This is a genomic window from Pseudomonas asplenii, from assembly GCF_900105475.1.
Taxonomy (GTDB): domain Bacteria; phylum Pseudomonadota; class Gammaproteobacteria; order Pseudomonadales; family Pseudomonadaceae; genus Aquipseudomonas; species Aquipseudomonas asplenii.
The window spans coordinates 4,934,344-5,049,686 of record NZ_LT629777.1 but is presented as its reverse complement, the minus strand read 5'-3'; the positions used below and the strand labels follow the sequence as shown (position 1 = coordinate 5,049,686).

At 61.7% G+C, this 115,343-nt stretch carries 94 protein-coding genes, 1 tRNA gene, 1 pseudogene and 1 riboswitch (2 of these 97 only partly in view); of the genes and pseudogenes, 55 read left to right on the top strand and 41 right to left on the bottom strand.

The window, feature by feature from the left end; all coding sequences use genetic code 11:
• Positions 1-693, bottom strand: partial view of a pyridoxal-phosphate dependent enzyme gene (locus BLU37_RS22280; protein WP_019363497.1) — the 5' portion only. It extends 684 nt beyond the left edge of the window; the window shows 693 of its 1,377 coding nt (coding positions 1-693); the start codon lies at positions 691-693; the stop codon falls past the left edge of the window.
• Between the two features lie 313 nt (positions 694-1,006).
• Between BLU37_RS22280 and BLU37_RS22275 the strand changes: the two genes are divergently transcribed.
• Both BLU37_RS22275 and BLU37_RS22270 read left to right on the top strand, forming a co-directional pair.
• Positions 1,007-1,081: transfer RNA gene (locus BLU37_RS22275), tRNA-Gln, on the top strand.
• 127 nt (positions 1,082-1,208) lie between these two features.
• Entirely contained in the window at positions 1,209-1,946 is a 738-nt protein-coding gene (locus BLU37_RS22270; protein ID WP_090208966.1) for a CPBP family intramembrane glutamic endopeptidase, read from the top strand.
• 134 nt (positions 1,947-2,080) lie between these two features.
• Here BLU37_RS22270 and BLU37_RS22265 read toward each other — a convergent pair whose 3' ends face one another.
• Positions 2,081-2,692, bottom strand: a complete 612-nt coding sequence (locus BLU37_RS22265) for a LysE family translocator (protein WP_090208962.1) — start codon at positions 2,690-2,692, stop codon at positions 2,081-2,083.
• A gap of 51 nt (positions 2,693-2,743) precedes the next feature.
• Positions 2,744-3,592 carry an AraC family transcriptional regulator gene (locus BLU37_RS22260; RefSeq protein WP_090208959.1) on the bottom strand — a complete coding sequence of 283 codons (849 nt, stop codon included), beginning with the start codon at positions 3,590-3,592 and terminating at the stop codon, positions 2,744-2,746.
• Positions 3,593-4,089: 497 nt separating this feature from the next.
• Between BLU37_RS22260 and BLU37_RS22255 the strand changes: the two genes are divergently transcribed.
• The 8 genes from BLU37_RS22255 (at position 4,090) to BLU37_RS22220 (ending at position 16,038) form a co-directional block, all read left to right on the top strand.
• Positions 4,090-5,538 (top strand): serralysin family metalloprotease, encoded by a 1,449-nt coding sequence (locus tag BLU37_RS22255; RefSeq protein ID WP_090208956.1) that lies wholly within the window; start codon positions 4,090-4,092, stop codon positions 5,536-5,538.
• A gap of 282 nt (positions 5,539-5,820) precedes the next feature.
• On the top strand, positions 5,821-7,335 hold the full coding sequence (locus tag BLU37_RS22250) for a M10 family metallopeptidase C-terminal domain-containing protein (RefSeq protein ID WP_090208954.1): 1,515 nt from the start codon (positions 5,821-5,823) through the stop codon (positions 7,333-7,335).
• A 259-nt stretch (positions 7,336-7,594) separates the two neighbouring features.
• A complete protein-coding gene (locus tag BLU37_RS22245; RefSeq protein ID WP_090208951.1) occupies positions 7,595-9,106 on the top strand; it encodes a M10 family metallopeptidase C-terminal domain-containing protein in 1,512 nt (503 codons plus the stop codon).
• A gap of 137 nt (positions 9,107-9,243) precedes the next feature.
• On the top strand, positions 9,244-9,555 hold the full coding sequence (locus BLU37_RS22240; protein WP_090208948.1) for a protease inhibitor Inh/omp19 family protein: 312 nt from the start codon (positions 9,244-9,246) through the stop codon (positions 9,553-9,555).
• 79 nt (positions 9,556-9,634) lie between these two features.
• Complete coding sequence (locus BLU37_RS22235; RefSeq protein ID WP_010448380.1) at positions 9,635-11,419, top strand: type I secretion system permease/ATPase; 1,785 nt, start codon at positions 9,635-9,637, stop codon at positions 11,417-11,419.
• On the top strand, positions 11,416-12,744 hold the full coding sequence (locus tag BLU37_RS22230; protein WP_090208946.1) for an HlyD family type I secretion periplasmic adaptor subunit: 1,329 nt from the start codon (positions 11,416-11,418) through the stop codon (positions 12,742-12,744). Before BLU37_RS22235 ends, BLU37_RS22230 begins: the two co-directional genes overlap by 4 nt.
• Before the next feature lies 1 nt (position 12,745).
• The gene (locus BLU37_RS22225; RefSeq protein WP_010448385.1) at positions 12,746-14,104 is read left to right on the top strand and encodes a TolC family outer membrane protein; all 1,359 of its coding nucleotides are present in this window, start codon (positions 12,746-12,748) and stop codon (positions 14,102-14,104) included.
• 95 nt (positions 14,105-14,199) lie between these two features.
• Positions 14,200-16,038, top strand: a complete 1,839-nt coding sequence (locus BLU37_RS22220) for a polyurethane esterase (RefSeq protein ID WP_090208943.1) — start codon at positions 14,200-14,202, stop codon at positions 16,036-16,038.
• 119 nt (positions 16,039-16,157) lie between these two features.
• Here BLU37_RS22220 and BLU37_RS22215 read toward each other — a convergent pair whose 3' ends face one another.
• The 8 genes from BLU37_RS22215 to arnC form a co-directional block, all read right to left on the bottom strand.
• Positions 16,158-17,753: an ArnT family glycosyltransferase gene (locus tag BLU37_RS22215; protein ID WP_090208941.1), complete on the bottom strand. Its 1,596-nt coding sequence runs from the start codon at positions 17,751-17,753 to the stop codon at positions 16,158-16,160.
• A gap of 168 nt (positions 17,754-17,921) precedes the next feature.
• On the bottom strand, positions 17,922-19,289 hold the full coding sequence (locus tag BLU37_RS22210) for a UDP-glucose dehydrogenase family protein (RefSeq protein WP_090208938.1): 1,368 nt from the start codon (positions 19,287-19,289) through the stop codon (positions 17,922-17,924).
• A complete protein-coding gene (gene arnF, locus BLU37_RS22205) occupies positions 19,286-19,693 on the bottom strand; it encodes a 4-amino-4-deoxy-L-arabinose-phosphoundecaprenol flippase subunit ArnF (protein ID WP_010448391.1) in 408 nt (135 codons plus the stop codon). The genes BLU37_RS22210 and arnF overlap by 4 nt, the downstream gene beginning before the upstream one ends.
• Positions 19,690-20,034 carry a 4-amino-4-deoxy-L-arabinose-phosphoundecaprenol flippase subunit ArnE gene (gene arnE, locus BLU37_RS22200; RefSeq protein ID WP_090208935.1) on the bottom strand — a complete coding sequence of 115 codons (345 nt, stop codon included), beginning with the start codon at positions 20,032-20,034 and terminating at the stop codon, positions 19,690-19,692. The genes arnF and arnE overlap by 4 nt, the downstream gene beginning before the upstream one ends.
• Positions 20,031-21,680 (bottom strand): lipid IV(A) 4-amino-4-deoxy-L-arabinosyltransferase, encoded by a 1,650-nt coding sequence (gene arnT, locus BLU37_RS22195; RefSeq protein ID WP_090208932.1) that lies wholly within the window; start codon positions 21,678-21,680, stop codon positions 20,031-20,033. Before arnT ends, arnE begins: the two co-directional genes overlap by 4 nt.
• Positions 21,677-22,561, bottom strand: a complete 885-nt coding sequence (gene arnD, locus BLU37_RS22190; RefSeq protein WP_010448397.1) for a 4-deoxy-4-formamido-L-arabinose-phosphoundecaprenol deformylase — start codon at positions 22,559-22,561, stop codon at positions 21,677-21,679. The genes arnT and arnD overlap by 4 nt, the downstream gene beginning before the upstream one ends.
• Complete coding sequence (gene arnA / locus BLU37_RS22185) at positions 22,561-24,552, bottom strand: bifunctional UDP-4-amino-4-deoxy-L-arabinose formyltransferase/UDP-glucuronic acid oxidase ArnA (protein ID WP_090208929.1); 1,992 nt, start codon at positions 24,550-24,552, stop codon at positions 22,561-22,563. The genes arnD and arnA overlap by 1 nt, the downstream gene beginning before the upstream one ends.
• Entirely contained in the window at positions 24,549-25,562 is a 1,014-nt protein-coding gene (arnC, locus tag BLU37_RS22180) for an undecaprenyl-phosphate 4-deoxy-4-formamido-L-arabinose transferase (protein ID WP_010448400.1), read from the bottom strand. Before arnC ends, arnA begins: the two co-directional genes overlap by 4 nt.
• 499 nt (positions 25,563-26,061) lie before the next feature.
• Between arnC and BLU37_RS22175 the strand changes: the two genes are divergently transcribed.
• Both BLU37_RS22175 and BLU37_RS22170 read left to right on the top strand, forming a co-directional pair.
• Positions 26,062-27,723 carry an MFS transporter gene (locus BLU37_RS22175; protein ID WP_090208926.1) on the top strand — a complete coding sequence of 554 codons (1,662 nt, stop codon included), beginning with the start codon at positions 26,062-26,064 and terminating at the stop codon, positions 27,721-27,723.
• Entirely contained in the window at positions 27,720-28,865 is a 1,146-nt protein-coding gene (locus tag BLU37_RS22170) for an HlyD family secretion protein (protein WP_090208923.1), read from the top strand. The genes BLU37_RS22175 and BLU37_RS22170 overlap by 4 nt, the downstream gene beginning before the upstream one ends.
• A gap of 19 nt (positions 28,866-28,884) precedes the next feature.
• Here the strand turns inward: BLU37_RS22170 and BLU37_RS22165 are convergent, their stop codons facing one another.
• The 3 genes from BLU37_RS22165 to BLU37_RS22155 are packed head-to-tail and all read right to left on the bottom strand — an operon-like array spanning position 28,885 to position 32,204.
• The gene (locus BLU37_RS22165) at positions 28,885-29,715 is read right to left on the bottom strand and encodes a metal-dependent hydrolase (RefSeq protein ID WP_090208920.1); all 831 of its coding nucleotides are present in this window, start codon (positions 29,713-29,715) and stop codon (positions 28,885-28,887) included.
• 33 nt (positions 29,716-29,748) lie between these two features.
• On the bottom strand, positions 29,749-30,651 hold the full coding sequence (locus BLU37_RS22160; RefSeq protein WP_010448407.1) for an SDR family NAD(P)-dependent oxidoreductase: 903 nt from the start codon (positions 30,649-30,651) through the stop codon (positions 29,749-29,751).
• Positions 30,648-32,204 (bottom strand): flavin-containing monooxygenase, encoded by a 1,557-nt coding sequence (locus BLU37_RS22155; protein ID WP_090208918.1) that lies wholly within the window; start codon positions 32,202-32,204, stop codon positions 30,648-30,650. Before BLU37_RS22155 ends, BLU37_RS22160 begins: the two co-directional genes overlap by 4 nt.
• Before the next feature lie 259 nt (positions 32,205-32,463).
• On the opposite strand from BLU37_RS22155, the gene BLU37_RS22150 reads away from it, so the two are divergent.
• From BLU37_RS22150 to BLU37_RS22080, 15 genes are all read left to right on the top strand, one after another.
• The gene (locus tag BLU37_RS22150; protein ID WP_090208915.1) at positions 32,464-33,456 is read left to right on the top strand and encodes an alpha/beta fold hydrolase; all 993 of its coding nucleotides are present in this window, start codon (positions 32,464-32,466) and stop codon (positions 33,454-33,456) included.
• Positions 33,457-33,721: 265 nt separating this feature from the next.
• Positions 33,722-34,999, top strand: a complete 1,278-nt coding sequence (locus tag BLU37_RS22145; RefSeq protein ID WP_090208912.1) for an alkane 1-monooxygenase — start codon at positions 33,722-33,724, stop codon at positions 34,997-34,999.
• Between the two features lie 133 nt (positions 35,000-35,132).
• Entirely contained in the window at positions 35,133-35,624 is a 492-nt protein-coding gene (gene praA, locus BLU37_RS22140) for an alkane oxidation protein activator PraA (protein ID WP_010448414.1), read from the top strand.
• Between the two features lie 143 nt (positions 35,625-35,767).
• Entirely contained in the window at positions 35,768-36,271 is a 504-nt protein-coding gene (gene praB, locus BLU37_RS22135) for an alkane oxidation protein activator PraB (RefSeq protein ID WP_029530467.1), read from the top strand.
• A 113-nt stretch (positions 36,272-36,384) separates the two neighbouring features.
• Complete coding sequence (locus tag BLU37_RS22130; protein WP_090208909.1) at positions 36,385-37,827, top strand: outer membrane protein transport protein; 1,443 nt, start codon at positions 36,385-36,387, stop codon at positions 37,825-37,827.
• Between the two features lie 209 nt (positions 37,828-38,036).
• A complete protein-coding gene (locus BLU37_RS22125; RefSeq protein ID WP_090208907.1) occupies positions 38,037-40,586 on the top strand; it encodes an acyl-CoA dehydrogenase in 2,550 nt (849 codons plus the stop codon).
• Positions 40,587-40,616: 30 nt separating this feature from the next.
• A complete protein-coding gene (locus tag BLU37_RS22120) occupies positions 40,617-41,969 on the top strand; it encodes a 3-oxoacyl-ACP reductase (RefSeq protein ID WP_090208905.1) in 1,353 nt (450 codons plus the stop codon).
• A 3-nt stretch (positions 41,970-41,972) separates the two neighbouring features.
• Entirely contained in the window at positions 41,973-42,857 is an 885-nt protein-coding gene (locus tag BLU37_RS22115; RefSeq protein WP_090208902.1) for a MaoC/PaaZ C-terminal domain-containing protein, read from the top strand.
• A 141-nt stretch (positions 42,858-42,998) separates the two neighbouring features.
• Positions 42,999-44,297, top strand: coding sequence for an acetyl-CoA C-acetyltransferase (locus BLU37_RS22110; RefSeq protein ID WP_090208899.1), 1,299 nt, complete (start codon positions 42,999-43,001; stop codon positions 44,295-44,297).
• 21 nt (positions 44,298-44,318) lie between these two features.
• Positions 44,319-46,025: an AMP-binding protein gene (locus BLU37_RS22105; RefSeq protein WP_090208896.1), complete on the top strand. Its 1,707-nt coding sequence runs from the start codon at positions 44,319-44,321 to the stop codon at positions 46,023-46,025.
• Between the two features lie 420 nt (positions 46,026-46,445).
• Positions 46,446-46,850: a TraR/DksA family transcriptional regulator gene (locus BLU37_RS22100; protein WP_010445713.1), complete on the top strand. Its 405-nt coding sequence runs from the start codon at positions 46,446-46,448 to the stop codon at positions 46,848-46,850.
• 248 nt (positions 46,851-47,098) lie between these two features.
• Positions 47,099-48,712, top strand: coding sequence for a methyl-accepting chemotaxis protein (locus BLU37_RS22095; RefSeq protein WP_090208893.1), 1,614 nt, complete (start codon positions 47,099-47,101; stop codon positions 48,710-48,712).
• A gap of 519 nt (positions 48,713-49,231) precedes the next feature.
• Positions 49,232-49,681 (top strand): hypothetical protein, encoded by a 450-nt coding sequence (locus BLU37_RS22090; protein ID WP_010445715.1) that lies wholly within the window; start codon positions 49,232-49,234, stop codon positions 49,679-49,681.
• Positions 49,678-49,881 carry a hypothetical protein gene (locus BLU37_RS29560; RefSeq protein WP_090208890.1) on the top strand — a complete coding sequence of 68 codons (204 nt, stop codon included), beginning with the start codon at positions 49,678-49,680 and terminating at the stop codon, positions 49,879-49,881. The genes BLU37_RS22090 and BLU37_RS29560 overlap by 4 nt, the downstream gene beginning before the upstream one ends.
• A 103-nt stretch (positions 49,882-49,984) precedes the next feature.
• Complete coding sequence (locus tag BLU37_RS22080; protein WP_010445717.1) at positions 49,985-50,995, top strand: ABC transporter substrate-binding protein; 1,011 nt, start codon at positions 49,985-49,987, stop codon at positions 50,993-50,995.
• Between the two features lie 2 nt (positions 50,996-50,997).
• Here the strand turns inward: BLU37_RS22080 and BLU37_RS22075 are convergent, their stop codons facing one another.
• From BLU37_RS22075 to BLU37_RS22060, 4 genes are all read right to left on the bottom strand, one after another.
• Complete coding sequence (locus tag BLU37_RS22075; RefSeq protein WP_010445718.1) at positions 50,998-51,765, bottom strand: SDR family oxidoreductase; 768 nt, start codon at positions 51,763-51,765, stop codon at positions 50,998-51,000.
• A gap of 24 nt (positions 51,766-51,789) precedes the next feature.
• A complete protein-coding gene (locus BLU37_RS22070) occupies positions 51,790-52,857 on the bottom strand; it encodes a phosphotransferase family protein (protein WP_090208887.1) in 1,068 nt (355 codons plus the stop codon).
• A 212-nt stretch (positions 52,858-53,069) separates the two neighbouring features.
• On the bottom strand, positions 53,070-53,969 hold the full coding sequence (locus tag BLU37_RS22065) for a proline iminopeptidase-family hydrolase (protein ID WP_090208884.1): 900 nt from the start codon (positions 53,967-53,969) through the stop codon (positions 53,070-53,072).
• Between the two features lie 89 nt (positions 53,970-54,058).
• The gene (locus BLU37_RS22060) at positions 54,059-54,823 is read right to left on the bottom strand and encodes a LuxR family transcriptional regulator (RefSeq protein ID WP_090208881.1); all 765 of its coding nucleotides are present in this window, start codon (positions 54,821-54,823) and stop codon (positions 54,059-54,061) included.
• A 170-nt stretch (positions 54,824-54,993) separates the two neighbouring features.
• Between BLU37_RS22060 and BLU37_RS22055 the strand changes: the two genes are divergently transcribed.
• From BLU37_RS22055 to BLU37_RS22030, 6 genes are read left to right on the top strand one after another with little or no spacing between them, the layout of a single operon-like run.
• The gene (locus BLU37_RS22055; RefSeq protein ID WP_090208879.1) at positions 54,994-55,887 is read left to right on the top strand and encodes a proline iminopeptidase-family hydrolase; all 894 of its coding nucleotides are present in this window, start codon (positions 54,994-54,996) and stop codon (positions 55,885-55,887) included.
• Positions 55,884-56,831, top strand: coding sequence for an ABC transporter permease (locus BLU37_RS22050; RefSeq protein ID WP_010445723.1), 948 nt, complete (start codon positions 55,884-55,886; stop codon positions 56,829-56,831). The genes BLU37_RS22055 and BLU37_RS22050 overlap by 4 nt, the downstream gene beginning before the upstream one ends.
• Positions 56,828-57,685, top strand: coding sequence for an ABC transporter permease (locus BLU37_RS22045; protein WP_010445724.1), 858 nt, complete (start codon positions 56,828-56,830; stop codon positions 57,683-57,685). The genes BLU37_RS22050 and BLU37_RS22045 overlap by 4 nt, the downstream gene beginning before the upstream one ends.
• Positions 57,682-58,662 carry an ABC transporter ATP-binding protein gene (locus BLU37_RS22040; protein WP_010445725.1) on the top strand — a complete coding sequence of 327 codons (981 nt, stop codon included), beginning with the start codon at positions 57,682-57,684 and terminating at the stop codon, positions 58,660-58,662. The genes BLU37_RS22045 and BLU37_RS22040 overlap by 4 nt, the downstream gene beginning before the upstream one ends.
• Complete coding sequence (locus BLU37_RS22035) at positions 58,659-59,672, top strand: ABC transporter ATP-binding protein (protein WP_090208876.1); 1,014 nt, start codon at positions 58,659-58,661, stop codon at positions 59,670-59,672. The genes BLU37_RS22040 and BLU37_RS22035 overlap by 4 nt, the downstream gene beginning before the upstream one ends.
• On the top strand, positions 59,669-61,204 hold the full coding sequence (locus tag BLU37_RS22030) for an ABC transporter substrate-binding protein (protein WP_010445727.1): 1,536 nt from the start codon (positions 59,669-59,671) through the stop codon (positions 61,202-61,204). The genes BLU37_RS22035 and BLU37_RS22030 overlap by 4 nt, the downstream gene beginning before the upstream one ends.
• A 73-nt stretch (positions 61,205-61,277) precedes the next feature.
• On the opposite strand, the gene BLU37_RS22025 is transcribed toward BLU37_RS22030, so the two are convergent.
• Both BLU37_RS22025 and BLU37_RS22020 read right to left on the bottom strand, forming a co-directional pair.
• A complete protein-coding gene (locus tag BLU37_RS22025) occupies positions 61,278-61,595 on the bottom strand; it encodes an SCP2 sterol-binding domain-containing protein (RefSeq protein ID WP_010445728.1) in 318 nt (105 codons plus the stop codon).
• A 57-nt stretch (positions 61,596-61,652) separates the two neighbouring features.
• Positions 61,653-62,363: a histidine phosphatase family protein gene (locus tag BLU37_RS22020; protein WP_010445729.1), complete on the bottom strand. Its 711-nt coding sequence runs from the start codon at positions 62,361-62,363 to the stop codon at positions 61,653-61,655.
• Positions 62,364-62,569: 206 nt separating this feature from the next.
• Between BLU37_RS22020 and sohB the strand changes: the two genes are divergently transcribed.
• Together sohB and BLU37_RS22010 are read left to right on the top strand one after the other, a co-directional pair.
• On the top strand, positions 62,570-63,598 hold the full coding sequence (sohB, locus tag BLU37_RS22015) for a protease SohB (protein WP_010445730.1): 1,029 nt from the start codon (positions 62,570-62,572) through the stop codon (positions 63,596-63,598).
• Between the two features lie 128 nt (positions 63,599-63,726).
• The gene (locus tag BLU37_RS22010; RefSeq protein WP_090208873.1) at positions 63,727-68,571 is read left to right on the top strand and encodes an NEL-type E3 ubiquitin ligase domain-containing protein; all 4,845 of its coding nucleotides are present in this window, start codon (positions 63,727-63,729) and stop codon (positions 68,569-68,571) included.
• 36 nt (positions 68,572-68,607) lie between these two features.
• On the opposite strand, the gene BLU37_RS22005 is transcribed toward BLU37_RS22010, so the two are convergent.
• Together BLU37_RS22005 and BLU37_RS22000 are read right to left on the bottom strand one after the other, a co-directional pair.
• A complete protein-coding gene (locus BLU37_RS22005) occupies positions 68,608-69,102 on the bottom strand; it encodes a DUF934 domain-containing protein (protein WP_010445732.1) in 495 nt (164 codons plus the stop codon).
• Positions 69,086-70,744, bottom strand: a complete 1,659-nt coding sequence (locus BLU37_RS22000; RefSeq protein ID WP_010445733.1) for a nitrite/sulfite reductase — start codon at positions 70,742-70,744, stop codon at positions 69,086-69,088. The genes BLU37_RS22005 and BLU37_RS22000 overlap by 17 nt, the downstream gene beginning before the upstream one ends.
• Before the next feature lie 587 nt (positions 70,745-71,331).
• Here BLU37_RS22000 and BLU37_RS21995 point away from each other — a divergent pair.
• On the top strand, positions 71,332-72,405 hold the full coding sequence (locus BLU37_RS21995; RefSeq protein WP_090208870.1) for an ABC transporter substrate-binding protein: 1,074 nt from the start codon (positions 71,332-71,334) through the stop codon (positions 72,403-72,405).
• Between the two features lie 7 nt (positions 72,406-72,412).
• On the opposite strand, the gene BLU37_RS21990 is transcribed toward BLU37_RS21995, so the two are convergent.
• Positions 72,413-72,631 (bottom strand): DUF2970 domain-containing protein, encoded by a 219-nt coding sequence (locus tag BLU37_RS21990; RefSeq protein WP_010445736.1) that lies wholly within the window; start codon positions 72,629-72,631, stop codon positions 72,413-72,415.
• 43 nt (positions 72,632-72,674) lie between these two features.
• Complete coding sequence (metH, locus tag BLU37_RS21985; RefSeq protein ID WP_090208866.1) at positions 72,675-76,385, bottom strand: methionine synthase; 3,711 nt, start codon at positions 76,383-76,385, stop codon at positions 72,675-72,677.
• Positions 76,386-76,538: 153 nt separating this feature from the next.
• On the opposite strand from metH, the gene BLU37_RS21980 reads away from it, so the two are divergent.
• Together BLU37_RS21980 and nfuA are read left to right on the top strand one after the other, a co-directional pair.
• Positions 76,539-78,830, top strand: coding sequence for a fatty acid cis/trans isomerase (locus tag BLU37_RS21980; protein WP_010445738.1), 2,292 nt, complete (start codon positions 76,539-76,541; stop codon positions 78,828-78,830).
• Between the two features lie 105 nt (positions 78,831-78,935).
• On the top strand, positions 78,936-79,520 hold the full coding sequence (gene nfuA, locus BLU37_RS21975; RefSeq protein ID WP_010445739.1) for a Fe-S biogenesis protein NfuA: 585 nt from the start codon (positions 78,936-78,938) through the stop codon (positions 79,518-79,520).
• 151 nt (positions 79,521-79,671) lie between these two features.
• On the opposite strand, the gene BLU37_RS21970 is transcribed toward nfuA, so the two are convergent.
• The 6 genes from BLU37_RS21970 to BLU37_RS21945 all read right to left on the bottom strand — a co-directional run bounded on the left by BLU37_RS21970 (position 79,672) and on the right by BLU37_RS21945 (position 83,122).
• Positions 79,672-80,091: an NUDIX hydrolase gene (locus BLU37_RS21970; RefSeq protein ID WP_090208863.1), complete on the bottom strand. Its 420-nt coding sequence runs from the start codon at positions 80,089-80,091 to the stop codon at positions 79,672-79,674.
• Positions 80,092-80,110: 19 nt separating this feature from the next.
• Positions 80,111-80,857, bottom strand: a complete 747-nt coding sequence (cobM, locus tag BLU37_RS21965; RefSeq protein ID WP_090208860.1) for a precorrin-4 C(11)-methyltransferase — start codon at positions 80,855-80,857, stop codon at positions 80,111-80,113.
• A gap of 118 nt (positions 80,858-80,975) precedes the next feature.
• Positions 80,976-81,401, bottom strand: coding sequence for a cobalamin biosynthesis protein (locus BLU37_RS21960; protein ID WP_090208858.1), 426 nt, complete (start codon positions 81,399-81,401; stop codon positions 80,976-80,978).
• On the bottom strand, positions 81,398-82,108 hold the full coding sequence (locus tag BLU37_RS21955; protein ID WP_090208855.1) for a CbtA family protein: 711 nt from the start codon (positions 82,106-82,108) through the stop codon (positions 81,398-81,400). The genes BLU37_RS21960 and BLU37_RS21955 overlap by 4 nt, the downstream gene beginning before the upstream one ends.
• 22 nt (positions 82,109-82,130) lie before the next feature.
• Positions 82,131-82,316: a CbtB domain-containing protein gene (locus BLU37_RS21950; RefSeq protein ID WP_019362370.1), complete on the bottom strand. Its 186-nt coding sequence runs from the start codon at positions 82,314-82,316 to the stop codon at positions 82,131-82,133.
• 94 nt (positions 82,317-82,410) lie between these two features.
• Positions 82,411-82,634: riboswitch (cobalamin riboswitch) on the bottom strand.
• A gap of 131 nt (positions 82,635-82,765) precedes the next feature.
• Positions 82,766-83,122 (bottom strand): response regulator, encoded by a 357-nt coding sequence (locus BLU37_RS21945; protein WP_090208852.1) that lies wholly within the window; start codon positions 83,120-83,122, stop codon positions 82,766-82,768.
• 248 nt (positions 83,123-83,370) lie between these two features.
• Here BLU37_RS21945 and BLU37_RS21940 point away from each other — a divergent pair, with 248 nt between their 5' ends.
• The 5 genes from BLU37_RS21940 to BLU37_RS21920 are packed head-to-tail and all read left to right on the top strand — an operon-like array spanning position 83,371 to position 89,887.
• Positions 83,371-86,841 carry a response regulator gene (locus BLU37_RS21940; protein ID WP_090208850.1) on the top strand — a complete coding sequence of 1,157 codons (3,471 nt, stop codon included), beginning with the start codon at positions 83,371-83,373 and terminating at the stop codon, positions 86,839-86,841.
• Positions 86,841-87,656 carry a CheR family methyltransferase gene (locus tag BLU37_RS21935; protein ID WP_010445747.1) on the top strand — a complete coding sequence of 272 codons (816 nt, stop codon included), beginning with the start codon at positions 86,841-86,843 and terminating at the stop codon, positions 87,654-87,656. The genes BLU37_RS21940 and BLU37_RS21935 overlap by 1 nt, the downstream gene beginning before the upstream one ends.
• On the top strand, positions 87,653-88,258 hold the full coding sequence (locus tag BLU37_RS21930; RefSeq protein WP_090208847.1) for a chemotaxis protein CheB: 606 nt from the start codon (positions 87,653-87,655) through the stop codon (positions 88,256-88,258). The genes BLU37_RS21935 and BLU37_RS21930 overlap by 4 nt, the downstream gene beginning before the upstream one ends.
• Positions 88,252-89,466, top strand: a complete 1,215-nt coding sequence (locus BLU37_RS21925) for a hybrid sensor histidine kinase/response regulator (RefSeq protein WP_090208844.1) — start codon at positions 88,252-88,254, stop codon at positions 89,464-89,466. The genes BLU37_RS21930 and BLU37_RS21925 overlap by 7 nt, the downstream gene beginning before the upstream one ends.
• Positions 89,467-89,509: 43 nt before the next feature.
• On the top strand, positions 89,510-89,887 hold the full coding sequence (locus BLU37_RS21920; RefSeq protein ID WP_010445750.1) for a response regulator: 378 nt from the start codon (positions 89,510-89,512) through the stop codon (positions 89,885-89,887).
• 1 nt (position 89,888) lies between these two features.
• Here the strand turns inward: BLU37_RS21920 and BLU37_RS21915 are convergent, their stop codons facing one another.
• The 9 genes from BLU37_RS21915 to mexE form a co-directional block, all read right to left on the bottom strand.
• A complete protein-coding gene (locus tag BLU37_RS21915; RefSeq protein WP_090208841.1) occupies positions 89,889-91,562 on the bottom strand; it encodes a response regulator in 1,674 nt (557 codons plus the stop codon).
• Positions 91,559-93,061 carry an ATPase domain-containing protein gene (locus BLU37_RS21910; protein ID WP_090208839.1) on the bottom strand — a complete coding sequence of 501 codons (1,503 nt, stop codon included), beginning with the start codon at positions 93,059-93,061 and terminating at the stop codon, positions 91,559-91,561. Before BLU37_RS21910 ends, BLU37_RS21915 begins: the two co-directional genes overlap by 4 nt.
• A gap of 128 nt (positions 93,062-93,189) precedes the next feature.
• Positions 93,190-94,242, bottom strand: a complete 1,053-nt coding sequence (locus tag BLU37_RS21905; RefSeq protein WP_090208836.1) for a tetratricopeptide repeat protein — start codon at positions 94,240-94,242, stop codon at positions 93,190-93,192.
• 76 nt (positions 94,243-94,318) lie between these two features.
• Complete coding sequence (locus BLU37_RS21900; protein WP_090208831.1) at positions 94,319-95,218, bottom strand: bestrophin family protein; 900 nt, start codon at positions 95,216-95,218, stop codon at positions 94,319-94,321.
• A gap of 254 nt (positions 95,219-95,472) precedes the next feature.
• Positions 95,473-95,841, bottom strand: a complete 369-nt coding sequence (locus tag BLU37_RS29110) for a hypothetical protein (RefSeq protein WP_157696400.1) — start codon at positions 95,839-95,841, stop codon at positions 95,473-95,475.
• A gap of 66 nt (positions 95,842-95,907) precedes the next feature.
• Positions 95,908-97,197 carry an HAF family protein gene (locus BLU37_RS21895; protein WP_090208828.1) on the bottom strand — a complete coding sequence of 430 codons (1,290 nt, stop codon included), beginning with the start codon at positions 97,195-97,197 and terminating at the stop codon, positions 95,908-95,910.
• Between the two features lie 231 nt (positions 97,198-97,428).
• Positions 97,429-98,853 carry an efflux transporter outer membrane subunit gene (locus tag BLU37_RS21890; protein ID WP_090208825.1) on the bottom strand — a complete coding sequence of 475 codons (1,425 nt, stop codon included), beginning with the start codon at positions 98,851-98,853 and terminating at the stop codon, positions 97,429-97,431.
• Entirely contained in the window at positions 98,850-102,029 is a 3,180-nt protein-coding gene (locus BLU37_RS21885; protein ID WP_019363026.1) for an efflux RND transporter permease subunit, read from the bottom strand. Before BLU37_RS21885 ends, BLU37_RS21890 begins: the two co-directional genes overlap by 4 nt.
• Positions 102,030-102,041: 12 nt before the next feature.
• Positions 102,042-103,298, bottom strand: a complete 1,257-nt coding sequence (mexE, locus tag BLU37_RS21880) for a multidrug efflux RND transporter periplasmic adaptor subunit MexE (RefSeq protein WP_090208823.1) — start codon at positions 103,296-103,298, stop codon at positions 102,042-102,044.
• 487 nt (positions 103,299-103,785) lie between these two features.
• On the opposite strand from mexE, the pseudogene BLU37_RS30020 reads away from it, so the two are divergent.
• The 12 genes and pseudogenes from BLU37_RS30020 to BLU37_RS21825 form a co-directional block, all read left to right on the top strand.
• Positions 103,786-104,550, top strand: a pseudogene (locus BLU37_RS30020) (PAS domain-containing protein); the annotation flags it as partial.
• On the top strand, positions 104,524-105,141 hold the full coding sequence (locus tag BLU37_RS30015) for a methyl-accepting chemotaxis protein (protein ID WP_397428764.1): 618 nt from the start codon (positions 104,524-104,526) through the stop codon (positions 105,139-105,141). The pseudogene BLU37_RS30020 and the gene BLU37_RS30015, both read left to right, overlap by 27 nt.
• Positions 105,142-105,442: 301 nt before the next feature.
• A complete protein-coding gene (locus BLU37_RS21870; RefSeq protein ID WP_090208817.1) occupies positions 105,443-106,663 on the top strand; it encodes a methyl-accepting chemotaxis protein in 1,221 nt (406 codons plus the stop codon).
• Between the two features lie 9 nt (positions 106,664-106,672).
• Complete coding sequence (locus BLU37_RS21865) at positions 106,673-107,041, top strand: response regulator (RefSeq protein ID WP_010446480.1); 369 nt, start codon at positions 106,673-106,675, stop codon at positions 107,039-107,041.
• A 22-nt stretch (positions 107,042-107,063) separates the two neighbouring features.
• On the top strand, positions 107,064-107,351 hold the full coding sequence (locus BLU37_RS21860; RefSeq protein ID WP_010446478.1) for an STAS domain-containing protein: 288 nt from the start codon (positions 107,064-107,066) through the stop codon (positions 107,349-107,351).
• Positions 107,352-107,402: 51 nt separating this feature from the next.
• Positions 107,403-109,448, top strand: coding sequence for a chemotaxis protein CheA (locus BLU37_RS21855; protein WP_090208815.1), 2,046 nt, complete (start codon positions 107,403-107,405; stop codon positions 109,446-109,448).
• Between the two features lie 29 nt (positions 109,449-109,477).
• Positions 109,478-111,133 carry a methyl-accepting chemotaxis protein gene (locus BLU37_RS21850; protein ID WP_090208812.1) on the top strand — a complete coding sequence of 552 codons (1,656 nt, stop codon included), beginning with the start codon at positions 109,478-109,480 and terminating at the stop codon, positions 111,131-111,133.
• Positions 111,134-111,168: 35 nt separating this feature from the next.
• On the top strand, positions 111,169-111,708 hold the full coding sequence (locus BLU37_RS21845; protein WP_090208810.1) for a chemotaxis protein CheW: 540 nt from the start codon (positions 111,169-111,171) through the stop codon (positions 111,706-111,708).
• 9 nt (positions 111,709-111,717) lie between these two features.
• Positions 111,718-112,527 (top strand): CheR family methyltransferase, encoded by an 810-nt coding sequence (locus tag BLU37_RS21840; protein ID WP_010446473.1) that lies wholly within the window; start codon positions 111,718-111,720, stop codon positions 112,525-112,527.
• Positions 112,524-113,015 (top strand): chemoreceptor glutamine deamidase CheD, encoded by a 492-nt coding sequence (cheD, locus tag BLU37_RS21835; protein WP_010446472.1) that lies wholly within the window; start codon positions 112,524-112,526, stop codon positions 113,013-113,015. Before BLU37_RS21840 ends, cheD begins: the two co-directional genes overlap by 4 nt.
• A gap of 2 nt (positions 113,016-113,017) precedes the next feature.
• Positions 113,018-114,100, top strand: coding sequence for a protein-glutamate methylesterase/protein-glutamine glutaminase (locus BLU37_RS21830; RefSeq protein WP_010446471.1), 1,083 nt, complete (start codon positions 113,018-113,020; stop codon positions 114,098-114,100).
• Positions 114,101-114,245: 145 nt separating this feature from the next.
• A complete protein-coding gene (locus tag BLU37_RS21825; RefSeq protein ID WP_090208807.1) occupies positions 114,246-114,878 on the top strand; it encodes a glutathione S-transferase family protein in 633 nt (210 codons plus the stop codon).
• On the opposite strand, the gene BLU37_RS21820 is transcribed toward BLU37_RS21825, so the two are convergent.
• On the bottom strand, positions 114,842-115,297 hold the full coding sequence (locus BLU37_RS21820) for a response regulator (protein ID WP_010446467.1): 456 nt from the start codon (positions 115,295-115,297) through the stop codon (positions 114,842-114,844). The genes BLU37_RS21825 and BLU37_RS21820 overlap by 37 nt on opposite strands.
• Positions 115,294-115,343, bottom strand: the final stretch of a protein-coding gene (locus BLU37_RS21815) for an ATP-binding protein (protein WP_090208804.1). 2,278 nt of this gene lie beyond the right edge of the window; only the last 50 of its 2,328 coding nucleotides appear in the window; the start codon falls outside the window, past its right edge — the gene reads right to left on this strand; the stop codon is at positions 115,294-115,296. The genes BLU37_RS21820 and BLU37_RS21815 overlap by 4 nt, the downstream gene beginning before the upstream one ends.

Here is a 115,343-nt window from a genome sequence, read left to right as displayed (position 1 = left end):
TTCGACGGCCCAGGAGCCGGCCGTGCCGAGGATGGCGCTGCGGCTGTACTCGGCGACCACCGAGCCGAGCGGGTCGGCCAGCACCATCGCCAGGTTCGGCTGTACGCGCTGGAAGAACCGGGTCAGCCCGGTCAGGGTACCGGCCGAGCCGACGCCGACGACGATGGCATCGACGTCATGCTGGGTCTGTGCCCAGATCTCCGGTGCGGTACTGGTTTCATGGGCCAGGGGATTGGCCGGGTTGTTGAACTGGTCGGTGAAAAAGGAATCGGGAATTTCCCTGGCCAACCGGGCGGCGACGTCCTGGTAATACTCGGGGTGGCCCTTGCCGACGTCGGAGCGGGTGATATGCACCTCGGCGCCCATGGCCTTGAGGTGCAGGACTTTTTCGGTGGACATCTTGTCCGGTACCACCAACACCACCCGATAACCCTTGGCCCGGCCCACCAGCGCCAGACCCAGGCCAGTATTGCCAGCGGTGGCCTCGATAATGGTCGCGCCAGGGTGCAGGCGCCCGTCGCGTTCGGCGGCATCGATCATTGCCAGGCCGACACGGTCCTTGATCGAGCCGCCGGGGTTCTGCGATTCGAGCTTGAGAAACAGCGTGCACGGGCCGGTATCGAAGCGGCTGACCCGCACCAGTGGAGTGTTGCCGATCAGTTCGAGTACGGCGGGGCGGGAGTTGTTCTGCATGTCATCACCTCGTTACGGGTGGGTTCGTACTGGATGGACAGCGGCTCAGGGAGCGGGTTGTGAAAGGGCGTTGTTTGGACCATAGGTCGCTATTGCGCCGATCGCAAACGCAGAGGGGCAGGATGTGTTGATCGAACGCGTGCAGCCAGTGGATAGTGGCGTTTTGATCGTGACTAAATAAGTCGCTGTATTCAAAGAAATTTTTATTGCCGGGGGCTTCCCATTACGATCAAAGGTTGATACATTTGTCCGCGTTGTCGCAGTGGCCCGCCAGGGTTGCCAAGTAAAGCGGCAATGTTCAGCTGTAAGCTACAGGGGCGTCGCCAAGCGGTAAGGCAGCAGGTTTTGATCCTGCCATGCGTTGGTTCGAATCCAGCCGCCCCTGCCATTTTCTTTTTGCTTTCCAGTTTCCATGACCAGCCAGGCCTCAATAGCCTGAAATCCCCGATTGTCCGCAGAGCAGGAAACTTGCTAAAACGGACGTTTCGCTGTGTGCCGAAACCAGGGATGGCCGAATGATCCATGACGGATTTGTTGTTCTGATCCACTACGGGCTCTACCTGATCCCGGGCCTGCTGCTGTGCGGCCTGTGGTTCTATCTGGTGCCCAAGAACCAACCCGCCTTGCGCATCGCGATCCTGCTGCTGACCTTTGTGCTGCTGCGCGACGCGATGACCCCGCTGGGCTTGTGGTCGCTCAGTGGCGATTTGCAAATCGGTTTCATCGCCAATCCGTTCGTATTGGCCATGCTCGGTGGCTTGTCCCTGGGGCTGGTCGCGCTGCTGGCCTGGCTGACGCCGCCGTTGTGGCAATTGCTGGTGGTGTTCAAGGGCAACCGGATTGTCGGGCTGGCGGTGGGCGTCGCTGCCGGTTGCCTGATCGGCTTGCCATTGCGGCTCTATCAAGACATCGAACCCGCTGCGATTGCCGGTTACTGGAGCTGGCTGCCTGGGATGCTGGTGTTGGCTTATGGGGCCAATGCGCTGGAGGAGGTGCTGTTTCGCGGGTTCCTCCAGGGATATCTGGAGGGGCAGGTGACGCCCCTGCGGGCAGCGTTGATCAGTGCGGTGGCATTTTCCGCCTGCCATTCGTTCCTGGCGCTGACGGTGACCCAGTTGGGCTGGCCGGTGCTGGCTTTTACCCTGTTGGAAGGGGTGGCTTGTGGGCTGGTGCGGATGCGCTATGGCGTGGTGGCCTCGACGGCGACCCATGGCACGGCCATCCTGCTGATTGCCGTGCCGATGGCGGGGTGAATGGCCGCCTATGGCGGATCGCCAGCAAGCCGGCTCCCACGGGGCGTTGGCCAGAGTGGCGCAGCATGCCGATGCTGCCGGCTCAGCACTGGGCGGTGCACTTAGGTGTATTCTTCAGGCCAGAACACTCTTCTTCAGGCCAGAACACTCAGCCACGCCGACACCAACAGCAGCAGCGCCATGCAGCGATTGAAGCGCTGCAGCGCCAGTGGCGAGCGCAGCAGCCGAGCCGATCCGGCGCCGAGGATGGCCCAGAGGCCCATGCACGGCAGTGAGACCAGGAAGAAAGCCAGAGACAGCGAAATGATGTGAGCCTGGCGTTCGGCACCGTTGCCGGCGAACACGCCGACCACTGCCAGGGCCATCATCCACACCTTGGGGTTGATCAGTTGCAGGCTGGCTGCGCTCAGCAAGCCGAGCCGCCTTGGCTCATGGGCACCGGTTTCCAGGCCGCTCACCGGGGCATTGAAGATCTGCCAGGCCAGCAGGCTCAGCCAGGCGATCCCCAGCCATTGCATGACCCTGTGTACCCGTGGCAGATCGCTCAGCGACTGGCCGACCCCACTGCCCACCAGCAGCACGATCAACGCGGCACCAGCACCAGCGCCGAGAATGATCGGCAGCGCCGCCATCAGGCCATGGCGCGCGCTGTTGCTCAGTACGAGGATATTGTTCGGCCCCGGCGTGACCGAGGCGACGAAGGCGAACAGCAGAAACGGCAACAGGTTGGGGAAGTTGGACAGCATGGTTCAAGACTCCGCGAATGGATCGATGTGACGATCTTCGCGGCTGTCGCCTCAGGCGTCTGGAAGGTTTGAGCAACGCTTGCGGTAGGCCGCTGGTGTCAGGCCATAGGCGCGGACGAACCAGCGTCCCAGATGGCTCTGGTCGGAGAAGCCGAGACTCATGGCCACGCTCGCCGGTTGTTCGCCCATCGCCAGCAAGCGCCGTGCCCGGGCCAGGCGCAATTGCACCAGGTAGGCGTGGGGCGGCAGGCCATAGGCTGACTTGAAGGCGCGGGTCAGGCGAAAGCGGTCGACGCCGGTCGCCCGCGCCAGGTCATCCAGGCTGACATCCAGGTGCAGGTTGGCGTGCAGGTACTCGCGCGCACGTTGTGCCACCTGCGGCAGGCGCGGGTCTTCGCGGTAGCGGGTACGCCAGTGCAGGTGGCGGGTGAGGGCGTCGAACATCTGGTCCAGGGCGCTTTGCTGGACAATCCGCAATTCCGGGCTGTGCATCGCCTGGAACGCCGCGCTGGTGGCCAGGGCCAGACGACTGTCGCCGGTTGCCAGTGGCGTACAGAACGCCAATTGGCTATTGGCCGGGGCTTCCTCGAACAACGCACCCAGCTCGCGCTCCAGCCAGTGTGGCTCAAGGTACAGTGTCCGGTAGGTGAAGCCGCCTTCGGTGGGCGCATCGCCGTCGTGGATTTCCCCGGGCTCGAGCATGAACACGTGGCCGGGCATGCTGTGATAGCGGGTGCGCTGGCAATTGAACTGCTGCACCCCCTGTTCGGTGACGCCTATCAGGTAGGTGTCATGCCAGTGGGCGTCATAGGCGTGCCCCTTGAAATGGGCACGGAGGGTTTCGATACCGGTATCGCGATCCTGAGTCAGGTCGATCCAGTTGTCGGCGTTGCTGGACATGCTGTACCTGGAACATTGCTCAATCGTGCAGGGTGCCAGTAGGCATCGTTTTGCCAGGGTAAGTCTAGAACATCCGTGCAATCGTGGGGGCCTGGACCCGCGTGCTTCGACCGGGGATGGCGGGGGCTATATGTACGGGTCACATCTTGCGCCACTAAGAACATGCGATAAATGATAAAACCTGCAAGTTGATAAATGACTGGCTGGTCACTTATTGGTGTGCAGGGCTTATGCACTTTTTCGACTTGAATATTTCCAATGTCCTGCTGATGAAGCTCGGAAAAATCCTTCAGAAAATATTTTCAGGGGAATAAGCAATGTTTGCGGGATCTTTCCGGTTTAAAGCATTTTGATATCAAAAAAAGCGCTAGACGGTTGATTTCAAAATGTGTCAATTTCTCGCTGCCTTCAAAAAAGGCGAGTGATAGGATGATCTCGCCAAGGGATTGTCGCTATCTGACAAAAACTGTTTCACTTGCAAACAAGGAAGTGTGTTTATGTCGAAAGTCAAAGCGAAAGCTATTGGTTCGGTAGAGTCGGCACTGGCGGCCAGTGGTACAAGTTCCGCCTTCAACCAGATCGATAGCTTCAGCCATCAATACGACCGTGGTGGCAATCTCACGGTCAATGGCAAACCCTCCTATTCCGTCGATCAGGCCGCCACGTACCTGTTGCGTGACGGTGCCGCCTGGCACGATCTGAACGGTAGCGGCAAGATCGAACTGACCTATACCTTCCTGACGTCCCCGACCTCGAACTTCAGCGGTCTGGGCGTTACCGGGTTCAGTCAGTTCAGTACACTGCAGAAGTCGCAGGCGGTGTTGGCCATGCAGTCCTGGGCCGACGTTGCCAACGTGACCTTCACCGAGGCCGCGAAGGGTGGCGATGGTCACATGACCTTTGGTAACTACAGCGGCGGCCAGGAAGGGGCGGCGGCATTCGCCTTCCTGCCGGGCACCGAACCTGGCTATGACGGCCAGTCCTGGTACCTGACCGGTAGCGGCTACAACGTCAACAAGACGCCTGGCCTGAACAACTACGGTCGCCAGACCCTCACCCACGAGATCGGCCACACCCTGGGCCTGTCCCACCCCGGCGACTATAACGCCGGCGAGGGCAACCCGACCTACAAGGATGCGACCTACGGGCAGGACACCCGCGGCTATAGCGTCATGAGCTACTGGAGTGAAAGCAACACCAGCCAGAACTTCAGCAAGGGTGGTGTCGAGGCCTATTCGTCCGGCCCGCTGATGGACGACATCGCCGCGATCCAGAAACTCTACGGCGCCAACTACAGCACCCGTGCCGGTGATACCACCTATGGTTTCAACTCCAATGCCGGTCGCGACTACCTGAGTGCCAACTCGTCTTCGGACAAGCTGGTGTTCTCGGTCTGGGATGGCGGCGGCAACGATACCCTGGACTTCTCCGGCTTTACCCAGAGCCAGAAGATCAACCTGCATGCCGGCTCGTTCTCCGATGTCGGTGGCATGGTCGGCAATATCTCGATTGCCCAGGGCGTTACCGTCGAGAATGCCATCGGTGGTTCGGGCAACGACCTGCTGATCGGTAACGATGTGGCCAACGAACTGCGTGGCGGTGCCGGCAACGACATCCTCTACGGCGCTGGCGAAGCGGACAAACTGTGGGGCGGTGCCGGTAGCGATACTTTCGTGTTCGCCGCTGTGTCCGATTCGACGCCGAAGGCGGCCGACCGGATCATGGATTTTGTCAGCGGCCAGGACAAGATCGACCTGTCCGGGATCACCCACGGTTCGGCGTTGAACTTCGTCAACGCGTTTACCGGGCATGCCGGCGATGCGGTGTTGACCTATGCCTCGGGCACCAATCTGGGCTCCTTGGCGGTCGACTTCTCCGGGCATGGCGTGGCGGACTTCCTGGTCACCACGGTGGGCCAGGCGGCGGTCAGCGATATCGTGGTCTGATTCGATGATACGGGAGGCGGCGTTCGCGCCGTCTCTTTGAAAGTTGTGTCGACTTATCCGCTTCGGCAAAGTTCTGAGTGGTGGATCGGCATGTTGATACTGTTGTGTTGATTTTTCCTATTGAAATGGATCCAACGTCGGATGTCTTGACAGAAGAATCACTTTCAAAAGATGAGAGGGCGGTATTTGCAGGAACTTTCGGATAAGAGGCTGTTCAATGCGCGCCCCTGTTATCGGGCAATGACTGCTCGTATACATTTTTCCATGCATTAAGGATTTCGCGTGATAACTCCTCATTCCGAAACAGCAACTTCCGAACCCCTTTCGTTCAAGCTTCAGGCCAGTCACCCGGAACTCTCCGAACGGGGTGGACCGGGGCTGATCAATGGCAAGCCGTCCTATTCGGTGGATCAGTCGGCCGCACAGATCAGTCGCAGCGGCCATACCTGGAAAGACCTGGACAATGACGGCAAGGTCCACCTGACCTATGCCTTTCTCGACAGTCCACCGGCGAATTTCGTCGAGTTGGGGATGAATGTGGGTATCAGTGGTTTCAGCGCGTTCAGTGATGTGCAGAAAGCCCAGGCGAAGCTGGCCATGCAGTCCTGGGCGGATGTCGCCAATCTGAGCTTCACCGAGGCGCAGGCCGGTGGTGACGGACATTTGAGCTTCGGCAATTACAGTGCCGGGCCGTCGGGGGGCTCGGCGTTCGCGTTTCAGCCCCAGGGTGAGCCCGACTACGATGGGCAGTCCTGGTACCTGATCGGCAGCGGCTACGACACCAACAAGACGCCGGAGCTGAACAATTTCGGACGTCTGACGCTGGTTCACGAGATCGGTCATAGCCTCGGCCTGTCGCACCTAGGCGATTACGATGCGACCCGTGGCAATCCGAGCTACAAGGACGCCCTCTACGTGCAGGACACCCTCGGTTTCAGCGTCATGAGCTACTGGAGTGAAAGCAACACCGGTCAGAACTTCACCAAGGGCGGGGTCGCCGCCTATTCGTCCGCTCCACTGCTGGACGATATCGCGGCGATCCAGAAGCTCTATGGTGCCAACCACGACACCCGGGCCGATGACACCGTCTACGGTTTCAATTCCAACACCGGCCGCGACTACCTGAGTGCCCGCTCGGACGCGGATGCACTGGTGTTTTCGGTGTGGGATGGTGGCGGTAACGACACCCTGGATTTCTCCGGTTTCAGCCAGGACCAGACGATCAACCTGAACGAAGCCTCGTTTTCCGATGTGGGGGGACTGGTGGGCAACGTGTCGATCGCCAAGGGCGTTACCCTGGAAAACGCCCATGGCGGCAGTGGCAATGACCTGATCGTCGGCAATGCGGCGGATAACCGGATCATCGCCGGTGAGGGCGGTGATCTGCTGCACGGTGGTGACGGTGTCGACTTCCTCGACGGCGGTGCGGGTGACGATCAACTGGTGGGCGGCAACGGCGATGACATTTTATTGGGGGGGGCCGGGGCGGACCTGTTGAGTGGCGGGGAAGGACGGGACACCTTCGTGTTCAACGCGATATCGGATTCGACGCATTACACCAGCGACTGGATCATGGATTTTGTCAGTGGCCAGGACCGGATCGACCTGAGCGGAATCACACAAGGTGCGGGGCTGAGTTTCGTCGATACGTTCACCGGCCAGGCCGGTCAGGCGGTATTGGACTATGACCCGCATTTCAAGGATGGAACCCTGGCGATCGATTTCTCCGGCAATGGCGTGGCGGATTTTCGGATCACCACGATCGGCCAGATGGCAATCACGGACATCGTGGCCTGAGCGGTGCAACCTCGGGGCAGCGTTCGCGCTGCCTCGTCGAATCGTATGAAGCATGAAAGTGGCTGTGTTGGAGGTACCGTGTCGACTTTTCTCATGGATGATGTGCCCGACTCGGATGTCTTTTTCGAGAAGTCGGCATTTGCACGTCGGGTGAGCGTTATCTGCTGGAGCCGCGAGACGCGAGCCTGTCCAATGCGCGCCCTCGTTGCCGGGCAATCGCCTGGACGAGCACGTTCTTTCCATGCCTCAAGGATTTAGCATGACTCTTCTGCATTCCCAAACACTGACCTCCAGGCAAGCACTCTCCGAGGACTATCAAGCCGGCGGCAAGCCGTCCTATTCCGTGACCCAGGCGGCCACACAGATCACCCGTACCGGCGATGTACTGCAGGACCGGGACAACAATGGACGGATCGACCTGACCTACACCTTTCTCAGCGCTGAACCCTCCGACTTCGCCGACATGGAGTTGCGCGGGTTCAGTGAATTCAGCGAGCAACAGAAACAGCAGGCGCAGCGCTCCATGCAGTCGTGGGCGGATGTTGCCAATGTCACCTTCACCGAGGCGGCGAGTGGCGGGGATGGGCACCTGACCCTGGGTAACTACAGTGACGGCGATCTTAGCGGTGCAATGGCCTTTGCGTTCATGCCCCATCCCCTTGAGGAAGGCCAGTCCTGGTATCAGGTCGATGCTATCGACAGCTGGGCTGGCTGGTTCTGGCGCCAGCTCGGTATCGACAACGAGCCCAACAAGACCCCGGCACTGAACAACCTGGGTCGTCATATCCTCACCCACGAGATCGGCCATAACCTGGGCTTGTCCCATCCCGGTGACTACAACGCCGGTGAAGAAAGCTGGTTCGACTGGCTCTGGCAGGTGGTCAGTGGTGACGATGGCTATGGCGGCGCGAGCTATGCCGAAGACTCGTCCGGCTACAGCGTCATGAGCTACTGGAATGAACGCAACACCGGCCAGGATTTCACCCGCGACGGTTCGCGGGCCTTTTCCTCGGGCCCACTGATCGACGATATCGCGGCGATCCAGAAACTCTACGGGGCCAACCTCCACACCCGTGCCGACGACACCGTATATGGTTTCAACTCCAACACCGATCGCGATTACCTGAGCGCCACCTCGTCCTCGGACACGCTGGTGTTCACTGTCTGGGATGGCGGCGGTAACGACACCCTGGATTTCTCCGGCTTTACCCAGGACCAGAGGATCTATCTCGCCGAGGATCTGTTTTCCGATGTGGGCGGGTTGCGAGGCAACGTGTCGATCGCCCTGGGCGTCACGGTGGAAAATGCCTACGGTGGCAGCGGTAACGACCTGATGATCGGCAACGAGGCGGACAACCTGCTCAAGGGCGGTGATGGGGATGACACCTTGCTGGGGGATCTCGGCAATGACTTTCTGTACGGTGATGCCGGCAACGACGTCCTCCATGGTGGCGTTGGATTGGACAGGCTGGAGGGCGGTAGCGGGCGCGACAGCTTCGTGTACTCTTTCGCCGCGGATTCAGCGCCGGGCGCCGCCGACTGGATCATCGACTTCGCCAGTGGCGAGGACAACATCGACCTGACGCAGATCACCGAGGGTTCGGGCCTGAGTTTCGTCCAGTCCTTTAGCGGACAGGCCGGGCAGGCGGTGCTGCGCTACGACTCGCTGTACGACGTAGGTTCCCTGGAAATCGATTTTTCCGGCGCCGGCCTGGCCGGTTTTCAGGTCCGGACGGTGGGACAGATGGCGGTCACTGACATCATGGCCTGATTGAACGTTGACGAGCAGCGCCTGCGCGCTGCTCCCTGAGGAGAGTGCGAGGGCTCATGATCGACCGATTCATTCCCCGTGTTGTATTGAAGGTGTGGCTACTGGCCGCATCGATGCTGTTGACAGGAGAACACTGTATGGCACGTAGCTTGATTCTTCCCGCCCCCGACACGCTGGTCGGGACCTGGCGACTGTATCCCCAGGATGACAGCAACGCCGCCTGCGAGCTGCGGCTGTCGACCCAGGCGCCGGCACTCGACGGTGATCTGGACTGTGCGACCCGCTGGCTGGGCGAACGCCCGACGAGCTGGGAACCGACGCCGGACGGTATTTGGCTGTATGGCGCCGCAGGCAGTGGCCTGGTCCACCTCAACCGGCAGGAGGACGGCCTGTACGAGGCGCGCCTGCAAAATGGCAAGACTCTGGTGCTGGTACGCAAGTCGACCTGAATGACCGGCGGCCTCGGCGACAGGGCTGAGGTCGCCGGGCCGCACGAACTCTTGAAATCAGTATGATCAGGGAAGATAAATGAAGTCGTTGAACACGATGCCCGGCACACCCTTGTTCCGCGTGCTGGGTGACTATAAAAGCACGCTGATCAGCGTCGGTTGTTTTACCGCGTTGATCAACCTGCTGATGCTGGTCCCATCGATCTACATGCTGCAGGTCTACGACCGGGTCCTGACCTCGCAGAATGAAACCACCCTGGTGATGCTGACACTGATGGTGGTGGGCTTCTTCGCCTTCATCGGGCTGTTGGAAGTGATCCGCAGTTTTATCGTGATCCGTATCGGCAGCCAACTCGAACGGCGCTTCAACCTGCGGGTCTATCAGGCCGCATTCGAGCGCAACCTGTTTCGCGGCCAAGGCCACGCCGGACAGGCCCTGGGCGACCTGACCCATATCCGCCAGTTTCTCACGGGACCGGCGTTGTTCGCGTTCTTCGACGCGCCGTGGTTTCCCATCTACCTGTTGGTGATCTTTCTCTTCAACCCCTGGCTGGGTGTCTTCGCCAGTGTGGGGGCGGTGCTGCTGATCGCGCTGGCCTGCCTCAACGAATGGCTGACCCGCAAGCCGTTGGGCGAGGCCAGCGGCTATTCGCAGAAGTCCAGCCAATTGGCCACCAGCCACTTGCACAACGCCGAAACCATCCAGGCCATGGGCATGCTGGGAGCCCTGCGCAAGCGCTGGTTCCAGGTGCATTCGCGGTTTCTCGCGCGGCAGAACCAGGCCAGCGATACCGGCGCGCTGGTGACCTCCTTGAGCAAGTCGCTGCGCTTGTGCCTGCAATCGCTGGTGCTGGGTCTTGGCGCCTTGCTGGTGATCAAGGGTGACATGAGTTCCGGGATGATGATCGCCGGTTCGATCCTGATGGGCCGGGTGCTGAGCCCCATCGACCAGTTGATTGCGGTGTGGAAACAGTGGAGCGCGGCCAAGCTGGCGTACCGGCGGCTTGATGAACTGTTGCGCGAGTTTCCGGAAGGCGAATCGCCCATGAGCCTGCCCGAGCCGAAGGGCGCGGTGGCCTTCGAACAGGTCAGCGCCGGCCCGCCAGGTGTGCGCGGAGCGACCCTGCACCAGGTGAGTTTTCAACTGGCGGCCGGCGAGGTGCTGGGGGTACTCGGCGCCTCGGGGTCGGGCAAATCGACCCTGGTGCGGATTCTGGTGGGGGTGTGGCCGACCCTGGGCGGTGTGGTGCGTCTGGACGGTGCGGATATTCATCGCTGGGACCGTAATGAACTCGGTCCGCATATCGGTTATCTGCCGCAGTCGATCGAACTGTTCAGTGGCACGGTCGCCGAGAATATCGCCCGCTTCAGCGACGCCGATCCGCAGAAGGTGGTCGCCGCCGCTGTCCAGGCTGGCGTGCACGAACTGATTCTGCGCCTGCCGCAGGGCTACGACACCGTGCTGGGCGACGACGGCAGCGGCCTGTCCGGTGGGCAGAAACAACGGGTTGCCCTGGCCCGGGCACTGTACGGCGGCCCGCGGCTGGTGGTGCTCGACGAGCCGAACTCCAATCTCGATGCGGCGGGCGAAGCCGCGTTGACGGCGGCGATTACGCAACTCAGGGCCCAGGGCAGCAGCGTGATTCTGGTGACTCACCGTTCCAGTGCCTTGACCCAGGCAGACAAGCTGCTGGTGCTCAATGAGGGACGGATGCAGGCCTTCGGGCCCAGTGCCGAGGTGCTCAAGGCACTTTCCGGCACGGCACCGACCGGGCCTCAGCCGGTACCCTCGCAGCCGCCGGCACCTGCCGGGCTCAGCCTGAACCGGCAATACAGCGCAGCGAACCGCAGGAGCGAAGCATGAGCCAGGATAGCCTGATGCAACACGACGACAGTTTCGAGCGCCCGGAGCGTGATGCGCGATTCTTTGTCCGCGCCGGTTGGTGGTTGGCGCTGCTGGGCGCGGGTGGTTTTTTTGCCTGGGCGACCCTGGCGCCGCTGGACCAGGGCATCGCGGTGCAGGGCACCGTGGTGGTTTCCGGCAAGCGCAAGGCCGTGCAATCGCTGGGTGGTGGAGTGGTCGAGCGGATTCTGGTGCACGAAGGCCAGTTGGTTCACCAGGGCCAACCGCTGTTCCGTCTTGACCAGACCCAGCACGCCGCCGATGTCCAGTCTCTGCGTGCGCAGTATCGGGTGGCCTGGGCCAGCCAGGCGCGCTGGCAGAGCGAACGCGATAACCTGCAGCGCGTGAGTTTTCCCCCAGAGCTGACCGGCGACAGCGATCCGCAACTGGAGCTGGTTCTCGAAGGTCAGCGCCAGTTGTTCAGCAGCCGGCGTGAAGCCTTCTCCCGCGAGCAGGCCGGTATCCGCGCCGCCATCGAAGGCGCCAGTGCGCAACTGGCCGGCATGCGCCGAGCCCGTGCCGACATGAATGCGCGCGCCGACTCCCTGCGCCGGCAGTTGGACAACCTGCGTCCCCTGGCAGAAAACGGCTATATCCCCAGCAACCGATTGCTGGAATACGAACGGCAACTGTCGCAGGTGCAGCAGGATCTGGCGCAGAACAACGGTGAAAGCGGGCGGGTCGAGCAGGGCATTCTCGAGTCGCGCCTCAAGCTGGCGCAGCACACCGAGGAATATCAGAAAGAGGTGCGTAGCCAACTGGCCGACGCCCAGCTCAAGACCCTGACTCTGGAGCAGCAACTGACCTCGGCCCGATTCGAGCTGCAGCACAGCGAAATCAGCGCGCCGGCCGAGGGTATCGCGGTGAACCTGGGTGTTCACACCGAAGGCGCGGTGGTGCGTGCCGGCGAAACCCTGCTGGAGATCGTGCCGCAAGGCGAGCGCCTGGAGGTGGAAGGGCACTTGCCGGTCAATCTGGTGGACAAGGTCGGTACGGCGTTGCCGGTGGACATCCTGTTCACCGCGTTCAACCAGAACCGCACCCCGCGGGTCAGCGGCGAAGTCAGCCTGATCTCCGCCGACCAGTTGCTCGACGAGAAAACCGGTGCGCCTTATTACGTGCTCCGCAGCTCAGTCAGTGACCTGGCGCTGGAAAAGCTCAACGGGCTGGTGATCAGGCCGGGCATGCCGGCGGAAATGTTCGTACGCACCGGCGAGCGGTCGTTGCTCAACTATCTGTTCAAGCCCCTGATGGATCGTGCGGGCTCTGCGTTGACCGAGGAGTAGGATGTTGCGCCTGATGAAAAAACCGCTGTGTCTTGCGGCTGCCTTGCTGTTGTGTTCCGTCGAGTGCCAGGCCATGGGGCCGTTTCAGGTCTATGAGCAGGCGCTGCGTAACGATCCGGTGTTCCTCGGCGCACTGAAGGAACGCGATGCCGGCCAGGAGAATCGTGCCATCGGCCGCGCGGGCCTGCTGCCAAGGCTGTCCTACAACTATAACCAGGGTCGTAACGATTCGCGCGCCACCTACCTCAACGAGCGCGGCAATGCCCATGAGGACCGGCGCTACACCAGTTCCGGTTCGACCCTGATGCTGCAACAGCCGCTGATCGACTACGAGGCCTACGCCAACTATCGCAAGGGTGTGGCCCAGGCGCTGTTCGCCGACGAAACCTTTCGCGGCAAGAGTCAGGAACTGCTGGTGCGGGTCCTGACCTATTACACCCAGGCGCTGTTCGCCGAAGACCAGATCCAGATCGCCCAGGCCCGCAAGAAGGCGCTCGATGAACAGTTCCAGCAGAACACCCAGCTGTTTCGCCAGGGTGAAGGCACCCGCACCGACATTCTCGAAGCGGAGTCGCGGTACGAGTTGGCCACCGCCGAAGAGATCGAGGCCCAGGACACACAGGATGCCGCTTTACGCGAGCTGGGCGCGCTGATTGGCGTGCCGACGGTGGCAGTTACCGATCTGGCGCCCTTGAGCCAGGGGTTCGAGTCCTTTCCCCTGGAACCGTCCAGCTTCGCCACCTGGCATGAGCTGGCGCTGAGCAGCAATCCGACCCTGGCGTCACAACGTCAGGCCGTGGAGGTGGCGCATTACGAAGTGGAGCGCAACCGCGCCGGGCACCTGCCCAAGCTCAATGCCTATGCCAGCCTGCGCAAGAGCGAATCCGACAGTGGCAACACCTACAACCAGCGTTACGACACCAATACCGTCGGTTTCGAGGTCAGTGTGCCGCTGTTCGCCGGTGGCGGCGTTTCCGCTTCGGTGCGCCAGGCCAGCGCCAATCTGGAGCAGGCCGAGTACGAACTCGATGGCAAGACCCGCGAAACCCTGATCGAGCTGCGACGCCAGTACAACGCCTGCCTGTCCGGGGTAAGCAAGCTGCGCGCCTACCGCAAGGCACTGGCCTCGGCCGAGTCGCTGGTGCTCTCGACCCGGCAAAGCATCCTCGGCGGCGAGCGGGTCAACCTCGACCTGCTCAACGCCCAGCAGCAGCTCTACAGTACCCGGCGGGACCTGGCACAGGCGCGCTACGACTATCTGATGGCCTGGACCCGCTTGCACTATTACGCCGGCACCTTGCGTGAAAGCGACCTGGCGCGGGTCGATGAGGCGTTCGTGCCGAAGGCGGCATTTCATTAGGCACTGCGGGACACCCGCAGTCGCGGCAGATGTCCCGCAGTGCCTGACCCTGTTTCGTGCTTTCTCGACAAGTTCAACAACAGAGAGGCAATACCATGGGTGTCTTTGACTATAAAAACGCGGGTTCCGAGATTTCCAAAGCGTTGTACTCCGACGCAATGGCGATCACCTTGTATTCCTATCACAACCTCGACAACGGCTTTGCCGTAGGTTACCAGCAGCACGGCTTCGGCCTGGGCTTGCCGGCAACGCTGGTAAAGGCGCTGATCGGCGGCACCGATGCGCAGGGCGTGATCCCCGGCATTCCGTGGAATCCGGATTCGGAAAAGGCCGCTCTGGCGGCCGTGAAGGCGGCTGGCTGGACGCCGATCAGTGCCAGCCAGTTGGGCTACGTCGGCAAGACCGATGGTCGCGGTACCTTCTATGGCGAGAAGGCCGGTTACACCACGGGACAGGCGGAAGTGCTCGGCAAGTACGACGCCCAGGGACACCTGACGTCGATCGGCATTGCCTTTCGCGGTACCAGTGGGCCGAGGGAAACCGTGATCAGCGATACCCTCGGCGATGCGATCAACGACCTGCTGGCGGCCATCGGTCCCAGGGACTATGCGAAAAATTACAGCGCCAATGCCTTCGATGGGTTGCTCAAGAGTGTCGCCACCTTTGCCACGGCCAATGGCTTGAGTGGTCACGATGTGCTGGTCAGTGGTCATAGCCTCGGTGGCCTGGCGGTCAACAGCCTGGCAGACCTGAGCAAGGAGCGCTGGGGTGGTTTCTACCGCGATGCCAACTACATCGCCTTCGCCTCGCCAACCCAGAGCGGCCCGGGGACCCAGGTGCTGAATATCGGTTATGAAAACGACCCGGTGTTCCGTGTGCTCGACGGCTCCAGCGTGAACCTGGCGACCCTTGGGGTCCACGATGGCTACAAGGCTTCGGCGACCAACAATATCGTCAGCTTCAACGACCACTATGCTTCGGATGCCTGGAACGTCCTGCCGTTCTCCATCGGCAATATCGCCACCTGGCTGTCGCACCTGCCGACCGCCTATGGCGACGGCATGCAGCGCATTCTCGCCTCGACGTTCTACGATCTGACCAGCAAGGACTCGACCATCATCGTCGCCAACCTGTCCGACCCGGCACGGGACAAGACCTGGGTCCAGGACCTCAATCGCAACGCCGAGGCCCACACCGGCACCACCTTCATCATTGGCAGCGAGGCCAACGACCTGCTCAAGGGTGGGCGGGGCAACGATTACCTTGAGGGCGGCGGCGGCGATGATACGTTCCGCGACGACGGCGGCTATAACATCGTTATCGGTGGCAAGGGCCATAACACCTTCGACCTGCAGAAACCCCTGGGCAGTTTCGATATCGCCAACGACGGCCAGGGCACCCTGTACATCCGCGATGCCCAAGGCGGTATCACCATCGCCAAGGACATCGGCACGCTGATCAGCAGCGAACCGCACCTGGTCTTCATGACCCGCGACGTCGCCCACACGGTCGGCAACCAGGGCCTGTCCGGCGGGCAGTACGTCGCTTCACAGGTGGGTGGCGCGGGGGACGATACCCTCACCGCCAAGGCATCGGGCGAATGGCTGATCGGCAATGCGGGCAACGATCACCTGATCGGCGCGGCCAAGGGGGGCAACCTGTTCATTGGCGGCGCTGGCAACGACCTGATGGAGGCGCGGGGTGGTGGTAACACCTTCCTGTTCAACGGCGCCTTTGGCCAGGATCGGATCAGCGGCTTCCAGGCGTCGGACAAGCTGGTGTTCATGGGCTATGCCGATTCACAGGGGCACAACATGCTTGAGCATGCCAAGGTGGTCGGGAATGACACCGTGCTCAGCTTTGGCGCTGATTCGGTGACGTTGGTCGGGGTTGGGTTGGATGTGTTGAAGGGGGCCAGCGTGGTGATTGCCTGAGGATTGCAGTATTTGGCCGCCTGCGGCGGTTCGCGGGCAAGCCCGCTCCTACAGAATGACACCAATCCCTGTAGGAGCCGGGCTTGCCCGCGAACCGCCAAAGGCGGCCATCCGCCGCGTCAAGGCTGCTTGAGCAACACAAAATCATTCTTGTCGAACCGCCCGCTCAGTACCGGCACCAAAGCCCCTGCCTGCGTACCTTGCAGCTTCTGGTAATCCTGCTTGTCCATTACCAGCCACGCCGGACCGGTCACGGCCTGCAGTTGCTCTGCGGTATCGGTGAACAGCGGTCGCAGGTCCTCATCCAGATTGACCATGAACTTGATCGCCTTCGCATCCTTGCCCATGGCATGTAGCACCACTGGCGCCGGCGTCTGATGAATCAACTGCTGGGCGGCCCGGGTGAACGTGCGGGTGTCGTAGATCGTGCGCTCGACCGGCTCGACGATCAGGATGTAGCTCGCCCACATCGCCAGTACCGCGCAAGCGGCCAGTCCGAGTGCGCGCCACCGGGCCTTGAACAGCACGACCACGGCAATCACTTGCAAGGCACCCGCCAGCCAGGGCGCGAGCCCCAGCGTCGGCAACGCTTCGGGAAAACGCCGATGCAGGAGGATCATCCCGGCGATCAGCAGTCCCGGCAGCAACAGCCAGATGCCCTGGATCAAACCGCGTAGCCAGGCGAACAGCCGCCCATGGCTGGCCTGGAACGGAAACGCCGCGACGATGGCGATCATCGGCAGCATCGGCAGAATGTAACGGGCCTTTTTCGCCTGCGGCACCGACAGTCCGAGCATCACGATCAGGCCCGCAGCCAGGCAGTAAACCGTCAGTCGCAGCGCCGGGCCACGCGGTTGGCGGGCGCCGAAGAGCAGCGCCGCCACGGTCAGTAGTGTCAGCGGATAAGCCAGTGCATAGTTGCCGAACGAGCTGCTGAAGTAATACAGCACGCCGCTGGAGCCTTCGCTGCCGTCCATGCGACCGGTGAACTGCATGCGGATCACTTCATGGAGCAGGAAGTCGCCGCCGTCCAGCCAGGCCAGCCACAGCAGCAGACCGATGCAGGCCACCAGCAGGCCCAGCGCCTGGAAACCGAAGATGAACAAACGCCGCCATTGGCCACCCAGCAGGTAATAGCTGCACAGCATGCCAGTGGGAATCACCAGGCCGATCGGCCCGCGAATGGCAAAGCCCAGCACCAGCAACGCGAGGATCAGGCCGTGGCGTTTCGCGGCGGCGAAATGCTCGGCGGCATAACCCAGGTAGAACACCGAGAAGCTGACGGCGGCCAGCAACAGGTCCAGCGAGACCGCACGGGTTTCGGTGATGAAGGTATTGCTCAGCAACAGCAGGGCAATGCTCAGCAGGGCCCAGCGCGGCGAATAGGGGGCGACCAGCCGATACATCAGCACCACGATCCAGGCGGCTGCCAGCGCGCTCGGCAGCCAGGCTGCCAAGGCATTGACCGTGCCGAAGGGCAGGGCGAACAACCAGACCAGCAGGGTCGAGAACGCCGAATAGTCGGGATAGGGCTCGCCATAGGTGGTGGGGAAGAACCCCGGACCATGGCGCAGCATCTCCTGGGCGAACAGGACGAAGCGGGAGTCGAAGCCGATGGCGGCCTGTTGATAAACCCCGGCGAGAAACAGCAGCAGGGCGATCAGGCCCAGGCCCAGGGATTGACGATTGAGGGTGTCACGGGAGGTCAATGTCACAACGGAGTCCTTGGGAAAGGCGGATGACACCGGGAGGATTTGCCAGGGGCAGAAAACATACGGTTTCTGTGGGAGCCGGCTTGCTGGCGATAGCGGTGTATCAGTTGACGAAATGTCGACTGACCGCTCGCTATCGTCAGCAGGCTGGCGCCTGCAAGAGCAGGGGGATCAGGCTTCTACGTGGCCGTGGCGGGTCACCGGCAGTTCCAGGGATGCACCGCGACCGATCGCGAAGTAGGTGAACCCCTTGCGCTGCATGCGGCTGGCGTCGTACAGGTTGCGCCCGTCGAAGATCACCGGCGACTTGAGACGCTGTTTGATCCGCTCGAAGTCCGGCGCCTTGAACTGTTGCCACTCGGTGCAGACGATCAGCGCATCGGCGCCGACCAGCGCCGCTTCCGGGGTACCCATCAACGACAGGCCCGGCTCGTCCGGGTACAGACGCTGGGTTTCCTGCATGGCTTCCGGGTCGAAGGCACGGACCTGGGCACCGGCGGCCCACAACGCTTCCATCAGCACGCGGCTTGGCGCATCGCGCATGTCGTCGGTGTTGGGCTTGAACGCCAGGCCCCAGAGGGTGAAGGTCTTGCCCTTGAGGTCGCCCTTGTAGAAGGCGTTGATGCGGTCGAACAGCTTGTGTTTCTGCCGTTCGTTGATCGCTTCCACCGCTTGCAGCAGGTCGCTGGAGCAGTTGGCTTGCTGGGCGCTGTGGATCAGCGCGCGCATGTCCTTGGGAAAGCACGAGCCGCCGTAGCCGCAGCCCGGGTAGATGAAGTGGTAACCGATGCGCTGGTCGGCGCCGATGCCCATGCGTACGGCTTCGATGTCGGCGCCGAGGTGTTCGGCCAGTTCGGCGATCTGGTTGATGAAGCTGATCTTGGTCGCCAGCATGCAGTTGGCGGCGTACTTGGTCAGCTCGGCGCTGCGCAGGTCCATGAACATGATGCGGTCATGGTTGCGGTTGAACGGCGCGTACAGGTCACGCATCACTTCGCGGACTTCCTCGCGCTCGCAGCCGATGATGATGCGGTCCGGACGGCGGCAGTCCTCGACGGCTGAACCTTCCTTGAGGAATTCCGGGTTCGAGACGATATCGAACTCCAGGGCGCGACCGGCTTTCTGCAGGCCTGCTTCGATGTGGGCGCGCAGGGTGTCGCCGGTGCCCACCGGCACGGTGGATTTTTCCACCAGGATCAGCGGTTCGAAACGGTGGCGGACCACTGCGTCACCCACCGACAGCACGTACTTGAGGTCGGCCGAGCCGTCCTCGTCCGATGGCGTACCGACGGCGATGAACAGCACCTGGCCGTGTTCGATGGCCAGCTTTTCATCGCTGGTGAAGTGCAGGCGGCCACTTTCCAGGTTGCTCTTGACCATGGTCTCCAGCCCTGGTTCGAAGATCGGGATATGACCCTTGCGCAGCAAGTCGATCTTGTTCTGGTCAACGTCCATGCACACGACGTCATGACCGACTTCGGCCAGGACAGTCGCCTGAACCAGGCCTACATAACCGCTACCAATTACGCTGATTTTCATACGGAGTCTCTAGGACGGGGTATACGTGGAGAATTGATCGTGAGAACGCCGAGGATGACCAATGCCACCCCCAGGGTCTTGGGAAGACTGAAACTTTCGTTGAAGAACGGCAGGCTGGCCGCCAGCAGGTAGACCAGCGCATAACTGACACTGAGCAACGAATAGGCGCGGCCCAGCGGTACATCACGCAGGGCCATCAGCCAGCAGAGCATCGACAGCGCATAGGCCAGAATCGAGGCGGCCACTACCGACAGGGCTATCCAGGAGACGTTGCCGGTCATCAGCGCGTCCAGCCACTGGGTCGGCTCGGGCAGGCGGGTCATGCTCCACCGCATGCCCAACTGTGCGCTGCTGACCAGCAGGACACTGCCGCTGGCGAAGGTGAAACCGCGGGCCAGACTCATAGCTGCAGCCCCAGCAACACCACGCCGGCCATGATCAATGCGACGCCGAACCAGTGACGCGAGTCGATCGATTCCTTGAACAGGTAGTGCGCCACCAGCGTGATCAGGACGAAATTGAGGCTGAGCATCGGGTAGGCAACCCCGACTTCCAGTCTCTGCAGTACCAGCAACCACACCAGCAGGCCCAGGCCGAGGCTGGCCAGGGCCAGCCACAACCACGGCGAACGCAGCTTGTCGAACATACCCAGGGAGGGTTCGCGCCAGCCTTCGACGGCGAACTTCTGGGCCACCTGGCCCAGGCACGTCAGCAGGCAGGCGCCGAGGAGAAGGACCAGGGTCATGGAGCGCTCTGCGGGAAAATCAGGATGACGATGTTGCCTTCCTCGTAGCGCTTGTAATCCTTGGGCAACTTGTCGATTTCGCGCAGTTCTTCCTCGTCCTTGACGCGCATGACCACACCGACCTGGCCTTCACGCCGAGCCTGCTCCATCCAGGACGGGATCTGGTCCATGTCCCGGGTACGCTGTTCGGCTTCCGGGTAGGACAAGCCGTACTTGACCTCGCCCTGAGTGTTGTAGAGGGTGATATCGGTACGCTTGAGCCGCCAGGCCAGTGCCGAGGCAGCTCCCAGGTCGTTGCTCAACAGATGACGGCTCTGGCTCAACTCCTGTTCATGGTCGGCGATGAACTGATCGGGCATCTTGTTGTGCACGATGACGTCGGGCATCGCCGCCGGCAGCAGCGCGATCAGCAGGCCCATACCCAGGGCCGGCAGCGCCCACAGTTGCTGCGGCCGGAACACGGTCAGGGTGTTGAACAGGATCCAGCCGCCGATCACCACGCACAGCAGGGCCAAATGAGTCGGCTCGTTGTCGTAGAACGGCTTCTTCAGCTGGAAGAACACCACGGCAGCCAGCGCCACCAGGCCCAGCACCAGGTTGAGCAGGCCATTGAGGCGCGACACCCTGGCTTGTCCCAGTGTGAGGCGCTCCATCAACGAGTGCCCCATCAGCAGCGCCAGTGGCATCAGGCACGGCATGATGTAGGTCGGCAATTTGCCACGACTCAGGCTGAAGAACGCCAGCGGCAGCAACAGCCACAGCAGCAGGAACGCGGTGATCCGCTGGCCCTTGCTGTTCCAGGCGTCCTTGAGGGTGATCGGGAACAGCAGGGCCCAGGGCAGGCTGGAAACCACGATCAGCGGCAGGTAGAACCACCATGGCCGGGTGTGCTGGGCATCTTCGGCGGCGAAACGACGGATATGCTCGTGCCAGAAGAAGAACCGCCAGTAGTCCGGTTCCTGCAGGTGCACGGCGATGACCCACGGCAGACTGACCAGCGCTGCGACCAGCACTGCCACCAGGCCGTAGCCCACCAGTTCGCGAAAGCGTTTCTGCCAGATCATGTAGGGCAGGGCGATCAGCACCGGCAATAGCAGCGCGAGAAAGCCTTTGGTCATGAAACCCCAGCCGCAGGCAAAACCCAAGGCCGCCCAGGACAGCAGGCGGGCCTTGCGGGTCTGGCTGTCGATGGCCAGCCACAGGGCGAAGAAACTCAGGTTGACCCAGAAGGTGAACTGCGGATCGAGGTTGGCATAACCGGCCTGGCCGGCGATCAGGCCGAAGCTCATGAACAGCGCCGCGCTGGCGAAGCTCTTGCGCGGGTCGTTCCACAGCCGTCCGGCCAGCAGATACACCAGCAACACGCTCAAACCGGTGCTCAGGGCCGAGGCGAAACGGACGCCGAAGAAGTTGTCGCCGAAAATCGCCTGACCGATGGCAATCATCCAGTAGCCGGCGATGGGCTTCTCGAAGTAGCGCAGCTCCATGAAATGCGGCGCGGCCCAGTGGCCGCGCAGAAGCATTTCCTGGCCGATCTGTGCGTAGCGGGTTTCATCCGGGATCCACATGCCGTGACTCATCAACGGCGCCAGATAAAACAGCAGGAAAGCGAGGAACAGCAATGGCAACGCCCAGCGTCTGGTCATCCCTGCTGTACTCCCAGCCAGCCTTCACGGCCACTGAGGGTGCCACGCACCAACCGGCCCTCTGGTAACCGGTCCAGCTGTGCCGGCAGCAGATTGACCAGCGGTTGGAACTCGATACCGCGGGCCTTGGCTTGCGCCAGCAACTGGCGAAAATCGTTTGCCATCAGAATCCCTTCTACTTCTGCGTGAATGGTGTAGACATTCAGTTTCGCCGGGCTGAACCGGTCGAGAATGAATGCGTTGAAATCTTTCGCGGCCAGGTCCGCTCCGACGACTTCGTCGAAGGTCGGCAGGTCCACGGGGATTTGTGGGGTACCCGGGCTGCCGTCCGCCAACCGTGGCAGGAACAGACCGTGTCCGCGGCAGTCGCTGTTGTAGCGAAAGCCGAAATGTTCTTTGGCTTGCACGACGCGCTCGTCCGCCCGCCAACCGGCGGTGGCTGAACATTCGACGGCTTGCCCGGTGATATCGCTCAGGCAGTCGACGCCGCGGCGGATCTGTTCGATCAGCTCGGCCTCGCTCCAGCGCCCGGCATTGGCCTGCCAGCCATGGTGATCCCAGGCGTGCAGGCCGACTTCATGACCGGCGGCCAGGGTCTGGCGCATCAGATGCCCCAGGTCCCGACCGATCGGCTTGCCTGGCCAGGCGGTGCCGGCCAGGAGAATGTCCCAGCCATAGAGGCTGGCAGCCTTGGAACGCATCATCTTCAGGAAGAATTGCGGTTTGATGAGGCGCCACAAGTGGCGCCCCATGTTGTCCGGTCCGACACTGAAGAAGAAGGTTGCCTTGACCTGGGCCTCGTCGAGCAGTTCCAACAACCGCGGTACACCCTCACGAGTGCCGCGATAGGTGTCCACATCGATACGAAGTCCAGCCTGCATCAGCGTTTGTCCGCGATTTCGAGCATGGCTTCTTTCAGGAAGAAGTCCAGGGTGTTGCCGATGGTTTCACTCATCTCGACGGTAGGCTCCCAGTTCAGCAGGCGCTTGGCGTTCTCGATGCTTGGCTTGCGGTGTTCCACGTCCTGGTAACCGGCGCCGTAGAACGCCTTGCTTTCCACTTCGCGGAAACCGGCGAACGGCGGGAAGTTGCCGCGCAGCGGATGCGCTTCGAACTGACGCAGCAGCTCTTCGCCCAGTTGGCGGATGCTGGCTTCGTTGTCCGGGTTGCCGATGTTGATGATCTGGCCGTTGCAGCTGTCGTTCTCGTTGTCGACGATACGCGCCAGGGCTTCGATGCCGTCGGCGATGTCGGTGAAGCAACGCTTCTGCTCGCCGCCGTCGAACAGGCGGATCGGCGTACCTTCCACCAGGTTCAGGATCAGCTGGGTGATGGCACGGGAGCTGCCGATACGCGCCGAATCCAGACGGTCCAGGCGTGGGCCCATCCAGTTGAACGGACGGAACAGGGTGAAGTTCAGGCCCTTGGCGCCGTAGGCCCAGATCACGCGGTCCAGCAGTTGCTTGGAGACCGAGTAGATCCAGCGCTGCTTGCTGATCGGGCCGACGATCAGGTTCGAGCTGTCTTCGTCGAAATTCTTGTCCTGGCACATGCCATAGACTTCGGAGGTCGATGGGAAGATCACGCGCTTGTTGTACTTGACGCAGTAGCGAACCAGTTTCAGGTTCTCTTCGAAGTCCAGTTCGAATACGCGCAGCGGGTTGCGGGTGTATTCGATCGGGGTGGCGATGGCTACCAGCGGCAGGACCACGTCGCACTTCTTGATGTGGTACTCGATCCACTCGGAGTGGATGCTGATGTCGCCTTCGACGAAGTGGAAGTTCGGATGGCTGCGCAGGCGCTCGATGGCGTCGCTGCCGATGTCCAGGCCGTAGACTTCGTACTTGTCGTCACGCAGCAGGCGCTCGGACAGGTGGTTACCGATGAAACCGTTGACACCCAGAATCAGTACGCGGGTACGGCGTGGCTTGCGGCCCGACTCGGCGCCACGCAGCACGGAACCGTCAACCAGGCCCAGTTCGTTGGCCAGTTGCGGACCGCTGAGGAACAGACCGTTCTCGTTGCGCTGCCCAGCGTTGATGACCAGCGAGTCCTGACCGCAGGCGATGCGCAGCGGGTCGACGCTGATCACGCGGCCTGGTGCCAGACCTTCATTGCCCTTGACGACTTCGGCGCCCCAGACAATCAGCTTGTGCTCGCCCACGGCGCAGAAGGCACCCGGGTAAGGCTTGGTCACGGCGCGAACCAGGTTGAACAGCTCTTCGGCCGGCTTGGCCCAGACCAGCTTGCCATCAGCCGGGGTGCGGCGGCCGAAGTAGGTGGCCTTGGACTCGTCCTGGGCGGTTTCGCTGAGCTTGCCCTGGGCCAGTTGTGGCAGCGCATCACGCAGCAGGTTGGCGGCGCTTTCACGCAGCTTGGCGTGCAGGCTCAGGGCGGTGTCGGAGCGCTCGATGGCGACGCGATTCTGCGCCAGGATGCCACCAGCGTCGGCACGCTTGACCATGCGGTGCAGAGTGACACCGGTTTCGGTTTCGCCGTTGACCAGCACCCAGTTGGCAGGTGCGCGGCCGCGATAGCGTGGCAGCAGCGAGCCGTGCAGGTTGAACGCGCCATTCTTGGCGGTGGCCAGCAGCGCTTCGCTCAGCAGGTTGCGATAGTAGAAGGAGAAGATGAAATCCGGGTTCAGCTTGGCGATGCGCTCGATCCACAGTGGGTGGTTGGCGTCTTCCGGCGCATGCACCGGGATGCCCTTGAGGGCGCACAGTTGGGCTACCGAGCCGTAGAAGGCGTTTTCCTTGGGATCGTCGGCGTGAGTGAACACGGCAGCAATTTCATAACCTGCGTTCAGCAGAGCTTCGATGCCTGCGCAACCGATATCGTGATAGGCAAAGACGACAGCTTTCGGATTCATGGGGCAACCTGATTGACGGTAGTTGTAGAAGGGGTTGGCTCAGCAGCAGTGCTGGAAGAGGGCTGGCTGCGCAGCACTTTTTCGATGAAGAAGCGGGGGCGCGCGCGAACGTCGCTGTACATGCGGCCCAGGTACTCGCCCAACAGGCCCATGCCGATGAATTGGCCGCCGGTGAACACGAACAGTACGGCGAACAGCACGAAGGTACCGTCACCGGCCCAGGCGGCGCCAAAAATCAGGCGCAGGAAGATCAGCAACAGGGCGAACAGCGCGCCGATGCCAGCCATGCTGAAACCAATGATGCTCAACAGCCGCAGGGGCGTGGTGGTCATGCAGGTGACCAGGTCGAACATCAGGTTGATCAGCCGCATCGGGCTGTATTTCGAATCGCCGTGCTCGCGCTCGGCGTGCTGCACCAGCACCTCGGTGGTGTGGCGGGCGAAACTGTTGGCCAGGATCGGGATGAACGTGCTGCGCTCGCGGCAGGCGAGCATGGCATCGACGATGGTGCGGCGGTAGGCGCGCAGCATGCAGCCGTAGTCGCTCATGGCGACGCCAGTGGAACGTTGTACGGCCAGGTTGATCAGGCGCGATGGCCAACGGCGCAGAGCCGAGTCCTGGCGGTTGTTGCGCACGGTACCGACCACGTCGTAGCCCAGCGCGGCCTGGTCTACCAGGCGCGGGATCTCTTCCGGCGGGTTCTGCAGGTCGGCATCCAGAGTAATCACCACATCGCCGGTCGATTGCTCGAAACCGGCCATGATTGCCGCGTGCTGACCATAGTTGCGGTTCAGGATCACCGCAACCACCGGGCTGCCCTCGCGTTCGGCGGCTTCCTGAAGCAGTTCGGCGGAGCGATCGCGGCTACCGTCATCGACCAGGATGATTTCCACTTCCTGGGTCAGTTGCGCACAAGCTGCTTCTGTACGGCGCAACAGCTCGGGCAAGCTCTGCTCTTCGTTGTAGACCGGTATGACGATCGACACGCGCTGAATTGGGTAAGGTTTCAAAGGCTTCTTCCAGAAAGGTTTCAGTAGTGCAAGCGATGATCTGTGCCATCGTGTGACAGGCCGGATTTCACCACGGAAAAGACGACTTGTACCAGTACGTCAGGCAAACGAGGCCGGTTTGTAGGTAAGTTCCTGACGTAAACGACGGACATCTGGCGATTAAAGCTCAAAACCGTGAAAGGTAAAGACGTAGCGTAGCGTTATCTCCATGATTTTTATCGATTCACTGACTCAAGTCGTGGATACGGCTTACGGTAAACGCACAGATGTGAAAAGCCTATGAAAGATAGATCAAGCGTGTGTCTTTTTTGACATGTAGACAGGTTTTATTCAGGAAACCGGCGACCGGTGAAAACATGTAACGTTTTTCGGTTCACCCGGCGGCGTATCGTCGGCAAAACGGTGCAGCCGTTTCGGCCATGGAGATTATTCTGACAGACTCCCGGTGCTGTACGAAAATAAGTAATCTTCAAGCAGATTCTGCACTTGGGACGCCTGAATGAATCAGTACACGCCGCGTGACTGGCAGCCCCATGAGCGTCCCAGTCTGCCCGGCTCACCCTCGACTCCCTTGCATTCGCTGCCCAAGCGCCTGGCTTATGCGGCAGTCGGATTGCTGGTGGCACTGACGGGCGGGCTCGGTAATGCGCTGGTGGTGGCCAACCTGCCTTATCTGCAGGGGGCATTGGGTGCTACTACGGCGGAAATGGCCTGGTTGCCTGCCGCCTACGTGATGACCAATGTCTCGATGAACCTCTTGTTGGTGAAGTTTCGCCAGCAATTTGGTTTGCGCGCGTTTACCGAGGTGTTCCTGGTGCTCTACGCCCTGGTGACCTTCGGCCACCTGTTCGTCAACGACCTCAGCTCGGCCATTGCGGTACGCGCCGCCCACGGCATGGTCGGTGCGGCACTCAGTTCCCTTGGCCTGTATTACATGATCCAGGCATTCCCGGCGAAATGGCGGCTCAAGGCCCTGGTGCTGGGGCTGGGTACCTCGCAGTTGGCGCTGCCGTTGGCCCGGCTGTTTTCCGAGGACCTGCTGCAGATCGCCGAATGGCGCGGCCTGTACCTGTTCGAGTTGGGCCTGGCACTGGCGGCGCTGGGCTGCGTCTTTCTGCTCAAGTTGCCGCCTGGCGACCGCTTCAGGACCTTCGAAAAACTCGATTTTCTCACCTTTGCAGTACTCGCCACAGGAGTGGCACTGCTGTGCGCGGTGCTGTCCCTCGGCCGTATCGACTGGTGGCTGGACGCGCCCTGGATCGGCATGGCCAGTGCCGCGTCGATTACGCTGATCCTGGCCGGGCTGGCCATCGAGCACAACCGCAGCAACCCGATGCTGATGACCCGCTGGTTGGGCAGCGGGGCGATGATCCGTCTGGCGCTCGCGGTGATCCTGATCCGCCTGGTGTTCTCCGAGCAGTCCACCGGTGCAGTGGGTTTCCTCCAGGCGCTGAACATGGGCAGCGAGCAGATGCGCAGCCTTTATCTGGTGATGCTGGTGGGCAGTATTGCCGGGCTGGCAGTCAGTGCCCTGACCATTCATCCCGAGCATCTGTTGATGCCATTGATCATTTCCCTGGCGCTGATGGCGCTGGGCTCGTCCATGGACAGTTTCTCGAACAACCTGACCCGCCCGGCCAACATGTACCTCAGCCAGTTCCTGCTGGCCTTCGGTGGCACCTTCTTCGTCGGCCCGACCATGGCCCTGGGCGCGCGCAACGTGCTCAGCAACCCGCGCAACCTGGTGAGTTTTTCCGTGCTGTTCGGGATCTGCAACAACCTCGGTGGGCTGATCGGTTCGGCGCTGCTGGGGACCTTCCAGGTGGTGCGCGAGAAAATCCATTCCAGCAGCATCGTCGAGCACCTGACCCTGACTGATCCCCTGGTGGCAGCGCGGGTGCAGGGTTCTGCCGCAGGCTACGCCTCGACGATCTTCGACCCATCGCTGCGTACCACCCAGGGCGCGCGCGCGCTCGCCACGGCGGCGACCCGCGAGGCCAACGTGCTGGCCTACAACGACGTGTTCATGCTGATCGCGCTGATCGCCGTGCTGACCATGATCTGGATCTTTATCCGCAGCCTGTGGCTGATGAGCACCACGCGACGGGTCGCCAGCCATACTCCATCTTCCACCTCCAACAGCGGTGCCACCCCCCGATGAGCGAATCCGTGACCACCCATGCCAGTGCCGCCACCGCCGAGGGGCAGACACCTCCCGGCGCATCGTTGACCGAGCCGCGTTCGTTGCGGGTCCGGATCATCTCGTCGTTGGGTTTTGCCGCGATTGCGCTGGCCGGTGTGCTGATCGTGCTCTACGCCTGGCAACTGCCGCCGTTCAGCAGCGCCATCGAAAGCACCGAAAATGCCCAGATACGAGGGCAAGTGACGTTGATTGGCCCGCAACTGAGCGGTTATGTCTTCGAAGTGCCGGTGCAGGACTTCCAGTTCGTCAAGGCGGGTGACTTGCTGGTGCGCCTGGACGATCGGATCTATCAGCAGCGCCTGGACCAGGCCCTGGCCCAACTGGCGGTACAGAAGGCCGCCCTGGCCAATAACCAGCAGCAACGGCGCAGCGCCGAGGCGACGATCGCCCAGCGGCGCGCGGCGCTGGACAACAGCAAGGCCCAGGCGCGCAAGAGCGAAGCCGACCTGGCCCGCAACCAGGCGTTGATCGGTGATGGTTCGATATCCCGTCGCGAACTGGACGTGACCCGCGCCGATCATGCGCAGACCTTGGCAGCCATCGCCCAGGCCGAGGCGGCTCTGGAGATTGCCCGCCAGGATCTGCAGACCGTGGTGGTCAATCGTGGTTCGCTGGAGGCGGCGGTGAGCAATGCCGATGCGGCGGTCGAGCTGGCGCGTATCGACTTGTCCAATACCCGTATTGTTGCGCCCCGGGACGGGCAACTGGGGCAGATCGGCGTACGCCTTGGCGCCTATGTGAACTCCGGTGCGCAATTGATGGCGTTGGTGCCGGAGCGCTGCTGGGTCATCGCCAACATGAAAGAAACGCAGATGGCTGATGTGCGCGAAGGACAGGCGGTGGCCTTCACCGTCGATGCACTCGATCACCGTCGGTTTACCGGACGGGTCCAGCGCATTGCTCCCGCGACGGGTTCGGAGTTCAGTCTGTTGCAGGCCGATAACGCCACCGGCAACTTCGTCAAGATTGCCCAGCGGGTGCCGGTGCGGATCACCGTCGATCCCGGCCAGGCCGAGGCGCAGCGGCTGCGGCCGGGGATGTCGGTGGTGGTGAGTATCGATACCCGCAGTGAGGTGAAGGCGGTGACGCAGGACTTCTGAGTATCGATTTCACGCCTTTCTATTTGGCTGACTGCGTCCTTATGGCCTCCATCAGCCCATCGATCCGTGCCAGCTGCTCGCGATTGTCATGGTCCCAGGGATGGAACCCCGGCTTGAAGTAATCCAGCCAGGGCAGCGCGATCCGTGGGAAAACCCCACGCCAGCCGAACAGGTACTTGACCATTCGCCACCCTCCACGCAGTGGATGTCCGGACTTGCGGTCGGCGATCAGCAGGCGGACATGGAAGTCGAACACCACCAGCCAGAAAAAGAACGTGGTCGACAACATCGCGCCGGTACGCAGCAGATAACGCTTGGGGCCTGGCTTGATGACCGTGTTCCAGACATCGAAGGCCACCGCCTTGTGCTCGGTTTCCTCGAGCGCATGCCAGGTCCACATCTGCCGGTAGCCTTCGACCGAGTCGCCGAAGCGGCTCGGGTCGCGCAGCAGCAGGTCGGCGAGCATCGCTGTGTAGTGCTCCAGAGCGATGGTGATCGCCAGGTTGAACGATGGCGCGAAATGTTTTTTCTGGAAGTCGAGGATGGCCCGCAGTCGCCGGTCGAGCAGGTGCGCGGGTAGTCCGGCGTTCTCCAGCAAGTTGTTATAGAGCACGTGTTCGCGGCTGTGCATGGCTTCCTGGCCAATGAACCCCTGGATCGCCTGGCGCAGCTGCGGGTCTTCTACCCGGTCGCGGTAATGGCGCACGCTGTCCATGAAGAACAGCTCGCCCGAGGGAAACAGCAGGGACAATGCGTTGAAGAAATGCGTGACCCAGGGGCCCTCGGCATGCCAGTCCTTGATACGTTCGGCTGGCAGTTCGGGGTGGATGTCTCGACGGATCGGCAGCATGGCTGGCACTCCTGAAATATCGGTTGAGGGCGTTCAGATTCCGCCCGAATCCTTGACGTCGTAGCTTGCGGTCTTGTTCTTGCGCCGGCCCAGGGGCGACAGACGCCGGGTGGCGAACACCACCAGGGCCTGGTAGGCACTGGGCAACAGCCGTACGAACAGGTCCAGCGCGTGGGCATCTCGACCGATCAGCACGCGGCGCCGGTTCTTGCGCACGCCTTGCAGGATCACCCGCGCGGCCTGTTCGGCAGTGGTGATGAACAACTTCTCGAAATCGGCCCGGGCCTGTTGTTCGCTCTCGATCAGCAGGCCCTTGACGTTGTCGCTGATGCGGCTGGAACGGGCGATGTCGGTGCGGATGCCGCCCGGGTGCACGCAGGTGGCCGAGACGCCGTTGGCCATCAGGTCGAGTTCCTGGCGCAACGCCTCGGTAAAGCCGCGCACCGCGAATTTGCTGGCGTTGTAGCCGCTCATGCCGGGTTGGGCGAAGAGCCCGAAGACACTGGAAGTGTTGACGACATGCCCGTCGCCGGACTGCTTGAGGTAGGGCAGAAAGGCCTGGGTGCCATGCACCACGCCCCAGAAGTTGATACCGACGATCCACTCCAGGTCTTCCAGGCTCATGCCCTCGATGGTGCTCGACAGGGCGACGCCGGCATTATTGAAGATCAGGTTGATCTGGCCGTGTTCGGCGGCGGTCGCCGCCGCCCAGTCGAACATCGCCAGGCGATCGGCGACGTCCAGCACCTGGGAGCTCATGCGCAGCGGCAACAGGGCAGCGGCGCGGGCCAGGACCAGGGTCTGTTCAAGGCCGGCAGCGTTCTTGTCGGCCAGTGCCAGGTGGCAGCCCTCGCGTGCCAGGGCGATGGCCAGCGCCCGGCCCATGCCGGAACCTGCGCCAGTAATGGCGGCGACCTTGCCGTCGAATGTCTTCATGAGTGGCTGCCTTGTGCGGGTTCGATGACGGCGGGTACGACAACGGCGGGGCGCTGCGGGCTTTCGCCGAAGGTGAGGTAGTCGCGCAGTTCGAAGTGGCGGGTCATTTGGCGGAAACGCCAGGTGGAGCCCGGCCAGAGCGTGGTGTTCTTGCCGGTGCGCGGGTCCAGGTACCAGCTGCGGCAACCGCCGGTGGACCAGATCGCACGCTTGAGCTGCTGCTGCAAGCGGCTGTTGAACTGGCTTTCGACCTGCGGCCGGACCTCCAGCGCGCCGATGCGCTGTTCACGCATCTGCTTGAGCGCCTGGAGTATGTAGTCGACCTGGGCCTCGATCATCAGGATCATCGAGTTGTGTCCCAGGCCTGTGTTCGGCCCGATGATCATGAACAGGTTGGGATAGCCGGGCAGACAGCTGCCCAGATAGGCATGGGCGCCCTCGGCCCAGGCATCCATGATGTCCACGCCATTGCGCCCGATCAGCAGGCCGCGGGGCAGTGGCTCGGTGGCCTGGAAACCGGTGCCGTAGATCAGGCAGTCGACCGGGTGGCGGGTGCCGTCGCGGGTGACCACTGCATCGGCTTCGATGTGCGACACGTCCTGGGTCACCACCTTGACATGGCTGCGGGTCAGCGCCGGGTAGTAGTCGTTGGAGATCAGGATGCGCTTGCAGCCGATGGTGTAGTCGGGGGTCAGGATGGTGCGCAGGGTCGGCGCCGCCACCTGTTTGTGCAGGTGCCGCACGGCTACTTTCTGCACCAGCTTCATCAACCTTGGCTGGCGAGCGAAAGCGATCACCCGGCTTTCGAGCAGCCAGTAGATGGCCGAGCGGGCCAGTCGCTGGGTGACGGGCAGGTGCTTGAACAACCAGCGTTCAACACTGGAGACCCGGCGGTCGGGCTTGGGCAGGATCCACGGCGGGGTGCGCTGGAACAGGCTCAGGTGGGCCACCCGTGGGGCGATTTGCGGAACGAACTGGATTGCGCTGGCGCCGGTACCGATCACCGCGACACGCTTGCCCTCCAGCGGATACTGGTGGTCCCAGTTCTGGGAGTGGAAGCTTTTGCCGGCGAAGCGCTCAAGGCCCGGGATATCCGGCAAGGCCGGGCGCGACAACCCGCCCATGCCGCTGACGAGGACCCGGGCACTGACTTCGCGCCCGTCGGCGAAGCTCAGTTGCCAGCGTTGCAGTCCCTCGTCGTACACCGCCTTGTGCAGCTCCATGTTGTAGCGCAGGTGCTGCTCCAGTCCGAAATCCCGGGCACAGCGCTCCAGGTAGGCACGAATCTCCGCCTGCGGGGCGAACTGTCGGCTCCAGTGCGGATTGGGTGCGAAGGAAAAGGAGTAGACATGGGACTGCACATCGCATGCGCAGCCCGGATAGTGATTGTCCCGCCAGGTGCCGCCGAGCGCGTTGGCCCGTTCGGCAATGAAGAAATCGGCGATCCCTGCCTCTTTCAGCTTGATGCCCATGCAAAGCCCGGCAAAGCCGGAACCGATGATCGCGATATCTACCGATTCGCGGCCTGCGGGGGGTGACGAGTACGCATTCATGGTGTGTACCTCGATTGTGGCGACGCCTGACGATCAGTTTCGTCGCGGGATGAAAACTGGGTCTTGCACAATTAAACTATTTGTTTTAAAAATTAATTTAAATAATTTACCTGAAAATATCTCTTACGCTAGTGGTCTGTACGAATTGAGTGACTCACCTGACGGGTGGGATCTATCAGGCAAGCCGTACCGGGAGATAGCCACGGCAGGAACCAATACCGGTTTTGCGTCGGGTGCAGGGAGGCAGGGGGCTGACGTGATGGCGTGGGGTGTAGCAGCGGTTGCGTTTGTGCTGGGCAGTGCCGGACTCTGGGCTCTCAGCACCCGGATCAATCGGCGGGTCGAGCGCGCGGTGCCGGCCGACGGACGTTTTGTCGAAGTCGATGGCGAACGTATCCACTATGTGGACGAGGGGCAGGGCCCGGTGCTGGTGATGATCCATGGGCTGAGTGGCTGTGGGCGCAACCTGACCCATTCGTTGTCGCCACAATTGCGCGAGCAGTTCCGGGTCATCACCCTGGACCGTCCCGGCTCCGGTTATTCCAGCCGCTCTGCGGGGGCCGGGGTCAGCATCACCGCACAAGCCCGCCTGATTGCCCGTTTCATCGAGACCTTGCATCTGGGTCGACCCCTGGTCGTCGGGCATTCCCTCGGCGGCGCACTGGCCCTGGCGTTGGCGCTCGATCACCCGCAGCGGGTGTCCGCACTGGTGCTGTTGGCGCCCTTGACCCATCCGCAGCGCATGTTGCCTCTGGTGTTCCTGTCGCTGGGCGTTCGGCCCGATTTCATCCGGCGCTGGTTTGCCCAGACCCTGGCGGCGCCGATGGCCATGCTTGGACGCGGTGGCCTGCTCAAGGCGGTGTTCGCCCCCGAGCGTCCGCCAGCGGATTTCGCCGAGCGCGGTGGTGGTCTGCTTGCCATGCGTTCTGACAACTTCTATTGCGCTTCCAGCGAGATCGCCACGGTCAATGACGATTTGCCAAAGATGGTCCGGCGCTATCCGCAGCTCGATTTACCTGTGGGGCTGGTTTATGGCTCACGGGACGCGGTGTTGGACTATCGCCGACACGGTGAGTCGATGGCGCGCCTGGTACCCGGTCTTCAACTGGACATTCTCGAGGGGCGAGGGCACATGCTGCCGGTCACGGCGGTCGAGCCTGTGGTCGCCATGGTCCGTGCTATTGCCGCACGGGCAAACGAGCAACAAGGCATCACTCTGCAACACGAAACGTCTGCGGTCATACCTTCCTGAAGCGGGTTTTCAGGAGGGCCGGACGGTTTCACGCACGACATTCAAAATGACGGAAAAAATAGTTGACGAGCTATCGAAATCGGGCTATTTATTTAAAAAAACGTTTTGAATGTTTTTTTTGAAAATGCAATTGAGCGGTTAAAATAATGAAAAAAACGCCTTTTGAAGCATTTTGTCTTTTTATGCCTGCCGGCTGTCCGCACCAGCGTTCATTGGGTGTTCGGGTTGCATACGCAACGGTGCGACTCGCTGTGCGGAGGTTGCCATGAACTCCATTCTGGCAGCACCGGGTGTCTGGACGGACAGCAAGCGTCACCTGTGGTGGCTCGGCGCCTTGCCGATGGTCACCCCCGTATTGTCCGGCGTGCTCGCCCTGGTTACTGGCATCCAGTCCTTGTGGTGGATCGGTGTAGTGGTGATCTTCGGTTTGATCCCCATGATCGACGGCCTGCTCGGCGAAGACCACAGCAACCCGCCGGAAACCATCGTTCCGGATCTTGAGAAACAGACCTACTATCGCTGGATCATCTACAGCTGCGTGGCGCTGATGTGTGTCTCGCTGGTCACCACTGCCTGGATGGCAGCAGGTGGCGTCGACTGGATGATCGGCGGTGGCTTGCAGCGCCTGGCTCAGACACTGCACCTGCAGGGTGGGCTGGCTGGCCTGATGGGCTATATCACCGAACGTGCCCAGGTGCATGGCAGTGTCAGCGGCTTCACCTACCTGGGCATGGCCATGTCCACCGGCGCGGCGACCGGCATTGCGATCAATATCGCCCACGAATTGGGTCACAAGACCCGGCCGCTGGAGCAGTTCCTGGCCAAGGTGGCCCTGGCACCGACCTTCTACGGACACTTCTTTGTCGAGCATAACCGCGGCCACCATGTGCGCGTGGCGACCCCCGAAGATCCGGCCAGCTCACGCCTGGGCGAGAGTTTCTGGAGCTTCCTGCCGCGCTCGGTCTGGTTCAGCCTGCGTTCGGCCTGGCATCTGGAGCGCGAGCGTCTGCACAAGCAGGGCCTGCCGACCGTGCACTGGAAAAACGCGGTGCTGAACGCCTGGCTGTTCAGTGTGGTGATGTGGGGAGTATTGATTGCCTGGCTGGGCCTGGCCGTTATTCCTTTTCTGGTGATCCAGGGTATCTACGGGTTCTCGCTGCTTGAAGTCGTGAACTATGTAGAGCATTACGGCCTGTTGCGTCAGAAGTTGCCCAATGGTCGTTATGAGCGGTGTTCGCCACGGCACTCCTGGAACAGTAATCGTATTGTCACCAATATCTTTCTGTTCCAGTTGCAACGCCACTCCGATCATCACGCCTATCCGACCCGCAGTTACCAGGCCCTGCGTCATTTCGACGAGTCGCCGCAACTGCCCTACGGTTACGCCAGCATGATTGTCTGGGCCTACGTACCGTTTCTGTGGCGGCGACTGATGGACAAGCGGGTGTTGGCGCACTATTCAGGGGATGTCCGCCTGGCCAATCTGCAACCGTCCAAACGCAAGCAGTTACTTCAACAGTACGGCACTGACTACACCGATTGAATTGAACAGTTGCATCAGATGCTCTCCGAACGGCGGGCATGACGGGTGCGGCTTGCCAACGCTTACGGGCGTTATCACTTGCCGCAATGACGTTGACCGATAACAACAATAAGTAACGGGAAGGATGTCCACCATGCAAAAAGTTCTGTTGACTGCTCGTGTAGTGGCCGCGTTGCTGGGGTTCTCCCAGGTCGCGCCGGCCTTTGCCGCGGCGCGTATCGAACCGGCCAATACCGAGTTCACTGCCAAGGGGCCGATCAGTTTTGCCAAGAGCATCATCAATGCCGACTGCACCATCCAGGTCAGCGGCCGGATCAGTGCCGACGGCAGTTATGTCAGTGTCGACAAGGTCGGTTTCGACGGTGGCCTGAAGTGCGGCCAGGTCGAGGCCACGCACCTGCCCTGGAAACTGATCGCCAAGGATGAAACCAGCGGTGCGATGTCAGGTATCCAGGTCACCGTGCATGCCCCGCTGGTGGGCGGCGATTGTGGGCCGACCACCGCCGAAGGCAGCTGGAACAACAGTACCGGCAAACTCCAGGCGAACAATGTCGCGCTGGATGGCGGCTGCACCATCAAGACGGTTTCGATCCAGATGCCGCCGACGTTCCGGGTAGTGCCCTGAGTCGACGGCCGTTTACGCAACACCAGGCATTTTGAAGTTTGGCTGAAAGGGATACTCGGTCGTGGTTGCGGTACTCCGTGTCGTCTCAAAAGGCCATTAACCCCCGGCGAAATGAATCGCCATACATGTGAGGAAAAACAACAATGAAAGGCATCAAAACTCTCGTGTCTGCCACTGCAATCGCTGTCTGCATGGGCGCCGCATCCATGGCTTCTGCCGCAACTATCGGTCCAAACGGGCCGTTCTCTGCCACGGGTAGCATCACCGTCAAGTCGCCCTCGTCGTTCCAGGCGGCAGTGACCTGCCCGGTGGTCGCCAGCGGTACCGTTTCGGGTGGTGTCGCCACGATCACCAGCTTCAGCACTTCCAGTGGTAGCGGGCTGTGCCAACTGCCGCAATTCAAGAACCTGCCGTCTCCAGGCTGGGTAATCACCGCTGCCAGCGCCACTACCGGCACCATCGCCAATGTCGGCTACACCATCTCCAGCCTGCCATCGACCAACTGTGGTCCAAGCACCATCAACGTCAGTTGGGCCAGTTCTGGCTCGGTGGGCGGCACTCTGAGCGCTACCAACCAGGCTTTGAGTGGTAACTGCACCGTGAGTTCGCTCAGTGTCAGTGCGCCGACTATCACCATCACCCCTTGAAGTTCGTACTCCGTAAAGGGCTGATCACCCGCTGAAAGACAGACGCCTTGCAAAAGGCGTCTGTTGAGCAAAAACGCTGCGGTGAAGCGGTAGATAATAATAAGGAGTGGGGCATGAATAATAAGAAGCAGCAGTTGCAGGTAGCGATTGGACTGGCCTTGCTGAGCAGTGTGATGGCGTCCGGTTCGGTGCAGGCTGGTGGTTTCCAGACGCCGACCTATGGTGCGCCAGGTTGGGGGCGAGCTTTTGGTGGGGGTTCATTGTTCAAGAATGACCCATCGGCTGCCTTCAATAACCCGGCCGCGATGGCTTTCATCGATCAGGCGGTTGTTCAGCAAACCGTGGACTACGCACGCATCAACATCAAGTACAAAGGAACGGCCAAGGACTATACCGGCCAGCCGACCTCCAATACGACGACGGACCCGCTTACCGGGGCTCCGGTATTCAACGAGCGCACCGGTGACGGTGGTGAAGCCGGTTTCACTGCCTGGCTGCCGACGGGTTTTCTGGTGATGCCGATCAATGATCGGATCAGTTTCGGTTTGAGTCAGGTCGTTCCCCAGGGGATGAAAAGCACCTGGGATCAGGACTGGAAAGGGCGTGATTTCGCGGTAGATACAAAAATTGAAACGGTCGGCCTGACCGGTTCTCTTTCGTTCAAGGTGAACGACCAGTTTTCGTTGGGCGGTGGCATCATCGTCCAGCACAGCAGTGGTTTTGTCAGTCAGAACATCGACCTTCTGGCCGCAGCCTCTCTCTCCCCCAATTTCGGCGGAGCGCAGCTTCCATCCGGGCTGGGCCAGTCTCTGATCCGAGTGAAGGTGGACAATACCTCGGTCGGCTGGTTTACCGGTGTGGTCTGGAAGCCGACCGAAGTCGACACGATCGGCTTGAATTATCATGCCAAGATCAAGAACAAGATGGAGGGCAAATACAACATTTATGCGGATGAAACCTCCAGGGGGCTCATGACCCAGCCTTTCGGCCCCAATGGCGAAACGCTGGTCGAATTTGCCTATCCCGGACTCAAACTGTTCCCGGATGGCGCCAATGCGTCTACCCAGCTGGATATTCCCGCCACCGCAGCACTGGACTGGGTTCATCAGTTCAACGACCGATTCACCTTGGGGGCCAGCGCCAACTGGACCGAGTGGTCGTCATTCAAGAGCCTGACGCTGAAATCCGACGGCAATACCCTGGTGGCCATTCCCTACAACTACAAGAACTCGTGGATGCTCTCGTTGGGTGGCGACTACAAGGTCACCGATGACTTCACCTTCCGCGCGGGTGTGGCGCGAGACCAGACGCCGACCCGCAACTCGACTCGCGATCCGCGCATTCCCGATGGCGATCGCTGGTTTGCCTCGCTGGGCTTCGGTTACGAGATCAGGGCAATACCTGGCTTGAGCATTGACGGAGCCTATTCCCGGCAGTTCGTGGACGAGGTCAAGCTCAAGACCCAGAACCAGGATCGCCTGGGTGGCGCCTCTCTGGACGGCAAGGTCGATAGCAAGGGCGAGGTGGTCAGTCTGTCGGCGACATACCGCTTCTGATATCGATATTGACCTGTTCTGAGCGCGCATTTTCACTCCTTTTACTGCTTATCAAGGCCGAATTCGTTCGGCCTCATTTTTGCTCAAGAAATAAATAAATATTTTAAAATAAAATTTGAAACACGTGCGCTTCATTTGTAAGGTGGTCATTGAGGCGATGCTGAATCGCGTCCTCGCTGGTTGTTTCGCACGTAATAGAGAGGTGTCCCATGATGGTATGGTTATTGGCAGGGCTCGGTATTGCTCTCGTACTCGCCTATCGGCAGGCAGCGGCCGTTCTCTGGCTCGGCGTTGCCACCGGCTGGTTGGCTGCGGGCTATCTGTTCAACCTGGTCGGCCCACTGGGCGCGGCGGTGGCTGCGGTCCTGGTGCTGCTGCCGGCCCTGGTGCTGGCGATCAAACCTCTGCGTCGCAGCTTGCTCAGCCGCAAGGCGCTGGCACTGTTCCGGCAGATCATGCCGGCGATGTCCGACACCGAACGTGCGGCCATCGAGTCAGGCACCGTCTGGTGGGACGCCGAGCTGTTCAGCGGCAAACCGAACTGGGACCGTCTGCTCAAGGCGGCACCGGCGAGCCTGAGTCCGGAGGAACAGGCGTTCCTCGACAATGAGGTGGAAACCCTCTGCGACATGGCCAACGACTGGGAAACCACCCAGGTCTGGCAGGACATGTCGCCCCAGGCCTGGCAATACACCAAGGATGCCGGCTTTCTCGGGATGATCATTCCCAAGCAGTATGGCGGCAAGGGCTTCTCCCATTACGCCCACTCCCAGGTGGTGATGAAGCTGTCGACCCGTTGCTCGGCAGCGGCGATTTCGGTCATGGTGCCCAACTCGCTCGGCCCGGCCGAACTGCTGTTGCACTACGGCACCGAGGCCCAGCGCCAGCATTACCTGCCACGCCTGGCGCGGGGCGAGGATATTCCTTGTTTCGCCCTGACCAGCCCCTACGCCGGCTCCGATGCCGGGGCCATCCCGGATGTCGGCGTGGTCTGCAAAGGGCAATTCGACGGTGAGGAAGTGCTGGGTTTCCGGGTCACCTGGGACAAGCGCTATATCACCCTGGGTCCGATCGCGACGGTACTCGGCCTGGCGTTTCGTGCCGAAGATCCGCAAGGCTTGTTGGGCCGCGAGGGTAGCCTGGGTATCACCTGCGCGCTGATTCCCACCTCTCACCCGGGTGTACAGACCGGTCGCCGGCATTGGCCGCTCAACGCGGTGTTCCAGAACGGTCCGACCCAGGGCAAGGACGTCTTCATTCCGTTGGAGTGGGTGATCGGCGGCCGCGACCAGGTCGGCAATGGCTGGCGCATGCTGATGGAGTGCCTGGCCGCCGGGCGGGCGATCTCGCTGCCATCGGCCAACGTCGGCCTGAGCAAGATCGCGGTACGCGGCACCAGTGCCTATGCGGCGATGCGCAAGCAGTTCGGCCTGCCTATCGGCAAATTCGAAGGCGTGCAGGCACCGTTGGCGCGAATGGCCGGGCATCTGTATGCCTGCGATGCGGTGCGCAAGGTCTCGGTAGCCTCGCTGGATGCCGGGGAAAAACCTTCGGTGATTTCGGCCATCGCCAAGTATCACGTCACCGAGCGTGCCCGCGCGGTGGTCAACGATGGCATGGACATCGTTGCCGGCAAGGGCATCTGCATGGGGCCGAACAACTTTCTCGCCCGCGCCTATCAGCAGAGCCCCATCGCCATTACCGTGGAAGGCGCGAACATCATGACCCGCTGCCTGATCATCTACGGTCAGGGATTGATTCGTTGCCATCCTTATGTCTTCCGGGAAATGGAAGCCGCCCGTGCCCAGGATCGTGCCGGGCTGGAAGCGTTCGACAGTGCGATGTTCGGCCATATCGGTTTTGTCGTTGCCAACACCGTGCGGGCGGCGGTCCACGGTCTCAGTGGCGGGCGGCTGCTCAAGGCCCCGGCCAAGACGGACAAGGCACTGGCGGGTTACTACCGGCAGATCGAGCGGTTGTCGGTGGTGCTGGCGCTGGCCTCCGATATCTCCATGGGGGTGCTGGGCGGTGCGTTGAAACGCAAGGAGAGCATCACCGGCCGGCTGGGCGATATCCTCTCGCAACTGTACATCCTGTCCTGCGTGCTCAAACGTTTCGAGGACGACGGGCGTCCACAGGGCGATCTGCCGCTGGTGCACTGGGCCGCCCAGGATGCCTTGCTGCGTGCCCATGAAGCCCTGGCCGAAACCCTCGACAACTACCCTTCGAAGGCCGCTGCGCGGGTGATTCGTGCATTGAGCTTCCCGTTCGGCATCCCGCTGCGCAAGCCGTCCGACCAGTTGCTCGGCGAGGTCGCCGAACTGGTGCAAGTACCCGGCGCGAGCCGCGACCGGCTGCTGGCCGACTCGTATATCCCGCAGCCGGACATCGACAAGCTGGCCTACGGCGAACTGGCATTCCGTCTGCAGCCGCAGGTCGAGTTGATCGAGGCACGCCTGAAACCGACGGTGCGCGAAGGGATCATTGCGCCGTTGCCGATTTCCCGCGAGGCCTTCGTGGTCTGGCGGGCCAAGGCCCTGGAGCTGCAACTGATCAGCGACGAAGAGGACCAGATGCTCGGGCGCTACGTCGAGTACGGCGACCATGCGATCCAGGTCGACGACTTCCCGCAGGACTTCGGTCTGCTTGAAGCCCTGCAGCAGCGCCAGGCGCATTTCGAACAGGTGGCCAAGCCGGTTGCCAAGCGTCGTGCGGCGGTCAATGAAGGCACGGCTGTCGTTGACGACAGCGGCTATTGATCTTTCTTTGCTCTGGAACGGAACTCTTTCATGTCTGACGGTTATCTTTCTTTCGTCAATTCGCCCTGGGGGCGACGTCTGGCGCGATCGGTCGGCTTGCCGCAACCGCTGCCATTGCAGCGCTACCGCCAGGGCCAGGCGGGTAACAGCCTCAACCCGGTGGTGCTCGCTGGCGCCCCACAGGGCCGGTTGCTCGGCGAGTTGCAGCGGATTTTCGCGGCCACCGAGACGGTCGTTGCCACTCCGGCGAGCGTCCAGGCGCCGTCCACGGTCAAGGTCCAGGGGCTGGTGTTCGATGCCAGCGGCCTGGCCGATATCGCCCAACTGGACGAGTTGTACCGGTTCTTTCATGCCAACGTCCGGCGCCTGAATCAGCATGGTCGCGTGCTGGTACTCGGCACGCCGCCGGAACACTGCGCTGAACTGGCCCAGGCCGTGGCACAGCGGGCACTGGAAGGTTTCGTGCGTTCGCTGGGCAAGGAATTGCGCCGAGCGATCACCGTGCAGTTGCTGTACGTAGCGCCGGGCGCGGAAGCGGAAATGGACAGCAGCCTGCGCTTCTTCCTGTCACGCCGTTCGGCTTATGTCTGCGGCCAGGTGGTCCGCATCGGCGAGCCGGTGGACGTGCCCAAGGCCATCGACTGGCAGCGGCCGCTGGCCGGGCGCCGAGCCTTGGTCACGGGTGCTTGTCGTGGTATCGGCCTGGCGATCGCCCAGGTGCTGGCCGGCGAGGGGGCCGTGGTGATCTGCCTGGATATCCCACCGGTCGAGACGGAGTTGCAGCAGGTCGCCAGTTCGCTGGGCGGGACGGCATTGGCCATGGATATCACCACACCCCAGGCCGCCGAACGTTTGCTGGCATTTGCCGGTGAACAAGGTGCCTTTGATATCGTCGTGCACAACGCCGGTATCACCCAGGACAAGACTCTGGCGAAGATGACCGAAGCGGCCTGGCGCAAGGTCATGGCGGTCAATCTCGAGGCGCCGTTGCGGCTGAGCACGACGTTGCTCGAAGGGCAGGGGCTCAACCCGGGTGGACGGATCGTTTGTGTGTCGTCGATTTCCGGGATCGCCGGCAATCTTGGGCAGAGCAACTACGCCACTTCCAAGGCCGGTGTGATCGGCCTGGTGCAAAGCCTGGCCCCGCTGGCGGCGCGCCAGCAGGTGACGGTCAACGGGGTGGCGCCGGGTTTCATCGAAACCCAGATGACCGCGAAGATCCCGTTGCTGATTCGCGAGGCGGGGCGGCGGATGAACTCCCTGTCCCAGGGCGGTCAGGCCGAGGATGTCGCGCAGACCATCGCCTGGCTGGCGCACCCGGCCTCGGGCGGGATCAATGCGCAGGTGGTCCGCGTTTGCGGGCAAAGCCTGCTGGGGGCCTGAACCATGAATATCGATTCGACCCTTCGTATCATCGATCCGGTGCCTTCCACCGCCCAGTTGCTCTGGGGCGGTTTGCGCAGCCTGCGTAAACCCAAGGTCGAGGGCGTGCCGCGTCTGCCCCAGGAGCGTCTGGTGCGGCCGGCCGTGGAATTGCGGGCGGCGGATATCGAACGTTATGCCCGGGCCTGCGGTTTTCGCCGAGAGCACGGCGTGCCGATGTCCTTCGTGCATACCCTGGCTTTTCCCCTGCATCTGCTGTTGCTGACCAGCCCGACGTTTCCCTGGCCAGCCAGCGGCATGGTGCACCTGGCCAACCGGATTCGTCAGTACCGACGCCTGCAGCCAGGCCAGGCGTTGCGCCTGCAGGTGCACTGCGAGCGCTGGGTGGCGCATCCCAAAGGCCAGGCCTTGCTGATCGTCAGCCAGGCCCACAGCGATGGCAGCCTGGTCTGGGAAAGCGAGAGCCTGTATCTGCGCCGGGGTGTCGCCGCGCCGGTCGGCGATCCCTGGCAGGCTGACCGGGCGCTGGATGAGCAAGCGCTGATCCTGACCCAGCGCTGGTCGTTGGCGGCGGATCTGGGACGGCGGTTCGCCAAGGTTTCGGGCGACCACAATCCGATCCATACCTCGTGGCCGGGAGCACGGCTGTTCGGCTTCAAGCGACCGATTGCCCATGGCATGTGGACCCTGGGCCGGGCCTTGGCTGCGCAGCAGCCACCGCGGCCACTGGACGCGGCCGGGCTCGATTGCGAGTTCAAGCTGCCGATGTTCCTGCCCGGCAGTGCGACGTTATGGAAGGCGCCGACCTGCGGGACGCACCAGACCTTTGAAGTACGTACGGCGGCCGGCGACAAGCCGCATATGCGTGGTGTGCTCACGCTCACTTGAATACACCGCTTGCCTCTTGTGGGAGCCGGCTTGCTGGCGATGGCGGTGTGTCAGACAACAGATTGCTGATGGGTAGATCGCTATCGCCAGCAAGCCGGCTCCTACACAACACCAGGGCCAGCGAATGGAAGGAAAGTCCGCATGACCGAATACAGCTTTACCCCGGCTCCAGTACGACGGGTTGCCATCCTGGGTGGCAACCGGATTCCGTTTGCCCGTTCCAATACCGTCTATTCCCATGACAGCAACCAGGACCTGCTGACGGCCGCCCTGCAAGGCCTGGTCGACCGCTTCGGCCTGCAAGGCCAGCGTCTGGGCGAGTTCGCCGCCGGTGCGGTGGTCAAGCATTCGCGGGACTTCAACCTGGCTCGCGAGACGTTGCTGTCGACCACACTGTCGCCGCAAACCCCGGCCTATGACATCCAGCAGGCCTGCGGCACGGGCCTGGAGGCGGCGTTGCTGGTGGCCAACAAGATTGCCCTCGGGCAGATCGAGGTGGGGGTGGCCGGTGGTTCCGACACCACGTCGGATGCACCGATCGGCCTCAACGAGTCGTTGCGCCGGACCCTTCTGGAAGTCAATCGCAGCAAGGATACCCTGGGCAAACTGCGCAGCCTGCTCGGCATCCGCCCGTCGATGTTCTTCAAACCGCTGCTGCCGCGCAACGGCGAGCCGCGCACCGGGCTGTCCATGGGCGAGCATTGCGAGGAGATGGCCAAGCGCTGGCAGATCAAGCGTCTGGCCCAGGATGAGTTGGCCCTGAGCAGTCACCAGGCGCTGAATGCGGCCTATCAGCGCGGCTTTTTCGACGACCTGATCACCCCGTATCGCGGGCTTGCTCGCGACAACAACCTGCGCGCCGACGCCAGCCTGGAAAAACTCGCGGGACTGGGGCCGGCCTACGACAAGCGCAACGGCACGCTCACTGCCGGCAACTCGACACCGTTGACCGACGGCGCTTCGGTGGTATTGCTGGCGAGTGAGGCCTGGGCGGCGGAGCATGACCTGCCGGTGCTGGCCTATCTGCGTACGGGCGAAACTGCAGCGGTGAACTTCGTCGACGGTAGCGAAGGGCTGCTGATGGCCCCGGCCTATGCCGTGCCACGGATGCTGGCCCGTGAGGGCCTGGGGCTGCAGGACTTCGACTTCTATGAAATCCACGAAGCCTTCGCCGCGCAGGTGCTGTGCACGCTGAAGGCCTGGGAGGATGCCGATTATTGTCGCGAGCGCCTGGGGCTGGAGGCGCCGCTGGGCGTCATCGACCGCGCCAGACTCAATGTCAATGGTGGTTCGTTGGGCTGCGGGCATCCGTTCGCCGCGACCGGCGGCAGGCTGCTGGCCAGTCTGGCCAAGGCCATCGACCAGCGTGGCGGTGGCCGCGGACTGGTTTCCGTGTGTGCTGCTGGCGGCCTGGGTGTGACGGCTATCGTCGAAAAATAAAACAACAACAAGGAGACTGCCATGAGTGTCGCGAGCCTGCAGAGTACCGAACGTGTCTGGGTGAATGCCTACCATCCCGGCGTGCCGGCGGATATCGAGGCCGAGATCGATCGTTACCCGTCGCTGCGCGAGGTGTTCCTCGAACATGTGGAGAAATACCGCCAGCGGGTGGCCTACGTCAGTATCGGTACCGAGATGGGCTATGACGAATGGGAGCGCCAGGTCTTTGCCTTTACTGGCTGGCTGCAGTCCCGGGGGGTGAAGAAGGGCGATCGCGTGGCGCTGATGATGCCCAACTGCCTGCAGTATCCGATCTGCCTGTTCGGCACTCTGTTGGCCGGCGCCGTGGTGGTCAACGTCAACCCGCTGTATACCGCCCGTGAGCTCAGGCATCTGCTCAAGGACAGTGGCGCCGAAACCCTGGTGATCTTCGAGAACTTCGCTCACACGCTGGAACAGGCGATGGACGGCAGTGCACTGAAAAACATCGTAGTGGCGGCCATCGGCGACCTGCTGGGTACCTTCAAGGGGGCCGCGCTGAACTTTGTTCTGCGGCATGTGCAGAAGCAGGTACCGCGCTTCAATCTGCCAGGCTCGATCCGCTTCCCGGCACTGATGAAGCAGGCCCGGGGCCTGAAGAGCAGGCCGGTGCAACTGGTCCACGATGATATTGCCTTCCTGCAATACACCGGTGGCACCACGGGCGATGCCAAGGGCGCGATGCTGACCCATCGCAACATCCTCGCCAACCTGATGCAGGCCAAGGCCTGGGTCGGCGATCAGCTCGACGAGAACCGGCAGGAAACCAACGTCACCCTGTTGCCGCTGTACCACGTGCTGTCGCTGACGGTGAACTGCCTGATGTTCATGTGCCTGGGCGGGCGTAACATCCTTATCGCCAACCCGCGGGATGTGAAGCGGGTGCAGATGATCCTGCGCAAGGAGAAGTTCAGCGGCATCGTCGGGGTCAACACGCTGTTCAACGGCTTGCTGGAAAACGATGAGTTCCGTGCGCGGGACTTCTCTGACCTGAAACTGGCAATTGCCGGTGGCATGGCCACACATACCGCCGTGGCGCGGCGCTGGCAGGAGGTGACCGGGGTACCGATCATCGAGGGCTACGGGCTGACCGAGTGCTCGCCGGTGGTGAGTATCAGCCCGATCGATATCAAGCGCATGCGCGAAGGCGAGTTCACCGGGACCATTGGCGTGCCGCTGCCGTCGACCTGGGTGCGTTTTGTCCGCGAAGATGGCTCGTTGGCGGCTATCGGCGAGGAGGGCGAGTTGCAGGTGCGTGGGCCGCAGGTGATGAAAGGTTACTGGAAGCGTCCGGACGAGACGGCCAAGGTGCTCGATGCTGCCGGTTGGCTGTCGACCGGGGACATCGGGGTGATGAACGAGCAGGGTTTCATTCGTCTGGTGGATCGCAAGAAGGACATGATCCTGGTCTCGGGTTTCAACGTGTACCCCAATGAAATCGAGGACGTGGTGGCGTTGCATCCCGGCGTGGCCGAGGTGGCGGCGATTGGCGTGCCGGACCAGGTGACTGGCGAACGGGTGAAGATCTTCGTGGTGCGGCGCGACCCGGGCCTGACCGAAATGCAGTTGCTTGCGCATTGCCGCGAGTACCTGACGGGGTACAAGGTGCCGAGGATCATCGAGTTCCGGGTCGAGGAATTGCCCAAGACCACGGTCGGCAAGGTATTGCGCAGGGCCTTGCGCGAGTAGCCGGGGTTATACTGCGGCCGCGCTCAGGTTCTGCGCCTGTGGCGTGGCCACTGTAGTATTCGCGGATAAATCCTGCTTCTATAGTATTATGTAACCCATTGAGTGCCACTCAACCTTGCCATTCCTGGCTCATCAGGGATTGCCGTCCGTCTCCCGGACACAGGCAGAGCAGGGTATTTCTTGTTATAAACGCACTCCGACACCCCCGTGTACAGGGCTTAATTGCGCTTGTTCGGGGCTATCGCACGATTTTGCTGTCATTTCTGTTGCTGACTCGATAACTCGGCCTTAGACTGCCGCCCCTCGTAAATTGAGTGCCGGGTGGCGCTTGGAATGGACGGCGCCTTTCTGTGCATCCCCTCAGGTGCTCAGAACGCTCCCTAATTCGCCTTAATGCACGTATTTTCTATAGAGAAATCAATGACAAAGGAAAAGTTGCTGGCCATGCCGGCGGACGACTACATGAACGCCGAGCAACTGGCTTTCTTCACCGAGCTGCTGCAGGCCATGAAAGTCGAAACCCACGAGCGTATCGAGCAGAACCGTGTCGCCATCGAAAGCCTCGATACCCCGGCAGATCCAGCCGACGCCGCGTCCGTTGAAGAAGAGCGCACCTGGCTGGTGAACGCGATCGATCGCGACCAGCGCATGTTGCCGCAACTGGAACAGGCCCTGGATCGCATTCGCGATGACTCCTTCGGCTGGTGTGACGACAGCGGTGATCCCATCGGCCTCAAGCGCCTGCTGATCAGCCCGACCACCAAATACTGCATCGAAGCGCAAGAGCGTCACGAACAGATCGACAAGCACCAGCGTCAGGCCTGATTGCCCCTGAGTCTGCCGTACCACGCCCGACAAGATCGGTTGCGCAGCGTGGTACGGCGAGCAGCCTGTCGGCAAACCCTCTCGACCGCATTCCCCGCCGTTCCCCTGCGACCCTCCGTGCCGTCCCAGACTCCCGCTCGTCTTGCAACTCTCGCGTTTGCCCATTACAACTAACGGACCATAGATAATGGCTCTGTGATGGCGTTTAATGCAGGAAAATAACGAGAAGCTGAAAGTGGGTAACGCTTATGTCTGGAGAAGGAATTCTGTCAGGTGACCTTGCGCCATTGGAGGCACAACCAAGGTCGTTCTCGCGTTGGCTGGCGCCGCTGATACAAAGTATCGGCCTGGCGTTGCTGCTGTCGGCCATGGCCTATGCCAACTGGCCTCTCGGCGTCTGTCTGCCGTTGGCGCTCTTGCTGGTCTGGCTGCCACGATTGGCTTCGCGCCGGACCCCTCCGGTCGCCAGCGCCGACAGCGACTCACTGGGCGAGCTGACCCGCGACCTGTCCTACGCCACTAGTCATAACGCCTTGTCCGCCGCCGGTGTGGCCTTTTCAGTCAAGCAATTGGCCGGCAAGCTGCAATCGCAACTCGATGCGGCGGCGCAGATCGTCAGCAGTGCCGAACGGGTGATCGACACCGAACAAACCACGTCACAACTCAGCCAGCAAGCCCTGGGTTCGGCCAGCGAGGCCCGACAGAGCAGTGCCGAGGGGCATGCGGTGTTGTCGGAGTCGATCAGCCGCATGCACCAACTCAGTCAGCGGGCGGCGGCCAGTCGTCAGCTGATCGAGGCTTTGAGCCAGCGCAGTGAGGAAATCCAGCGAGTGACCCTGGTGATCCAGGCGATTGCCAGTCAGACCAACCTGCTGGCCCTCAATGCGGCCATCGAGGCGGCCCGTGCCGGCGAGCACGGACGCGGGTTTGCCGTAGTGGCCGATGAAGTTCGCGGTCTGGCCGGGCGCACAGCCGCAGCCACCGATGAGGTCGGGGTAAGGGTCGCCGATATCCAGCAACGCACGGCCCAGGTGGTCGCGCAGATCCAGCAGTTGTCCGTGGACCTCGAGAGCGGCGTCGAGCAGGTCGAGCAGACCGGGCGGCAACTGGACAATATTGCCCGTCTGGCGGCGGGTGTGGAAAGTCAGGTCAGTGAAATCGCCCAGGGCGCGCAGAACAACCGCGAGCAACTGGGTAGCCTGTTCAGTGCGGTGGAACAGATGCGCGGTGATCTGTCGGTCAGCGACCAGCAGACCCGACGGCTGGCCGAAGCCGCCGTACAAATGGAAGGGCAGGCCGAGACCATCAGTGAGCGGCTGGCCGCAGTCGGCTTGAACGACTATCACCAGCGCGTCTATGACCTGGCCCGCGAAGGCGCCGCACAGATCGCCGCGCGGTTCGAGGCGGATATCGAGCAGAACCGGATCAGCCTCGAAGACTTGTTCGACCGCAACTACCAGGTTATCGCCAATACCTCGCCGACCAAATACCAGACCCGTTTCGACCGGTATACCGACCAGGTCCTGCCGGCGATCCAGGAACCGCTGCTGAGCCGTCATGAGGGCCTGGTATTCGCTATTGCCTGCACTGCGCAAGGCTATGTTCCGACCCACAACCAGGCTTTTTCCCAACCGCTGACCGGCGATGTAGCCAAGGATGCGCTGCACAACCGGACCAAACGCAAGTTCGACGATCGCACCGGCATTCGTTGCGGCAGCCACCAGCAACCGGTGCTGTTGCAGACCTATACGCGCGATACCGGGGAGTTGATGCATGACCTGTCGGTGCCGATCATGGTCAAGGGCCGGCACTGGGGAGGGTTGCGCCTGGGCTACAAGCCGGAAAGTGCACCGCAGGCGTAAGGGTGAACGCTGCACGCATGGTTACCTTGTACTTGAGTGATTGACCAGCGAAAATCCACTGCGATACTGCCGCAGGGGATTGCCAGACGACCTTTCGAGCAGTACGTTTTGTCTTGTCTGATAGCACATGACAGTGGTTTGATTGGCAGTGACAGGCCGAGGTGTTCTAAAATCGCTGTGGTTCCCCGCTATGTGTGGTTTCGGGGGACTTTTAACCAGCACGTCGGAAACTGCGTTTTTTCCAGAAAGGAACCTCCGTAACTTCAGCCTGGCGCTTGTTGGCGACAGAGGCATGCGGTGTTTTCCTTCACACTCTGATGATCATTCACAGAAGTCACAGACTTATTGATCCATTAGTCTTTCTGTGTTTTTACGCGACCTGCGCGGGGTCGAGGTGCAGTCGTCAGGGTTTCCAGTGAGTCAGCGTCGGTAACGGCGAATGTCTTGTGCTGCCCGCTCCGCGCAGGGTGGCTCCATTTTGGGTTTGAGGGCTTTTCGTTGGCAGTCAGTAATCTGGATATGCATGCGTTGTTCGTACTGGGCGACCTGCGGGCAAAACTGGTCAAACAGTTCCAATCACGTTTCGTCTACATCACCGAACAAACCGCCGAAGGCATCTACATCGCGGAAATCGACACTGAAACCGCAATGGTCGTCGATGACAAACAGCGTCTTGAACTGAAAGTCGGTGATCATTTTCGCGCGGCGGTATTGCCCAGTCGCGAAGGTGGAAAGTTCGATATCAAGTTCCGCGAAATCAAGCTGACGGTCTATGGGCTGGGTGATTACGCTTATGTCACCACCGAATTGGGACATGCCATTCTATTCAAGGAAGGGCATACCGTGGTGATGGTGTTCGCCGCCCACGAAGCGTTGCAGGAAGGCCTGACCAAGACCCTCAAGGATGTGACCAGGAAGGCGGCTAAGTGGCGCAAGGGCGAACTGACCTTCAAGGCCAGCGAGCAGTGAGCACTGGCAGGGCCGAATTTCACCAGCAGCACCTGGAGCGGGCTCGCAGCGAGGCCCGAAGCCTGTTCGAGCGCAAGCACGCTTTGCAGGGGGCTTGGCTGCCGTGGGTCGCTGCGCAGCTTTATGCGATGGCGCCGGCCGAGTACGCCAGTATGGTCCGGCGAGAGCTGCAGCAGCTTCAGATGCAAGGCTCGGAGTGAATCCAGTCTCGTCGTTCAAGGAACCTCTACTAAAGTCAGGTGACTGATTATTTCAGAGACTTTCGACGCACGTCGAAAGACGCCCAATGACCGAGGTGGAACCATGAAAGGATTTCGTGCGCTGTTCGCTGGCGCTCTGGCAGGATTTTGCGTTGCCTTCGCAGCCTTTCCGGTTCGCGCGGCGGCTCCGATTCACTTTGCCGATCTGAATTGGGAAAGTGGCAGCCTGATCACCGAACTGTTGCGTCATATTGTCGAGAAGGGCTACGGGCTGCCGACGGATAAGCTGCCGGGCACCACCGTGACCCTGGAAACAGCGCTGGCGAAAAACGACATCCAGGTGATCGGCGAGGAATGGGCAGGGCGCAGCCCGGTCTGGGTCAAGGCCGAGGCGGCAGGCGAGGTGCTGGCGGTCGGGGATACCGTCAAGGGCGCGACCGAAGGCTGGTGGGTGCCGGAGTATGTGATCAAGGGCGATGCCGAGCGGGGCATCCCGCCGCTTGCGCCGGACCTGCGCAGCGTCGAGGATCTCAAACGCTACCCGGCGGTGTTCGCCGATCCCGAGGCGCCCGGCAAGGGACGGTTTCTCAATAGCCCGATCGGCTGGACCTCCGAGATCGTCAACCAGCAGAAGCTCAAGGCCTATGGCTTGAGCGACAGTTACGTGAATTTTCGCAGCGGCTCCGGCGCGGCGCTGGATGCCGAGATCACCTCGTCGATTCGTCGTGGCAAGCCGATCCTGTTCTATTACTGGTCGCCGACGCCGTTGTTGGGCAAGTTCAAGCTGGTGCAATTGCAGGAGCCGGCGTTTGACGCCGAAGCCTGGAAGACCCTGACTGATGCCGACAATCCCAACCCCAAGCCGACCCGCTCGCTGGCGTCCCGGTTGAGTATCGGCGTGTCGACGCCTTTCAGGCAGCAGTATCCGCAGGTAGTGGAGTTCTTTGCCAAGGTCGACCTGCCGATCGACCTGTTGAACCGGGCGTTAGCCAAAATGAGCGAGGAACGCCTGCCACCGGATCAGGTGGCGCGGGCGTTTCTCAAGGACAATCCGCAGGTCTGGCAGGCCTGGGTACCTGCGGATGTGGCGCAGAAGGTGACGGACAGCCTGTAGGATCAGGAGAGGAAACCACCGTCGACATTCAGCGCCACGCCGGTGGTGTAGCTGGAAGCGTCGCTGGCCAGGTACAGCACGGTGCCGGCCATTTCGCTCGGGTCGGCCACGCGCTTGAGCGGGATCTGCTGCAGCGCGGTCTTGAGGATCGTATCGTTCTTGACCAGCGCCGAGGCGAACTTGGTATCGGTCAGGCCCGGCAGCAAGGCGTTGCAGCGGATGCCGAACTGCGCACACTCCTTGGCGAAGACCTTGGTCATGTTGATCACCGCCGCCTTGGTCACCGAATAGATGCCCTGGAAAATGCCCGGGGTCACGCCGTTGATCGAGGCCACATTGATGATGCTGCCGCCACCGTGCTCGCGCATCAGCTTGCCGGCTTCCACCGACATGAAGAAGTAGCCGCGAATATTCACGTCGACGGTTTTCTGGAAGGCGCCGAGGTCAGTGTCCAGTACGTTGCAGAACTGAGGGTTGGTGGCGGCGTTGTTGACCAGGATGTCCAGGCGGCCGAACTGCTCGCGAATGCCGGCGAAGACCTGGCTGATCTGCTCCATTTCGCCGATATGGCAGGCGATGGCGGTGGCCTTGCCGCCGTCGGCGATGATCGCGTCGGCTACTTGCTGGCAACCTTCGATCTTGCGGCTCGAAACGATCACGTGGGCGCCCTGTTGGGCCAGCAGCCGGGCGATGGCTTCACCGATGCCACGGCTGGCACCGGAAACAAAGGCGATCTTGCCGTCGAGGTCGAACAACTGAGTCTTGGACATGGTTTTTCCTTGTTGTAGTCGCGATCAGAGGCTGGATTTCTGAATGACCTGCAGGCTCATCTGCTCCAGCAGCTTGTTCATGTGAATGAACTGTGCGAAGCGTTTGTCCTGGGTCTGGCCGTGGTAGAAGCGGTAGTAGATTTGCTGCACGATGCCGGCCAGGCGGAACAGGCCGTAGGTGTAGTAGAAATCGAAGTTGTCGATCGCAAGACCCGCCCGTTCGGCGTAATAGTCGACGAACTGGCGGCGGGTGAGCATCCCGGGGGCATGGCTGGGCTGGCGGCGCATCAACTGCACCGGTGCCGGGTCGTCGGCTTCGATCCAGTAGGCGAGGGTATTACCCAGGTCCATCAGCGGATTGCCCAGGGTGGTCAGTTCCCAGTCGAGCACGCCAATGATCTGCATCGGGTTCTCGGGGTCGAGGATGACGTTGTCGAAGCGGTAGTCGTTATGGACGATGCTTGACGTCGGATGGTCGGCTGGCATCTTGTCCCTGAGCCAGGCCTTGACCGCTTCCCAGCGTGGCGCGTCCGGAGTCAGGGCCTTTTCATAGCGTTCGCTCCAGCCACGGATCTGGCGCTCGACATAACCGTCCGGCTTGCCCAGGTCGGCCAGGCCGCAGGCGTTGTAGTCGACGCGATGCAACTCGACCAGGCGGTCGATGAAGCTCTTGCACAGGGCTTCGCTGCGGGCAGCGTCGAAACCCAGCTCTGGCGGCAGTTCGGAGCGCAGGATAATCCCCTTGACCCGCTCCATGACGTAGAACTCGGCGCCGATCAGGCTTTCGTCGGTGCAATGCACGTAGGCTTTCGGGCAGTAGGGGAAGCCGTCCCGGAGCTGGTTGAGAATGCGGAACTCACGGCCCATGTCGTGGGCTGACTTGGCCTTGTGGCCGAACGGCGGGCGACGCAGAACGAACTCCTGGCCCGGGTACTGGATCAGGTAGGTCAGGTTCGAGGCGCCGCCGGGAAACTGGCTGATGCTGGGCTGGCCGTTGAGGCCGGGGATGTGGGCCTTGAGATACGGAACGATCAGGGCCGCGTCGAGTTCTTCGCCAGCACGGATGTGAGTGGACTGGTCAGTAAGCGCCATGCTTATCCCTTCTACTTATTCTGGAGGCCAGAGATTATTGGCTAATCTAATACTCGTCCCGCAGGGTCACAAGCGTGACCCGACCTTATAGGTCTGGGTGTTGCAGGATGATCAGCGTTCCTGATGCGTGAGCAGGAAATGCAGCGTAGCCGAAAAAGCCCGGTCTGAATCAGACCGGGCAGTTCTGCAGGAGAAGGGAGGGAAACCGCGGATCAGAGGCTTTCGTCGAGGAACTGCAGGACCGTACCCATGCACGCCTGGCGCTCTTCGACATGGGGCATGTGGCTGGAGTCCTCGAACAGCGCCCAGCGTGCACCGGCGATGTTCTCGACGTAGGGTTTGACCACTGCTTCGGTCGCTTCGTCGTGACGACCGGAAATGACCAGGGTCGGCACCTGGACAAGGTGCAGGCGGTCGATGATGGTCCAGTCCTTGAGTGATCCGATGACGTGGAATTCGGTCGGGCCGCTCATGGTGTGATAGACGGTCGGGTCCGCATCGACCTGGGCAAAGGTCCGGGCCACTTCTTCCGGCCACGGGCTGATGCGGCACACGTGGCGGTCATAGAACACCCGTGAGGCCTCGATGTATTGCGGATCGTTGTAGGTCCCGGCCTGCTCATGTCTGAGCAGCGCCTGCTGGACGGCGGGCGGCAACTGTTCGCGCAGGCGGTTGGCTTCGCTGACCCAGGTGCGCATGCACGAGGGGGAGTTGGCGAGAATCATTGCCTTGAGCCCGGCCGGCTGGCGTACCGCGTGTTCGCTGGCAAGCATGCCGCCCCAGGACTGGCCGAGCAGCACATAATGCTCGCGGATGCCCAGATGATCGAGCAGGTTGTCGAGTTCGTCGAGAAACAGCTGGACGCTCCAGAACGTCGGGTCCTGGTGGGGCAAATGGGTGGATTTGCCGTTGCCCAGCTGGTCGTAGTGCACCACCGCGTGGCCGCTGGCGGCGATGTCCTTGAAGGCGTCGACATAATCATGGGTACAACCCGGGCCTCCGTGGAGAATCACCAGGGGTGTGCGGCCGTTGGTCAGGTCGCCGGTCACGCGATACCAGGTCTGGTAAGGACCGAAGCTCGCAAAACCTTCATCTATTTCTTTGAATTCCATCTCACCAGACTCCCTGTGTGCGCGATACAGGAGACGATAGCGAAACTGGTCGACCGGCATAACTAGATAAATTGATAGGTTTTGCCGGTTCAGATGTCCAGCAGGCGATAATGTGCGGCGCGCAATACCGCCTGCACGCGGTTCTTGGCCCCCAGTTTGTGCATGGCCGACGCCAGGTGCAGGGTCACGGTCGCCAGCGAGCGGTGCAACTGCTCGGCGATGTCCTTGGCAGTCAGGCCTTCGGCGGCCCATTGCAGGCATTCACGCTCGCGCCGGGTCAGGTGGATATGGGGGTAGCGGTGCATTTCAGGGCTGAACAACGGGTAGGCAGCTTCCTGTAGTGCGTGGGAAATAACACTGAAGTCTGTCAGGGCTTGCTTGGCGTCCTTCAGGACAGAGTTACTGTTGCCTGTACGTAATCCTGTCAGCGAGGCAAATCCGCCTTTTGGCAGGTGAATCGGCACGCTGACGCCGCAGGTCATCTGCCGGTCGTGCAGGTAGCTGGTCACGGGGGAGTGGCGTTGGTCGATGACCTTCTGCAAGGCGGTCTCGGCCTGGGGGCGATAGGACCAGACAAACGGCGAGGCACTGTTGAGTGCCAGATGTTGCACCGGATCTATCTGGTAGAAGCCGTGTTCGCACCACAATGAGTGCCAGTCCGAAGGCGTGTTGCGCACCTTGAGCAGCGACGGGGTGATCAGGCTGCCGTCGTGGGCCAGCGGTACCGGCGTGTAGTCGTACACCAGGGCGTCGAAGCCCAGGTGGCCGGCCATGACCAGTGCATTATCCATCAGCTCATCCATTGTGCTGCCGGATAAACTGCGGGGATCGACCTCCGCGAATGTGCTCTGCATCCTTTGCTCTCCTGAATAAATTTCAATCCTGAAATCAAGCAAGTAGAATGCCACGCCGCGGCGAGGGACAGCCAGACCAAACCTATAAGAATTGCTAGCTTATGGGCGCGGAAATTCCCCGCTAGGGTGAAGCCGAAAGGCTACTACAGCCTGCAACAGGGAGAGCGGCAATGTGGTACGAGCTGGAACCGGATCAGCGTTACACCCTTGAAGTCGATGGCCACAGTGTAGTCGTTTACAGTTACGGCAGCGGTGACGAGGTGTTGCTGTGCCTCAATGGCGGTCCGGGGCTGCCCTGTGACTACCTGCGCGATGCCCATGCCTGGCTGAAGGAAAAGGGCCTGCGGGTAGTGGCTTTCGACCAACTGGGCACTGGCGCGTCCGCTCGGCCGAGCGATCCGAAACTGTGGGATATCAGCCGTTACGTTGCCGAGGTCGAGCACGTGCGCCAGGCATTGGAACTGGGCCGCGTGCACATGCTCGGGCATTCCTGGGGTGGCTGGCTGGCCATCGAGTACGCGATCCACCATCCGCAACACCTCAAGACCCTGGTGCTGGAAAACACCGTCGGCGACATCCCGCACCTGACCGGCGAACTGGAGCGCCTGCGCGGTGCCCTGGGCAGCGAGACGGTGGCGATGATGCAGCGCCACGAGGCCGAAGGGACTTTAGACCACCCGCAGTATCAGGCGGCGATCACCTTGCTCAACTATCGCCACGTCTGCCGTCTCGACGAGTGGCCGGCGCCGGTGCAGCGCTCCCTGGGCGACTGGAACATGGAGCCCTACGAAACCATGCAGGGGCCCAACGAATTCCTGTATGTCGGCAACCTCAAGGACTGGAATCGCATCGAGGAGATGGCGGCCTTCGAGATGCCGGTCCTGATCACCACCGGCCAGCACGATGAATTGACCCCGGCCTGTGCCTATCGCATGAAGCGGGCGCTGCGCGATGTCGAACTGCATGTGTTCCCCAACAGCAGCCACATGCCGTTCTACGAGGAGCCCCAGGCCTACTTCCCGGTCCTGCTCGACTTCCTGCAGCGTCACCGGGGCGTTGCATGAACCTGCAGCGCTACCGTTTCATCCTGACCCGGCCGCTGCAATTGCTGCCGGTGCTGTTCGGTATCAGCCTGGTGACCTTTGTGCTGATCCGCTCGATTCCCGGCGATCCGGCGCGGGCCCTGCTGGGCTCGCGCACCACGCCCGAGGCGCTGGCGAATATCCGCGCGCAGTTCGGCCTCGACCAGCCGCTGGTGCTGCAGTACTTCTATTTCCTCAAGAACCTGCTGCAGGGCGACCTGGGGCAGTCGATCCAGTACCGGGTCGATACGCTGAAGCTGATCGCCACCCGTATCGAGCCGACGCTGACCCTGGTCCTGGGCAGCGTGGTGCTGGCCCTGCTGATCGCGATTCCGCTGGCGACCCTGGCCGCCCGGCACAAGGGCGGCTGGCTCGATAACCTGGTCCGGCTGTTCACCACCAGTGGCCTGGGGGTGCCGGCGTTCTGGCTGGGCATCATGCTGATCCTGGTGTTCAGCGTGCAGTTGGGCTGGTTTCCGGTGACCGGCTACGGTCGTACCTGGCTGGACAAGTTGCACCACCTGACCTTGCCGTGCCTGACCATTGCCCTGGCATTGTCTTCGGTGCTGATCCGCAACCTGCGCGCCAGCATGCTGGCCGAGCTGCAGGCCGACCATGTCACCGCCGCCCGGGCGCGCGGCCTGTCCGAAGCCGCGATCCTGCGTCGGCATGTGCTGCCCAATGCCCTGGTGCCGACGGTCAACCTGTTGGCGGTGAACATCGGTTGGCTGATCAGCAGCACGGTGGTGATCGAAAGTCTGTTCGCCATTCCGGGCATTGGCCAGTTGCTGGTGCGCGGGATCTTCGGGCGTGACTACATGGTGGTGCAGGGCGTGGCGATGGTCCTGGCGCTAGCGACGGTGGTGGTGAATTTCCTCGCTGACGTGGCGACGGTGGCTATCGATCCGCGGGTGCAGGTTCGATGAGCCGTGCAGCGGCGATGACGCCGCATCGGCCGTTGCTTCGCCTGCGTCTTGGCAATGGCCGACTGGCGATGTACCTGGGCCTGGCGATCCTCGGCGGCTGGCTGGTGCTGGCACTATTCGCGCCGTGGATCGCGCCGTACGATCCGATCCTGCAGAACACCGAGGTGCGCCTGCTGGCGCCCAGCGCGACACATTGGTTCGGTACCGATCATTTTGGCCGGGACGTGCTGTCACGGGTGATCTGGGCAGCTCGGGTCGACCTGCAACTGGCCGTGCTGGGGGTGATCTTCCCGTTCCTGATCGGCACCGTGATCGGCGCCTTGTGCGGTTACATCGGCGGTCGCTTCGATACCCTTTGCATGCGTCTGATCGATATCGTCCTGGCCTTTCCATTCCTGGTGTTGATGCTGGCGATCATGGCGATCCTCGGCCCCGGCCTGACCAGCTTCTATGTCGCCATGGCCCTGGTCGGCTGGGTCTCCTATGCACGGTTGATCCGCTCGCAGATCCTGATCCTCAAGCACAGCGACTTTGCCCTGGCGGCCAAGAGCCTGGGCTTCGGTCACGGGCGCATCCTGTTCCGGCACCTGCTGCCCAATGCGCTGTTCGGTTCGGTGGTGTTCGCCATGTCCGACGCGGTGTTGGTGCTGCTCAACGGCGCGGCGGTGAGCTATCTGGGCCTGGGCGTGCAACCGCCGACGGCGGAGTGGGGCACCATGGTTGCCGAGGGGCAGAGCCTGATGACCAGCGCCTGGTGGATCTGCACGTTTCCGGGGATTGCCATCGTCACCCTGGCCATGGGCTTCAGCCTGCTGGCAGACGGTGTCGCCGAAGCCATGGGAGCACGCACATGAGTTCGCCGGTATTGCAGGTCCAGGACCTCAGTGTGGTGGCCCACAACGGTGCCGCGCCACTGACGTTGGTGGATCGCCTGTCGTTCGATCTGGCCGAAGGCGAAATTCTCGGTCTGGTCGGTGAAAGCGGTTCGGGCAAGACCCTGGCCTGTCGGGCGCTGATGCGTCTGCTGCCGTCTGGCAGCCTGCGGGTCACCGGGACGGCCGTGCGCCTGGCCGGGCAGAACCTGCTGGCGCTGGACGAACAGGGCATGCGCAGCATGCGTGGTCGGCAGATCGGCATGGTGTTCCAGAACCCCAGCAGTCACCTCGATCCGTTGATGCGTATCGGTGAACAGATCGCTGAAGGCATCCGCCTGCACCAGCAGTGTTCGCGTCGCGAGGCGCGCGCCCAGGCCATCGACGTGCTGCGCCAGGTGGGCATTCCCGATCCGCAGCGCCGGGTCGACAACTATCCCCACGAATTTTCCGGTGGCATGCGTCAGCGGGCGATGATCGCCGTGGCCCTGGGCTGCGAGCCCAAGGTACTGATCGCCGATGAGCCGACCACCGCCCTCGATGTGACGGTGCAGGCGCAGATCCTGCGGCTGTTGCTCGACCTGCGCGACCAGCGTGGCTTGTCACTGATCATGATCACCCACGATCTGGGCGTGGTGGCGCAGACCTGCGACTCGATCGCCGTGATGTATGCCGGTCGCCTCTGTGAACACGGCGACAAACGCGAACTGCTGGCTCGGCCCCGACATCCCTATACTGCAGGGCTGGTGGACTGCCAGCCCGCCGGTGGCGCCAGTCAGGAGCCGTTGCGCACCATTGGTGGGCAGCCGCCCCTGTTGGGTGCGTTGCCATCGGGCTGCCGCTTCAACCCGCGCTGTCAGCAGATCGGGGCGCAGTGTCGCGAGGCGCTGCCGGATTTGCTGACCATCGGACCGGGGCAGCGGGTCGCCTGTCATTACCCGTTGGGAGTCCCTTCATGAGCCTGCTCGAAGTCAAGGATCTGCACGTGCGCTTCGCTGCCCAGGGCAGCGGCCTCTTGGGCATCCGTCGGCAGTGGGTGCGGGCGGTCAATGGCGTATCCCTGAGCCTGGCAGCGGGCGAGGCGCTGGGATTGGTTGGTGAGTCCGGCAGTGGCAAAAGCAGCCTGGGCCGGGCGATCCTGCGCCTGAGCGATATCGCGGCAGGCCAGGTGCTGTTCGACGGCGTGGACATCGCTCAGGGCGGCGCCATCGAGCTGGACCGGCTGCGCCACGAAACCGCGATGATCTTCCAGGATCCTTACGCCGCGCTCAATCCGCGCCTGACTATTGGCCAGACCCTCGCCGAAGTGTTGCAGGTGCAGCGCAAGGTCGCTCCCGAGCGGATCGCTGCGCGGGTCGAGGAGTTGTTGACCCTGGTGGGGCTGCGTCCCGAGCTGGCCGGGCGCAAGCCGAGCAGCCTCAGTGGCGGGCAGTGCCAACGGGTCGGCATCGCCCGCGCCCTGGCGGTGGAACCACGGCTGATCGTCGCCGACGAGTGCGTGGCGGCGCTCGACGTGTCGATCCAGGGGCAGATCGTCAACCTGCTGCTGGAGCTGCGCCAGCGCCTGAACCTGTCGATCCTGTTCATTGCCCACGATCTGGCGATCGTCCGGCGCCTGTGCGACCGGGTGGCGGTGATGTACCTGGGACAGATCGTCGAAGAGGGCAGTGTCGAGGCGGTCTTTGGTGCGCCACGCCATCCTTATACGGCGGCGTTGATCGACTCTATTCCCGATATCGACCCCGAACGCCGTCTGCCCGTCGAACCCTTGCCCGGCGAGCCGCCGAGCCCCTTGCATGCCCCCAGTGGCTGCGCCTTTCACCCACGCTGTCGCCTGGCCCGGCCGACGTGTGCCGAGGCGCCGCCGCCGACCCATCAGCTCGAACACCAGCGCTACAGCTGTGTGCTTGAGCAACCGCTGTCGCACATCCCAACCCCAACATCGATTGACAGGGAGTTATACGCATGAGATCCAGACACTTCAAATTGTTGAGCGCAGCCACCCTGGCCGTCTGCTCGCTGGCGGCGGGCGTGGCGCAAGCCGCGGGCGTGCTGACCATCGGTTGCCGGGAAGACAGCACCACCTTCGACCCGATCAAGAGCGCGCAAAACCGCGATACCTGGGTATTCGCCAACGTCTATGACACCCTGGTCCGCGTCGACAAGACCGGCACCGAGCTGCAGCCTGGCCTGGCGCAATCCTGGTCGGTTTCGCCGGATGGCCTGGCCTACACCTTCAAGTTGCGCGCGGCGAAGTTCTCCGATGGTTCACCCATCACTGCCGACGACGCAGCCTTCAGTCTGCTGCGTATCCGCGACAACAAGGCTTCGCTGTGGAGCGACTCCTTCAAGCTGATCGACAAGGCCGAGGCCAAGGACCCACAGACTCTGGTGGTGACCCTCAAGACGCCGTCGACCCCCTTCGTCTCGCAACTGGCTTCGCCAACCGCCTCGGTGCTGTCGCAGAAGGCCATCGAGAAGATGGGCGAGGACGCCTATGCCGAGAAGCCGGTGGTGTCCGGTGCCTTCACCGTGAAGGAATGGATCCGTGGCGACCGCGTGGTGCTGGAGAAGAACCCGGACTTCTGGCAGGCCAGTACCGTCAGTCTGGATGGCGTGGAGTGGATCTCCATCCCGGATGACAACACGCGCATGCTCAAGGTCAAGGCCGGTGAGCTGGATTCGGCGATTTTCGTGCCGTTCTCGCAGGTCGATGCCCTGCAGAAAGACAAGAACGTGGTGGTGCACCTCGACCCGTCGACCCGCGAAGACCACCTGCTGATCAACCACACCCACGGCGAACTGGCCAAGCAGCCGGTCCGTGAAGCCCTGGACTACGCCATCGACAAGAAGTCGCTGGTCGATACCGTGACCTTCGGCAAGGGCACCGTAGCCTATTCCTACATCCCCAAGGGCGGTCAGTACCACTACGCGGATAACCTGCAGCGCCCGTACGATCCGGAAAAGGCCAGGAAGCTGCTGGCCGAGGCGGGTGCCACCAACCTCAAGCTCAACTATGTGGTCAACGCCGGCAACGAGGCCGACGAACAGATCGCCGTGATGGTCCAGCAGCAACTGGCCAAGGTCGGCGTCACCGCCAACCTGCAGAAGGTTGACCCGACCCAGAGCTGGCAGATGCTGATCGACGGCGCCTATGACCTGTCGGTGATGTACTGGACCAACGACATCCTCGATGCCGACCAGAAGACCACCTTCGTGCTCGGCCACGATACCAACAACAACTACATGACCGGCTACCGCAACGAGAAGGTCAAGGCGCTGGTGGCGGCGGCACGTATCGAGAGCGATCCGGCCAAGCGTCAGCAGATGTACATCGATCTGCAGAAAATGGCCAAGGCCGACGTCAACTGGATTGACCTCTACTACAGCCCGTACATCAATATCTCGCGCAAGAACATCGAGAACTTCCAGCAGAACCCGCTGGGCCGTTTCTCGCTGGAAGAGACCGTGAAGAAGGACGACAAGGTCGCCAGCAACTGATCGGCGAGCTTGGGTAAAACGCAAAAGCCAGGGAAATCCCTGGCTTTTGTCTTGAAGCGTCGTGCGGGCGGTATCAGACCGGGAACAGCTCGCTCAGCTTCATCGAGAGCATCATGTCGCCTTCGACGCGCAGCTTGCCGCCCATGAACGCCTGCATGCCGTCGGTTTCGCCGGTGGTCAGGCCTTTCAGGGTTTCGCTGTCCATGATCAGGGTCACGTTGGCGTCGTCGTTCTTGCCTTCTTCCAGTGCGCAGGTGCCGTCCTTGACGATCAGTGCGTAGGATTTGTTTTCGTCGGTGATGTCAAAACCGAAAACCAGGTCCAGGCCGGCGGCGGCAGCCGGGTTGAACTTGGATTGCATTTTTGCAACGGCGTCAGCTACAGAGGTCATGATTCGATCCTTTTATGGGTGATTACAGCGACCCCAAGGGTCACGGTTGGCCGGTTCTCAACGGAAGGTGATGAGTTCCGGCGCCTTCAGCAGTTGCAAGTGGGTCTGACTGTTGAAGGAAGCCAGGGTCACCTCGCGGCCACGGAACTTGAGCTGGTTGAGCGAGGTGTTGACGATTTGCCAGTTCAGCTCGAAAGCCTGCCTGGCGGGTATCCGGGTGATCAGGTGGAGCAGGGCGGTGATGGTGCCGCCAGAGGTGAAAACGGCAATACGCTGGGTATTGTCGGCCTGTTCCAGGATGCGTTGCAGGCCGCTGTTGACCCGTTCGACGAAGCCCAGCCAGCTTTCCAGCCCCTCAGGGTCGTGGCTGCCATCGAGCCAGCGTTCGATGATCCGGGCAAAGATGCGTTGGAATTCGCCACGGTTCTGCGCCGCGTTGCGCAGAATGTGCAGGGCTTCGGGCTCGTCGGGCAGCATGGCGGGCAACAGCGCGCGGATCACGGCTTCAGCATCGAACTCATTGAAGGCCGCATCGGTCTCCAGCGTCGGAACCGGTAGGCCGACGTTGGCGAACTGTTTCAGGGCGAGCGTGGCGGTGTCCTGCTGACGGCGCAGGTCGCCGGCCAGGCAGCGATCGAAGTTCAGCCCCAGTTCGGCCAGATGCTGGCCGAGGATCTGCGCCTGGCGCATGCCAACCGGCGAGAGGACGTCATAGTCGTCCGCGCCGAAGGAGGCCTGCCCATGTCGAATCAGATAGATGCTGCCCACGTCCGCGTCATCCCGGTACGTTGAAGTTCTGGCGAGGTTATGAGGATGCCGGAAGCCTGTCAATGAAAAAACATACGCTCGTTTGAAATGTTTGTTAGAGACTTGTATCGCACCGTGACGGCGGCTGGCCGCAGGGCGGTCCCGACGGTATGCTTGGAGCGTCAAGCCGCCGGAACCGGGGCTGTCTGTATTTTTAAGGAGCTATCGTGGAGTTTCTCTCCGAATACGCCAGTTTTCTGGCCAAGACCGTCACCCTGGTCATCGCGATCATCGTGGTGCTGGTGGTTGCGGCGTCATTACGCAGCAAAGGTCGACGCCGGTCTGCCGGCCAGTTGCAGGTCAGCAAGCTGAACGAATTCTACAAGGGCCTGCGTGAGCGCCTGGAGCAGACCCTGCTCGACAAGGACCAGCTCAAGGCGTTGCGCAAGGAACAGGGCAAGGACGACAAGAAACAGAAGAAGCACAAACAACCCCAGGCCAAATCCCGCGTGTTCGTGCTGGACTTCGACGGCGACGTCAAGGCCAGCGCCACCGAGAGCCTGCGCCATGAAATCACCGCGCTGCTGAGCCTGGCCACGCCCAAGGATGAAGTGGTGCTGCGCCTGGAAAGCGGCGGCGGCATGGTCCACAGCTATGGCCTGGCGTCCTCGCAACTGGCGCGGATCCGCCAGGCCGGGGTACCGCTGACCATCTGCATCGACAAGATCGCCGCCAGTGGCGGCTACATGATGGCGTGCATCGGCGACAAGATCATCAGTGCGCCGTTTGCCATACTCGGTTCCATTGGCGTGGTCGCCCAGTTGCCCAACGTCAACAAGCTGCTGAAGAAGCACGACATCGACTTCGAGGTGCTCACCGCTGGCGAATACAAGCGCACCCTGACCGTGTTCGGCGAGAACACCGACAAGGGCCGGGAGAAGTTCCAGCAGGACCTGGACATTACCCATCAACTGTTCAAGAACTTCGTGGCCCGTTATCGCCCGCAACTGGCGATCGACGACATCGCCACCGGCGAGGTCTGGCTGGGCATCGCCGCGCTCGACAAGCAATTGGTCGACGAACTGCGCACCAGCGACGAGTACCTGGCCGAGCGTGCCAGGAACGCCGAGCTGTTCCACCTCCACTATGCCGAGCGCAAGAGCCTGCAGGAGCGTGTCGGCCTGGCCGCCAGTGCCTCCTTTGAGCGTGTGTTGCTCGACGGCTGGCATCGCCTGACCCGTCAGCGTTTCTGGTAATGCCCTTCGGTGCCCTGGCGACTGACAGCATCCGTTGTCAGCCGCCAGGGCGCCAGCGATAAGTACGCCCTACGACCACCAGGCACTCAATACGCTGGAGCCTTCAAAGGATATCCAGGTCGTAGGTCATGGTAGAGATAGGTTTCACGGTCGAACGCGCCACGCAGGCAGAGTTGGGCGTGCACTTCGACACGCTCAAGGAAAAAATTCCCGCTTGGCTGTACAAGGCCAGCCCCACGCTGCGCCAGGCGTTTCGCGAGCACCTGCTGGCACTGGAAACCGCCAGGGATGAGGTGCAGAGCGTATTGGCAGCGCTGCAGAGTGTCGAAAAGTTTTGCCAGCCGCTCCTGGTCCAGGCCCTCGAAAATTATCACAATGGTGGCGTGGACCTGCCTGCCAGCCAGTTCGTCAGGATCGATGCGACTTACCTGTCCAGCCTCTTCGGCGACAAGGTCTATACCTTCGTGCATTCGCAGACCTTGCTCGAGGCGGCGTTGCAGAACTTCGAGGCAAGCGAAGCCGTACCGGGGGCGCTCAGTGGCAAAAGTATCCTCAGGTCTCCACGGCAAGCCTTGGACCCGAGGCTGTCGCTTGCGCCGGAAGCCTTTGCCCGAATCTGCCGGACCCTCGACCTGGGACGTCTTTACCAAAACCATATCGACAGTGTTTTCAATCCGCCCAGCCCACCGCATGCCGCGACGACCCGCTCGGTAAAAGCGTGTTTTGTCGACTATTACAAGCGCATGCTGACGGTGCACGCCGATCTTGCCCATCTGACGGGAGATATTTCGGCGGAGATCCGCGACCTGTTGCTGGGACTGGTCAATGGCCACCCAGACCTCATGCTTCAAGGTAAACCGGTCCATTGCAGTCGGATGCGGATACTCGACATCGAGTCCAGTGGCTGGGTCGTGATCGGGGCCGGCCTCACCGACCGTTCGGAACAGCCCTGTATTGCCTATATTCCCGGTGATCCGGACGGCTCCTTGAAGTACTACAGCCGGTTTCTGTTTTTTGAGCATGCCCTGACCCTGAAATTGCGCAAGCCCTCCTACCGGGAATTCTTCAGTCGCTTTATCCCTGAAGAGCACCGCGTGCGCTTTTTGCACGATCTGGCGGGCCAACTGTTGCCTGAGCAACGAGGATGGCCGCCGCTGCCGCCGCTGGCCCAGTACCTCGAACTGCGTGAAATACCGGTCGGTGGTGACCTGTTCGAGGACTTTCACCAGCAGCGTTACCAACAGATCAAGCGTCACGCCCGACAACTGGTGGTGCCCACCGCCTATGTCGATGCACGGTTGCGCCAGGCGCGGCTCGACAGCTACCGCGAGGCCGGCCTGAACCTGCTGGTATTGGCCTTGTCGTTCGTGCCGGTGGTGGGCGAGGTCATCATGGCAGTGTCGGTGGTGCAACTGCTCAAGGAGGCCTACACCGGCTTGCATGCCTGGAATGTGGGGGAGCGACACGACGCCATCGTTTACCTGATGGATGTGACGGAAAACGTTGCCATGCTGGTTGCTGGCAGCGTGGCGCTCAGCGCTGGCCGGGCGTTGCTCAAATCGATCAAGGCACCGGCTTCGGTCGATGCCCTGCTTCCCGTCGAGGTCGATGGGCAACGGCGACTCTGGAAGGCCGACCTGGCGCCCTACGAGCGCGATATCACCTTGCCGCCGGAGCGGGTGCTCAATGAGCAGGGCCTCTACACCTTCGAGGGCCGGCACTATCTGCCCCTGGAAAACAGGCTCTATGAGGTCGCCCATGACAGTGCCCGCCTGCGATGGCAGATCGAACATCCAGGCGGCGCGGGCTTCCACGCGCCAGCGTTGCGACACAACGGCATCGGTACCTGGCAGGGGCTGCATGAGCGGCCGGCAGAGTGGTCCGGCAAACAACTGCTGCGCCGGCTCGGGCGACCGGTGGTGGGATTGGGGGAAAATCGGCTGCGCCAGGTCTGGCAGCTTCATGGTGCTGCAGAAGATGCCCTGCGCCAGACCCTGGTGGACAACCAGCGAGCGCCGGCCTTGCTGCTCGATACGCTCAAGCGATTCAGAATCGAGCAGAGCATCGAGCTGTTCATCAATGAAGCGCCGACACTTCGGGTGCGAACACCGGAGCAGGGCGACCTGCGTCTGCGCCTGCTGACGTCATTGCCGGACTGGCCGGAAAACCACGTTGTCCAGCTGTTCGGCGCCCAGGGCGAGCTGCTGGAGGAATATGGCCAGCGAACCGCACCGCAGTTCTCGTCGTTGCGTCTGAGCGAAGCACAGCTCAGCTCGGGCGATTCGCTTGAGCTGCCTATCGGCATGCTCAGCGCGTCCGAGCGCCGGGCGATATTGGGTGCGGACCTCACGGATGACGCCGAGCGGCTGCGGGTGCTGGAGCAACGGCTGCAACAATCGGCTGCACAGCGCCGGCAATGGTTGTTCGACACCCTGTACGCGGCCAGCGAAAGGTCCGACGATGCACGGGTCCGGCGTATGCTGGAGAGCTTTCCCAGCCTGCCCGTCAGTGCCGCCGAGGAGATAATCGCCAACGGCCGCAGCGCTGAACTGGAACTGCTGAATGAGCGAATTCCACTGCGGTTCTCCGAAGAGGCCGCCTGGTTCATCAAGCAGGTCAAGCTCAACCGTGCCTGTGAAAGCTGGTACATGACCAGCCCGGCGGACCCTCAAGCCGATCAGTTGGCGTTGCAGACGCTCGGGCGGCTGCGGGGGTGGTCGAAAGACCTGCGTATCGAACTGCGCAAGCAGCGGATCATCAGCGATCTCGTCGCGGCGGTCGGCCCTGAACACGCGTCCACGCTGCGCCTGTTGCTCAAGGTCGGCCATCGGTACACGGCCATCGACAGTTCGGGGACGATTCTGGGGGCCGCGCAGAATCTTTTCGACGCCCTGGTTTTCGCCTTGCCGCAACCGGTTCGTGAGACCTTGGGCAGTGGGGTGAAGATCGATGGCAACTGGCTCAAGGAACAATTGGTCGAGCAGATCGGTCGCGACCCCGAGGCCGCCCAGCGGGCCCTGGGCATGGTGCCGTTCAATCGGCGTTTCCACCCGCCGATGCGCCTGGCCTCGGGCCGTATCGGCTACCCGCTGAGCAACCGCAGCGAAATCATCGACCATACCGAGCAACTGGTTCATCGCGTGCAGGCATTGTATCCGGGGCTTTCCGGTGATGAGGTGAGCCGCTTCATCACCTCGCTCGATCTTTCCGCCCCCGCCTGCCTGGTGGAACTGGAACGGCGGCGTGCGGAATATGAATCCTTGTCCAGCACCCTGGACAATTGGGTACAGCGCCCTACGTGGCGCCGGGTGCGCGGCACCTTGCAGGTTGCTCCCGTGGTCATGGACAACAAGCGGCGGGTGGCCGAGGCGATTCTGGCCTGCTGGCGCCGGCAGACACCGAGCAGCCTGTTCGAAGGGCGGCTCTTTTATGAAATGAACCTGCTGGGGATGCGCGTCGGCGACCTGCCGCCGATCACCGCCGATTTCAGCCACGTGGGGTTTCTGTTCATGAACGACATGGGCGTCAGCCTCACCGAGTTGTCGTTTCTGGGTCACTTCCGGCAACTGCGCTGGCTGTCGCTGGGGTTCAACCAACTCGACGCGCTGCCCTCGGCACTGACGCAGATGCCCGAACTGGTTCACCTGCATCTGCAGGGCAACCAGATCGTGATGAATGCCCAGACCAGCAGCCTGCTGGCCCGGCTGACCCGGCTGAAGTTTCTCAACCTTTCGGACAACCCGTTGGGGCTGCCACCCTACGTCGGCGCCATGCCCGACCTGGAACACCTGCTGTTGCGCCATACCCGGATCGAGCACTGGCCGGATGACCTGGCGCGGTTATCCCGCTTGCAGCGGGTGGATCTGCGCGATAACCGGATCGCGACGATTCCCGAGTCCGTCTATCAAAACCCCGTGGCGATCAACCGGGCCATCCACCTCCATGACAACCCGACGCTGTCGCCCGCGGACATGTCGCGTCTGCAACGCTACGAGCAGGAAACCGGGATCAACTTCGGTATCGATACGCCGACCCGTCGACGGGTTCGGCTGATGCATCGTACCCCTTCGCTGCAGGAATACGATCGTTGGGTCGAGGGCGTGCCGGCCGGGCTGGGGACAGAGAAGGAGCAGCAATGGCGGCTGCTGTTCCGCCAGCAGGGCGCGGGCGATTTTTTCCGGGTGCTGGCGGATCTGGCGGCCACGGCCGAGTACCGCGAGGCCCGCCAGGCGCTGAGCCAGCGTGTGTGGCAGGTGCTGGATGCGGCCAGCCGCCATAGCGGCCTGCGGGAGGAACTGTTCGTTGCGGGTGGGCATCCGCAGACCTGCTCCGATGGCGTGGAATTGGTCTTCAGCGACATGGAGGTCAAGACCCTGGTCAGCCAGGCCAGGGGCATGGCTGAAGGGCGCCCGGAGACAGTCGAGTTGAACCTGTTGAAGCTGAGCAGGGGGCTCTGGCGTCTGGATGAGGTGGAGACGCTGGCACAGGCCGATGTCGAGGCGCGGCTGAAGGTGCCGGGGGCGCATGTCGACCCACTGGAGGTCCGGCTGGCCTACCGTATCGGCCTGGCCGAACGACTGGGGTTGCCAGGCCAGCCGGCGTACATGACCTTCACCGAGATGGCCCAGGTAACGCCGCAGGACCTGGATGCCGTCTATGCCAAGGTACTGGCCCGGGAGAAAACCCCGGCCTATGTGCGGTCCCTGGCCGCGCGGGAGTTCTGGGGCGACTATCTGCAGGAACGTTATCCCGAACGCTTCGAGGCGATCAGCACGCAGCACCAGGAGGCGGTGGAGGTGCTCGATGCCCAGCGTACCGAACACCACGACCCGGCCTGGCATGAGTTCATCAACGTCGAGCTGGAAACGCAGATGGGCGAGCAGCTCAAGGCCTGGCGCGAGGCGCGACGTGTGGAACTGGAGAGACTGACCGAGGAGATACTGGTCAAAACGCCAGAGGCGGACTTGGAGTAACGCACGGCCCGGGCGATCTGCCCGGGCCGTGGCATCTCAGCGGCGACGGAACAGCGGCAGCGGTTCGTCGGTGGCGGCCTGGTAGGTCACCGAGAAGTCCTTGAGGCTTTCCAGGGCTTCGTAGGGGTCCTTGTCCGCCCGCAGGGCATAGGCATCGAAACCGCAGCGATGCAGGTAGAACAGTTGGTCGCGCAGCACGTCGCCGATCGCCCGCAGTTCACCCTTGTAGCCGTAGCGGTCGCGCAGCAGGCGGGCGTTGGAGTAGTTGCGGCCGTCGGTGAAGGCCGGGAAGTTCAGCGCAATGACCTGGAAGTGGTGCACGTCATTGCCGATTTCCTCGGCTTCCTCGTCTGCGTCCAGCCACACACCCAGGCCGCCATCGCGGGCCTTGAGGGCATGGCCGTGGTCGCGCCAGAGCGCCAGTGGGACGATCAGATCGTCACAGTTGGTGATGCCGTCGAGGGTCGCGTCCTTGGGCAGCAGGTGCCAGGTCTCGTCGACGACCTCGTTGTTCTTAATGATTCGCTGCATAGACGCGTTCCTTGAAGAGGTCGATGCCGATACGTTGGTAGGTATCGATGAAGCGTTCGTCTTCGGTACGTTGTTCGACGTACACATTGATCAGCTTGGAGATCACGTCGGGCATGTCGTCCTGGGCGAAGGACGGGCCGAGGATCTTGCCCAGGCTCGCATCACGGCTGGCGCTGCCACCGAGGGAGACCTGATAGAACTCTTCGCCTTTCTTGTCCACCCCGAGAATGCCGATGTGGCCGACGTGGTGGTGACCACAGGCGTTCATGCAGCCGGAGATGTTCAGGTCCAGCTCGCCGATGTCGAAGAGGTAGTCCAGGTCGTCGAAACGGCGCTGGATGGCTTCGGCGATCGGGATCGACTTGGCGTTGGCCAGGGAGCAGAAGTCGCCACCCGGGCAGCAGATGATGTCGGTGAGCAGGCCGATGTTCGGCGTGGCGAAACCGTTTTCACGCAACTCGCCCCACAGTTCGAACAGACGGCTCTGCTCGACGTCGGCGAGAATGATGTTCTGCTCGTGGGAGGTGCGCAGTTGGCCGAAGCTGTAGCGGTCGGCCAGGTCGGAGATCGCGTCGAACTGCTTGTCGGTGACATCGCCCGGCGCAATGCCGGTCGGTTTGAGCGACAGGGTCACGGCCACATAACCCGGTTTCTTGTGCGCGAGGGTGTTGCGCACGCGCCAGCGGGCAAAGCCCGGATGCTGCTGGTCCAGTGCGGCCAGTTCGGCGCTCTGGTCGTCGAGAGTCTTGTAGTCGGGACCGACGAAGTGCTTGGCGATGCGCTGCACTTCGGCTTCGGTCAGGGTGGTCTGGCCGCCACGCAGATGGACCATTTCGGCCTCGACCTTCTCGGCGAAGACTTCCGGGGTCAGGGCCTTGACCAGAATCTTGATCCGCGCCTTGTACTTGTTGTCACGACGGCCATAGCGGTTGTAGACACGCAGGATGGCGTCGAGGTAGCTCAACAGGTCCTGCCATGGCAGGAACTCGTTGATGAAGGCACCGACCACCGGGGTACGGCCCAGGCCGCCACCGACCAGGACGCGGAAGCCCAGCTCGCCGGCAGCGTTGCGTACCGCTTCCAGGCCGATGTCGTGGACTTCGATGGCCGCACGGTCGGAGCTCGAACCGTTGATGGCGATCTTGAACTTGCGCGGCAGATAGGCGAATTCGGGGTGGAAGGTGGTCCACTGGCGGACGATCTCGCACCAGGGGCGCGGGTCGATCAGCTCGTCGGCGGCGACACCGGCAAACTGGTCGGTGGTGACGTTGCGCAGGCAGTTGCCGCTGGTCTGGATCGCATGCATCTGCACGGTGGCGAGTTCCGCGAGGATGTCCGGAACGTCTTCCAGCGCCGGCCAGTTGAACTGCACGTTCTGCCGGGTGCTGATGTGGGCATAACCCTTGTCATAGTCGCGGGCGATCTTGGCCATCATCCGCGTCTGGCGCGACGTCAGTTGGCCGTAGGGCACGGCAACCCGCAGCATCGGCGCGAAACGCTGGATGTAGAGGCCATTTTGCAGGCGCAGTGGGCGGAACTCTTCTTCGCTCAGTTCGCCCGCCAGATAGCGTCGGGTCTGATCGCGGAACTGCTTGACGCGGTCCTCGATGATTCGCTGATCGTACTCGTCGTATACGTACATATTGATCCTGTTTTCAGGCTTTTATAGGTCTGTCGAGGGCAAGGCTCTCTCGCCAGACCTGAACAATTCCGCGCGCACGGCCGCGCACTCCCCCGGGGAGCCGACGCAAGATAGCAGTTTGCGGTTATATGCAAAAATGATGTTTTTGAATATGAACATAACTAAAATCGATATGTGCGACGTGGATGCAAAGACCTTGGTTGTGGTGGGGGCAATTGTGGTCTTAACTGTCGATGAGTCTTTAGCAATCACCGACAAAATCTACAAGAGGCGATTCGATGAGCAACCCAACCAAGACGCGCAAAAGCGACAGTGCAGTCGATGCCTGGGCCATCCTGTTCCTGATCATCCTGGTGGTGGGCACGGCTGTCTTCTGGGTCAGTCATAAATAAGACAGCGGCTGGCGTGCCGACACCGTCTCGCCCAGGCGCGGATCTGTCCGTGCCGGGAAGGGTGTGCCCGGTCGGGCGTTGCGCTGGCAGCAAGCGCGGGCTGCCAGCGGAGTTGTTGGATAAATTCGCTGATCCTGCGCGAGATGCGGGTACTTTGCTTGTATGATACGCCGCTATTTTTCGGGGCGCGGTGACATGTTGAAGACTCTCTGCGAGGGCTTGTTGATCCTGAGCCTGCCGTTCTGGGCCATGGCCCAGGCCACCACGCTGGTGTTCCTCAATCCTGGCCACGCCACGGAACCCTTCTGGCGTAGTTACAGCCAGCTCATGCAGGTGGCCGCGCGCAACCTGGGCATGGAGCTGACGGTGCGCTACGGCGAGCGCGACGCGCAAATCACCCTGGCTCAGGCCCATGAGGTCTTGCAGGCGAGTCAACGTCCCGACTACCTGCTCGTGGTCAACGAGGAGGCGGTGGCGCCGCAGATCCTGCGCATGGCCGAGGGGCGCGGGGTCAAGGTGTTCATTGTCAACAACATGCTGACGCTGGAGCAGGGCAAGCGCCTCGTCGATGCTCCGCAGTTGCTGGGCAGTCTGGTGCAGAACGACGAGCAGGGCGGTTATCTGATGCTCAAGGAGCTGGTCCGACAGCGTTTGTTGCAGGCGCCCGGACAGCCCATCGAGCTGCTGGCATTTTCCGGCATGAAGCTCACTCCGGCTTCGCAATTGCGCGAACAGGGCCTGCGCCGCGCCCTGGCAGAGTTTCCCCAGGTACAGTTGCGGCAACTGGTCTATGGCGAGTGGAGTCGCGAGCGTGCCTTCGAGCAAGCCCAGCAGATGATTCGGCATTACCCGAAAGCGTCACTGGTCTGGTCGGCCAACGACGAGATGGCCCTGGGCGCCATGGCGGCGTTCGAGCAGGCGGGTCGCCAGCCGGGACGGGATGTGCTGTTCAGTGCGGTCAACAGTTCACCACAGGCTCTTCGGGCGTTTCTCGACGGACGCCTGAGCGCGCTGGTCACCGGGCATTTCGCCTTGGGGGCTTGGGCGATGGTGCTGCTGCATGACGATGCCCAAGGGGTCGACTTTGCCCGCCATGGTGGCCGCCTGCAACAGATACAGGCGCTGGAGCTGATCGACAAGACCCAGGCCGAAAAACTCCTGAAGTTCAGTTCCGCTGAAGACTACCGCATCGACTTCAAGACCCTGAGCGCCAAGGGCAAGCCGGACAGCTACCGTTACCCGTTCACCCTGAAGACCCTGCTGCCCTGACTCCGCTTCAGACGCCGGCGAACAGCAGCACCAGTTTGACGATGCCGTACAGCGTCAGCCCGAACATCGCGGTGAACAGGATGCCCAGGATCACGAAGTGACTCGGCTTGCCGTGGGTGAAGTCGCGCGCGCGGTTTTTCCCGCTCTGTACGCCGAACGCCGCTGCCATCACGCTGTGCAGCATCTGCCAGAAGGTCGGAGGTTTGTTGTCGAGCGGATCGTCCATAAAGCCCTCCACACAGGTCTGTGTGTGGAGAGCATAGACAATTTCAGTTGTCGTAGCCGAGGTTTGGCGCCAGCCAGCGTTCGCTGACACTCAGGTCCTGGCCCTTGCGTGCGGTGTAGCTTTGCACCTGATCCTTGTCGACCTTGCCCACGGCGAAATACTGCGCCTGCGGATGGGCGAAGTACCAGCCGCTGACCGCCGCTGCCGGGAACATCGCATAGTGCTCGGTGAGGAACACGCCGCTGCGACCGGCCTGGCCTTCACGGGCTTCGGGGTCCAGCAGGCTGAACAGCGTCGACTTCTCGGTGTGGTCCGGGCAGGCCGGATAACCGGGGGCAGGGCGGATGCCGCTGTACTGCTCCTTGATCAGCGCCTCGTTGTCCAGTTGTTCATCCCGGGCGTAACCCCAGTGCTCCTTGCGCACCTGCTGGTGCAGCCATTCGGCACAGGCTTCGGCCAGTCGGTCGGCGAGGGCCTTGACCATGATCGAATTGTAGTCGTCGCCCTTGTCCTGATAGGCCTTGGCGACTTCCTCGGCGCCGATGCCGGCGGTGGTGATGAACCCACCGACGTAATCGGTAAGGCCGCTGCCCTGAGGGGCGACGAAGTCGGCCAGGGAGAAGTTCGGCTTGCCGTCGGTCTTGATGATCTGCTGGCGCAGGTGGTGCAGTCTGGCCAATGGCTGGCCGTCGTCGCCATACAGCTGGATGTCGTCGTCCTGCACCTGGTTGGCGGGCCAGAAGCCGAACACTGCGCGGGCACTGATGAGTTTCTCGTCGATCAGCTTGTCGAGCATCTCCCGAGCGTCCTTGTAGAGCGCGGTCGCGGCTTCGCCGACCACTTCGTCTTCAAGAATGCGCGGGAACTTGCCGGCCAGGTCCCAGGAAATGAAGAACGGCGTCCAGTCGATGTACTCGGCCAGGGTCCGCAGGTCGATATTCTCCAGCACCCGGCTGCCCGTGAAGGTCGGCTTGACCGGCTGGTAGGTGCTCCAGTCGAACTGCGGCTTCTTCGCGATCGACGCGGCGTAGCTCAGGCGCTCGGTGCGGGCGCTGCGGTTGGCGGTACGCTCACGGACCTCGACGTATTCATCGCGGGTACGCTGGACGAAACCGGCCTTGAGTTCCTTGGACAGCAGTTGCGTTGCCACCCCGACCGCGCGCGAGGCGTCGGTGACGTAGACCACGGCATCATTGCTGTAGCGCGGCTCGATCTTCACTGCGGTGTGCGCCTTGGAGGTGGTCGCGCCGCCGATCATCAGCGGCAGGTGGAAGTCCTGGCGCTGCATTTCCCGGGCGACGTGGACCATCTCGTCCAGTGACGGGGTGATCAGCCCGGACAGGCCGATGATGTCGCATTTCTCTTCACGGGCCACCTGCAGGATCTTCTCCGCCGGCACCATCACGCCGAGGTCGACGATGTCGTAGCCGTTACAGCCCAGCACCACACCGACGATATTCTTGCCGATGTCGTGGACGTCACCCTTGACCGTGGCCATCAGGATCTTGCCCTTCGCCTCAGGTTTGTCACCTTTCTCCAGTTCGATGAACGGGATCAGGTGGGCCACCGCCTGTTTCATTACCCGGGCGGACTTGACCACCTGGGGCAGGAACATCTTGCCGGCGCCGAACAGGTCGCCGACGATGTTCATGCCGGACATCAGCGGGCCTTCGATCACTTCGATCGGGCGAGCGAACGACTGGCGCGACTCTTCGGTGTCCTCGACGATATGGGTGGTGATGCCCTTGACCAGCGCGTGTTCCAGGCGCTTGTTGACATCCCAGCTACGCCATTCCTCGGTTTCGGCTTCCTTGGTGGCCCCATCGCCCTTGTACTTGTCGGCGATGGCGAGCAGGGCGTCGGTGCCTTCCGGGGTACGGTTGAGGACCACATCCTCGACCGCATCGCGCAGTTCCTGCGGGATCTGGTCGTAGATTTCCAACTGCCCGGCGTTGACGATACCCATGGTCAGGCCGGCGCGGATCGCGTACAGCAGGAACACCGAGTGGATCGCCTCGCGCACCGGGTTGTTGCCACGGAACGAGAACGACACGTTGGACACGCCGCCGCTGCTCAGGGCATAGGGCAGCTCGTCACGGATATAGGCGCAGGCGTTGATGAAGTCGACCGCGTAGTTGTTGTGCTCCTCGATGCCGGTGGCGACCGCGAAGATGTTCGGGTCGAAGATGATGTCTTCCGGTGGAAAACCGACGTCGTTGACCAGAATGTCGTAGGAGCGCTTGCAGATTTCCTTCTTGCGCGCCTCGGTATCGGCCTGGCCGAGCTCGTCGAAGGCCATGACCACCACGGCGGCGCCGTAGCGCTTGCACAGCTTGGCGTGATGAATGAACTGCTCGACGCCTTCCTTCATGCTGATGGAGTTGACGATGCCCTTGCCCTGGATGCACTTGAGGCCGGCCTCGATCACTTCCCACTTGGAGGAGTCGATCATGATCGGTACGCGGGAGATGTCCGGTTCGCTGGCGATCAGGTTGAGGAAGGTGACCATCGCCTTCTTCGAGTCGAGCATGCCCTCGTCCATGTTGATGTCGATCACCTGGGCGCCGGCTTCCACCTGCTGCAGGGCGACTTCGAGGGCTTCGGTGTAGTTTTCCTCACGGATCAGCCGGGCGAACTTGGCGGAACCGGTGATGTTGGTCCGCTCGCCGACGTTGACGAACAACGACTGGCGGTCGATGGTGAACGGCTCCAGGCCGGACAGCCGGCAGGCCTTGGGAATGTCCGGGATGGCCCGCGGCGCATAGGCCGAGACCGCCTTGGCGATGGCCTCGATATGCGCAGGCGTGGTGCCGCAGCAGCCGCCAACGATGTTCAGGAAGCCACTCTGGGCGAATTCCTCGACCACCTTGGCCATTTCTTCCGGCAGTTCGTCGTACTCGCCGAACTCGTTTGGCAGACCGGCGTTGGGGTGTGCAGAGACGTGGGTGCTGGCCTTGTTCGACAGTTCTTCCAGGTAAGGCCGCAGTTCGCTGGCACCCAGTGCGCAGTTGAGGCCGACCGAGATCGGTTTGGCGTGGGCCACGGAGTTCCAGAAGGCTTCGGTGGTCTGGCCCGACAAGGTGCGTCCGGAGGCGTCGGTGATGGTCCCGGAGATCATGATCGGCAGTTCGAAGCCCAACTCTTCGAAGACGCCCTGTACGGCGAAGATCGCCGCCTTGGCGTTGAGGGTGTCGAAGATGGTTTCGATCAGGATCAGGTCCGAGCCGCCTTCGATCAGGCCCTTGGTGGCCTCGGTGTAGTTTTCCACCAGTTCGTCGAAGGTCACGTTGCGGTAGCCGGGGTTGTTCACGTCCGGCGACAGCGAGCAGGTGCGGCTGGTCGGGCCCAGTACGCCGGCCACGAAGCGCGGCCGGTCCGGGGTTTCCAGGGTTTTGGCGTCGGCCACCTGGCGCGCCAGGCGCGCACCTTCCACGTTCAACTCGTAGACCAGCGCCTCCATGCCGTAGTCGGCCTGGGACACCTGAGTGGCGTTGAAGGTGTTGGTTTCGAGAATGTCGGCGCCAGCATCCAGATAGGCTTTCTCGATCGAACCGATCACATCCGGGCGCGTGAGCACCAGCAGGTCATTGTTGCCCTTTATATCGCTCGGCCAGTCGGCGAAACGTTTGCCACGGTAGTCCTCTTCCTCGAGCTTGTAGCTCTGGATCATGGTGCCCATGCCGCCATCAAGAATCAGGATACGTTCTTTGAGGGCCTGCTGAAGAGCGTTGAGGCGAGCACTGCGGTCGGACATGGGACTACCTGAAAGGGCGGATGCAAAAGAGCCAGAATGATAGCAAACCTGTACGCTTTGAGAGCATGCCGGGCTTTTTCATGAATATCGCTCATGTTTAAAGTGTGGCGACCCTGTAGAATCGGCGGGATTTTTACTTTCAGGGTCCGGGACATGTCGTATCGCGTTGTCAGCGCTTTCATGCTGCTATGTTTCAGCAGCATTATTCAGGCGCAGAGCCCGGCCTCAGCCATTTCCTACACCCGTGATATCCAGCCGATCTTCACCGAGAAGTGCGTGGCCTGCCATGCCTGCTACGACTCCGCTTGTCAGCTCAACCTGGGCAGCGCCGAGGGCGCGGCGCGCGGCGCGTCGAAACTTCCGGTGTATGACGGCGACCGCAGCGAGGCGCTCACGCCGACGCGCCTGTACATCGACGCGCAGACGCCGCTGCAGTGGCGGCAGAAGACCTTCTATTCGGTGCTTGATGCCCAGGGCAGCCAGGCCGCGCTGATGGCACGCATGCTGGAACTGGGCCACCGTACGCCCTTGCAGCCCAACGCCAAGCTGCCGGAAGAGATCGTGCTGGGCCTGAACCGGCAGAACATGTGTCCGCTGCCCGAGGAGTTCGACGGCTATGCCGGAGCCCATCCCAGGGAGGGCATGCCGCTGGCGGTCACCGGCCTGACCGATAGCCAGTACCAGACCCTGCGGTCGTGGTTGGCCCAGGGCGCGCCCATGGATGCCCAGCCGTTGGCGCCCACAGCGGGTGAGGCCCAGCAGATCGCCCAGTGGGAGCGTTTGCTCAATATGCCCGGGGCACGGGGAAGCCTGGTGGGTCGCTGGCTGTACGAGCACTGGTTCCTGGCCCACATCTACTTCGACGGTGGCCAATCCGGACACTTCTTCCAGTGGGTGCGTTCGCGTACGCCCAGTGGCCAGCCGATCGACCTGATCAACACCCGGCGTCCCAATGACGATCCTGGCACCCAGGTGTACTACCGCCTGTGGCCGGTGCAGGGGGTGATCGTCCACAAGACCCACATTACCTACGCCCTGAACGCAGCGAAGATGGCCCGCATCAAGACGCTGTTCTACAACGGCAACTGGCAGGTCAGCGCCTTGCCGGGTTATGGCCCGCAGCGCCGGGCCAACCCGTTCGAGACCTTCGAGGCGATTCCGGCGGCGGCGCGCTACCAGTTCATGCTCGACAATGCCGAATATTTCGTCGACACCTTCATTCGTGGACCGGTCTGTCGCGGGCAGATCGCAACCGATGTGATCCGCGATAACTTCTGGGCACTGTTCCAGGCGCCGGAGCATGACCTGTACATCACCGACCCGGTCTATCGCGGCAAGGCCACGCCGCTGTTGGCGATGCCGGGGCAGAACGATGACGTCGGCAGTGTGCTGAGCCTGTGGCTGGCCTATCGGGACAAGCGCAACCAGTACGAGTCGTTGCGTTCCGACGCCTATGCCGCCGTACCGGCGCCCAGTTGGTCGAGTCTGTGGGCCGGCAATGACAATGCCTTGCTGAGCATCTTCCGCCATTTCGACAGCGCCACGGTCACCAAGGGCCTGATCGGCGAAGTCCCGCAAACCCTGTGGCTGTTCGACTACCCGCTGCTGGAGCGCACCTATTATCAGTTGGCGGTGAACTTCGACGTGTTCGGCAATGTTTCGCACCAGGCCCAGACCCGGCTGTACTTCGACCTGATCCGCAACGGTGCCGAGCAGAACTTCCTGCGCCTGATGCCGGCCGACTCCCGTGACGACTACCTGGACGACTGGTACCAGAACAGCGGCAAGCTCAAGATGTGGCTGGACTACGAGCGCATCGACGACAGCACGCCGAGTGCCTTGAAGCTCCATGGCAACGACCCCAAACTCGACTTCGCCAGGCAATTGCTGGCGCGCTATGGCGACCTCAACGCCCATCCGGACCCGATCAATCGCTGTGACGGCGCCTACTGCTCGCGTCCCAATATCGATCCGGCGTTACAGGATGCCGAGCAATCCCTCAGCCGCCTGACTTCGCGTCCGGCAGCGGGGCTCAAGGTGATCGACCAGTTGCCGGAGGCGACGATGCTGCGGGTCGAAACCCGTGACGGCAAGCGCGAGATCTACAGCCTGCTGCGCAACCGTGCCCACAGCAACGTGGCGTTCATGCTCGGCGAGGCCTATCGCTACCAGCCGGGCCTGGACACCGTGACGATCTACCCCGGCGTGCTGACCAGCTACCCGAACTTCATGTTCAACGTGCCGGCCGAGCAGGTGCCGGCGTTCGTCGATGCCATGGAGCAGGTCAAGGACAACGCCGGGTTCGAGCAGATCGTCCAGCGCTGGGGGATTCGCCGCAGTCATCCGCAGTTCTGGTTCTATTTCCACGACCTGACGACCTACCTCAACGAGACCGACCCGGTGAATGCTGGCGTTCTGGACATGAACCGCTACGAGAACCTGTAGGCAGGTTTCGGCGTATGGCTTGGAGTGCTATTCCGACAAAAATACTAGGACTTTGTCCGGCGGCTCGATTTGGCGTAGACTGACAGCAATCTGTGAGGAGATTCCATGAGCGCCATAACCATTACCGATGCCGCCCACGATTATCTGGCGGACCTGCTGTCGAAGCAGAATACTCCAGGGATCGGCATCCGCATCTTCATTACCCAGCCGGGCACCCAGTACGCCGAGACCTGCATCGCCTACTGCAAGCCAGGCGAGGAAAAACCCGAAGACACCGCGCTGGGGCTGAAGAGCTTCACAGCGTGGATCGATTCGTTCAGCGAGGCGTTTCTCGATGACGCGGTGGTCGACTACGCCACCGACCGCATGGGCGGCCAGTTGACCATCAAGGCACCGAACGCCAAGGTACCGATGGTCAACGCCGACAGCCCGATCAACGAACGCATCAACTACTACCTGCAAACCGAGATCAACCCGGGGCTGGCCAGCCACGGCGGCCAGGTCAGCCTGATCGATGTGGTCGAAGACGGCATTGCCGTGCTGCAGTTCGGCGGTGGTTGCCAGGGCTGCGGCCAGGCCGACGTGACCTTGAAGGAAGGCATCGAGCGCACCTTGCTCGAACGTATTCCCGAACTCAAGGGTGTGCGCGACGTGACCGACCATACGCAGAAAGAAAACGCCTACTACTGAGTCCGGTAGCAGGGCGTTCGCTGCCTTGAGTCGCAAAAAACGGTGCCCGTGAGCACCGTTTTTTTATGGGGTGGAGAATTGTGCTGATCGTACCGGCCTCTTCGCGGGCTTGTCGGGACGCCGCACCGCCGCGCAGGGGCCCTCAGACCTGTCACCGATCTCGCAGATAATCGCACAACCGCTCCTGCAGATACGGCACCCCCAGCGGATGCGCCAGGTACTCGGCAATCGGCATCATCTGCCAGTACTGGCCCTCATCGCCAAAGCGGATCGTCGCGATTTCCGCCTCACTCAGTTGCCCCACCAGAAACCATGACTGACTGCCCGGCTGGGTCACGCTGGGATAACGCCGGGCCCATTCGATGCGTTCGGCGTCGATCTGCAGGGAAAATTCCTCGTCCAGCTCCCTCAGCGCACATTCGCTCGGACTTTCCTCGCCCTCCCGTCCGCCGCCGGCAAAATCCCAGTGGCCGGGGTAGGGGATGCTGTCCTTCTGGTCGCGCAGGTAGGTCAGCAACTGGTCGCCGCAGATCAACGCCAGCTTGGCCCCGGAAAATGCCTGTTCGGACATCGGTCGTTCCTCCTTGTGCTCAGGGGCGATACAGGTGGGCATGGCCTGCACGATACAGCGACGATTCGCTGAAGTGATCGCTGGCCAGCACCCGTCCCACCAGTATCAGCGCAGTGCGCCGGAACCCCTTTGCCTCGACCTTGGCCTGGATATCGGCCAGCGTGCCCCGCACCCAGTCCTGGTCGGGCCAGGTGGCGCGGTGAATAACGGCGATAGGGCAGTCGGCGCCATAGTGGGGCAGCAGCTCATCGACGATCTTCGCCAGGTGATTGACCCCCAGGTGAATCGCCAGGGTCGCCTGGTGCCGGGCCAGGTCGCCCAGGGCCTCGCCAGCGGGCATTGCGGTCTTGTCGGCATAACGGGTCAGGATCACGCTCTGGGAGATGTCCGGCAGCGTCAGTTCAACACCGAGCAGGGCGGCGCAGGCCGCAGTGGCGGTGACGCCGGGAACGATCTCATGGGCGATGCCCAATTCGCGCAGATGGCGGATCTGCTCGCCAATCGCGCCGTACAGGGAGGGATCCCCGGAGTGTACCCGGGCGACATCCTGCCCGCGGGCATCGGCCGCCTTGATCAGGTCGATGATCTGTTCCAGGTGCAGTTCGGCGCTGTTGATCACCAGTTCGGCGCAGTGGCCTTCCAGTACCGCCGTGGGTACCAGCGAGCCGGCGTAGATGATGACCGGGCAACTGCGGATCAGGCGCTGGCCCTTGACGGTAATGAGTTCCGGATCGCCGGGGCCGGCACCGATGAAATAGACGGTCATAAGCTTCTCTGAACGGAATGTGCGCGGTCGTACTTGCCGGCTACTCGGTGCTCGCCGGGAGGGGTTGGGGCGCCGAGTTCGGGTCTGACATGAAAAATGCTCATGCAGGAGAGGGGAATTATCGAGGGTTTTGCCCGGTCCAGGCCAGTGCAAAGATTGCCTGCGGATGTTTCTGCCGGGTAATCAGCAGGCTTGCCGGTGCCTGGCCCAACTGTTCGGCCAGGGCCAGTGCGGCACTTTCGGCGACACCGTGGCAGCCGGTATGGGCGAACGCCTGGCTGGAGCGGTGGGTCAGGCGCGGCTCATAAGGTTGCAAGGCCGCGGCACTGAAGAACACCAGCGGCAGTTCCAGGCGCCGGGCCAGTTCGAGCAGCCCCGGCTCAGCGTTTTTCCCGTCGATGCTGGCCAAGCCCGCGAGGCTCGCCAGATCGATTTGGTGAGCCAGCAGGGCGTTTTCCAGCAACTGCAACAGGACGGACGCCTCGCAGCCCTGCCGGCAGCCGAAACCCGCCGCGAGGGTTGGCTTCGCCTGGAGCGTTGTCATGCCGGGTATTGGGCGTCGTTCTTGCGGCGGAACAGCCAGGCGCTGATCAGGCCCAGGGCCAGCCAGAACACCGCGTTGGTCAGTTGCGAGGCGATCTTGAATTGCGCTTCCAGTGCTTGCGGCGCCAGGCTGGAGTGCACCTCGGGTTGCGGTGCACCGATCACATGGGGCACCACGACAATCGCCACGCCCAGCAACTTCAGCGCCCAGTGCCGACCGAAGACGAGCAGGGCAATGGCCACTGCAGTGGACGCCGCAGTACTGGCCCACCAGATCTGCCGTTGCAGCAGGTCCGCTGCTGCGGTGCCGGGCAGTTCCGGTGGCAGGCCCAGAGTTGGCGCCAGGCAGAACGTCGCGTAACCGGCCAGTCCCCATAGCAGTCCTTGGGCGGTGCGATTGGGCGCGCGCAAGGTATAGAGGCCGGCGAGCATCAGGGCGAAACCGACCGCGACCACCAGATTGCCTCCGGTGGTGGACAGCACGCGCTGCCAGCCATCTTTCGGCTCCCATGCCTCTTCAGCGTGGCCTTCATGACTGTGGCCGGCCATGGCGGCGCCGGTGTGTTCATGGGCTTCGCTGGCCGGTGCCTTCTCGTAGGTCTCTGCCTGGAGAATCAGCGGTGCGACCCAGAAGCTTTGCAGCAGGGTCAGCAGCAGCGCGGCCAGCAGTCCGCTGAAGCCCGCGGTTTGAGCAATACGCTTGATCATCGGAATGTTCTCGGCTCGCGACTCAGTGGCACGGGAAGGCTGCGCTGTGGCGCGTGTCGTGGGCCGCGTTGTGAACGGCGTCGATGTGCGAGAAGCCGGCGAAATACACCAGCAACACGCCCAATACGCTGGCGCCGATGGCGGCAACGAGACGTTGGCTCAGGGTCGATGTGGTGGTGCCGGAATGGCTGGCGACGGTAATGGACATGGCGCTCCCTCTGAAATGTCAGCAGGCGGCCAAGCGCAAGAAAACCTCGCGGGTCGGGCCCGGAGGTTTCAACAGCGCCTGCCCACCGCAGGTTTGTTATTCGATTTTCCGGGCCGGTCTCCGGGCTCGCGAGGGGTTCAGCATGGCTCGAACCTTCTGGCGTCGCCTTCCCATGCCGTGATGGCACAGTGGATCTGACGCTTCTCTCGCTTACCGTTGCGGGGGCAGCACCGGACTGGTCAGGCATGATGAAGTATCAGCCGACGCACCGGTTTCCCGTTTCACCCTGTGAAGGGCACCCAGAACAGGCGGGTAGGAAAGCATGCTCGCGTCCGTGCGTCAACTGAGCCCAAGACGCGCCGACATGTACACAGGACAGCGTTTGATGTCAGGTGAAAAGCTCAACTTAAAGTGATTTCTAGAATAAAAAATTCAATAAAAACAGTTAATTAAATGATACTTTTGATCTTATATCTCAATTTATCGATAGAAAATGGCTTGCCGATCACCTGCATTCCCTCGGGTACCTCGATGCTTTCGGCGTAGCCGCTGGCAAACAGAATCGACAGGTCTGGGCGCATCTGCCGTGCCGTTTTCGCCAAGTCACGGCCATCCATGCCGGGCAGGCCGACATCGGTCATCAACAGATCGATGGACGTGGTGGGGTCATTGAGAATCTCCAGCGCTGTATCGCTGTCACCGGCTTCCAGCACCGTGAACTCCAGTTCCTCCAGCACATCGACAATCAACATGCGGACAATGGCGTCGTCTTCGACAACGAGGATGGTGGAGCGGGCTGCAGACATAATGGTTTTCCCAAAAAATGAAGGCGGGACAGGATTGCCTGTCTCTTGTATTGGTCAGCGGCGAAGCGCTACTCGTTCTCTTTCTTATACAAAAAACATTAGCTGTATAAGTGTGGCAGCATAGCGGGTCTGGTTGATGCTGGGCAGTGCACTGCCGGAAAATGCCTTCTACGCTGTGAGAAAGATGAATCTTTTTTTCAGAATTACGGCAAACTCCTTAATTTTCAAGACTTCCTCCGGGGCCCGAAATGAATTCACCGTCTTCGGTTGATGAGCACAGCTTCCGCAAACTCCTGAGTCGCAACGTCAGCCTGCCGCTGGGGGTGGGTGTGCTCAGTGCGGTGTTTTTCGTCTCTCTGATCACTTACCTGCTCTCAGTGATCCAGTGGGTGCAGCACACGGATAGGGTGATCAATAACGTCAACGAAGCGATGAAGCTGTCCGTCGACCTGGAAACCGGCATGCGCGGTTTCCTGATCACCGGCGATGAGCACTTTCTCGATCCCTATGAAGTTGCCAAACCGAAGATCGTTGCAGGGCTACGCGGCTTGCAGGAGCTGGTGGCGGACAACCCGCAGCAGGTCGATCGCTTCCGGCGTATCGAAGCGTTGCAGGATGCCTGGACCGAATACGCGCAATCGATGATCGATCTGCAGCGCGCCAAGGGCGACTACCGCGAAGCGGTCAAGGCGGGGCGTGGCAAGCGCCTGGCCGACGAAATCCGCAGCGAATATGAAAATGCCATTCAGACCGAGCAACAGCTGCGCTTGGCTCGCAACGAGGATGTCAGTCGCACGACCCTGTGGACGATCGGGCTCTATCTGTTCTTCGTGCTGGGGCTGAGTGCATTCCTGGCTTATACGGGAAGAAAGAATTTATTAGACCTTTCAAATACTTATGCGAAAAATCTCGCGTTGCAGCTCAAGAGTTCCGAGCACCTCGAGAAGCAGGCATGGTTGCGTAGCGGCCAGACCGAACTGGCCTCGCAAATGCTCGGTCAGTTGGGCTTGGGCCCGCTGGGCCGCAATATCCTGCAATTCTGTGCCCGCTATATGGGAAGTGTCGTTGCCGCGGCCTATGTGCGTGAGGAGCATGGTGGGTTCAGGCGAATCGCCACGTATGGCTTTTCCCGTGAACAGGAACAGCAACGGCTGGACGTCTTCGGCGACGAGGGGGTGGTCGGTCAGGTGGCGACTCAGGCACGGCTGATTCGCCTCGACGAGGTCCCGGAGGATTATTTCAAGGTCAGCTCCGGTCTTGGCGAAGGTTTGCCGCGCAGCGTGCTGGTGGCACCGACCACCAATGACGGAGAGGTCAATGGCGTGATCGAGCTGGGTTTCCTGCGTGCCCTCGACGAACGCGATATCGAGTTGCTGGAACTGCTTGCCAGCAGCATCGGCACCTCCATCGAGGCGGCCCGCTACCGTCAGCGTCTGCAGGAAGTCCTGGCCGAAACCCAGCAACTCAACGAAGAGCTGCAGGTCCAGCAGGAAGAACTCAAGACCGCCAACGAAGAGCTGGAAGAACAATCCCGGGTGCTCAAGGAATCCCAGGCACATCTGGAAACCCAGCAGGCCGAATTGGAACAGAGCAACGAGCAACTGGCCGAACAGCGCGATGCCCTGGATCACAAGAACAGTGAGCTGAACCTGGCCCAGGTCGAACTCGAAGAACGTGCCGAGCAGTTGCAGCGTTCGAGCAAGTACAAGTCCGAATTCCTCGCCAACATGTCCCATGAGTTGCGCACACCGCTCAACAGCTCGCTGATCCTGGCCAAGCTGCTCGCGGAAAACCCTCAGGAAAACCTCACCGACGAGCAGGTCAAGTTCGCCGAGTCGATCTATTCCGCCGGCAACGACCTGTTGAACCTGATCAATGACATTCTCGACATCGCCAAGGTCGAGGCGGGCAAGCTCGAAGTCCGCCCGGAGAACACCAGCGTGGCACGGCTGGTGGAAAGTCTGGGCAATCTGTTCCTGCCGTTGGCCAAGGACAAGGGCCTGGTATTCAGTGTACTGATCGAGGAGGGCGCGCCCGAAACGCTGTTCACCGACCGCCAGCGACTGGAGCAAGTGCTCAAGAACCTGTTGTCGAACGCCGTGAAGTTCACCGAGAAAGGCCAGGTCAGCCTGACCGTTTCCAGTCGGCCCGGCGTCGGTATCGTCTTCAGCGTGCGCGATACTGGCATCGGCATCGCCGCCGAACAGCACGCAACCATCTTCGAGGCGTTCCACCAGGCCGACGGCACCACTAACCGGCGTTACGGTGGCACCGGTCTGGGTCTGTCGATTTCCCGCGACCTGGCGGCGCTGCTCGGTGGTTCGATCAGTGTCGCCAGTGAACCGGGCCAAGGGAGTGTCTTCACCCTGGCGTTGCCACGCGAATACACCATGGCCCACAGTGATGCGCCGCTGGTCCCGCCAGCAGCTCATGTGCTGCCGCCGTTGGTGCCCAGCCCGCGCAGAGAGCTGCCGGCGGCGCTCGATACGCCGATCGAACGCTTTGCCGACGATCGCGACAAGGCGCCCTTCGAAACCCGCAGCATCCTCGTGATCGAGGATGAACCGAGCTTTGCCCAGATCCTCTACGACCTGGCCCACGAGCTGGGCTACCAGTGCCTGGTCGCGCACGGTGCCGATGAAGGCTTTGCACTGGCTGCGCAGTTCATTCCGGATGCGATCCTGCTGGACATGCGCCTGCCCGATCATTCGGGGCTGACCGTGCTGCAGCGCCTCAAGGAACTGGCGCCGACCCGGCATATCCCGGTGCATGTGATTTCCGTGGAAGACCGCGTCGAGGCCGCCATGCACATGGGCGCCATGGGCTATGCGGTCAAGCCGACCACGCGCGAGGAACTCAAGGAAGTCTTCTCCCGCCTCGAGGCCAAGCTGACCCAGAAGGTCAAGCGCGTGTTGCTGGTCGAGGACGACGACCTGCAGCGTGACAGCATTGCCCGGCTGATCGGCGACGATGACATTCAGATCACTGCGGTGGGGCTTGCCCAGGAGGCTCTGGACCTGTTGCGCGAGCATGTCTACGACTGCATGATTATCGACCTGAAATTGCCGGACATGCTCGGCAACGAGCTGCTCAAGCGTATGTCCACGGACGATATCCGCTCGTTCCCGCCAGTGATCGTCTACACCGGACGCAACCTGACCCGTGACGAAGAAGCTGACCTGCGCAAGTATTCGCGCTCGATCATCATCAAGGGCGCGCGTTCGCCGGAGCGCCTGCTCGATGAAGTGACGTTATTTCTGCACAAAGTCGAATCGACGTTGTCCAATGAACGCCAGCGCATGCTCAAGACCGCGCGTAGCCGCGACAAGGTTTTCGAGGGCCGCAAGGTCCTGCTGGTCGATGACGATGTACGCAACATCTTTGCCCTCACCAGTGCCCTGGAGCACAAGGGCGCCATCGTCGAAATCGGCCGTAACGGTCGTGAGGCGATCGAACGCCTCAACGAAGTCGAGGACATCGATCTGGTACTGATGGATGTGATGATGCCGGAAATGGACGGCTACGAAGCGACCCTCGAAATCCGCAAGGATCCGCGCTGGCGCAAGCTGCCGATCATTGCGGTGACGGCCAAGGCGATGAAGGACGACCAGGAGCGCTGCCTGCAGGCCGGTGCCAACGACTACCTGGCCAAGCCGATTGACCTGGATCGACTGTTCTCGCTGATTCGCGTGTGGTTACCGAAAATGGAAAGGATCTAGTGCAACAGAATTTCGATATTGAATTGCGCCTGTTGATCGAGGCGATCTACCTCAAGTACAGCTACGACTTTCGTGACTACTCCGGCGCCTCGATCAAACGCCGGGTCGTCCATGCCCTGCGCCAGTTCGACTGCCCCACCGTGTCGGCGTTGCAGGAGCGGGTATTGCACGATCCTGCGGCCTTCATGCAGTTGCTGCAGTTCCTGACCATTCCGGTCAGCGAGATGTTTCGCGACCCCAGTCACTTCCTGTCGATTCGCCAGGAAGTGGTGCCGCTGCTCAAGACCTATCCGTCGATCAAGATCTGGATCGCCGGTTGCAGCACCGGCGAAGAGGTGTATTCGATGGCGATCCTGTTGCGTGAGGAAGGCCTGCTCGACCGTACCATCATCTATGCCACCGACATCAACCCCAGCTCTCTGGATAAAGCCAAGCAGGGAATATTTTCACTGGATAACGTGCGGGCCTATACCCAGAATTACCTGCAGGCCGGTGGGCAACGGGAATTTTCCGAGTACTACACGGCGGCTTACGGCTACGCGATCTTCGACAAGACGCTGCGTGAAAACGTGACCTTTGCCGATCACAGTCTGGCGACCGACAGCGTATTCTCTGAAACTCAATTAATTTCATGTCGTAACGTATTGATTTATTTCAACAAAAAGCTTCAAGATCGAGCCTTTGGTTTGTTTCACGAGTCGCTCTGCCACCGGGGGTTCTTGGTGCTGGGCAGCAAGGAAACGTTGGATTTTTCATCTTTTGGCAGGCAATTCGAACCCCTGGTCAAGCAAGAGCGGATCTATCGCAAGCTATGAACCAACAGACTCCTGAATTCAATCAGCGACAACGTCTGGAAGCCATCGCCGTGGGCGCTTCGGCAGGCGGCGTCGAGGCGTTGCTGACGGTATTCAGTGAATTGCCGAACGGTTTCAGCCTGCCGGTCATTGCCGTGCTGCATCTGCCCGAGGAGCGTCAGAGCCGCTTGGCCGAGGTTTTTTCCCATCGTTTGTCGATGCCGGTCAAGGAGGCGGCCGACAAGGAGTCGATCAGCCCCGGAAGCTTTTATTTCGCGGCGCCCGGCTATCACCTGTCGGTGGAACGGGACCGCAGTTTTTCTTTCAGTTGTGAGGCGCGGGTGCACCATTCGAGGCCTTCCATCGATTATCTGTTCGAGTCTGCCGCCGATGCCTACGGTTCGAGCCTGCTGGCGATCCTGTTGACCGGGGCCAACCAGGACGGTGCCCAGGGCCTTGCCCAGGTCAAGGCCCTGGGCGGCCTGACCGTGGTGCAGGACCCGCGCGAGGCGCGGATAGCCACCATGCCCGAGGCAGCACTCGCTTTACACGTACCCGACTACATCCTCCCTCTTCGCGGCATTGGCCGCCTGCTTGTCGAGCTGGAACGAATCGCATGTTAAGTACAATCCAGGCCAAATTGCTGATCGTCGACGATCTGCCGGAAAATTTGCTGGCGCTGGAAGCGCTGATCAAGCGTGAAGACCGCATTGTCTACAAGGCCCTTTGCGCCGACGAGGCTCTGTCGCTGCTGCTGCAGCACGAGTTCGCCATGGCGATTCTCGACGTGCAGATGCCGGGCATGAACGGTTTCGAGCTGGCTGAACTGATGCGTGGCACCGAAAAGACCAAGAATATTCCCATCGTGTTTGTCAGCGCCGGTGGACGGGAACTCAACTACGCCTTCAAGGGCTATGAAAGCGGGGCTGTGGACTTTCTCTACAAACCCCTCGATACCCACGCGGTGAAGAGCAAGGTCAATGTCTTCGTCGATCTCTATCGCCAGAGCAAGGCCATGAAACAGCAGGTCGAGGCCCTGGAGCAGAGCCGGCGCGAGCAGGAGGCGCTGCTCAAGGAGTTGCAGGCCACGCAGCAGGAGTTGCAGCGTGCGGTGCGCATGCGCGACGATTTCATGTCGATCGTTTCCCACGAGGTACGCACACCGCTCAATGGGCTGATTCTCGAGACCCAACTGCGCAAGATGCACCTGGCCCGTAACAACGCGGCGGCGTTCAGCCTCGACAAGATGAATGCCATGGTCGAGCGTGACGAACGGCAGATCAAGAGCCTGATCCGGCTGATCGAAGACATGCTTGACGTGTCGCGTATCCGTACCGGCAAGCTGTCGATCCGACCGAGCCGTTTTGATCTGTCGCAGTTGGTGAGCAAATTGCTGGAAGGTTTCGCGCCCCAGATCCAGGCCGCCGAGTCGACGCTCAGCTACGAGTCGAGCGGGCCACTGGAGGGCCATTGGGATGAGTTCCGGATCGAGCAGGTGATTTCCAACCTGCTGACCAACGCCGTACGCTACGGTGCCAAAAGCCCGATCGATGTCCGCGTGTACCGCGACGGCGATCAGGCGTGTATCGAGGTCCGTGATCGCGGCATCGGCATCAGCGAGGACAACCAGAAACGGATTTTCCTGCAGTTCGAGCGCGTTGCGGCTGGGCATTCAAGCGCCGGACTGGGCTTGGGCCTGTTCATTTCCGAGCAGATCGTAACCGCCCATGGCGGTACCATCACGGTCAGCAGCAAGCTGGGTGAGGGTTCGACCTTCTCTGTTCGCCTGCCATTGCAGGAAACCCGGCACACCGACGCAACCTCCGGCTGAGCTGGTGGTCGTATGGGCAGAATTTTGAGAATGAAGGTTTTCCATGAGTGAAGATGCACAAGACGTCGTGCTGATCGTCGAAGATGATCCGTCGATCCTGATGGTGCTGTCGGCGTATTTGTCCAGTGTGGGCTATCGAGTGCTGCAGGCCGAAAACGGCGAGCAGGCCTTCGAGATCCTGGCGACCAAGCCCAACCTGGACCTGATGGTCACCGACTTCCGCTTGCCCGGCGGGATTTCCGGGGTCGATATCGCCGAACCGGCGGTCAAGTTGCGTCCGGATCTGAAGGTGATCTTCATCAGCGGTTATCCGGCGGAAATTCTCGAAACGGACAGCCCGATCACCCGCAAGGCGCCGATCCTGGCTAAGCCCTTCGACCTCGATACCTTGCAGGAGCAGATCCAGCGCCTGCTGGCCTGACTCAAGCGTTGATCATTTCCCGGACCCTGGCCGTGAGCAGGTCCAGGTTGAAGGGTTTGGTGATCATCTGCATGCCCGTGTCGAGAAAGCCGCCACGCACCGCCGCGTGTTCGGCATAGCCGGTGATGAACAGCACCTTGAGCCCTGGCCTTAGTTGACGGCCGATTTCCGCCAGTTGCCGGCCGTTCATCCCAGGCAGGCCGACATCGCTGATCAGCAGATCGATGCGTTGGCTGGATTCGAGTACCGGCACGGCGGCATTGCCGTCCTCGGCCTCGACGAACTGATAGCCCAGCTCGCTCAAGACATCGCGCACCAGCGCCCGTACTGCCGGGTCGTCCTCGACGATCAGCACGGTTTCGCCTTCGGCGGCCTGGGAAGACGGCAACAGTTGCAATGAGTCGTCCTGGAGTATCGGCTCACCGCTGTAGCGCGGCAGATACAGGTTGACCGAGGTGCCTTGGCCGACCGTGCTGTCGATACAGACATGCCCGTGGGACTGCTTGCTGAAACCATAGATCATCGACAGCCCCAGGCCAGTGCCCTGGCCGATCGGCTTGGTGGTGAAGAACGGATCGAAGACCCGGCTGATAATATTCTCCGGCATGCCGCAGCCAGTGTCGCGGACCTGCAGCAGCACATAGTCGCCCGGCTCCAGGCGCCCCTGGGATTGCGTGAAGGCCAGGTCCAGCACCTGATTCGACGTACTGACCAGCAACTGACCGCCCTCCGGCATGGCGTCGCGGGCATTGAGCACGAGGTTGAGCAGGGCGCTTTCCAGTTGATTGGGATCGGCTTCGGCGGTCCACAGTGCCGGGGCCAGGTCCATGCGCAGTTCGATGCTTTCATTCAGGCTGCGATGCAGCAGTTCGCCCATGGACTTGACCAGCTCGTTCATGTTCACCGGCTTGGAGTCCAGCGACTGCCGGCGAGAAAATGCCAGCAGCCGATGGGTCAGGCCGGCGGCACGGTTGGCCGAGGTGACGCCGAGGTCGATGAGGTTTTCCAGGTCTTCCAGACGTCCACGGGCCAGCCGGCGCTTGAGCAGTTCGAGGCTGCCGATGATCCCGGTCAGCATGTTGTTGAAGTCGTGAGCGATGCCACCGGTCAGTTGCCCCACCGCTTCCATTTTCTGCGATTGGCGCAGGGCTTCTTCGTTGTGCCGCAACTGCATGGTGCGCTCTTCTACCTGTTGCTCAAGGGTCTCCAGGGTTTCCTTGAGCCGTTGTTCGCTCTGGCTCAGGTCGACCAGGCGATCACGGGCTTCGTATTGTCGCCTTCGACCGCGAATGGCCGAGGTCACCAGGCTGATCAGGGTGGCCGGGTGGAAGGGCCGTTCGAGAAAGGTGACATTGCCCAGCTGGCTGCCGACCCGAAAGGTTGTGGGCCGTTCCGGGCGTCCGTGGTGGGTCAGCAGCACGATAGGCAGGTCTGACCAGGACGGTTGCTGCTGCAGATACTGCAGCAGTGGGTCGAGATCGATGGCTTGCAGCGCTTCGGCACTGATGATCGCCAGACCGGCGCCGCGCTCCAGTTCAAGGCACAACGAAGACAGATTTTCCGTCACCACCCCGCAGAAACCGGCTTCCTCGAGGATCCTCCGGGCGATCTGGCTGTCACGGCCCCAGGGCGCCAGGATGATCGCCCGTTCGGAAACCTCATGCGAATGGTTCACAAACCCTCATCCTTGAGCAGTGGCAGGGCCTCGCCGAGGTAGGTCGGTACGCCACGCAACCCGCCCTGGAAGGCGTCCAGCGGTTTACCGATGGTCATGCCTGTTTCGCCGATGCGGTATTCACGAATGGTCGACTCATGGGGGCCGGTGCGTTTCTTGATGATCGAAATCGCCCGGCGGACCTTGCCCAGGGCCTCGAAGTAACGCAGCAGGATCACCGTATCGGCCAGGTAGGTGATCTCTACGGGGGCCTGCATGTCGCCGACCAGGCCATGCTGGGCGACGGTCATGAAGGTCGCGGCGCCGCGGCGATTGAGATACAGCAACAGTTCGTGAATGTGCAGGATCAGTGCGTTCTCTTCCGGCATGGCGGTCTGGTAACCGTTGATGCTGTCGATCACCACGGTCTTTATATTGCCTTCATCCACGCAACGCCGGACCCGATGGGAGAACTCGCCAGGCGACAGTTCGGCGGCGTCGACCTGCTCCATCCACAGGTTGCCGGTGGCTTGCAGGGCCGCCAGATCGATGCCGAGGTGTTTCATGCGCTCGTGTAGCAGGCCCAGTTCTTCGTCAAAGATGAACAGCGCGGCCTTTTCACCACGAGCCACTGCCGCGGCGGCGAAGATCATCGCGATGAGTGTCTTGCCGGTACCGGCCGGACCGAGGATCAGGGTGCTGGAGCCGGTTTCGATGCCGCCGCCGAGCAGGGCGTCCATCTCGCCGATGCCGCTGCTCAGTTGCTGGCGCAGATATTCGCCACGGTGTTCGGCCGCCACCAGGCGCGGGAACACATGGATGCCGTCGTTGCCGATGGTGAAATCATGGTAACCGCCCCGGTACTTCTGGCCCCGGTATTTCACCACCCGAACCCGACGCCGTTCGGCGCCGTAGTTCGGCGCCAGTTCCTCAAGCCGGATGACGCCGTGGGCGACACTGTGCACGGTCTTGTCGAGGGATTCGTTGGTCAGGTCATCGAGCAGCAGGACCGTGGCCTCATAACGGACGAAGTAATGCTTGATCGCCAGGATCTGCCGGCGGTAGCGCAGCGAGCTTTGTGCCAGCAACCGAATCTCGGAAAGACTGTCGAGCACCACGCGGGTCGGCTTGATCCGTTCCACCGCTTCGAAGATCTGCCGGGTGGCCTCGCCCAGTTCCAGGTCCGAGGAGTGCAGCAGACTTTGCTGGTGATCGGCATCGAGCAGGTTTTCCGGGGGCGTCAGCTCGAAGATGGCAATGTTGTGATCCAGTTCCCAGCCGTGGGATCGGGCACCCTGGCGCAGTTCCTGCTCGGTTTCCGAGAGGGTGATGTACAGCGAGCGCTCGCCGGCTTCGGCGCCCGCCATGAGAAATTGCAGGGCGACGGTGGTCTTGCCGGTACCGGGTTCGCCTTCGAGCAGGAACACATGACCACGGGACAGACCGCCGGAAAGAATGTCGTCCAGGCCGTCGATACCGGTGGCCGCCTTGGCGGTGATGGAGTCAGAGGGTGTCGTCAATTCCAGAGGCTCTTTTGGCTGGGGATACTGTTACTGGACCGCTCGCGCAGGCCACGGTTCCCAATTTCACCGCACTGGTGGGCGCCAAGTTGCTGGCGAGCCGTCGAAGGCAGCCCTCCAGATGGAGGTTACAGCCCCTGCTGCAACGCCGGATCATCCGGATTCTGCTGCTCCAACTGCGCCAGCAGAATCTGCACATTCTGTAGCTGTCCACTTTCCTTCCAGTAGCCAATCAGCAACACCCGGGCCTTGCGGTTTGCCGGATGACGTTGAACCAATTCCTCCAACTGGCGCTGGGCGGCTTCAAGCTGGTCGAGATCGTGCAGGGTGGTGGCGAGCTTGTAGCGGTATTCGGTGTTGTCCGGCTCCAGTTCCACGGCTTTTGCCAGGCTCAACAGGGCGTATTCGCTCTGGCCGTGGTGCAGCAGCCAGACGCCCAGCGCGTGTTGAAGATAGGCCGACTGCGGCTGTACTTCCAACTGCCTGGCGAGTAATTGCCGGGCCTGATCGGGCTGGTTGCGTTTGTCCAGCAATTCAACCTGGGCCACCACTGCCTTGAGATTGTTCGGTTCCAGTCGGGAGACCTGTTCGAGGGACTGCTGCGCCTCATTCAACTGGCCTTCGTGCAGGTACAGGCGCGCCAGTTGGAACTGCGCTTCGGCGTTTTCCGGTTGAGCCTTGAGGGTGCGTTCGTATTCCTCGACCACCTGCTGCAACGGGCCGAAATACAAGCCCTGGTCATCCGGTGAGAGGCCGAGCATAGCGTTGGCCGCTGCGAAACGCACCGCCTGTTCGCGGTCCTCCAGCACCGGCCCGAGCAGCAGGCTGCGCTGGGCTCCGGGGACCAGTCCGACCACGCTCTGGATCGCCGCTTCTCGCACCAGTGCCGAGGGGTTTTGCAGGTCCGTGTCGGCCAGTTTCAAGGCGCGTGGGCTGGGGTAGTTGGGCAACTCGGCATGCAGGGCGGCCCGGCGGGTGTCCGACAGGTCGGTGCGCGCCAACTGCTGATAGAGCACCCGCGCGGCCCCGGGCAGACCATTGTGAGCCTGCTTGAGCGCCTGACCGTAATTGACGTGAGGCGCCTGGGGGTTGGCCAGCTTGCCGGGCATCAGATGCCAGACAAGGCCGAGGGCGAGCACTAACAACAGGCTGGTAAGCAGGTAGCGGCGGGGCTTCGTCATGCTGGGTCCGTGAGCTGGCGAGCTTTCGTTGGATGGCAAGCTTCGGTCAGCCGCGTCCTGGAGTCAAACCCGCCGCCTAACTCAGCACGTATTCCACTGGCGCCAGCGGTGGCGGCAGATCGATGTGGCCCAGACTGGCAAGGACCTCGCGCTCCACGGTGCGCAGAATCGCGCTGCAGGGCAGATCATTTTCATCGAAGCCGAACGGGTCTTCCAGATCGTCACCGATCTCGTCCAGGCCAAGAAAGGTATAGCTTACGATCGCGGTGAAGATCGGCGTCAGCCAACCCAGCGGTTCGGCCATGGCGAAGGGCAGGAGGATGCAGAACAGGTAGATGGTCCGGTGCAGCAGCAGGTTGTAGGGGAAGGGCAGTGGTGTCTGCTTGATCCGTTCGCAACTGGCCTGGACCTGGCTGAGGCTGAGCAGCAGCGAGGAGAACAGCGTATAGCGCCACTCACTGATCAGGCCCTGTTTCACCATGTCCTGGCAGCGGATGCCGATGCGCTGCAGCACTTGATCCGTGGCGTTCGGGTGTCCGGGGCTCGGCGTGTCCTGTTGCCAGGGTCGGATGGCCTGGCACTCGTCTTCCTGGCGCAGACGGGCGATCAGCCCGTGGGCAAAGCCGCAGAGTTCGCGCAGCAACGCCGTACGTTGCGGCCCGTCGCCGAGCACCTGGCTTTCGCGGATCAGCGAGCGGATATCGATGATCATCTGTCCCAGTTGCTTGCGGCCTTCCCACCAGCGGTCATAACAGGCGTTGTTGCGAAAGCTCATGAAGATCGACAGCGACAGGCCGAGCAGGGTGAAGGGCGTTGCGTTGACCTTGGAGAAAAACTCCGGGTGTGCGGTTTCCACCAGCACGATGACTGCGGCGAGGAGGGTCACCACCAGGCAGCGCAAGGCGATACGGCGAGCGATGGAGCCTTTGAGGGAAAACAGGATGGCGGTAAGGTTCGGCTTTGGACGCACGATCATGGGCAGGGACTGGCAGCAGCGCGGGGGGTACGCAGTTCCAGACTAGAAGTCGGGGAGGCGGCTTGTCCAATCGCTCTGCCCGACAGCTTGATCGAGCCTATCTATCGGCGGCACCCGCTGGAGATCCATGGTTGGAATTCCAGGTGGAGTTCGTTCCCGCTGATACACCAGGGGCCGACAGCAACGAGTGTTACTTGCAGGGCGCGACCGCCCAGTCGCCGTCGGCGCCATGGTTGTAACCCACTCGACCGGTCTTAATAACGGACCGGGCGATAAGGTGGCTTGTTCGCGGCGTAACCGTTGCTGTAACCCGCCGAGAAGCCGTAGTTGTAGCCCGCATTATAGTCCGCGGCATATTGATGGCGGCCGGCTGCGTAACCTGCTGCATAGCCTCTGTCGTACCCGGCATTGAACCCCGGAGAGTAACCTGCGGGTCTGGCGGGCACGTTACTGTTGCACGTATAGCGGCAGGCGGGAGCGGCCTGGCTGGATGTCGCGATCAGCGGGCAGATAGTCCCCGCGGCAATCAGCAAGGCCAATGCAAGCCCCTTTGGGGGGCACAAGGAGTACGTCGCTTTTGTTTCCGTGGAACAGGCCGACGGCGAAAGAACGATAGCAGTCATTTCAGTATCCCTCTGGATCAAACCCATACGCTTCGGTGGAAGCCCTGAACCCTTCACGTGCTCGCCCTAGGGCGTGTTGGTGATCACGCCGTCTCCCTGCTGGCTGATGCTGGCGTCTTCGCTGACGCCGGCGACATAGGCGCCATTGGGAGAAATGGTGTCGGCACAGTCGTTGCCACCGGCGCCCAGGGGGCTGATTGCGACCAGAGCACCGCCGACGCTATGGAAGGCAAAGGCTTCACTCAGACCATTGACCTCACTGCAACCGACGACGACGCCGTTGTTGGAAATTGCCTTGGCGGTGCCTTTCGAACTGCCTGGCAAGGGGGCGATCGGGGTCGCGTTGGTACCGGTTGCGGGATCCCAGAAGAAGGCCGTGGTAAAGCCTCCGGATTTAATCCGGTTGCCGGTGATCTGCCCCGAGGCGTTCATGGCTATCCCGGAGTTACGCAGCGAGGTGCTGCTGTTGATGGTCAACAGCACCGTTGGCGCGCTGGCACCGCCGGCGGCCCATTGCACGGTTTTATAGGTATTCGGAGTGCCGCTGCCACCGCCATTGTAATAGCAGGTGCCGAGGATTTTTCCGCTGGCATTGATTGCACTGGCCACACAGTAACTGGCCCCGCTGGGCACGGGCAACGCGCTATAGCCGGTGCTGGCATTGGCCCAGAGCACGGCCTGGTTTTTCCCCTGGCCTCCGGCCCCCGCAGGGCAATTGCCGATGATCGAGGGGGTTGCCGCGTCATTGATATCCGCGACGTTGCAGTTGGTGACCGAGCCGAGCAGCGGCGGCAGCAGGCTGTTCGCCGCCCCTGCAGAGGTCCAGACCACCGGAGTGGTTTCACCCGTGGGACTGATGCTGATGCCCGTCACGACACCTGCCAGGTTGACCGCAGCGGCCTCCGTCTGTACGTCGGGTACCAGGCGCAGCCCGGCGAGAATGGGCAGCGGTTGCAGCAGCAGGGGGCGCGCGGTGAGGTTGTTGCCATGCCACACGACAGCCTGGCTGTCTTCGTTGGTGTCTTCGCAGGCGCCGATGATCACGGCGGTGCTGATCGGCGCGTTATTGACCGCATCGGCGGTGCAGCTCGCTTCCACTCCACTGGCGGAGGCGTACAAGGAAGGCAGGGCCGTCGCCCCGCCAGAGGCGGTATCCCAGAGGGCCCGGGGGGTGAAGTCTGTGCTTTGACCCACGCCAACAAAAAAATGGTAATCGGTGCCAGAGGTCAGTCGGGTATCGAAAAACGTGGTGTTGGTGATGTTATCGGTCCATATGGCAGCCTGGGCCGTCATGGCCAGGTTGGCGCCGGCGATAGCCAGGCCTAGCGAAGTGACAAGACGAGAGGGGAGTTTCATGACGCTTCTCCTTGCGATGAGTGAGCGCACGATCTATGCGCGTACTTACCGTACCCAGAGCCCGCTTCGCCGGTAACTGTCAGAAATGACAGTTCGTTAGAGCATTTCGGAGTTGATGAAATATCTTGTAACACTATCTCCCGGCATTATTCATCGACGAAAAAAAGCCCCGCAAGCCAAGGGCTGCGGGGCCAAATCGGTTGGAGGGGCATCCAGCCGGGAGAGTCTGAATCAGTTGCTGGCGACGGTCTGCGGCGCGAAGCCGCCCCCCAGGGCCTTGTAGATCGCGACGATGCCGCGATACAGGTCGACCTCGGCCTGGGCCTGGCTGTCTTCGGCGGCCAGGCGCTCGCGCTGGGCGTCGAGCAGGACCAGGAAGTCGACGCTGCCTTCGCGATAGCGGATCGCGGCCAGGTCAGCGGCGGCACGGCTCGATTCGCTCTGGCGAATCAGCGAGACCAGCCGCTGCTGGCGCTTGCCATAGTCGGTAAAGGCGTTCTGCGATTCTTCAAGCGCTAGCAGCACTTGTTGCTCGTAGGTCGCCAAGGCACCTTCAGCTTCGGCATTGGCACCGCGCAGGCGCGCCCGCACGCTGCCCAGGTTGAACGCCGGCCAAGTGATGCTCGGGCCCAGGGCCCAGGCATTGGCGGCCGACGAGCCGATCTGCGAACCACGCCCGGCGGTAAAGCCGAGGAAGCCGCTGAGGCTGACCCGTGGGAACAGGTCGGCCTTGGCCACGCCGATCCGCGCGGTGGCGGCGGCCAGCTTGCGTTCGGCACTGAGAATGTCCGGACGGCGTTGCAGCAGTTCGCCCGGATTGCCAATGGCCAGGGCCTTGGCAATCGCCGGCAGGTCCTTGGGACCCAAGTCCACCGTCAGACTGTCCGGGCGTTCGCCGAGCAGGGTAGCGATACGGTTTTTCTGCCGGGCCTGTTCGGCCTGCAGTTGCGGTACGCTGGCTTCGACCGCCGCCAGGCGGGCATCGGCACGGACCACGTCGAGCTGGTCGCCGACCCCGGCGTCGCGCAGGCTTTCGGTGATGCCCTTGGACTCCTGCTGGTTCTTCAGGTTGGCCAGGGCAATCTTTTCCCGCAGTTGTGCGCCGCGCAGTTGTCCGTAGGCATCCACCAGTTCGGCGATCATCGTCACCTGCAACTGGTACAGGTCGGCTTCGGCCGCCTGCTGGTCGGCGTCGGCGGCCTCCAGGTTGCGCTGGATGCGGCCGAACAGGTCGACTTCCCAGGCCATGTCCAGCCCCAGGTCATAGCGCTCGCTATTGACCCGGCTTTCGGTCTGGCCCGGGACCTGGCCCTTGCCGAGATTGGCGCTGGCCCGGCTGGTGATGGTTGGCATCGCATCGTCGCTGGCGTCATCGCGGATCGCCCGCGCCGCCTTCAGGCGGGCGAAGGCGACACGCAGGTCACGGTTGCCGCTCAGGGACTGGGTCACCAACTGGTTGAGGGTCGGATCGTCGAACTGTTGCCACCAGACACCCTCGAAGCGTGCGCGGTCGAAGTTCTTCTGCGCAGCACTTTCATCGCTGGCGGCAGTGATCTTCGCCGCCGGGGTGTCGGGAGTCTTGTAGTCCGGGCCGACGGCACAGGCACTCAGCGCCAGTACCAGCAGGCTCGGCACAAAGGCCTTCATACTGCTCATTGTTGCGCCTCCAGCTTGAGGGCCCGTTCGGCCTTGCGCGCTTCGCCACGCTCGACGAAGCGGCGGATCAATACATAGAACACGGGGGTCAGCAGCAGACCGAAGAAGGTCACACCGAGCATCCCGGAGAACACCGCCACGCCCATGGCATGACGCATTTCGGCACCGGCACCGCTGGAGAACACCAGGGGCACCACGCCCATGATGAACGCCACCGAGGTCATCAGGATCGGCCGCAGACGCAGACGGCAGGCCTCCAGCACCGCGCTCAGCGGATCGAGCCCTTCTTCCTGCTTGTCCTTGGCGAACTCGACGATCAGGATCGCGTTCTTGCACGCCAGGCCCACCAGTACGATCAGGCCGATCTGGGTGAAGATGTTGTTGTCGCCACCGGACAGGATCACCCCGGCAATCGCCGACAGCAGGGTCATCGGTACGATCAGGATCACCGCCAGCGGCAGGCTCCAGCTTTCATACAGGGCCGCCAGGACCAGGAACGCCAGCAGTACGCAGAGCGGGAACACCAGCAACGCGGTGTTGCCCGAGAGGATCTGCTGGTAGGTCAGGTCGGTCCACTCGTAGGTCATGCCGTTGGGCAGTTCGTCCTTGAGCAGTTTCTCGATCGCCACCTGGGCCTGGCCGGAGCTGTAGCCCGGTGCCGCTGCACCGTTGATTTCGGCGGTGATGAAACCGTTGTAGTGCATCACGCGGTCCGGCCCCGAGGTATCGCTGACCTTGATGAAGGTCGCCAGCGGGATCATCTCGCCCTTGTTGTTGCGCACCTTCAACTGGCCGATCTGGTCGGATTCGAGGCGGAACTGCTGTTCGGCCTGGACGTTGACCTGATAGGTACGGCCGAAGCGGTTGAAGTCGTTGGCATACAGCGAACCCAGGTAGATCTGCAGGGTGTCGAAGATGTCACTGACGGCCACACCGTGGGTCTTGGCCTTCTCGCGGTCGATGGCTGCGTCGACCTGCGGCACGTTGACGGTGTAGCTGGTGAACAGATTCGCCAGCTCCGGCACGCTGCGGCTTTTGTTGATGATGTTCATGGTTTCCTTGTACAGCTCGTCGTAGCCCAGGTTGCCCCGGTCCTCGATCTGCAGGCGGAAACCACCGATGGTGCCCAGGCCTTGTACCGGCGGCGGCGGGAAGATCGCCATGTAGGCTTCCTGGATCCCGGCGAACTTGCCGTTCAAGGCCCCGGCGATAGCGCCGGCCGACTCGCTCGGGTCCTTGCGCTCGTCGAACGGTTTGAGGGTGACGAACACGATGCCGGCGTTCGGACTGTTGGTGAAGCCGTTGATCGACAGGCCGGGGAAGGCCACCGCGCTTTCCACACCGGGTTGTTTCAGGGCCAGGTCGGACATGCGCTTGATGACGTCTTCGGTACGGTCCAGGCTCGCCGCGTCCGGCAGTTGGGCGAAGGCCACCAGGTACTGCTTGTCCTGGCCGGGCACGAAACCGGTCGGGGTGGTCGAGAAGCCGAGCCAGGTCAGCACGATCAGGCCGGCATAGAGCACCAGCGCCACGCCGCTGACGCGGATGACACGGGCGACGGCGCCGACATAACCATGGCTGGCGCGGTCGAAGAAACGGTTGAACGGACGGAACAGCCAGCCGCCAAGCAGCGCGTCGAGCACCTTGGAGAAACGATCCTTGGGTGCGTGGTGATCCTTGAGCAGCACCGCAGCCAGGGCCGGCGACAGGGTCAGCGAGTTGAACGCCGAAATCACGGTCGAAATGGCGATGGTCAGGGCGAACTGTTTGTAGAACTGGCCGGTCAGGCCGGAAATGAATGCCGCCGGGACGAACACTGCGCAGAGCACCAGCGCCGTGGCGATGATCGGGCCGGTCACCTCACGCATGGCGCGCTTGGTGGCTTCCACCGGACTGAGGCCAAGGCCGATGTTACGCTCGACGTTCTCCACCACCACGATGGCGTCGTCCACCACGATACCGATCGCCAGAACCAGACCGAACAGCGACAGGGCATTGAACGAGAAGCCGAACAGATGCATGACCGCGAAGGTGCCGATCAGCGAGACCGGAACGGCCACCAGCGGAATAATAGAGGCGCGCCAGGTCTGCAGGAACAGGATCACCACCAGCACCACCAGTATCAGGGCTTCGAACAGGGTGTGAATCACTGCCTCGATGGAGCCACGGACGAAGATGGTCGGGTCATAGACGATGCTGTAGTCCATGCCCTGGGGGAAATCCTTCTTCAGTTCATCCATTTTTGCCCGGACTTCGTTGGAAATCTCGATGGCATTGGAGCCTGGACGCTGGAAAATCGGGATCGCCACTGCCGGCTGGTTGTTCAGCAGCGAGCGCAGGGCGTACTGGCTGGAGCCGAGTTCGACCCGGGCGATGTCCTTCAGGCGGGTGATTTCCCCGTCGTCGCCAGCACGAATCACGATGTTCTCGAACTCTTCCTCGGTAACCAGACGGCCCTGGGCGTTGATCGACATCTGGAAACTGGTGGCGTTCGGCGCGGGCGGTGCACCCAACTGGCCGGCGGCAACCTGACGGTTCTGTTCGCGGATGGCATTGACCACGTCGGTGGCGGTCAGATTGCGCGAGGCAGTCTTGTTCGGATCGAGCCAGACCCGCAGGGAGTAGTCGCCCATGCCGAACAGTTGCACGTCGCCGACACCGCCCAGGCGCGCCAGCTCATCCTTGATGTTGAGCAAGGCATAGTTGGACAGGTAGAGCATGTCGTAACGCTGGTCCGGCGAGGTCAAGTGCACGACCATGGTCAGGTCGGGCGAGGCCTTGTCGACGGTGATACCGATTCGGGTCACTTCGGCCGGCAGCTTGGGCTCGGTGCGGGTCACGCGGTTCTGAACCTGCACCTGCGCGTTGTCCAGGTCGGTGCCCAGGGCGAAGGTGATGGTCAGGGTCAGTTTGCCGTCGGCGGTCGACTGCGAGGACATGTACAGCATGTTCTCGACGCCGGTGATCGCCTGCTCCAATGGCGCGGCCACGGTTTCGCCGATCACCTTGGGGTTGGCGCCGGGGAAGTTGGCACGCACGACCACGGTCGGCGGGACCACTTCCGGGTATTCACTGATCGGCAACTGGAACAGCGAGATGGCGCCGGCGATCAGGATCAACAGCGACAGCACGGCCGCGAAGATCGGTCTTGATATGAAGAACTGGGAAAAATTCATCGTGTGTATCCCTTAACCGCGTGGAGTCGCTGCGGCCAGCTTGTTTGCCTGGGGCGCGGCGGCCTTGGCCGGGGCGACCTGCGACAGGTTGCTGGCTTCCAGGGCTTGTCGTTGTTGTGCCAGGGCGGCGAGGGTTTCCTTGCTGGCCATCGGGATCACTTCGGGATCCACTGGCGAGCCAGGACGCACGCGTTGCAGGCCCTTGACGATGATGGTGTCGTCCTTGTTCAGCCCGCTGCGCACGATGCGCAAGCCTTCGATCTTCGGACCCAGCTCGACGGTGCGATAGGCCGTGTTCTTGTCGGCATCCAGCACCAGCACGAACTTCTTGCCCAGATCGGTGCCGACCGCTTCGTCGTTGATCAGTACGGCATCGTAGGTGCCGCTGCCGACCAGTTTCAGGCGTGCATAGAGGCCGGGGGTGAAGCTGCCGTCGCTGTTATCGAACACCGCACGGCCACGAATGGTGCCGGTGCGTGGGTTGACCTGGTTGTCGACGAAGTTCATCTGGCCCAGATGCGGATTGCCGGTCTCGTTGGACAGGCCCAGGTACACCGGAGTGGTCTGGCCACGTTTGCCCTGGCGAGCCAGTTGGGTGTACTTGAGGTAGACCCGCTCGTCGGCGTCGAAGTAGGCGTAGACCTTATCGGTGGAGACCACGCTGGTCAGCGGCGTGACATCGGCGCTGACGATGTTGCCGGCGGTGATCTCGGCGCGACTGACGCGGCCGCTGATCGGGGCGGTGACGCGGGTGAAGCTCAGATTCAGCCTGGCCAGATCCAATTGGGCCTGGGTCGCGTCGACCGCGGCCTTGGCTTCCTGGGCGGTGCTGGTACGGGTGTCGGCCAGTTCGGTGGAAATCGCGTTGCTGGTCAGCAGGCGCTTGCCACGTTCGGCTTCGTTGGCGGTGCGGTTGGCTGTGGCGCGGGCTTGCTGCAGTTGGGCTTCGAGGCGGTGGACTTCAGCCTGGTAGGGCCGTGGGTCGATCTGGAACAGCAGGTCGCCTTTCTTGACCAGTGCACCTTCAGTGAAGGTTACCTGATCGATCTGGCCGGAAACGCGCGGGCGGATCTCCACGGTTTCCGGGGCTTCGAGCCGTCCGGTGAACTCGTCCCACTCATTGACGGGTTGTTCGAGGACCTTGGCCACGCTGACCTTGGCCGCCGGCATCGCACCACCTGCCGCCACCGGTGCCTTATCGCAGGCGCTCATCACCACGACCGCCAGTGCCGCGAGGGGAAAGCGCAAAAGTTTAAGTGACTGTTCCATGGGGAGTCCGCCAATCTATTGAGATGGGCGGATGATGCTGTGGCCGCTGATCGCACACGAATCGAATGAAGCGAAGGTCACTATCATTCGGAATGATGGAAGCCCAAGAGGGCTTCCCATCATGCACTTTCGTTAGTAACCTATCAATCTCCTTGAGCGCAAATCTATGTTGCTCGTCATGTAATAAGGTTGCACTTGTCAGCCCTTTTCACAGGTATTTGGGTAATTCATTGAACGGCATGAATGCAAATTGCAATGCTGAAACTATTCAAATAAGAACTAACTGCTAATACGTACATGGCATTTCGCCATATAAAGTAAGATAGGCTTAATGCGCAGGGGAGCAAGCATTCAGCTTTCGGCGCCAGGGCTTGAAGAGCCTTCGTCCTGGCACCGAACGGCTTGCAACTTTTTTTCACGAGACCTTAAGTCGCCCCATAAATTGCCGATACACTTAGTATAGTGTTCGTCCTTTGTGAGGTGCGTCATGTTCAATCAAAAACTTAGAAATGAACTGGCGGCCAGGACGGCCGAAGTGGAAAGCTACAAGGGATTGATTGCCGCACTGGATCGCTCTATGGCGGTGGTGGAGTTCAGCCTTGATGGCAAGGTCATCCGCGCCAATGAGAACTTCTTGAAAGCGATGGGCTACCGGGCCGATCAGTTACCCGGCAAGTCTCATCGGGACTTCTGTGAGCCCGATCTGGTCCGCAGTCGTGAATACAGTGAGTTCTGGAACCAGTTACGTACCGGTAACTTCGTGTCTGGTACTTTCAAGCGCCTCAATGCCCAGGGGCAGGCTATCTGGCTGGAAGCCAGCTACAACCCGGTAATGGACCAGCAGGGACAAGTCTCCCGGATCGTCAAATATGCGCTGGATGTCACCGCACAGGTAGTCAGGGAGGCGGAAACGAACAGCAAGCTGACGGCGCTTGATCGGGCAATGGCGGTGATCGAGTTCGACCTGAACGGCAATATCCTCTGGGCCAATGATAACTTCCTCTCCACCATGGGCTATGCCAAGGCGGATCTGAAGGGCAAGCAGCATCGCATGTTTTGTGAGCCCAGCCTGGTCAACAGCAGCGAGTACAGCGACTTCTGGCGCCGACTCAACGCCGGTGAGTTCTTCAGCGGCCAATTCAAACGCATCGGTAAAAACGGCAGGACCGTCTGGCTGGAAGCAACCTATAACCCGGTTTTCGATGCCGCAGGCAAATTGAGCAAGATCGTCAAATTCGCCAGCGACATCACCGAGCGGGTCGAGAAGTTCGAAGCAGACTCGCTGGGCGCAGCGCGGGCCTACCATATTTCCGCCGAGACGGAGCGTGTCGCCGAGCAGGGCGAACAGGTCATCCAGCAGACGGCCAAGGAAATGCGCCTGATTGCCGACAACATCGGTAACTCGTCACGTCTGGTGGGACAACTGGGTGGCCGTTCCGAGGAAATTTCGGCGATTGTCAACACGATCCGGGGGATCGCCGAACAGACCAACCTGCTGGCCCTCAACGCGGCCATCGAAGCGGCCCGTGCGGGCGACCAGGGCCGCGGCTTTGCCGTCGTTGCGGACGAAGTACGACAGTTGGCCGGACGCACCAGCCGTTCGACCACCGAGATTGCCGAGGTGATCGGCAAGATCCTCGCGGAAACCCGCGACGCGGTGGCCAGCATGCATGTCACCCAGGAAGGCGCGCAACGCGGCGTCACCCTGGCGGATCAGGCCGGATCGGTCATTCTGCAGATCCGCAGCGGCACCAGCGATGCGGTGGAGGCGGTGAGCATGTTCGCGTCCAAGATGGAGGAGTCCGACATCATTCCGAAAACGGCAGTGGGCTGGGTCGGGTAGGATCTGACTCGCCATTGCCTGCGGCGCCTATCTGCAGGTGCATCCGTCTCCCACATGGCGCGCTCATTGTGGGAGGCAGCTGTGGCTGCCGGATGCCCCGCCACATTGAGCGGTGGGGCGCTGACCGAGACCGATATGACTGCGGATAAACCCCGCACCACAAGCTCCTGGAAGAGCGGACCAATATAGCGACTGGCAATAAACCAGACGAAAGGCATGGGGGAATCTATAAAGTTGCCGCAAACCGGGCAGATAAGTCCTATGTTGTTTGTATTGGCAAGAACGTTCAAGGATCGAATTCATGATATCGCGTCAATCCAGTCCTAGCCCCAGTTCCATTTCCGGTCATCCGCGTTTTCGTTGGTTCGCTTTGATCCCTGTTGTGCCTGCTGTTACCTGGATACTCGTGCAATCGACCTCTGCGGCCAACCTGCTGGCTTGTGCGGTCCTGGTGCTGCTAGGTCTCGTGGCTTGCGCCTGGAGCGCGCGCTCACAACGTGATGCGGTGCTTCGCGCGAGTGCACGGGGCCTGAGCGAGCAAAGTGGCGCAGATGCCGCGCAGAACGGTGCGGCTTCACGGGCGACGCTCGATGAGGTGTTGCTGGGGGCCATGCCGATATGGGCCAAGCAGGTAGAAAACTCGCGCCAACAGACCGAAGAGGCAATTGTCAGCCTGGTCAATCGTTTCAGCGGGATCGCCACGCGCTTGCAGGAGACGGTACAAGCCTCGCAGCAGGCTGCCGGCGAACTGGATGGCCAGGCCGCTGATGGCGCGCTCAAGGTGCTGGCGCGCAGCGACAGCGAGCTGAGCCAGGTGATCGACTCTCTCAAGGCCACTCAAACCAGCCGTGACCAGATACTCGGCCAGGTGCGCGGGCTTACGGCCTATACCGGCGAATTGCGGACCATGGCCGCCGACGTTGCGGCCATTGCCGCGCAAACCAACCTGTTGGCCCTCAATGCCGCCATCGAAGCAGCCCGTGCCGGCGAGGCCGGTCGTGGCTTTGCCGTGGTGGCCGATGCAGTACGCACCTTGTCGAGCAAGTCCAGCGAGACCGGCCAGCAGATGTCGGCCAAGGTCGACATCATCAACAACGCCATTACCCAACTGGTGCAGGCCGCGTCCAGCAGCGCCGACCAGGACAGCCATTCCGTCGGCGCGTCCGAGCAGAGCATTCAGCTTGTACTTGCACGTTTCCAGGACATCACCGGTCGCCTGGCCGACTCCGCCGATCTGCTCAAGCAGGAAAGCCACGGGATTCGCGACGAGCTGACCGACGTGCTGGTCAACCTGCAATTCCAGGATCGGGTCAGCCAGATTCTCAGCCACGTGCGCGACAACATCACCGCGTTGCACGATCACCTGTTGCAGGCCCGCCAGTCGCCGGGCCAGGCCGAAACCATGGACGCCCGGCAATGGCTGGCGCGCATGGAATCCACCTACGCCACCGACGAACAGCGGCGTACACACCATGGCACAGCCGCCGCCCAACAGAGTTCAGCAGAAATCACTTTCTTTTAGGAGCCCATCATGGCGAAGAACGTATTAGTGGTCGACGACTCCAGCAGTGTGCGGCAAGTGGTCGGGATTGCCTTGAAAAGCGCCGGTTACGACGTGATCGAGGCGAGCGATGGCAAAGACGCGCTGAGCAAACTCACCGGGCAGAAAGTACACCTGATCATCAGCGACGTGAACATGCCGAACATGGACGGCATCACCTTCGTCAAGGAGGTGAAGAAACTGGCCAACTACAAGTTCACGCCTATCATCATGCTGACCACCGAGTCGCAGGAATCGAAAAAGGCCGAAGGTCAGGCTGCAGGAGCCAAGGCATGGGTGGTCAAGCCCTTCCAGCCGGCACAGATGCTGGCGGCAGTTTCCAAACTGATCCTGCCCTGAAACCCGGCCCCAGGAGGCAACCATGTCCGTTACCAGCGAAATCGTCGCCGATACGGTTCGCGTAGGCATTGACGGTGAACTCACCATCTACACCGTCGCCGAACTGGCGGCCGCGCTGCTGCCACAGATGGGGGCGGCGGCGTGCCTAGAACTGGACCTGTCGCAGGTCACCGAAATGGATGGCGCCGGGCTGCAGTTGCTTGCAGTCATCGAGCGTGAAGCCGGCCTCGCCGGTATGGCCTTGAGCCTGACCGACAAGAGCCCGACGGTCACGCAAACGCTTCAACTGTGCCGCAGTCCCGCCTTTTAGCCGGCACCGCGACGGTTCATTGATAGACAGGGATAGACAGGGATAGTCCAGGTGAGCATCAATCTCGATCAGGCACAGCAGACTTTCATCGTGGAGGCACGTGAACTGTTGCAGGCCATGGAGCAATCCTTGCTGCAACTGGAAAACGAGCCCGGCGATCAGGATGCCATCGGCGCGATTTTCCGTGCCGCACACACCATCAAGGGTTCCGCCGGGCTGTTCGGCCTGGCACCGATCGTCAGCTTTACGCATATCGTGGAGGATGTGCTCGACCGTATCCGCGATGACAGTGTGGCCGTGGATGCCGCGCTGATCGCGGTACTGCTCAAGTGCGGCGACCATATGCTTGAGCTGATCGAAGTCGTCGCCAATCGGGGCGAGGTGCTCCAGCCGCCTGCGCTGGAGCGGGAAGCTGCCTTGCGCGCTTCGCTGAGTGTCTACCAGACACCAACCGAGCCCGGCGAAAGCGCGCCAGTCGCCGTTGCAGGCGCAGGTCCGGACACGTCGGGCGAGGTGTTATGGCACATTTCCTTGCGCTTTGGCGTGGACGTGTTCCGCAATGGCATGGACCCGCTGTCGTTCCTGCGCTACCTCGACACCTTGGGGCAGATGATTCAGGTGACTACGCTGACCGATAGCATTCCGGCCCTTGAAAGCTGGGATCCGGAGAGCTGCTACCTGGGCTTCGAAATCGACCTGCGTTCCGCCGCCAGCCATGCCACCCTCAATGAAGTCTTCGACTTCGTGCGTGACGAGTGCGAAGTACATATCCGCGCCGTCGACGAAACCCCTGACGGCACGCTTGCCCAGGGTACCGAGCTGGTCGCGCTGCCTGAGTCACAAGCCACGGTTGCCGCGCCTCAGCGGCTACCGGTGACCAGTGAGGCGAAAGCCCGGGATGGCAACTATGTGCGGGTCAATGCCGACAAGCTCGACGAGTTGATCAGCCTGGTCGGCGAACTGGTGATCGCCAGCGCTGGCGCGAGTCTGCTGGCCCGTTCCTGCAACAACGCTCCATTGCAAGAGTCCACCTCGACCGTGTCAGGTCTGGTGGAGGACATTCTCGACAGTGCCCTGCACCTGCGCATGATCCCTATCGGAGATACGTTCAACCGCTTCCGCCGCGTGGTACGCGACGTCAGCCAGGAGTTGGGCAAGGACATCGACCTGATCATCAGCGGTGCGGAAACCGAACTGGACAAGACGGTGGTGGAGAAGATCGGCGATCCGCTCATGCACCTGTTGCGCAATGCCATGGATCACGGTATCGAAAGCGCCGAAGCCCGGCGTGCGGCTGGCAAGCCGAGCAAGGGTCACCTGAGCCTCAATGCTTACCACGACTCGGGCAGCATCGTCATCGAAATCGCCGATGACGGAGCGGGCCTCAACCGTGAGCGCATCCTGGAAAAGGCTCAGGAACGAGGGCTGGTCGCCAGCGGCGCGGTGCTCAGCGACCAGGAGATCTACAACCTGATCTTCGAAGCCGGTTTCTCTACCGCCGAAGCGGTGACCAACCTGTCCGGACGTGGCGTGGGCATGGACGTGGTCAAGCGCAACATCTCGCTGTTGCGCGGTACCGTCGACCTGGACAGCCGCCCCGGCCAGGGCACCGTGGTGCGCATTCGCCTGCCGCTGACCCTGGCGATCATCAATGGTTTCCTGGTGGGCATCGACCACGCGACCTACGTGATTCCCCTGGACATGGTCCAGGAATGCATCGAACTGGATGAACACCAGCGCCAATCCAGCCGCGACCAGGGGTATCTGGGCCTGCGTGGCGAGGTATTGCCCCTGGTGGACTTGCGCGATCACTTCAACCACGAAGGCCCTGCGGCTCGGCGGCAGAACGTGGTGGTGGTGCGTTACGCCGAGCACAAGGCCGGTCTGGTGGTGGACGAGTTGCTCGGCGAGTTCCAGATCGTGATCAAGCCCCTGGGCAAGCTCTTCGGCTCACTGCGTGGTATCAGCGGTTCGACCATATTGGGCAGCGGCGCGGTGGCCCTGATTCTGGATGTGCCGGCATTGCTCAACCAAATCGTACACCTGGAAGCCCGTATGGCCCAGGCACCTCAGTCGTCTCCTGTCGTTGGTCGCTGACGTATTTGCAATTCCATGGAGGTTCCTCGATGAAATGGTTCTACGATCTGAAAATTTCAATCAAGCTGATCAGCTCTTTCCTGATAGTCCTGGCGCTGACCGCCGGCATGGGAGCCTTCGCTATCGTCCAGCTCGGCAGTGTCAACCAGGCGGCCCAGGACATCAGGGGCAACTGGTTGCCATCCATGCGCGCAGCGGCAGGCATGCGTTTTTTTGCAGCCAACTATCGCCTGAAGGAAAACCGTCACATCAGCACCGAAGTGGCCGAGGAAAAGGTCCAGGCGGAACGCGAAGCCGTCGAGGCGCGCCAGCAGTTCGAAACCAGGCTCGAAACCTACGAGAAATTGTTATCGAACGACGAAGATCGTCTGCTTCTCGACAGCGTCAAGAGCGCCTGGGGTACCTACCTGGCGGCCAGTCAGAAACTGTTCGAACTGTCCCGGCAGAATGAGGTGGATCAGGCTCGTGGCGTGCTGCGCGGCGAGTCCAAGGTGCATTTTGATGAGCTGACGAGTCGCCTGCAGAAAATGATCGAACTCAACGACGTCGGCGCCACGTTGGCCGGTGATCGGGGCTCGGAATTGTACGAAAGCTCACGTCTGTCGATCGTCGCGGCCTTGATCGTTGCACTGTTGGTCGGCCTGGGGCTGGCATTGTTCATCGCCCGGATCATCTCGCGGCCGTTACGCCACGCGGCGGCAGCGGCCGAGCAACTGGCCGAGGGCAGTCTCAACGCCCATATCGAATCGGGTGCGAAGGATGAGACCGGCATGGTGCTCAACGCCATGCGCAACATGGTTGGCAAGCTGGCGCATATCATCGGCGATGTGCGCAACGCCGCCGACAATCTGGCCAGCGCCTCGGAGCAGGTCAGCGCCACCGCGCAATCGATGAGCCAGGCCACCAGCGAGCAGGCGGCCAGTGTCGAGGAGACCAGTGCGTCGGTGGAGCAGATGAGCGCCAGCATCAACCAGAATACCGAGAACGCCAAGGTCACCGATGGCATGGCCAGCAAGGCGGCCAAGGAGGCCGCCGACGGCGGCGAATCGGTGCAGCAGACGGTGGTGGCGATGAAAAAAATCGCCCAGCGTATCAGCATTATTGATGACATCGCCTACCAGACCAATCTGCTCGCCCTCAACGCTGCCATCGAGGCCGCGCGGGCCGGTGAGCATGGCAAGGGCTTCGCGGTAGTGGCCGCCGAAGTGCGCAAGCTGGCCGAGCGCAGCCAGGTGGCCGCCCAGGAAATCGGCGAGTTGTCTTCCAGCAGCGTGGACATGGCCGAGAAGGCCGGCAAGCTGCTCGATGAAATGGTCCCCTCGATCACCAAGACTTCCGATCTGGTGCAGGAAATCAGTGCCGCGTCCGAGGAGCAGGCCGCCGGTGTCGCGCAGATCAACATGGCGATGACCCAGCTCAACCAGGTCACCCAGCAGAACGCCTCGAGCAGTGAGGAACTGGCCGCCACCGCAGAAGAAATGAGCAGCCAGGCCGAGCAGTTGCAGCAGGCCATGAGCTTCTTCGTGCTCGATGCCACACCCAGGGCTGCACCTGCTCGCAACCTGGACAATGCCGGCAACAAACCCGATCGCCAGGCGCAGCGTCCCATGGCGCAGGCACCGCGCAAGGCATTCGCTCAGAACATGGCCGGTGCCTTGGACGAATCGGAATTCACCCGCTTCTGATCGCAGGATCGATGCCGGCTCAAAGGGAGAATGACATGGGCGCTGTAATGACCACCCGTCACACTGCGGTTGCGACAAGCGAGGAGGCGCAGTACCTGACCTTCATACTCGGTGGCGAGATGTTCGCCCTCGGTATCCTGGGGATCAAGGAAATTATCGAGTACGGCAGCCTGACCATGGTGCCGATGATGCCGACCTTCGTGCGCGGCGTGATCAACCTGCGCGGTTCCGTCGTGCCGGTGGTCGACCTGTCGGCGCGCTTTGGCCGTGTGGCTTCGACCATTACCCGGCGCTCCTGCGTGATCATCATCGAGGCCAGGACGGAGGAGGGCCAGCCTCAGGACATCGGGTTGCTGGTGGATACCGTGTCTGCGGTGCAGGACATCTCGGCAGACCAGATCGAACCACCCCCCAGCTTCGGTGCGCGGATTCGCGCCGATTTCATCAGCGGCATGGCCAAGGTCGAGGGCAAGTTCGTGATCGTGCTGGCGGTGGACAAGGTGCTGTCCATTGACGAGATGTCCAGCCTCGCCGAGGCCGCCCAGGCGCCGGGGCTCGACCTCGATCCGCGTTAAGGCCCGATCATGCCAGACACCTCTTCTCTCGACGATCGCGAGTTCGGCCAGTTCCAGTCCTGGTTGTACCGCGCGGCCGGCATCAACCTGTCGCAGGCCAAGAAAGCCTTGGTGGCCGGGCGCCTGTTCAAACGCCTCAAGCACTATGAACTGGAGAGCTATGGGGAGTACTTCAAGCTGATCATGACCGATCAGCACAAGGGGGAGTTGCAGGTTGCACTGGACCTGCTGACCACCAATGAGACCTACTTTTTTCGCGAGCCCAAGCACTTCGATTTCTTGCGCCAGCAGGTACTGCCCAAGGTGGCGCCAGGCAAGCTGTTTCGCGTGTGGAGCGCCGCCAGCTCCTCCGGCGAAGAGCCCTACAGCCTGGCCATGACCCTGGCCGAAAGCCTGGGCACCACACCCTGGGAGGTGATCGGCTCGGACATCAGTACCCAGGTGCTGGCCAGGGCGCGCACGGGGCATTACCCCATGGAGCGCGCCGGCACCTTGCCCATGCCGTTGCTGACCAAGTATTGCCTCAAGGGCATTGGTCGCCAGGAGGGCACCTTCCTGGTCGACAAGGCCCTGCGCAACCGGGTCAATTTCGTCCAGGTCAACCTGAACGAAAGCCTGCCCGACCTGGGGGAGTTCGAGGTGATTTTCCTGCGCAACGTCATGATCTACTTCGACCAGAAGACCAAAAGCCAGGTGGTTTCACGCCTGCTGCCACGCCTGAAGCCTGGTGGCTTCTTCATCATCAGCCATTCGGAAAGCCTCCACGGCGTGAATGACACGCTCAAGCTGGTGGCTCCGTCGATTTATCGCAAACCATGAAAAAGCCCGTCGATGTGAGCGAAGTGGTATTGGCGCCGGGGGAGGTCAGCTTCGCGACCCGGCCGACGCGTCTGCGGACCCTGCTCGGGTCATGCGTGGCGTTCACGTTCTGGCACCCGCAACGGCGGATCGGTGGCATGTGCCATTTCATGCTGCCGGCACGCTTGCGCAGGGACCATGCCCTGGATGGCAGATATGGCGACGAGGCAGTCGAACTGCTGTTTCGTCACGCTCGCGCCAACGGCACAACGCCGCAGGATTATCAGGTCAAGCTGTTCGGTGGTGGCGAGATGTTTCCCGAACAGCGCCGCAACCTGCCTGCGCAGGACGTGGCCAGCTTGAATGTTCGGGCGGCGCTGGCCTTGGCCGAGCGTCATCGACTGTGCCTGACCGCCCAGGACATGGGCAGTACCGGCTACCGAACAATTGTATTCGACCTTTGGAACGGCAACGTCTGGGTCCGGCACCAACCAATGGGAACCCTCTGAAAATGCCTAACAAGAAAATCAGTGTGCTGCTGGTCGATGATTCGGCTGTGGTGCGCCAGGTACTACTGAGTCTGCTCAACGATACGCCGGACATCCATGTCATGGGGGCCGCCTCCGACCCGATTTTCGCCATGGACAAGCTCGCCCGGGAATGGCCGGATGTGATCGTGCTGGACGTGGAAATGCCGCGTATGGACGGCCTTACCTTCCTGCGCAAAATCATGGCTGAACGGCCAACCCCGGTAGTGATCTGCTCCTCGCTGACCCAGAAAGGCGCGGAAACCTCCTTGCAGGCGTTGTCCGCCGGTGCCGTGGAAATCATTACCAAACCGACCACCGGCTTGAAAAACTTCCTGATCGACTCGGCGGCCGAACTGGTCGCGGCAATCCGTGCAGCAGCGAATGTCAACGTCAGGAACCTGGGCAAACGCGCCGCACCAGCGATGCCGGCGTCTGTGCCGGCCAGCAAACTCAGCGCGGACGCGATCCTGCCCGCCGCCAACGGCCACGCCATGGCCCAGACTACCGAACGCATCGTCGCCATCGGCACTTCGACCGGCGGCACCCAAGCCCTGGAAACCGTACTGACTGCGCTGCCGAGGGTATGCCCCGGCATGGTGGTCGTGCAGCACATGCCGGAGAAGTTCACCGCGTCCTTCGCCGAACGCCTCGACAGCCTGTGCCAGATCGAAGTCCGTGAAGCCCGCAACAACGACCGCATCCTGCCCGGCCTGGCCCTGATCGCCCCCGGTGGCAAACACCTGATGGTCACCCGCAGCGGTGCCTTCTACCATGCCCAGGTCATTGATGGCCCGTTGGTCAACCGCCATCGTCCATCGGTGGACGTGTTGTTTCGCTCCGTGGCCAAGTTTGCCGGCAAGAACGCCACCGGCATCATCATGACCGGCATGGGCGATGATGGCGCGCGGGGCCTCAAGGAGATGCTCGACGCCGGCGCCGCGACGGTTGCCCAGGATGAAGCCAGCTGCGTGGTATTCGGGATGCCCAAGGAAGCCATCAAGCTTAATGCCGCGCAGCGGATCATGGCCCTGCAGGATATTCACCAGGCGATTTTGCATAAGTGAATGACGAGGGTGGTCAGCGCACCAAACGGCAAGCCTTGCCCTGAAGGTGGCTTCAGCCGTGTTGCCGCCGTGGGCTACAAGCCCGAACGACTTGAAAGAGGGTACAGTGACGTCCCGATGATTGGAAAATACGGACGTCCAGAGAATGTCAGAGTTCAAGTTACATTGCTTCGCGCTTTCGGGTAACTCGTACAAGGTTGCGCTTTTCCTCGCGCTGGCCCAGCAGAAGTGGGAGCAGGTATTTGTCGACTACCTGAACGGGGAGACCAGGACCAGGGAGTGGCGCGAGACGGTCAACGAACAGGGCGAAGCCCCGGTGCTGGAGCATCAGGGCAAGAAGCTGACACAGTCTGCGCTGATTCTCGATCATCTGGCGCAAGTGACCGGTAAATTCGGGCCTGAAAATGAAGAAGAACGCCAGGAGATCTGGCGCTGGATGCTGTTCGATAACCACAAATTCACCAGTTACTACGCAACCTTGCGCTTCATGTACGGCCTGCAGAAGTCCGGAGAGACGCCGGTCACCCAGTTCTTTCGCGAACGCGTGCGAGCGGCCTATCAGATTGTCGATAACCACCTTGGCAAGACGCCGTTTCTGGTCGGGGAGCGGCTGACAATCGCCGATCTGTCCCTGGCCGGTTATGTCTTCATGCCCGAGGACACCGGCATCTCCAAGTCGGAGTTCCCCAATATCGAGGCCTGGAAAGCGCGCATTCAAGCCATGCCAGGCTGGCAGCACCCCTATGACCTGATGCCAGGGCCTACCAGCGCGATCTGATCCGCCGGAATCAGCGTGCGCAAGGTGTTATACAGCGCACGCGTCTCCAGCAGGTTCCACACCCGCAGCATGGTTTCCAGGGCATCCAGCGGTTTGCTGATGAAATCCTTGGCCCCCAGCGCCAGGGCCCGCAGACGGGTGTCGCGGGTCGCATCGGCAGTCAGGACGAGGATCGGCAGGTACTCGCCCGCCGGAATACGCCGGTTCAGTTGCTCGAGAATCGCGAAACCATCGAACTCCGGCATGTGCAGGTCGAGAATCACCAGGTCCGGCTCGAAGCTGTTGAACAGGTCGAGGGTCCGCAACGGCTCGGTGCTGCTCAGCACGTTGCTCAGGCCTTCGCGCACCAACAGTTGCTCCATCAGGTCGAGGTTGGGGCGTTGGTCGTCGATGATCAGAATACGCAGGTCGTTGTTCACGCGGGCTCCGCAAGGTACTGGTCGAGGTGGGCGAGGAACGAGGGAA

Bases quoted from the DNA above. Each gene is read 5' to 3' on its own strand.
- arnF (WP_010448391.1), bottom strand. From the start codon at position 19,693: ATGAGTCTGGCCCGCGGTTTCACCTTCGCCAGCGGCAGTGTCCTGCTG.
- BLU37_RS22025 (WP_010445728.1), bottom strand. From the start codon at position 61,595: ATGACCTCTGTAGCTGACGCCGTTGCAAAAATGCAATCCAAGTTCAAC.
- BLU37_RS22125 (WP_090208907.1), top strand. From the start codon at position 38,037: ATGATGGTATGGTTATTGGCAGGGCTCGGTATTGCTCTCGTACTCGCC.
- BLU37_RS22005 (WP_010445732.1), bottom strand. From the start codon at position 69,102: ATGCAGCGAATCATTAAGAACAACGAGGTCGTCGACGAGACCTGGCAC.
- BLU37_RS21840 (WP_010446473.1), top strand. From the start codon at position 111,718: ATGCCAGACACCTCTTCTCTCGACGATCGCGAGTTCGGCCAGTTCCAG.
- BLU37_RS22260 (WP_090208959.1), bottom strand. From the start codon at position 3,592: ATGTCCAGCAACGCCGACAACTGGATCGACCTGACTCAGGATCGCGAT.
- BLU37_RS22055 (WP_090208879.1), top strand. From the start codon at position 54,994: ATGTGGTACGAGCTGGAACCGGATCAGCGTTACACCCTTGAAGTCGAT.
- BLU37_RS22115 (WP_090208902.1), top strand. From the start codon at position 41,973: ATGAATATCGATTCGACCCTTCGTATCATCGATCCGGTGCCTTCCACC.
- BLU37_RS21990 (WP_010445736.1), bottom strand. From the start codon at position 72,631: ATGGACGATCCGCTCGACAACAAACCTCCGACCTTCTGGCAGATGCTG.
- BLU37_RS22150 (WP_090208915.1), top strand. From the start codon at position 32,464: ATGGCGTGGGGTGTAGCAGCGGTTGCGTTTGTGCTGGGCAGTGCCGGA.
- BLU37_RS22105 (WP_090208896.1), top strand. From the start codon at position 44,319: ATGAGTGTCGCGAGCCTGCAGAGTACCGAACGTGTCTGGGTGAATGCC.
- BLU37_RS22070 (WP_090208887.1), bottom strand. From the start codon at position 52,857: ATGGCGCTTACTGACCAGTCCACTCACATCCGTGCTGGCGAAGAACTC.
- BLU37_RS22110 (WP_090208899.1), top strand. From the start codon at position 42,999: ATGACCGAATACAGCTTTACCCCGGCTCCAGTACGACGGGTTGCCATC.
- BLU37_RS22030 (WP_010445727.1), top strand. From the start codon at position 59,669: ATGAGATCCAGACACTTCAAATTGTTGAGCGCAGCCACCCTGGCCGTC.
- arnD (WP_010448397.1), bottom strand. From the start codon at position 22,561: ATGCAGGCTGGACTTCGTATCGATGTGGACACCTATCGCGGCACTCGT.
- arnT (WP_090208932.1), bottom strand. From the start codon at position 21,680: ATGACCAGACGCTGGGCGTTGCCATTGCTGTTCCTCGCTTTCCTGCTG.
- cheD (WP_010446472.1), top strand. From the start codon at position 112,524: ATGAAAAAGCCCGTCGATGTGAGCGAAGTGGTATTGGCGCCGGGGGAG.
- BLU37_RS22145 (WP_090208912.1), top strand. From the start codon at position 33,722: ATGAACTCCATTCTGGCAGCACCGGGTGTCTGGACGGACAGCAAGCGT.
- praB (WP_029530467.1), top strand. From the start codon at position 35,768: ATGAAAGGCATCAAAACTCTCGTGTCTGCCACTGCAATCGCTGTCTGC.
- BLU37_RS22235 (WP_010448380.1), top strand. From the start codon at position 9,635: ATGAAGTCGTTGAACACGATGCCCGGCACACCCTTGTTCCGCGTGCTG.
- BLU37_RS21830 (WP_010446471.1), top strand. From the start codon at position 113,018: ATGCCTAACAAGAAAATCAGTGTGCTGCTGGTCGATGATTCGGCTGTG.
- BLU37_RS22090 (WP_010445715.1), top strand. From the start codon at position 49,232: ATGCATGCGTTGTTCGTACTGGGCGACCTGCGGGCAAAACTGGTCAAA.
- BLU37_RS21970 (WP_090208863.1), bottom strand. From the start codon at position 80,091: ATGTCCGAACAGGCATTTTCCGGGGCCAAGCTGGCGTTGATCTGCGGC.
- BLU37_RS22270 (WP_090208966.1), top strand. From the start codon at position 1,209: ATGATCCATGACGGATTTGTTGTTCTGATCCACTACGGGCTCTACCTG.
- BLU37_RS21850 (WP_090208812.1), top strand. From the start codon at position 109,478: ATGAAATGGTTCTACGATCTGAAAATTTCAATCAAGCTGATCAGCTCT.
- BLU37_RS22095 (WP_090208893.1), top strand. From the start codon at position 47,099: ATGTCTGGAGAAGGAATTCTGTCAGGTGACCTTGCGCCATTGGAGGCA.
- BLU37_RS22065 (WP_090208884.1), bottom strand. From the start codon at position 53,969: ATGGAATTCAAAGAAATAGATGAAGGTTTTGCGAGCTTCGGTCCTTAC.
- BLU37_RS21960 (WP_090208858.1), bottom strand. From the start codon at position 81,401: ATGACAACGCTCCAGGCGAAGCCAACCCTCGCGGCGGGTTTCGGCTGC.
- BLU37_RS21860 (WP_010446478.1), top strand. From the start codon at position 107,064: ATGTCCGTTACCAGCGAAATCGTCGCCGATACGGTTCGCGTAGGCATT.
- arnA (WP_090208929.1), bottom strand. From the start codon at position 24,552: ATGAATCCGAAAGCTGTCGTCTTTGCCTATCACGATATCGGTTGCGCA.
- BLU37_RS22160 (WP_010448407.1), bottom strand. From the start codon at position 30,651: ATGAAGACATTCGACGGCAAGGTCGCCGCCATTACTGGCGCAGGTTCC.
- metH (WP_090208866.1), bottom strand. From the start codon at position 76,385: ATGTCCGACCGCAGTGCTCGCCTCAACGCTCTTCAGCAGGCCCTCAAA.
- BLU37_RS21995 (WP_090208870.1), top strand. From the start codon at position 71,332: ATGTTGAAGACTCTCTGCGAGGGCTTGTTGATCCTGAGCCTGCCGTTC.
- BLU37_RS22075 (WP_010445718.1), bottom strand. From the start codon at position 51,765: ATGTCCAAGACTCAGTTGTTCGACCTCGACGGCAAGATCGCCTTTGTT.
- BLU37_RS22040 (WP_010445725.1), top strand. From the start codon at position 57,682: ATGAGTTCGCCGGTATTGCAGGTCCAGGACCTCAGTGTGGTGGCCCAC.
- BLU37_RS21920 (WP_010445750.1), top strand. From the start codon at position 89,510: ATGAGTGAAGATGCACAAGACGTCGTGCTGATCGTCGAAGATGATCCG.
- BLU37_RS22255 (WP_090208956.1), top strand. From the start codon at position 4,090: ATGTCGAAAGTCAAAGCGAAAGCTATTGGTTCGGTAGAGTCGGCACTG.
- BLU37_RS22230 (WP_090208946.1), top strand. From the start codon at position 11,416: ATGAGCCAGGATAGCCTGATGCAACACGACGACAGTTTCGAGCGCCCG.
- BLU37_RS21825 (WP_090208807.1), top strand. From the start codon at position 114,246: ATGTCAGAGTTCAAGTTACATTGCTTCGCGCTTTCGGGTAACTCGTAC.
- BLU37_RS21865 (WP_010446480.1), top strand. From the start codon at position 106,673: ATGGCGAAGAACGTATTAGTGGTCGACGACTCCAGCAGTGTGCGGCAA.
- BLU37_RS21940 (WP_090208850.1), top strand. From the start codon at position 83,371: ATGAATTCACCGTCTTCGGTTGATGAGCACAGCTTCCGCAAACTCCTG.
- BLU37_RS22130 (WP_090208909.1), top strand. From the start codon at position 36,385: ATGAATAATAAGAAGCAGCAGTTGCAGGTAGCGATTGGACTGGCCTTG.
- BLU37_RS29110 (WP_157696400.1), bottom strand. From the start codon at position 95,841: ATGACTGCTATCGTTCTTTCGCCGTCGGCCTGTTCCACGGAAACAAAA.
- BLU37_RS21950 (WP_019362370.1), bottom strand. From the start codon at position 82,316: ATGTCCATTACCGTCGCCAGCCATTCCGGCACCACCACATCGACCCTG.
- BLU37_RS22210 (WP_090208938.1), bottom strand. From the start codon at position 19,289: ATGAAAATCAGCGTAATTGGTAGCGGTTATGTAGGCCTGGTTCAGGCG.
- BLU37_RS22080 (WP_010445717.1), top strand. From the start codon at position 49,985: ATGAAAGGATTTCGTGCGCTGTTCGCTGGCGCTCTGGCAGGATTTTGC.
- BLU37_RS21895 (WP_090208828.1), bottom strand. From the start codon at position 97,197: ATGAAACTCCCCTCTCGTCTTGTCACTTCGCTAGGCCTGGCTATCGCC.
- BLU37_RS21845 (WP_090208810.1), top strand. From the start codon at position 111,169: ATGGGCGCTGTAATGACCACCCGTCACACTGCGGTTGCGACAAGCGAG.
- BLU37_RS22045 (WP_010445724.1), top strand. From the start codon at position 56,828: ATGAGCCGTGCAGCGGCGATGACGCCGCATCGGCCGTTGCTTCGCCTG.
- BLU37_RS22170 (WP_090208923.1), top strand. From the start codon at position 27,720: ATGAGCGAATCCGTGACCACCCATGCCAGTGCCGCCACCGCCGAGGGG.
- BLU37_RS22265 (WP_090208962.1), bottom strand. From the start codon at position 2,692: ATGCTGTCCAACTTCCCCAACCTGTTGCCGTTTCTGCTGTTCGCCTTC.
- BLU37_RS21900 (WP_090208831.1), bottom strand. From the start codon at position 95,218: ATGATCGTGCGTCCAAAGCCGAACCTTACCGCCATCCTGTTTTCCCTC.
- BLU37_RS22220 (WP_090208943.1), top strand. From the start codon at position 14,200: ATGGGTGTCTTTGACTATAAAAACGCGGGTTCCGAGATTTCCAAAGCG.
- mexE (WP_090208823.1), bottom strand. From the start codon at position 103,298: ATGGAACAGTCACTTAAACTTTTGCGCTTTCCCCTCGCGGCACTGGCG.
- cobM (WP_090208860.1), bottom strand. From the start codon at position 80,857: ATGACCGTCTATTTCATCGGTGCCGGCCCCGGCGATCCGGAACTCATT.
- BLU37_RS21945 (WP_090208852.1), bottom strand. From the start codon at position 83,122: ATGTCTGCAGCCCGCTCCACCATCCTCGTTGTCGAAGACGACGCCATT.
- BLU37_RS22225 (WP_010448385.1), top strand. From the start codon at position 12,746: ATGTTGCGCCTGATGAAAAAACCGCTGTGTCTTGCGGCTGCCTTGCTG.
- BLU37_RS22120 (WP_090208905.1), top strand. From the start codon at position 40,617: ATGTCTGACGGTTATCTTTCTTTCGTCAATTCGCCCTGGGGGCGACGT.
- BLU37_RS22100 (WP_010445713.1), top strand. From the start codon at position 46,446: ATGACAAAGGAAAAGTTGCTGGCCATGCCGGCGGACGACTACATGAAC.
- arnE (WP_090208935.1), bottom strand. From the start codon at position 20,034: ATGACCCTGGTCCTTCTCCTCGGCGCCTGCCTGCTGACGTGCCTGGGC.
- BLU37_RS21955 (WP_090208855.1), bottom strand. From the start codon at position 82,108: ATGATCAAGCGTATTGCTCAAACCGCGGGCTTCAGCGGACTGCTGGCC.
- BLU37_RS21925 (WP_090208844.1), top strand. From the start codon at position 88,252: ATGTTAAGTACAATCCAGGCCAAATTGCTGATCGTCGACGATCTGCCG.
- BLU37_RS22060 (WP_090208881.1), bottom strand. From the start codon at position 54,823: ATGCAGAGCACATTCGCGGAGGTCGATCCCCGCAGTTTATCCGGCAGC.
- BLU37_RS21870 (WP_090208817.1), top strand. From the start codon at position 105,443: ATGATATCGCGTCAATCCAGTCCTAGCCCCAGTTCCATTTCCGGTCAT.
- BLU37_RS22245 (WP_090208951.1), top strand. From the start codon at position 7,595: ATGACTCTTCTGCATTCCCAAACACTGACCTCCAGGCAAGCACTCTCC.
- BLU37_RS21890 (WP_090208825.1), bottom strand. From the start codon at position 98,853: ATGAGCAGTATGAAGGCCTTTGTGCCGAGCCTGCTGGTACTGGCGCTG.
- BLU37_RS21905 (WP_090208836.1), bottom strand. From the start codon at position 94,242: ATGACGAAGCCCCGCCGCTACCTGCTTACCAGCCTGTTGTTAGTGCTC.
- BLU37_RS21980 (WP_010445738.1), top strand. From the start codon at position 76,539: ATGTCGTATCGCGTTGTCAGCGCTTTCATGCTGCTATGTTTCAGCAGC.
- BLU37_RS22035 (WP_090208876.1), top strand. From the start codon at position 58,659: ATGAGCCTGCTCGAAGTCAAGGATCTGCACGTGCGCTTCGCTGCCCAG.
- BLU37_RS22165 (WP_090208920.1), bottom strand. From the start codon at position 29,715: ATGCTGCCGATCCGTCGAGACATCCACCCCGAACTGCCAGCCGAACGT.
- nfuA (WP_010445739.1), top strand. From the start codon at position 78,936: ATGAGCGCCATAACCATTACCGATGCCGCCCACGATTATCTGGCGGAC.
- BLU37_RS21930 (WP_090208847.1), top strand. From the start codon at position 87,653: ATGAACCAACAGACTCCTGAATTCAATCAGCGACAACGTCTGGAAGCC.
- BLU37_RS22000 (WP_010445733.1), bottom strand. From the start codon at position 70,744: ATGTACGTATACGACGAGTACGATCAGCGAATCATCGAGGACCGCGTC.
- BLU37_RS22010 (WP_090208873.1), top strand. From the start codon at position 63,727: ATGGTAGAGATAGGTTTCACGGTCGAACGCGCCACGCAGGCAGAGTTG.
- BLU37_RS22050 (WP_010445723.1), top strand. From the start codon at position 55,884: ATGAACCTGCAGCGCTACCGTTTCATCCTGACCCGGCCGCTGCAATTG.
- BLU37_RS22155 (WP_090208918.1), bottom strand. From the start codon at position 32,204: ATGAATGCGTACTCGTCACCCCCCGCAGGCCGCGAATCGGTAGATATC.
- praA (WP_010448414.1), top strand. From the start codon at position 35,133: ATGCAAAAAGTTCTGTTGACTGCTCGTGTAGTGGCCGCGTTGCTGGGG.
- BLU37_RS22175 (WP_090208926.1), top strand. From the start codon at position 26,062: ATGAATCAGTACACGCCGCGTGACTGGCAGCCCCATGAGCGTCCCAGT.
- BLU37_RS21885 (WP_019363026.1), bottom strand. From the start codon at position 102,029: ATGAATTTTTCCCAGTTCTTCATATCAAGACCGATCTTCGCGGCCGTG.
- BLU37_RS22240 (WP_090208948.1), top strand. From the start codon at position 9,244: ATGGCACGTAGCTTGATTCTTCCCGCCCCCGACACGCTGGTCGGGACC.